Annotated in this window: 105 protein-coding genes (1 of these 105 cut by a window edge); 71 read left to right on the top strand and 34 right to left on the bottom strand. The window is 60.6% G+C overall.

The annotated features are described in order from the left end of the window. A protein-coding gene (locus P3C18_RS07690; protein WP_275961607.1) for a hypothetical protein crosses the window boundary here: on the bottom strand, window positions 1-773 show its beginning. Its footprint begins 1315 nt before the window's first position; the window shows 773 of its 2088 coding nt (coding positions 1-773); its start codon is at window positions 771-773; its stop codon lies off the left edge, out of view. A 421-nt stretch (window positions 774-1194) separates the two neighbouring features. On the opposite strand from P3C18_RS07690, the gene P3C18_RS07695 reads away from it, so the two are divergent. Beyond that, entirely contained in the window at window positions 1195-2526 is a 1332-nt protein-coding gene (locus P3C18_RS07695; protein WP_275961235.1) for an MFS transporter, read from the top strand. A gap of 109 nt (window positions 2527-2635) precedes the next feature. Then, complete coding sequence (locus tag P3C18_RS07700) at window positions 2636-4594, top strand: HD family phosphohydrolase (protein WP_275961236.1); 1959 nt, start codon at window positions 2636-2638, stop codon at window positions 4592-4594. Between the two features lie 257 nt (window positions 4595-4851). Here P3C18_RS07700 and P3C18_RS07705 read toward each other — a convergent pair whose 3' ends face one another. From P3C18_RS07705 to rapA, 4 genes are all read right to left on the bottom strand, one after another. Further along, window positions 4852-5739 carry a M48 family metalloprotease gene (locus P3C18_RS07705; protein WP_275961237.1) on the bottom strand — a complete coding sequence of 296 codons (888 nt, stop codon included), beginning with the start codon at window positions 5737-5739 and terminating at the stop codon, window positions 4852-4854. Window positions 5740-5759: 20 nt separating this feature from the next. Then, window positions 5760-6263, bottom strand: coding sequence for an SH3 domain-containing protein (locus P3C18_RS07710; protein WP_275961238.1), 504 nt, complete (start codon window positions 6261-6263; stop codon window positions 5760-5762). After that, a complete protein-coding gene (locus P3C18_RS07715; protein WP_275961239.1) occupies window positions 6256-8103 on the bottom strand; it encodes an adenylate/guanylate cyclase domain-containing protein in 1848 nt (615 codons plus the stop codon). The genes P3C18_RS07710 and P3C18_RS07715 overlap by 8 nt, the downstream gene beginning before the upstream one ends. 160 nt (window positions 8104-8263) lie before the next feature. After that, complete coding sequence (gene rapA, locus P3C18_RS07720; RefSeq protein WP_275961240.1) at window positions 8264-11107, bottom strand: RNA polymerase-associated protein RapA; 2844 nt, start codon at window positions 11105-11107, stop codon at window positions 8264-8266. 174 nt (window positions 11108-11281) lie between these two features. Between rapA and P3C18_RS07725 the strand changes: the two genes are divergently transcribed. The 4 genes from P3C18_RS07725 (at window position 11282) to ccoM (ending at window position 12625) form a co-directional block, all read left to right on the top strand. Continuing rightward, entirely contained in the window at window positions 11282-11581 is a 300-nt protein-coding gene (locus P3C18_RS07725; protein WP_275961241.1) for an aspartate-semialdehyde dehydrogenase, read from the top strand. 11 nt (window positions 11582-11592) lie between these two features. Beyond that, window positions 11593-12195 carry an alpha-ketoglutarate-dependent dioxygenase AlkB gene (locus tag P3C18_RS07730; RefSeq protein ID WP_275961608.1) on the top strand — a complete coding sequence of 201 codons (603 nt, stop codon included), beginning with the start codon at window positions 11593-11595 and terminating at the stop codon, window positions 12193-12195. Next, a complete protein-coding gene (locus tag P3C18_RS07735) occupies window positions 12192-12353 on the top strand; it encodes a hypothetical protein (protein ID WP_090248299.1) in 162 nt (53 codons plus the stop codon). The genes P3C18_RS07730 and P3C18_RS07735 overlap by 4 nt, the downstream gene beginning before the upstream one ends. Before the next feature lie 155 nt (window positions 12354-12508). Beyond that, window positions 12509-12625, top strand: coding sequence for a cytochrome c oxidase subunit CcoM (gene ccoM / locus P3C18_RS07740; RefSeq protein ID WP_275941110.1), 117 nt, complete (start codon window positions 12509-12511; stop codon window positions 12623-12625). Window positions 12626-12717: 92 nt separating this feature from the next. Here ccoM and P3C18_RS07745 read toward each other — a convergent pair whose 3' ends face one another. Further along, complete coding sequence (locus P3C18_RS07745; protein WP_275961242.1) at window positions 12718-14649, bottom strand: ATP-binding protein; 1932 nt, start codon at window positions 14647-14649, stop codon at window positions 12718-12720. Continuing rightward, on the bottom strand, window positions 14642-15328 hold the full coding sequence (locus tag P3C18_RS07750; protein ID WP_275961243.1) for a response regulator transcription factor: 687 nt from the start codon (window positions 15326-15328) through the stop codon (window positions 14642-14644). The genes P3C18_RS07745 and P3C18_RS07750 overlap by 8 nt, the downstream gene beginning before the upstream one ends. Window positions 15329-15587: 259 nt before the next feature. Here P3C18_RS07750 and P3C18_RS07755 point away from each other — a divergent pair, with 259 nt between their 5' ends. From P3C18_RS07755 to P3C18_RS07815, 13 genes are all read left to right on the top strand, one after another. Further along, window positions 15588-15845, top strand: a complete 258-nt coding sequence (locus tag P3C18_RS07755; protein WP_275961244.1) for a hypothetical protein — start codon at window positions 15588-15590, stop codon at window positions 15843-15845. 21 nt (window positions 15846-15866) lie between these two features. Then, window positions 15867-17840, top strand: coding sequence for a pilus assembly protein TadG-related protein (locus P3C18_RS07760; protein ID WP_275961245.1), 1974 nt, complete (start codon window positions 15867-15869; stop codon window positions 17838-17840). 29 nt (window positions 17841-17869) lie between these two features. Then, on the top strand, window positions 17870-18754 hold the full coding sequence (locus P3C18_RS07765) for a hypothetical protein (RefSeq protein ID WP_275961246.1): 885 nt from the start codon (window positions 17870-17872) through the stop codon (window positions 18752-18754). A gap of 3 nt (window positions 18755-18757) precedes the next feature. After that, window positions 18758-19423: a hypothetical protein gene (locus P3C18_RS07770; RefSeq protein WP_275961247.1), complete on the top strand. Its 666-nt coding sequence runs from the start codon at window positions 18758-18760 to the stop codon at window positions 19421-19423. Beyond that, on the top strand, window positions 19423-20451 hold the full coding sequence (locus P3C18_RS07775) for a hypothetical protein (RefSeq protein WP_275961248.1): 1029 nt from the start codon (window positions 19423-19425) through the stop codon (window positions 20449-20451). Before P3C18_RS07770 ends, P3C18_RS07775 begins: the two co-directional genes overlap by 1 nt. Before the next feature lie 120 nt (window positions 20452-20571). Then, window positions 20572-22623 carry a Flp pilus assembly protein CpaB gene (gene cpaB, locus P3C18_RS07780; protein WP_275961249.1) on the top strand — a complete coding sequence of 684 codons (2052 nt, stop codon included), beginning with the start codon at window positions 20572-20574 and terminating at the stop codon, window positions 22621-22623. 106 nt (window positions 22624-22729) lie between these two features. Next, window positions 22730-24181 carry a pilus assembly protein N-terminal domain-containing protein gene (locus tag P3C18_RS07785; protein WP_275961250.1) on the top strand — a complete coding sequence of 484 codons (1452 nt, stop codon included), beginning with the start codon at window positions 22730-22732 and terminating at the stop codon, window positions 24179-24181. A gap of 9 nt (window positions 24182-24190) precedes the next feature. Continuing rightward, complete coding sequence (locus tag P3C18_RS07790) at window positions 24191-25828, top strand: ATPase, T2SS/T4P/T4SS family (protein ID WP_275961251.1); 1638 nt, start codon at window positions 24191-24193, stop codon at window positions 25826-25828. Continuing rightward, the gene (locus tag P3C18_RS07795; RefSeq protein WP_275961252.1) at window positions 25829-26686 is read left to right on the top strand and encodes a type II secretion system F family protein; all 858 of its coding nucleotides are present in this window, start codon (window positions 25829-25831) and stop codon (window positions 26684-26686) included. A 2-nt stretch (window positions 26687-26688) separates the two neighbouring features. Further along, window positions 26689-27567: a type II secretion system F family protein gene (locus tag P3C18_RS07800; protein ID WP_275961253.1), complete on the top strand. Its 879-nt coding sequence runs from the start codon at window positions 26689-26691 to the stop codon at window positions 27565-27567. Beyond that, the gene (locus P3C18_RS07805; protein WP_275961254.1) at window positions 27567-27920 is read left to right on the top strand and encodes a DUF192 domain-containing protein; all 354 of its coding nucleotides are present in this window, start codon (window positions 27567-27569) and stop codon (window positions 27918-27920) included. Before P3C18_RS07800 ends, P3C18_RS07805 begins: the two co-directional genes overlap by 1 nt. Then, a complete protein-coding gene (locus P3C18_RS07810; protein ID WP_275961255.1) occupies window positions 27908-28354 on the top strand; it encodes a tetratricopeptide repeat protein in 447 nt (148 codons plus the stop codon). Before P3C18_RS07805 ends, P3C18_RS07810 begins: the two co-directional genes overlap by 13 nt. Continuing rightward, a complete protein-coding gene (locus P3C18_RS07815; protein WP_275961256.1) occupies window positions 28326-29051 on the top strand; it encodes a TadE/TadG family type IV pilus assembly protein in 726 nt (241 codons plus the stop codon). The genes P3C18_RS07810 and P3C18_RS07815 overlap by 29 nt, the downstream gene beginning before the upstream one ends. Before the next feature lie 9 nt (window positions 29052-29060). On the opposite strand, the gene glpD is transcribed toward P3C18_RS07815, so the two are convergent. Next, window positions 29061-30602: a glycerol-3-phosphate dehydrogenase gene (glpD, locus tag P3C18_RS07820; RefSeq protein ID WP_275961257.1), complete on the bottom strand. Its 1542-nt coding sequence runs from the start codon at window positions 30600-30602 to the stop codon at window positions 29061-29063. A 138-nt stretch (window positions 30603-30740) separates the two neighbouring features. Beyond that, window positions 30741-31499 carry a DeoR family transcriptional regulator gene (locus P3C18_RS07825; RefSeq protein ID WP_275961258.1) on the bottom strand — a complete coding sequence of 253 codons (759 nt, stop codon included), beginning with the start codon at window positions 31497-31499 and terminating at the stop codon, window positions 30741-30743. 97 nt (window positions 31500-31596) lie between these two features. On the opposite strand from P3C18_RS07825, the gene ybaK reads away from it, so the two are divergent. From ybaK to P3C18_RS07840, 3 genes are all read left to right on the top strand, one after another. Beyond that, window positions 31597-32067, top strand: a complete 471-nt coding sequence (ybaK, locus tag P3C18_RS07830) for a Cys-tRNA(Pro) deacylase (protein ID WP_275961259.1) — start codon at window positions 31597-31599, stop codon at window positions 32065-32067. Between the two features lie 209 nt (window positions 32068-32276). Beyond that, window positions 32277-33764, top strand: a complete 1488-nt coding sequence (gene glpK, locus P3C18_RS07835) for a glycerol kinase GlpK (RefSeq protein ID WP_275961260.1) — start codon at window positions 32277-32279, stop codon at window positions 33762-33764. 44 nt (window positions 33765-33808) lie between these two features. Then, complete coding sequence (locus P3C18_RS07840) at window positions 33809-34585, top strand: transporter substrate-binding domain-containing protein (protein WP_275961261.1); 777 nt, start codon at window positions 33809-33811, stop codon at window positions 34583-34585. 34 nt (window positions 34586-34619) lie between these two features. Here the strand turns inward: P3C18_RS07840 and P3C18_RS07845 are convergent, their stop codons facing one another. Beyond that, window positions 34620-35843, bottom strand: coding sequence for a hypothetical protein (locus tag P3C18_RS07845; RefSeq protein WP_346015628.1), 1224 nt, complete (start codon window positions 35841-35843; stop codon window positions 34620-34622). Between the two features lie 348 nt (window positions 35844-36191). On the opposite strand from P3C18_RS07845, the gene P3C18_RS07850 reads away from it, so the two are divergent. Then, window positions 36192-36992, top strand: coding sequence for a PhzF family phenazine biosynthesis protein (locus P3C18_RS07850; RefSeq protein ID WP_275961263.1), 801 nt, complete (start codon window positions 36192-36194; stop codon window positions 36990-36992). 4 nt (window positions 36993-36996) lie between these two features. On the opposite strand, the gene P3C18_RS07855 is transcribed toward P3C18_RS07850, so the two are convergent. Together P3C18_RS07855 and argF are read right to left on the bottom strand one after the other, a co-directional pair. Then, window positions 36997-38103, bottom strand: a complete 1107-nt coding sequence (locus P3C18_RS07855; protein ID WP_275961264.1) for an ABC transporter ATP-binding protein — start codon at window positions 38101-38103, stop codon at window positions 36997-36999. Continuing rightward, a complete protein-coding gene (argF, locus tag P3C18_RS07860) occupies window positions 38100-39020 on the bottom strand; it encodes an ornithine carbamoyltransferase (protein ID WP_275961265.1) in 921 nt (306 codons plus the stop codon). The genes P3C18_RS07855 and argF overlap by 4 nt, the downstream gene beginning before the upstream one ends. A 309-nt stretch (window positions 39021-39329) precedes the next feature. Between argF and P3C18_RS07865 the strand changes: the two genes are divergently transcribed. Continuing rightward, window positions 39330-41438 (top strand): molybdopterin oxidoreductase family protein, encoded by a 2109-nt coding sequence (locus tag P3C18_RS07865; RefSeq protein ID WP_275961266.1) that lies wholly within the window; start codon window positions 39330-39332, stop codon window positions 41436-41438. Between the two features lie 120 nt (window positions 41439-41558). After that, window positions 41559-41885 (top strand): Grx4 family monothiol glutaredoxin, encoded by a 327-nt coding sequence (gene grxD / locus P3C18_RS07870; protein ID WP_090387563.1) that lies wholly within the window; start codon window positions 41559-41561, stop codon window positions 41883-41885. A gap of 243 nt (window positions 41886-42128) precedes the next feature. Here the strand turns inward: grxD and bfr are convergent, their stop codons facing one another. Both bfr and P3C18_RS07880 read right to left on the bottom strand, forming a co-directional pair. Next, window positions 42129-42599 carry a bacterioferritin gene (gene bfr, locus P3C18_RS07875; protein ID WP_090248283.1) on the bottom strand — a complete coding sequence of 157 codons (471 nt, stop codon included), beginning with the start codon at window positions 42597-42599 and terminating at the stop codon, window positions 42129-42131. 196 nt (window positions 42600-42795) lie between these two features. Then, on the bottom strand, window positions 42796-43014 hold the full coding sequence (locus P3C18_RS07880) for a bacterioferritin-associated ferredoxin (protein WP_275961267.1): 219 nt from the start codon (window positions 43012-43014) through the stop codon (window positions 42796-42798). Window positions 43015-43400: 386 nt separating this feature from the next. Between P3C18_RS07880 and flgB the strand changes: the two genes are divergently transcribed. From flgB to P3C18_RS07955, 15 genes are all read left to right on the top strand, one after another. Beyond that, on the top strand, window positions 43401-43808 hold the full coding sequence (flgB, locus tag P3C18_RS07885; RefSeq protein WP_275961268.1) for a flagellar basal body rod protein FlgB: 408 nt from the start codon (window positions 43401-43403) through the stop codon (window positions 43806-43808). A 15-nt stretch (window positions 43809-43823) separates the two neighbouring features. Further along, the gene (gene flgC / locus P3C18_RS07890) at window positions 43824-44267 is read left to right on the top strand and encodes a flagellar basal body rod protein FlgC (protein ID WP_275961269.1); all 444 of its coding nucleotides are present in this window, start codon (window positions 43824-43826) and stop codon (window positions 44265-44267) included. A gap of 25 nt (window positions 44268-44292) precedes the next feature. Next, window positions 44293-44961, top strand: a complete 669-nt coding sequence (flgD, locus tag P3C18_RS07895; RefSeq protein WP_275961270.1) for a flagellar hook assembly protein FlgD — start codon at window positions 44293-44295, stop codon at window positions 44959-44961. Window positions 44962-45004: 43 nt separating this feature from the next. Beyond that, complete coding sequence (gene flgE, locus P3C18_RS07900; RefSeq protein WP_275961271.1) at window positions 45005-46321, top strand: flagellar hook protein FlgE; 1317 nt, start codon at window positions 45005-45007, stop codon at window positions 46319-46321. A 206-nt stretch (window positions 46322-46527) separates the two neighbouring features. Continuing rightward, window positions 46528-47268, top strand: coding sequence for a flagellar basal body rod protein FlgF (locus tag P3C18_RS07905; RefSeq protein ID WP_275961272.1), 741 nt, complete (start codon window positions 46528-46530; stop codon window positions 47266-47268). 46 nt (window positions 47269-47314) lie between these two features. After that, a complete protein-coding gene (gene flgG, locus P3C18_RS07910) occupies window positions 47315-48100 on the top strand; it encodes a flagellar basal-body rod protein FlgG (protein WP_090248273.1) in 786 nt (261 codons plus the stop codon). Window positions 48101-48221: 121 nt separating this feature from the next. Next, entirely contained in the window at window positions 48222-48962 is a 741-nt protein-coding gene (flgH, locus tag P3C18_RS07915) for a flagellar basal body L-ring protein FlgH (RefSeq protein ID WP_275961273.1), read from the top strand. Between the two features lie 11 nt (window positions 48963-48973). Next, window positions 48974-50077: a flagellar basal body P-ring protein FlgI gene (locus P3C18_RS07920; RefSeq protein ID WP_275961274.1), complete on the top strand. Its 1104-nt coding sequence runs from the start codon at window positions 48974-48976 to the stop codon at window positions 50075-50077. Window positions 50078-50090: 13 nt separating this feature from the next. Beyond that, the gene (gene flgJ / locus P3C18_RS07925; protein ID WP_275961275.1) at window positions 50091-51263 is read left to right on the top strand and encodes a flagellar assembly peptidoglycan hydrolase FlgJ; all 1173 of its coding nucleotides are present in this window, start codon (window positions 50091-50093) and stop codon (window positions 51261-51263) included. Between the two features lie 6 nt (window positions 51264-51269). After that, window positions 51270-53309, top strand: coding sequence for a flagellar hook-associated protein FlgK (gene flgK / locus P3C18_RS07930; protein WP_275961276.1), 2040 nt, complete (start codon window positions 51270-51272; stop codon window positions 53307-53309). 30 nt (window positions 53310-53339) lie between these two features. Then, complete coding sequence (locus tag P3C18_RS07935; RefSeq protein ID WP_275961277.1) at window positions 53340-55019, top strand: flagellar hook-associated protein 3; 1680 nt, start codon at window positions 53340-53342, stop codon at window positions 55017-55019. Between the two features lie 67 nt (window positions 55020-55086). Then, complete coding sequence (locus tag P3C18_RS07940) at window positions 55087-57414, top strand: PEP/pyruvate-binding domain-containing protein (protein ID WP_275961278.1); 2328 nt, start codon at window positions 55087-55089, stop codon at window positions 57412-57414. Continuing rightward, window positions 57411-58013 (top strand): gamma-glutamyl-gamma-aminobutyrate hydrolase family protein, encoded by a 603-nt coding sequence (locus P3C18_RS07945; RefSeq protein WP_275961279.1) that lies wholly within the window; start codon window positions 57411-57413, stop codon window positions 58011-58013. Before P3C18_RS07940 ends, P3C18_RS07945 begins: the two co-directional genes overlap by 4 nt. Window positions 58014-58020: 7 nt before the next feature. Beyond that, a complete protein-coding gene (locus P3C18_RS07950) occupies window positions 58021-58761 on the top strand; it encodes a phosphocholine cytidylyltransferase family protein (RefSeq protein ID WP_275961280.1) in 741 nt (246 codons plus the stop codon). A 47-nt stretch (window positions 58762-58808) separates the two neighbouring features. Further along, window positions 58809-59981, top strand: coding sequence for a class I SAM-dependent methyltransferase (locus tag P3C18_RS07955; protein WP_275961281.1), 1173 nt, complete (start codon window positions 58809-58811; stop codon window positions 59979-59981). A 15-nt stretch (window positions 59982-59996) separates the two neighbouring features. Here P3C18_RS07955 and P3C18_RS07960 read toward each other — a convergent pair whose 3' ends face one another. Genes P3C18_RS07960 through P3C18_RS07975 form a run of 4 tightly spaced genes read right to left on the bottom strand, consistent with a single transcriptional unit; the run spans window position 59997 to window position 62870 of the window. Then, on the bottom strand, window positions 59997-60716 hold the full coding sequence (locus P3C18_RS07960; protein WP_275961282.1) for a formyltransferase family protein: 720 nt from the start codon (window positions 60714-60716) through the stop codon (window positions 59997-59999). Beyond that, on the bottom strand, window positions 60713-61288 hold the full coding sequence (locus P3C18_RS07965) for a hypothetical protein (RefSeq protein WP_275961283.1): 576 nt from the start codon (window positions 61286-61288) through the stop codon (window positions 60713-60715). Before P3C18_RS07965 ends, P3C18_RS07960 begins: the two co-directional genes overlap by 4 nt. Then, window positions 61285-61806, bottom strand: coding sequence for an adenylyl-sulfate kinase (locus tag P3C18_RS07970; protein WP_275961284.1), 522 nt, complete (start codon window positions 61804-61806; stop codon window positions 61285-61287). The genes P3C18_RS07965 and P3C18_RS07970 overlap by 4 nt, the downstream gene beginning before the upstream one ends. Continuing rightward, window positions 61806-62870: a CDP-glycerol glycerophosphotransferase family protein gene (locus P3C18_RS07975; protein ID WP_275961285.1), complete on the bottom strand. Its 1065-nt coding sequence runs from the start codon at window positions 62868-62870 to the stop codon at window positions 61806-61808. The genes P3C18_RS07970 and P3C18_RS07975 overlap by 1 nt, the downstream gene beginning before the upstream one ends. A gap of 128 nt (window positions 62871-62998) precedes the next feature. On the opposite strand from P3C18_RS07975, the gene P3C18_RS07980 reads away from it, so the two are divergent. The 13 genes from P3C18_RS07980 to P3C18_RS08040 all read left to right on the top strand — a co-directional run bounded on the left by P3C18_RS07980 (window position 62999) and on the right by P3C18_RS08040 (window position 80257). After that, window positions 62999-63463 (top strand): acyltransferase, encoded by a 465-nt coding sequence (locus P3C18_RS07980; RefSeq protein WP_275961286.1) that lies wholly within the window; start codon window positions 62999-63001, stop codon window positions 63461-63463. A gap of 1 nt (window position 63464) precedes the next feature. Further along, window positions 63465-64574: an aminotransferase class V-fold PLP-dependent enzyme gene (locus tag P3C18_RS07985; protein ID WP_275961287.1), complete on the top strand. Its 1110-nt coding sequence runs from the start codon at window positions 63465-63467 to the stop codon at window positions 64572-64574. Between the two features lie 146 nt (window positions 64575-64720). Then, window positions 64721-65131, top strand: a complete 411-nt coding sequence (locus P3C18_RS07990; RefSeq protein ID WP_275961288.1) for an FdtA/QdtA family cupin domain-containing protein — start codon at window positions 64721-64723, stop codon at window positions 65129-65131. A gap of 72 nt (window positions 65132-65203) precedes the next feature. Then, window positions 65204-70786 (top strand): glycosyltransferase, encoded by a 5583-nt coding sequence (locus tag P3C18_RS07995; protein ID WP_275961289.1) that lies wholly within the window; start codon window positions 65204-65206, stop codon window positions 70784-70786. A gap of 290 nt (window positions 70787-71076) precedes the next feature. Further along, the gene (locus P3C18_RS08000; protein ID WP_275961290.1) at window positions 71077-72561 is read left to right on the top strand and encodes a flagellin; all 1485 of its coding nucleotides are present in this window, start codon (window positions 71077-71079) and stop codon (window positions 72559-72561) included. A 72-nt stretch (window positions 72562-72633) separates the two neighbouring features. After that, window positions 72634-73026 carry a flagellar protein FlaG gene (locus P3C18_RS08005; RefSeq protein ID WP_275961291.1) on the top strand — a complete coding sequence of 131 codons (393 nt, stop codon included), beginning with the start codon at window positions 72634-72636 and terminating at the stop codon, window positions 73024-73026. A 76-nt stretch (window positions 73027-73102) separates the two neighbouring features. Beyond that, window positions 73103-74566, top strand: a complete 1464-nt coding sequence (gene fliD, locus P3C18_RS08010) for a flagellar filament capping protein FliD (RefSeq protein WP_275961292.1) — start codon at window positions 73103-73105, stop codon at window positions 74564-74566. Continuing rightward, window positions 74566-74958, top strand: coding sequence for a flagellar export chaperone FliS (gene fliS / locus P3C18_RS08015; RefSeq protein WP_275961293.1), 393 nt, complete (start codon window positions 74566-74568; stop codon window positions 74956-74958). Before fliD ends, fliS (P3C18_RS08015) begins: the two co-directional genes overlap by 1 nt. Before the next feature lie 72 nt (window positions 74959-75030). After that, complete coding sequence (gene fliS, locus P3C18_RS08020; protein ID WP_275961294.1) at window positions 75031-75411, top strand: flagellar export chaperone FliS; 381 nt, start codon at window positions 75031-75033, stop codon at window positions 75409-75411. A gap of 27 nt (window positions 75412-75438) precedes the next feature. Then, a complete protein-coding gene (locus P3C18_RS08025; RefSeq protein WP_275961295.1) occupies window positions 75439-75735 on the top strand; it encodes a flagellar protein FliT in 297 nt (98 codons plus the stop codon). Window positions 75736-75977: 242 nt separating this feature from the next. Then, window positions 75978-77450: a sigma-54 dependent transcriptional regulator gene (locus P3C18_RS08030; RefSeq protein WP_275961296.1), complete on the top strand. Its 1473-nt coding sequence runs from the start codon at window positions 75978-75980 to the stop codon at window positions 77448-77450. Between the two features lie 185 nt (window positions 77451-77635). Further along, window positions 77636-78844 (top strand): ATP-binding protein, encoded by a 1209-nt coding sequence (locus P3C18_RS08035; RefSeq protein WP_275961297.1) that lies wholly within the window; start codon window positions 77636-77638, stop codon window positions 78842-78844. Window positions 78845-78850: 6 nt separating this feature from the next. Then, window positions 78851-80257, top strand: a complete 1407-nt coding sequence (locus P3C18_RS08040; RefSeq protein ID WP_275961298.1) for a sigma-54 dependent transcriptional regulator — start codon at window positions 78851-78853, stop codon at window positions 80255-80257. A 175-nt stretch (window positions 80258-80432) separates the two neighbouring features. Here the strand turns inward: P3C18_RS08040 and lapD are convergent, their stop codons facing one another. From lapD to P3C18_RS08060, 4 genes are all read right to left on the bottom strand, one after another. Then, a complete protein-coding gene (gene lapD, locus P3C18_RS08045) occupies window positions 80433-82382 on the bottom strand; it encodes a cyclic di-GMP receptor LapD (protein ID WP_275961299.1) in 1950 nt (649 codons plus the stop codon). A 9-nt stretch (window positions 82383-82391) separates the two neighbouring features. Next, on the bottom strand, window positions 82392-83084 hold the full coding sequence (gene lapG, locus P3C18_RS08050) for a cysteine protease LapG (protein ID WP_275961300.1): 693 nt from the start codon (window positions 83082-83084) through the stop codon (window positions 82392-82394). Window positions 83085-83175: 91 nt separating this feature from the next. Further along, complete coding sequence (locus P3C18_RS08055; protein WP_275961301.1) at window positions 83176-83589, bottom strand: YbaN family protein; 414 nt, start codon at window positions 83587-83589, stop codon at window positions 83176-83178. A gap of 9 nt (window positions 83590-83598) precedes the next feature. Then, the gene (locus tag P3C18_RS08060; RefSeq protein ID WP_275961302.1) at window positions 83599-84186 is read right to left on the bottom strand and encodes a YecA family protein; all 588 of its coding nucleotides are present in this window, start codon (window positions 84184-84186) and stop codon (window positions 83599-83601) included. Between the two features lie 166 nt (window positions 84187-84352). Between P3C18_RS08060 and recQ the strand changes: the two genes are divergently transcribed. From recQ to P3C18_RS08095, 7 genes are all read left to right on the top strand, one after another. Then, window positions 84353-86479, top strand: a complete 2127-nt coding sequence (recQ, locus tag P3C18_RS08065) for a DNA helicase RecQ (protein WP_275961303.1) — start codon at window positions 84353-84355, stop codon at window positions 86477-86479. An 87-nt stretch (window positions 86480-86566) separates the two neighbouring features. Further along, the gene (locus tag P3C18_RS08070) at window positions 86567-87730 is read left to right on the top strand and encodes a GGDEF domain-containing protein (protein WP_275961304.1); all 1164 of its coding nucleotides are present in this window, start codon (window positions 86567-86569) and stop codon (window positions 87728-87730) included. Between the two features lie 213 nt (window positions 87731-87943). Next, window positions 87944-88960, top strand: coding sequence for a DUF2804 domain-containing protein (locus P3C18_RS08075; RefSeq protein WP_275961305.1), 1017 nt, complete (start codon window positions 87944-87946; stop codon window positions 88958-88960). Window positions 88961-89042: 82 nt separating this feature from the next. Continuing rightward, a complete protein-coding gene (locus tag P3C18_RS08080) occupies window positions 89043-89477 on the top strand; it encodes a MarR family transcriptional regulator (protein ID WP_090248226.1) in 435 nt (144 codons plus the stop codon). Beyond that, window positions 89477-90880, top strand: coding sequence for a DHA2 family efflux MFS transporter permease subunit (locus P3C18_RS08085; RefSeq protein ID WP_275961306.1), 1404 nt, complete (start codon window positions 89477-89479; stop codon window positions 90878-90880). Before P3C18_RS08080 ends, P3C18_RS08085 begins: the two co-directional genes overlap by 1 nt. A 265-nt stretch (window positions 90881-91145) precedes the next feature. Further along, window positions 91146-93203, top strand: coding sequence for a FimV/HubP family polar landmark protein (locus tag P3C18_RS08090; protein WP_275961307.1), 2058 nt, complete (start codon window positions 91146-91148; stop codon window positions 93201-93203). A 116-nt stretch (window positions 93204-93319) separates the two neighbouring features. Beyond that, the gene (locus tag P3C18_RS08095; RefSeq protein WP_275961308.1) at window positions 93320-93607 is read left to right on the top strand and encodes a SelT/SelW/SelH family protein; all 288 of its coding nucleotides are present in this window, start codon (window positions 93320-93322) and stop codon (window positions 93605-93607) included. On the opposite strand, the gene P3C18_RS08100 is transcribed toward P3C18_RS08095, so the two are convergent. Beyond that, window positions 93608-94459 carry a DMT family transporter gene (locus P3C18_RS08100; RefSeq protein ID WP_275961309.1) on the bottom strand — a complete coding sequence of 284 codons (852 nt, stop codon included), beginning with the start codon at window positions 94457-94459 and terminating at the stop codon, window positions 93608-93610. A gap of 167 nt (window positions 94460-94626) precedes the next feature. Then, on the bottom strand, window positions 94627-95376 hold the full coding sequence (locus P3C18_RS08105) for an AraC family transcriptional regulator (RefSeq protein ID WP_275961310.1): 750 nt from the start codon (window positions 95374-95376) through the stop codon (window positions 94627-94629). A 125-nt stretch (window positions 95377-95501) separates the two neighbouring features. Between P3C18_RS08105 and P3C18_RS08110 the strand changes: the two genes are divergently transcribed. Together P3C18_RS08110 and P3C18_RS08115 are read left to right on the top strand one after the other, a co-directional pair. Then, the gene (locus P3C18_RS08110) at window positions 95502-96320 is read left to right on the top strand and encodes a UDP-2,3-diacylglucosamine diphosphatase (protein ID WP_275961311.1); all 819 of its coding nucleotides are present in this window, start codon (window positions 95502-95504) and stop codon (window positions 96318-96320) included. After that, complete coding sequence (locus P3C18_RS08115) at window positions 96317-97348, top strand: glycosyltransferase family 1 protein (RefSeq protein WP_275961312.1); 1032 nt, start codon at window positions 96317-96319, stop codon at window positions 97346-97348. Before P3C18_RS08110 ends, P3C18_RS08115 begins: the two co-directional genes overlap by 4 nt. Here P3C18_RS08115 and P3C18_RS08120 read toward each other — a convergent pair. Both P3C18_RS08120 and P3C18_RS08125 read right to left on the bottom strand, forming a co-directional pair. Then, window positions 97341-98729, bottom strand: a complete 1389-nt coding sequence (locus P3C18_RS08120) for an adenylate/guanylate cyclase domain-containing protein (protein WP_275961313.1) — start codon at window positions 98727-98729, stop codon at window positions 97341-97343. The genes P3C18_RS08115 and P3C18_RS08120 overlap by 8 nt on opposite strands. Before the next feature lie 170 nt (window positions 98730-98899). Then, complete coding sequence (locus P3C18_RS08125) at window positions 98900-99217, bottom strand: Mpo1-like protein (RefSeq protein ID WP_275961314.1); 318 nt, start codon at window positions 99215-99217, stop codon at window positions 98900-98902. A gap of 156 nt (window positions 99218-99373) precedes the next feature. Between P3C18_RS08125 and P3C18_RS08130 the strand changes: the two genes are divergently transcribed. Then, entirely contained in the window at window positions 99374-100375 is a 1002-nt protein-coding gene (locus P3C18_RS08130; RefSeq protein ID WP_275961315.1) for an AraC family transcriptional regulator, read from the top strand. Between the two features lie 263 nt (window positions 100376-100638). On the opposite strand, the gene P3C18_RS08135 is transcribed toward P3C18_RS08130, so the two are convergent. Beyond that, window positions 100639-102093 carry a TrkH family potassium uptake protein gene (locus P3C18_RS08135; protein ID WP_275961316.1) on the bottom strand — a complete coding sequence of 485 codons (1455 nt, stop codon included), beginning with the start codon at window positions 102091-102093 and terminating at the stop codon, window positions 100639-100641. A gap of 71 nt (window positions 102094-102164) precedes the next feature. Beyond that, window positions 102165-103619 (bottom strand): TrkH family potassium uptake protein, encoded by a 1455-nt coding sequence (locus tag P3C18_RS08140; RefSeq protein WP_275961317.1) that lies wholly within the window; start codon window positions 103617-103619, stop codon window positions 102165-102167. Window positions 103620-103773: 154 nt separating this feature from the next. On the opposite strand from P3C18_RS08140, the gene P3C18_RS08145 reads away from it, so the two are divergent. Further along, window positions 103774-104145 carry a YkgJ family cysteine cluster protein gene (locus P3C18_RS08145; RefSeq protein WP_275961318.1) on the top strand — a complete coding sequence of 124 codons (372 nt, stop codon included), beginning with the start codon at window positions 103774-103776 and terminating at the stop codon, window positions 104143-104145. A gap of 73 nt (window positions 104146-104218) precedes the next feature. Then, complete coding sequence (locus tag P3C18_RS08150; RefSeq protein ID WP_275961319.1) at window positions 104219-104785, top strand: nitroreductase family protein; 567 nt, start codon at window positions 104219-104221, stop codon at window positions 104783-104785. Here the strand turns inward: P3C18_RS08150 and P3C18_RS08155 are convergent. The 5 genes from P3C18_RS08155 to P3C18_RS08175 all read right to left on the bottom strand — a co-directional run bounded on the left by P3C18_RS08155 (window position 104751) and on the right by P3C18_RS08175 (window position 108162). Then, window positions 104751-106094, bottom strand: coding sequence for a HAMP domain-containing sensor histidine kinase (locus P3C18_RS08155; protein ID WP_275961320.1), 1344 nt, complete (start codon window positions 106092-106094; stop codon window positions 104751-104753). The two genes, P3C18_RS08150 and P3C18_RS08155, sit on opposite strands and share 35 nt — an antisense overlap. A gap of 90 nt (window positions 106095-106184) precedes the next feature. Next, a complete protein-coding gene (locus P3C18_RS08160) occupies window positions 106185-106595 on the bottom strand; it encodes a Spy/CpxP family protein refolding chaperone (RefSeq protein WP_275961321.1) in 411 nt (136 codons plus the stop codon). Between the two features lie 130 nt (window positions 106596-106725). Further along, on the bottom strand, window positions 106726-107403 hold the full coding sequence (locus tag P3C18_RS08165; RefSeq protein WP_275961322.1) for a response regulator transcription factor: 678 nt from the start codon (window positions 107401-107403) through the stop codon (window positions 106726-106728). Between the two features lie 3 nt (window positions 107404-107406). Beyond that, a complete protein-coding gene (locus P3C18_RS08170) occupies window positions 107407-107808 on the bottom strand; it encodes a translation initiation factor 2 (RefSeq protein ID WP_275961323.1) in 402 nt (133 codons plus the stop codon). 54 nt (window positions 107809-107862) lie between these two features. After that, a complete protein-coding gene (locus tag P3C18_RS08175; RefSeq protein ID WP_275961324.1) occupies window positions 107863-108162 on the bottom strand; it encodes a YciI family protein in 300 nt (99 codons plus the stop codon). A gap of 151 nt (window positions 108163-108313) precedes the next feature. On the opposite strand from P3C18_RS08175, the gene P3C18_RS08180 reads away from it, so the two are divergent. The 6 genes from P3C18_RS08180 to rluB all read left to right on the top strand — a co-directional run bounded on the left by P3C18_RS08180 (window position 108314) and on the right by rluB (window position 114204). Beyond that, entirely contained in the window at window positions 108314-109177 is an 864-nt protein-coding gene (locus P3C18_RS08180; protein WP_275961325.1) for a PHP domain-containing protein, read from the top strand. Between the two features lie 13 nt (window positions 109178-109190). Beyond that, window positions 109191-109820: an L-threonylcarbamoyladenylate synthase gene (locus tag P3C18_RS08185; protein ID WP_275961326.1), complete on the top strand. Its 630-nt coding sequence runs from the start codon at window positions 109191-109193 to the stop codon at window positions 109818-109820. A 44-nt stretch (window positions 109821-109864) separates the two neighbouring features. Next, the gene (locus tag P3C18_RS08190; protein WP_275961327.1) at window positions 109865-111079 is read left to right on the top strand and encodes a tryptophan--tRNA ligase; all 1215 of its coding nucleotides are present in this window, start codon (window positions 109865-109867) and stop codon (window positions 111077-111079) included. Between the two features lie 140 nt (window positions 111080-111219). Further along, on the top strand, window positions 111220-111951 hold the full coding sequence (locus tag P3C18_RS08195) for a ScpA family protein (RefSeq protein ID WP_275961609.1): 732 nt from the start codon (window positions 111220-111222) through the stop codon (window positions 111949-111951). 2 nt (window positions 111952-111953) lie between these two features. After that, window positions 111954-112745 carry an SMC-Scp complex subunit ScpB gene (gene scpB, locus P3C18_RS08200; protein WP_275961328.1) on the top strand — a complete coding sequence of 264 codons (792 nt, stop codon included), beginning with the start codon at window positions 111954-111956 and terminating at the stop codon, window positions 112743-112745. A gap of 268 nt (window positions 112746-113013) precedes the next feature. After that, window positions 113014-114204, top strand: a complete 1191-nt coding sequence (gene rluB, locus P3C18_RS08205) for a 23S rRNA pseudouridine(2605) synthase RluB (protein WP_275961329.1) — start codon at window positions 113014-113016, stop codon at window positions 114202-114204. Window positions 114205-114339: 135 nt separating this feature from the next. On the opposite strand, the gene P3C18_RS08210 is transcribed toward rluB, so the two are convergent. Next, complete coding sequence (locus tag P3C18_RS08210) at window positions 114340-115266, bottom strand: GGDEF domain-containing protein (RefSeq protein WP_275961330.1); 927 nt, start codon at window positions 115264-115266, stop codon at window positions 114340-114342. Between the last annotated feature and the right edge of the window lie 77 nt (window positions 115267-115343).

A 115343-nucleotide genomic window follows, 5' to 3' on the forward strand; every position in this document is an offset into this window, starting at 1 on the left:
CGGTTCTCCGGGCTTTCGTCGAAGTTCTTGGTGTCGAAGGTCTTGCTCATGTAGGCGAACTGCTGGGCCAGGCCGAACTCCGAAGCCATGCCCGAGCCGGTGCCGCCGCCGGCGCTGAAGATATAGAAGTACAGGCGCGACTGGTTGGCCTTGATGCCGCAGGAGTCGATCAGGTAGCTGTGAATAAACTTCCAGTCTTCGTTGGTAAAACGCTGGGTGTCCTTGTTGAGGATGATCTTGGCCAGGTATTGGCCGAGGATCGGCGCGTTACCGGCGCCGCCCGCATGCACCTCGGAGAGGTCCATGATCTTCATCTTGCTGTAGTCGCTGAGGAAGCCGCTGGTTTCGCCTTTGCGCGAGAAGCGGATGCGCCCCTCGATGTCCTTGTCCAGGTCGCCGAGCATCACCAGCGGCTCGATCAGAAATACCGGCTTGCTGTCCTTGCTAGGCGCGCGCAACAGGTTGCTGCGAATCCAGCGTGTGGGGCGGAAATCCTGTTCGGCAACGGTTTTTTCTTCGTTGTTGAATTCGCTCAGGTAGAACTGCCGGGCGTTGTAGACCAGGGAAGCGACATCCAGGGCGATGTTCGAGCCGCAGCGGCCGAGGCCGATCAGGCAGACGGAGGGGAAGTGCTGCACCCGCCGTTCGTTGTCGTCATCCTGCGGCGCTGGGGGGAACACCAGGCTGCGCAGGCCGTCTAGGTTATCGAGGATGCGATCAATGTCGCGCTCGGTGAAATACATGTATTGCTCGCCGCTGCTGTCCAGCCGCATGGGGGGCTTGAGCGGGGAGGGGCGCTCGAGCGGGGCGAGCAGGGTATCAGCCAGGTCAGCCAGGGTGGCTTCGGTCGCGGGGGTGGTCACAGCGTCTTTTTTTGTTTTCATTTAGAGACAGTCCGGCGGCTAACGAGGGTGGAGAGGCAAATGGCCACATTTCACTCAGCAAGCTTGTTTGTAGCATGAAAAATGAAAAATCTCGCTGTTTCGCCTGGTTTTACTGAGGCATATCCGGAGTTTTTCCGATGCGCTTTGTGACCTGGGTGCTTGCCCGGACGCCCATTACCCGGCATACACGCAACAAATAGTCACAGACAGCATAGTCGCAAGGCTCTAGATTGCGCCTGCACATGCTGGATACGGCGGTTGGCCATGCGCCACCGACCTGCTTCGATAACAACAAATAGAGATGGATTCCATGCAGCAGCAGTCCCTACAAGCGGCGAATGCCTGGCGCATTCTGTTCCTGCTTTTTCTCGCCAACCTGTTCAACTTCTTCGACCGCACCATCCCGGCGATCATCATTGAGCCCATCCGCATGGAGTGGAACCTCAGTGACTTGCAGCTGGGTTTGATCGGTACCGCCTTTACCATCGTTTATGCGATTGCCGGCATTCCGCTGGGGCGCATGGCCGATACTGGCGCGCGACGCAAGATCATGGGCTGGGGCCTGGCAGCCTGGAGCGGCCTGACCGCGGTCAACGGCCTGGCCTGGAACTTCTGGAGCTTTTTGCTGATTCGCATGGGCGTCGGCATTGGTGAGGCCAGCTACGCGCCGGCAGCCAACTCGCTGATTGGCGATCTGTTCCCGGCACACAAGCGTGCGCGGGCCATGGGCATCTTTATGCTCGGCCTGCCGATTGGCCTGCTGCTGGCCTTCTTCACCATCGGTGCGATGGTCAAGGCCTTCGACAGCTGGCGCGCACCGTTCTTTATCGCGGCGGTGCCGGGGCTGATCCTCGCGCTGTTTATGTTCTTTATCAAAGAACCCAAGCGCGGTGCGGCCGAACTGGTGCAGTCGCGCACCACCCCGGTGGAAAAACCGCTGCGCAAGGTGCTGGCGATCCGCACTTTCTGGTGGTTGGTGATGGCCGGCCTGGCCTTCAACTTCGCCACCTATGCCTGCAACTCGTTTATGGTGCCGATGCTGCAACGCTACTTCCTGATGCCGCTGGAGCAGGCGGCGATGGCCACCGGGGTAATCGTCGGCTTGACCGGCCTGGTTGGCCTGACCCTGGGCGGTTGGCTGGCGGACAAGATCCACCAGCGCTGGCAGACCGGGCGCCTGCTGTTTGCCGCCCTGAGCATGCTGATTGCCTCCGTGGCCACGGGCTACGCCCTGCTGGCCGGACGGATTGAAATCGCTGTGTTTGTGGCGCTGTTCAGCATTGGCTGGCTGTTTGCCTACAATTTTTACACCTGCGTCTATACCGCGATTCAGGATGTGATCGAACCGCGTCTGCGTGCCACCGCCATGGCGCTGTTCTTCGCCGGCCTGTACCTGCTCGGCGGCGGCCTTGGCCCATTGGCGGTGGGCATGCTCTCGGATCACTACTCCCATGCGGCGATGCTCGCGGCCGGGGCCAGTGAAATGAACGAGACCTTCAAGGCCGTTGGCCTGCACAACGCCATGTACCTGATTCCGGTGGCCTTGCTGCTGACCATGCTGGCACTGCTGCAAGCTTCACGCTGTTTCGTCGCCGATGCCGCGAAAATGCAGCAAGGCATGCAGCTGCAGCCCGCTAGCTAAGCCATTTCGTCAGGTTATCCGGCATGCGCCGGACGGCCGGGCAGCGGCTAAATCCTGTGCAATACTCAGTCGCACTGCTGTCACGCAACTGCGACTGAGGACAACCACCATGGGCACTTCCCGCCTTGTGCTGGGCCACAGCAATGCGCTTGGCGCGCATCCCCTGTGCAACGTATTGGCCCAGTGTCCGCTGAGCTTGCAGGCGATTGACGCGCCTGACGAGCTGCCGGATGAACTGGCGCTGGTGCTGCTTGACGAACACCTTCTGGCACTGCGGCCCTTGGCCGATTGGTTGGAGTGTGGCGCGATTCTGGTGGGTTGCATGGATCAGCCTGGCGTCCTGCCATTACCGCCGCATGCCAGTGCCGAGGAATTGTCGGCGCTGCTGCGTTTTGCCGGCGAGCAGTACAGCCTGCGCCATCAGACCGAGCAACTGGCCGCCGCCCTGGCGGGCAAGCATGATGACCTGAGCAAACTGGTGGACGTAGGTCTGGCGTTGTCGGCCGAGCGTGATCTGGACCGTTTGCTGGAAAAAATCCTTATCGAAGGGCGGCGTTTGTCCAACAGCGACGCCGCCTCACTGTTTCTGGTCAGCCGCCGCCCCGATGCGCCAGCGCAGCTGATCTTCAAGCTGACGCAGAATGGCACGCTCAGCCAGAACAGCTTTCAGGACCAGCGCATGCCGCTGAGCAAGGCCTCGATTGCCGGCTACGTGGCGCTGACCAGTACCGAGCTGAATATCGAAGACGTGTATGCGATTACCGCCGATGCGCCGTACCGCTTCAACCGCTCCTTCGACCTGCAGATGGGCTATCGCACCATGTCGATCCTGGCGATTCCCATGCGCAACCATCGCCATGAAGTGGTCGGCGTGCTGGAATTTATCAACTGCCAGCGTAAAGGCAGCGAGCAGCTGGAACCTGAGCTGATTGCCTTCGACGAAGAAACCGCCGTGTCATTGCGTGCACTGGCCAGCCAGGCAGCTGTGGCCATTGAGAATCGCCAGCTGCTGGATGACATCAGCCGGTTGTTCGACGGCTTCGTGCAGGCCTCGGTGTTTGCCATCGAACAGCGCGACCCGACTACCAGCGGCCACTCCTTCCGGGTCGCCGAGCTGTGCCTGACCCTGGCCAATCAGTTGCCCCATGCGCCGGAGGCCCGCTTGCGTGAGCAGGCACTTAGCAGCGATGGCCTGCGCGAGCTGCGCTACGCCGCGCTGCTGCATGATTTCGGTAAGGTCGGGGTGCGCGAGCATGTGCTGGTCAAGGCCAAGAAGCTTCCCGAACAAGTACTGGAAAACCTGCGATATCGCGTCGCTCTGGCCCAGGAAAACCTGCGCAACCAGACTCTGCGCAAGATGCTGCATGCCTATCGGCATCAAGGTGGCTTGAGTGATGAGCGGCGCCTGCAGCTGGACGCCGAGCTGGCCTATGAATGCGAACGCCTTGAGCGCTACCTGAACAATATCGTTCAGGCCAACGAGCCGAGCATGCTCAGTGAGGGCGATTTTCAGCACCTGCAGGAAGTGCAGGGCGAGTTGGTCAAGGCGCCCGGCAATTGCCTGGTCAGCCTGCTCAGCGAGGGCGAATTCAGCGCCCTGGCGGTGCGCAAAGGCAGCCTGACCACGGCCGAGCGCGAAGAAATCGAGCGGCATGTGGTGCACACCCAGCAGTTTCTCAGCCTGATCCCCTGGACGCCGGACCTACAGGGCGTGCCGCATATCGCCGGCGCACACCATGAAAAACTCGATGGCAGCGGCTATCCCAAAGGCCTGATCGGCGATGCGATTCCCTGCGCTTCGCGGATCATGACCATCTGCGATATCTACGATGCTTTGACTGCGGCAGATCGCCCCTACAAACCGGCAATGCCGCTGGAACGGGCGCTGGATATTCTCAAGAGCGAGGCGCAGAGCGGTTTGCTCGACGCCGAGCTGGTGCAGCTGTTTATCGCCAGCCGCTGCTTCCAGGTCACGGGTGCGCCGGGCTCGCACACCACTGCACCGTTTAGCCATCATGTGTGTGATTACGAGCCGTCGTGCAACCTTGAACATCCCCACTCGCATTGAGAACCTGCTTTGGATCTGCTGCGCGTCGGCGATACTGCGTTAAAAACAGGCTCGGCAAGCCACTTGTGGCTAACGCGCTTTAGCGCGGCCCGAAAGGCGAGTGAAACGAGTAATGCTCGTTCACAACAGTAAACTCGCGTGCGAGCCCAGTCCGCTTCCTCGCCTGCCTTGACCAGCCGAAGGCTGTTACTAACGTAGCGCCTTGTCTCGCTTTAGCTCGCGAGATCCAAAACAGGTTCTGAAATGGCTGTCTGCCTCTACCGTTTGCTTCTAAGCGCCTGCTGATAGCGGGCATCCAGGCTCTGGGTCGGGCCGCTGGCGGTCTTCTCGATATACAGATAGACCGGCTGCAGGCGTTGCAGGCGGTCGTCGATGCCTGGGTGCACCTTGAGAAAGCTGCTTAGCGCCGCGTCGTTCTGCCGGGTGGTGCCGAGGGTCTGCAGCACACCGGCCAGGCCGTAGGCGTCATAGCCGGCGCGGGTGGCGATTACCGCGCCCATGGCATCGGCTTCGTATTCATCGCCACGGTCCAGGCCGCGGCTGTAGAGGTCGCTGACGCTGCGGCTAAAACGGTCGGTCAGTTCGCCGGCTTTGCTGCCACCTTTGTCGGCGGCGCCGGCTTGCACGGCGAGGGTGGCGAGGTCAGTCAGCAAACCGGTTTGCGCCTGCTGCTGAATGGCCTTGAGGTGATGTTGCTGCACCACGTGGGCCACTTCATGGGCCAGCACGCCGGCCAGTTCGGCTTCGCTGTTCATTCGCGTCAGCATGCCGCTGGTGATAAACACGTAACCGCCAGGGGCGGCGTAGGCGGCCACTTGCGGGCTGTCGAGCACGACGAAACGCCAGGGCAGGTCGGGGCGCTCGCTGTGCTGGGCGACCCACAGGCCGACACGGTTGACGTAGGCCTGCAGCGGCGGGTTGTTCAGCACCGCCGCCTTGCTTAGCAGGATGGTGGCAGTGTTCTGCCCAATCACCCGCTCTTCATCGACGCTTTTCTGGCCCATGTTGGTCAGGTGCTGGCCGGCGCTGGACAGCTTGCCCAGGTCGACGCCTTGAATCTGCACGCCTTCCAGACCCTGGCATGCGCTGAGGCTGACGATCAGGCCGAGCAGGCTGGCGCACTTGAGTAATGTGGCTGTTTGCATGTCGCTCTCCTCTCGGCGTGTTAGCGGGCGTAGGGCAGGTTCTGGCTGCGCAGGCCGCCTTGCTGGGCGAAGCTGCGCGCCTCGCTCGGGCTGGCGGCGAAGGCATCCAGGCTCTGTACGCTGGCCGAGGTGTTGGCACTGCCGCTGCGCAGTTCTTCATCGCTGATGCCGCGAATCCCGGTGGCCACGCCGCTGGCGGGGGAGGCCTGGTTGCCGAGCTTGAGCAGGCTGCCCAGGTCATTGCTGCGGCTGGCTTGGGCATCCTTGGCGAAGCGCAGGCTGAGCAATGGCAGCCAGCCGCGCTGGCCGCTTGAGGTTTCCACCTGATACCAGCCGCCCTGGCGTTCCAGCACCAGTACCTGCGCCTGTTTGCCGACCTGGCCGACACTGGCGGCCGAGGCGCTGGGTTCTGCGCGCAGGGGGCTGTCCTGGAGGGTCTGTGCCTGGCGTACTTCGGCCAGCGCCGAGAAGCCGTAGAAGCTGAATATCAGCGCCGCAAGGGCACTGCAGAGGCCTTTATTCATCATGTCTCCTTCGCGGTTCGTAGAGCATTACGGCTTCGGCGCGACCTTTTACCTGGTGCTCGCCCTGGGGCACGAAGTCCAGATCGAGCGTGCAGGACTCACGGGTGGCGGCTGAAATCAGCAGATGGGCACGGCCCTTGGTCAGCCCTTCGATGCGGCTGGCCAGGTTCACCGTGTCGCCTATTGCAGTGTAGTCATAGCGCTGCTTTGCGCCGACCAGGCCGACGACCGCTGGTCCCGTGTGCAGGCCGATGCCGATGTCGAAATCCGGGCAGTTGTAGTCGCGGCGAAAGGCGTCGAGGTTATCGAGCATTTCCATGGCCGCCAGAATGGCTTGGTCGGCTTGCTGCGGGTTGTCCAGCGGCGCACCCCAGAAGGCCATGATGGCGTCGCCGATAAACTTGTCGAGGGTCGCCTGGTGTTTGAACAGCACCTCCACCTGACTGCTGAAATAGCCTTCGAGCAGGTGCACGATTTCGCTTGGGGTGTGCTGCTCGGAGAGCGTGGTGAAGCTGCGGATATCGGAAAACAGCACAGTCAGCTGGCACTCCTTGCTCGCCAGCAGGGCTTCCGGGTCGTCACGCGACACCAGTTGGTTGACCACCACGGGGTCCATAAAACGGCTGAATAGGCGAATGGTGTCCTGCAATTGCTGGCGCCGGCGTAGGTAGAACAACGCCAGTGCGGCGGCCAGCAACAGCCACAGGCAGATCAGCCCCGGTAGCACGCCAAGCAGCATGCCGCGCAACGCCAGCCAGTAGCTGCCGGCAAACAGCGCCAGGCTGCCGAACAGGCACAGGGCAAAGGCCGCCGGCAGCTGTTCGCGCAACAGCAAAAGGCTCAGGCCGAGCAATAGCAGCAGCGGGCCGAGCAACTCCAGCCAGCTGTCCGCTTCACGCAACTGGCTGTTGTTGAGCAGGTTGTCGATGGCCGTCATCAGGATAAATGGTGCCGGATAAAGAGTGTCCAGCGGGGTGGGGCGCAGGTCGTGCAGGCCGGCGGCTGTTGTACCGATAACGATGATGCGGTCCTTGAACAGCTCGGCTGCCAGCGGCTCGCCCTGGTTGCGCGCCGCTGCCAGCACCGCGGCATAAGGCAGGCGTGGGTAGGGCAGGCGGCTGGTGCCGGGCCAGTCCAGCAGCAGGTTCTGTTGCTGCGGCAAGCTGCCGGTCAGGTCATGCACGATACGCGCGGGCATGCTGGGCAGGCGCCAGTCGGCAAAGCTGCGGTACAGCTCATAGCGCCGACCGATGCCGTCGGCATCCGGGCGAAAGTTGATGCTACCCAGGCGCCACAGCTCGCTGGGGAACGCGTTGGGCAGTAGCAACAAGCCGCGCTGATCGTCGGCGCCGCGTTGCCCAGGGGCTTGCCAGGTGGAGGCGGGATAGTCGCGCAGCAGTGGCGGCTGGCTGCCTTCGTCGGCTTGCTGGACCAGAGCGGCGAGGTAGGTGTTGGCGCTGCGTTGCAGCACTTCGGCAAAATAGCTGTCGGCGTCCGGGTTGAACTGGTCGGGCTCGCTGAACAGGATGTCGAAGGCTACAGCCTTGGGCTGTTGGCTGAGCAGGTACTCCAGCAGTTCGCCATGCAGCGAGCGCGGCCATGGCCATTTACCGGCTTCACCAGCCAGCACTTGCAGGCTCAGGTCGTCGATATCAATCAGCAGCAGGCGCGGGTCGGGCGTCTGTTCGGCGGCGCGCTGGCGGATCAGCCAGTCGAGATGGGCGTTGTTTAACCCGTTTAGCGCGGGCCACAGATGCAGCAGGGGAAGCAGAAGCAGCGCCAGCAGGCAGAGCCCGCCGAGGCTGTGGCGAAACCGGCGCGAGGCGGCGCGTGCAGGCACTGTGAGCTCCTGTGGGCTGGAGTGACAGAAGTGATGCTTCTGACTCTAGCAGCCCCCGAGGATGGCAACTTTGCTCCAGTAGCCCGGATGTAATCCGGGAGATAACGCGTCAAGCATTCCCGGATTTCATCCGGGCTACTGCTTATCTCATTTGCAACGCTTAGCCGGCGACCAGCACGCGAATGGCTTCGAGTCGCAACGCCGCTTTATCGAGCATGGCCAGGCCTTGCTCGCGCAGTTGGCGCAGGGCGTTGAGTTCGCTGTCGCGCACGCTCGGGTTGACCGCTTGCAGGGCGATCAGGCGCGCCAGTTCCTCGTCGGTTTCAGCGGCCAGGCGGCGCTTGGCTTCGTCGACGCGTTCGCTATGGCGTGGCGCCACCTTGCCTTCGCCGGCGTTGATCAGCGGGTTGAGGCTGTCGCGCTGGGCCTGAACAAACTTGTTGGCGCTGGCGCGCGGCACGGTTTCCAGCTGCTCGTTGAGCTTCTCGAACGAGACCTTGGCCGCCAGGTCGTTGCCGTTGGCATCGAGCAGGCAGCGCAGGGCGATCGGCGGCAGGTAGCGGCCCAGTTGCAGGGCGCGCGGGGCGACCACTTCGCTGACATACAGCAGTTCCAGCAGCACGGTGCCGGGTTTCAGCGCCTTGTTCTTGATCAGCGCGACACCGGTATTGCCCATCGAACCGGAACGCACCAGGTCCATGCCGCCTTGCACCATGGGGTGTTCCCAGGTGAGGAACTGCATGTCCTCGCGGGCCAGGGCTAGATCGCGGTCGTAGGTGATGGTCACGCCTTCGTCGTCACCCAGTGGGAAGCTAGCATCCAGCATCTTTTCGCTGGGACGCAGGATCAGCGCGTTATCGGAATGGTCTTCGCTGTCGATGCCAAAGGCGTCGAACAGCTGCTCCATATAGATCGGCAGGGCGAACTGGTCGTCCTGTTCCAGAATCGCCTCGACCAGCGCTTCGCCTTCACCGGCACCGCCGGAGTTGAGTTCCAGCAAGCGGTCGCGGCCGGCGTGCAACTCGCCTTCTAAACGCAGACGCTCGGTCTTGGCTTCGTCGACCAGGGCCTGCCACTCGCCGTCATCGCCGCTTTCCAGCAGCGGCAGCAAACGGCTGCCAAACTGATGTTGCAGGGCGTTGCCGGTCGGGCAGGTGGCGAGGAAGGCGTTCAGCGCCAGGTGATACCACTGGAATAGGCGTTCCTGCGGACTGTTTTCCAGGTACGGCACGTGCAACTGGATGCGGTGCTTCTGACCGATACGGTCGAGACGGCCGATGCGCTGCTCAAGCAGGTCCGGGTGGGCCGGCAGATCGAACAGCACCAGGTGGTGGGCAAACTGGAAGTTACGACCTTCCGAGCCAATTTCCGAGCAGATCAGCACTTGGGCGCCGAACTCTTCATCAGCGAAGTAGGCTGCCGCGCGGTCACGCTCAAGGATGCTCATGCCTTCGTGGAATACGGTGGCCGGGATGCCTTTGCGCACGCGCAGGGCGTCTTCCAGATCCATGGCTGTTTCGGCGTGGGCGCAGATCACCAGCACCTTGAACTTCTTGAGCATCTTCAGGGTGTCGATCAGCCATTCGACGCGCGGGTCGAATTTCCACCAGCGCTGCTCTTCATCGACATCCGGCTGCGCCTGGTAGCTGACTTCCGGGTACAGGTCAGCGTGCTCGCCAATCGGCAGCTCCATATATTCATCGGGGCTGGCCAACGGGTAGGGGTGCAGCTCGCGATCCGGGAAACCCTGCACGGCGGCGCGGGTGTTACGGAACAACAGGCGACCGGTGCCATGGCGATCCAGCAGCTCGCGCACCAGGCGCGCCGAGGCTTCGCTGTCTCCGGCGTTGACCGCAGCCAGCAGCTCTTCGCCTCCGGCGCCGAGGAAATCGTGAATGGTCTTGTGCGCGGCATCCGACAGGCGCCCCTGGTCGAGCAGTTCCTGCACGGCTTCGGCAATCGGCTTGTAGTGCTCACTTTCGGCGCGGAAGGCGGCCAGATCATGGAAGCGGTTCGGGTCGAGCAGGCGCAGGCGGGCAAAGTGGCTGTCCTGACCGAGCTGTTCCGGGGTCGCGGTGAGCAGCAGCACGCCCGGGATGACCTGAGCCAGCTGTTCGACCAGGGCGTACTCGCGGCTAGCGTGTTCCGGGTGCCAAACCAGGTGGTGCGCTTCGTCGACCACCATCAAGTCCCAGCCGGCAGCAAACAGCGCGTCCTGGGCCTTTTCGTCGTCGCACAGCCATTCCAGGGCGACCAAGGCCAGCTGGCAGTCTTCGAACGGGTTACTGGCGTCGCTTTCAATAAAGCGCTCTTCATCGAACAGCGCCACGTCCAGGTTGAAGCGCCGGCGCATTTCCACCAGCCACTGGTGCTGAAGATTTTCCGGTACCAGGATCAGCACGCGGTTGGCGCGCCCGGAGAGTAGCTGACGGTGAATCACCAGGCCGGCTTCGATGGTCTTGCCCAGGCCCACTTCGTCGGCCAGCAATACGCGCGGGGCGATGCGGTCGGCGACTTCGCGGGCGATATGCAGCTGATGCGCAATTGGCTGTGCACGCACGCCGCCCAGGCCCCATAGGCTGGATTGCAACTGGCGGCTGGTGTAATCGAGGGTGTGGTAGCGCAGGGCGAACCAAGGCAGCGGGTCGATCTGCCCGGCAAACAGGCGATCACTGGCCAGGCGGAACTGGATAAAGTTCGACAGCTGGGTTTCCGGCAGGGTGACGCTTTCATGCTGGGCATTGAGGCCGTGATAGACCAGCAGGCCGTCGACGTCGTCGACTTCCTGCACGGTCAGCTTCCAGCCTTCGAAATGGGTGATTTCATCGCCCGGCGAGAAGCGCACGCGGGTCAAGGGCGCATTGCGCAGGGCGTACTGGCGAGTTTCGCCGGTGGCCGGGTAGAGCACGGTGAGCATGCGGCCGTCCTGCATCAGAACGGTTCCCAAACCCAGCTCCGCTTCGCTGTCACTGATCCAGCGTTGCCCCGGTTCATACTGCGCCATGCTTGTCTCCCGCGTGAAAAAGCCGACTATGTTAACGCAGCGTCGGGCCCTGGCCCAAGGCGCATTACTACGCATCGGGCACTTTGTGTGTTTAGGTTGATCGAAAGTGTAGCGAGGCAAGGCTCAAGTCGCGGCTTGACTGGCCGACAGTCTGACCAAAGGAGGGCTAAATAGATGCTGCCGCCAATCCCCCACAGTCTGGTTCCCGTGACCGTCCAGCATGACGTGGTCAAGCCGCGCCCGGAAATCCCGCCGGTCACCGCGACCGCCGAAAGCTCCAAGGAAAGTGGCGTAAGCCTGGACAAGCGCCATCCGCAGGAAGCCGAAGCGCTGCTGCGTGAAGAGCAGCGTCGGCGCCAGCGCCGTCATGGCTATACCCCTGAAGAACTGGCCGAAGGTGAAGTAGCCGAGGCTGATGAAGCCGTAGTCGGTGAGTTGCCGCGCCAGGGCCTGTGGGTGGATGTGGAAGTTTGAGCCTGTTGCCCGTGGATCTATTTGCCGGCAGCCCGTTGCAGTTACCCAACGCCGACTTGCAGCTGCATGCGCAGTGGCTGGATGAGCCAACCGCCGACCACTGGCTGGCCGAGTTGAGCGCGCAGACGCCCTGGCAGCAGCCGCAGGTGCAGATTTATGGTCGACAATTGCCGGTGCCGCGTCTGGTGGCCTGGTATGGCGATGCCGAGGCCAGCTACCGCTATTCAGGCTTAACCCATCAACCGTTGCCCTGGACGCCGCTGCTGGCGCTGATTCGTGCGCAGGTGGAACAGGCGGTGGGGCAGCCGCTCAATGGTGTACTGCTCAACTATTATCGTGATGGCCAGGACTCCATGGGCTGGCACAGCGATGATGAAGCCGAGCTGGGTGCTAATCCGCTGATCGCCTCGCTAAACCTGGGCGGCACCCGGCGCTTCGACTTGCGCCGCAAGGGGCAGAGCCGCATCGAGCATTCGTTGCCGCTGCAACATGGTTCGTTGCTGGTCATGCGTGGGCCAACCCAGCATTATTGGCAGCATCAAGTGGCGAAGACGCGCAGCGCCTGCGCACCACGTCTGAACCTGACCTTTCGTTTGATCAAGCCGAGCCCATGAGCAAAGACGACAAGCTGATTGATTTCGCCGCCGAGCGCGACAAGCGCATCCATGACCTGCGCGACAAGAAACTCAATGAAATGCGCGATGCCTTTGAACAGGCCCTGCCGCTGCCCAAGGGCAAGAAAAAGCCCAAAGGCAAACCGAAAAAGCCTTGAAGCGGCTTTGCCATAGGCTGATTTGTTGATCTGGATCAGCTAAGTACAGCCTCATCCTGCCTGCGCCCGCCGCTTGTTGATCTGGATCAATAGCGCCCCTGCAGCCCCTGTTAACTTGAAGCCATACCCACACAGGCTTCACGCAGGAGGCAACCATGTTTATCGATGTCGTAGTTCTCGCCGGTATCGGCACCGTCGGTCTGATGGTCGCCTTCTTCGCCGGTGTCGGTTATTTCATCTGGCAGGATTCGCACAAGCGCAAGCAGGGCTGATTCTGCTGTCAGGGGCACGCAAGGCAATTTGGGCGACTTAGGTCGCCCTTTTTTATGTCTGTTCCCCAGTGCTATTTAGTAAGGCTTATATTTTATTGCGGGCATTCGCTTGGATGGCTATTTCGCTCAGTGGCGACGATGGGTAGCGTTAATGTGACAGTTACCCCAGCCGTGGTGGAGTGCCAGAGAACTTCAGCGCCTATTGAAGCAGCGCGGCGCTGTTGATTTTTAAGTCCTTTGCCGTTAAGTAGTGCGGACTGTTCTGCCGTAAAACCCTGGCCGTTATCTATGATGATGACTCTGATATGAGTCGCATCAGACGATGTGGTAATGCGAATTTCCGTGGCATTGGTGTGCTTGATAATATTGGAGAATGTCTCTTGAAGAATGCGCAAGATATGCAGCGCATTGCGCGGGTCAAGCCAGTCAAGCGCGGGCACGTTCTGAATATCCCAGCGCAAGCGTATCCCGGCACTTTCCAGGCGAGGTGTTAGGCGAAATCTTAATGTCGCCATCAGCAGCAACAAGTCGGCCTCTACCGGCTCCATGGAATCTATGGTGAGTTTCAGGTCTTCGATGCAGTTTTTCAAAACGTCGGTTAGTGACGAGGCATCAAGATGGCCTTTTTCAGCCTCCAGCAATGCAATGATCAGTGACGAGCCCATTCCGTCGTGCATGTCTTGCATAAGCCGCTGACGTTCATTGCTGAGTGTTTGCCGATGTTCAATTTCGCGTAAACGCTGATGGCTGTTCTTTAACTCGTTCTCTCGCTCTTGTAAGCGAAAGGCCAAGCTGGCATTGGTACTTTTGACGTTTTCATTGGCTTTGAGAAAACGCCGAAAAATAATGTTCATTACAATCAGGAATGCGCCGATATTGCTGTAAGGGCCGAGATAAATAGATTCGATAGTTAAGTAGTTGTTTTGCAGTAGCCAGTCATGGCAGCCCAGCAACATGCCTGCTGTAGCCCAGCCGCTTAACAGCAAACCATCATTGCAGCGAGCCTGCCATGATTGATAGGCGCCAAACCCCGCGACCAAAGAGCCAGTGAGGATTAATGCGAAGTAAATTAGCGGTGACAGGGCATAGGCATTCAGCAGCTCGGAAAGCATTGGCAGAGTAAGCACGCCGGCCACAAGCGTAACCAGGGTGACAAAAGTATTTAGCCAACGGTTGGGGCGATGGTGAAGGCTGAGTAGGAAGAAGTGAGTAACTAATACCATCCAGAACAGTGAGTTTATAGTTAGCCAACTGAACCAGGACTCTGCTATGGGCAGCTCACGTTCGCCGACGTAATAATGCAGTGTGCGAATAAACGAGGCTATTGAAATAAAGAAGAATAATAAATAAGAGTGTTCGCTGCGTAATCTGCACCAAACAAAAAAAGAGAATAAGCCGACGGCTAAAAAAACCACGCTACTGGTATATGGCAACTGGACCTGCAGTAGATAGCGAAGGCGATAACGCCAGTTCAGGCTACTGCTCTCTTGCACCCATATAGAGGAAATACCACCACCCGAATCGCTAGGGCGTTGGATGCGCAAGAGAATAACGCTGGGGCTTGGTGTGTTGGCAGTAGCATTTAATGGGATGCTAAGGGGGATGTTCCAGCCATTCCAGTACACGCCACCGTTTGACATGTAAATCAGCTGGCCGTCGGCATAAATGGCAAGGTTGCCATCGGTTTTCCAGCGTGGAATATAGAGTTGTTTTTGTGTTTCTGAGGTTGAAGCGGGCAGCTGCAAGCGGTACCAGGTTTCTATCGTGGACGTTCTTGCATGTTCATTCCGGGCAGAGGAAGGAATCAATTGCCGGGTCAGTGCGTGTGGAAGATCGACGGTAGCCCATTTGTCAGGCAGCAGTCGTTCATTAATTACTTGAGGTGGGGCGCTAAAATTTTGCGCGGGGATATTCAGAACTTGCGCGGCGGTAATGTGTAAGGGTGATTCAACCGTAGTGGCTGCAGGAATACATGCGGTTAGCAGTGCAGTTATGAAAAGGATTCCTGGCCATAGCTTAGGCACCCAGTAATCCTTGGCAGCGCGCCTCGTATATCGCTTCTGTTTTCGAGCTCACTTCAAGCTTCTTATAAATTCGCCGTACAAAGGTCAGCACCGTATGGCGCGATACGCCCATCAGCCCGGCAATCTCATCCGAGTTAAAGCCTTTGGTGATGTATTCCAGTACCTGTTGTTCTCGTGTCGATAGTCGCGCACGACTGGTGCTGGGTGAAGTCGCTGCCAAAGGCTGCGATGTATCTTCTTGGCGAAAACGCATAAGTATCTGGCGGGCGATCAGGGGGCTGATCGGACTGCCGCCCTGGTGCAGGCTGCGAATTTCTGAGGCAATGCTGGCGGTGCTGCTGTCTTTAAGCAGATAGCCTGTCGCGCCGGCTTCAAGCGACTGCATCACATGCATCTCATCGCCAAAAGCGGTGCTGACCATGATGTTGCAGTCAGGCCATTTGTTATGGGCCGCGCGAATGACATCAATCCCCGAGCCGTCTGGCAGGCCGAGATCGACCAGCAGGACATCCGCCGGCGCATGTTCGAGGATGTTTAAGCCCTCAATGCGTGTGCTCAATACGGCAACCAGTTGCATATCCGTTGCTGTGCTGAAGGTATGCCGTAGTGCTTGCTGAAACGTTACATCGTCCTCAACCAGGATCACCCGAATCGGCATGCTGTCATTTTCGCTGCGCATCTTGATCCTGAATGAGACGAGTTTATTGCCGCGATAGTAGCGCAGCTAATTGGGCGGTATTGCCTTAACAGATTAAGGCGGCAGGTTTATCTGTAGCTATAAATGGGGACATACGGCTCGGGATGCCTTCGCTTAGCATCGCTGTGACAAGAAGGGCGCTTGTGGCAAGCACGCCGAACATGACCGCCCCAGGCCAGCCAGTGGCCACGCCAGCAACCATAGATCCCAAACACACTCGGCCTAGTTCAGAGGAAGCACCATGTCCATTAAGTTGCGCGCTCGTCAGTTGGGCCAAGGCATGACCGAGTACATCATCATCGTGGCGCTGATCGCGATCTCGGCCATTGTGGTTTACAACCTGTTCGGCAGTACTGTGCGCGAGCAGGTCGGTGACATGGCTGCGGAGCTGGGTGGTGGCGAGGCCACACAAGCGGCCGCTACAACGGGTGGCGAAGCGCAGACAGCCGCCGGCGCCAAACACAACCTGAGCAGTTTCAAGCAAGACGAACGCAAGTAATTAGCAGCAGATATCGCGGTTGTGAGCGCACACCGGCAGTCGGGGCAGGCCATGGTCTTTGGCCTGTTCTTTCTCGGCATCGCGCTGATCGGCCTGATCCTGATGTACAACCATGGGGTGCTGACCCGTGATCGTGTTCAGGTCGAAAACGCTGCCGACGCGGCGGCGTATTCGCAAGCCAAGCTGTTTGCCCGCCACCAGAACCTGATCGCCTACACCAACCGCGCCATCGTCGCCAACGAGATGTCGGTCGGTCAGGTGGTGGCGTTGATGTCCTGGTCCAAGCGCTACGCCAATATCCCGCGCTGGGTGAATACCTTTCCGCCTTACCAGATCCCCCTCGCGCCAGCCCCCAAACCGACAATCGGTGATGTGCTGTCTACCATCACGTTGCCGTATCAGGTGCTCGGCAATGTCACGGGGGCCGCGGCCAAACCGCTGCTCGGCATCTACCCCGACGTGATTTCCAGTTTCAACCTGGTAATGGGCTTCTTTCAGAAGATCTTTGCCGTCGCCACGCTGGAGGCGCAGTTCACCGCCCCAATAAACATTGTGAACCGCCACGAGATGCCGGGAACCAACGACGACCTGAAAGTTGTCACCCTCAGCCATCTGTTGTTGGCGCAGAACTTTATCCTGACCTACTTCGCCAGTGACCTGAACCTGAACAGCCTGGCCAGCCAGGCAAAAAGCGCCAGCACGGCCGCCGGTGGCAGTGCGGCCTCATCCGAAGACTTTGTCGCCGACTTTCTCGGCAGCCTTGCCCCCTCGACGATGCTGGTCAATACCGCGCCGGAAAAGTACGACAGCAGCAACGCCCAGAATGCCGATAACAGTGCCGCTCGGACGGCAGGCCGCCAGTACGCGGCAATCATGAACAGCAACCGCAATGACTGGCTGGATGCGCGCACCTTCGATGCGACCGTCAGTTTTAGCCCGCCGGAGCTACCGATTTACCTCGGCTTTATCACGATAAGGTTGGGCTTAAACGTTGAGGTGGGCGTGTTCAACAATGGCGGCACGGCCTATGTCTATAACCCCAAGAGCACGGCCGCTGGCGGCAAAGGTATCCCGCATTACGGCTGGAGCTCTGTCGACTTCAGCTCCATCGGTTTCAAGGTGCAAGTGTTCCTGAAAATTGAAGTCTGTCTGCCTTTTTTCGGCTGCGCCGAGATACTCGACACCGACTTCCCAATCGATATGGGGTTGCCGCTGGGCGGCGGCACGCACCAGCTAGTGGCCAAGGCGGGTGATCAGTTTCTGATTGGTACGCAGTGGGGCAGCCCCACGCAGAACACGCCGCCCGGCAGCCCGCGCCCTTACGGTGAAGCCATGCAAACTGTGCATGCGACGACCTGGGGCTATGGCAACGCGCTGGGGGTCTTTGGTGTCAATCAAGCTGAGGACGTCAACACCGGTTATGGCGGCGCGCCCTCATTCTTCAGCCTTGGCCGTGATTATCAGGGCCGTGGCACCAGCAACGAATTTACCGTGGCGGTGGCCAAGCCGCTGGGCAGCCTGCGCACCAGCGACAACCCTGCCAGCCTGGGCCTGGACAGCGGCAAGTTTGCCCTCGATACCCAGGGAGTAAAAGACAACGCGCTGTCGTCGCTGTGGGGCGGGCCAGACAACATGATGACCATCGCTTCGGCGGAGTCCTATTTCGCTCCGCCGCCTGGCCGAGTGGAAAGCCCTAACCAGTTCAGCCCCTTCTGGGATGCCCGCCTGCGTGAGCCGAGCCGCGTGGTGCAGATGATTGCTGCCGGGCAGATCGACCTGATGGCCGTATTGGGTCTGGAAGCTGGCGCCAGCACATCAGCCATTGTTGGCGCGGTGCTCGATCTGGGCCTGAAAAAGCTGATCGAGCCGGGCAAGGATCGGGTGGTCGACAAGCTGCCCTCTGTCATCAGAGGCCCGGTCAAGCCGGTACTCGACAAGTTCGTTGATACGGTCACGGGCACCGCCAGCGGCGCTGTCTCCGGGCTGGTGAAATGAGCATGGCCGCTTATACGTGCAGAGCCCGCATGCATGGCCAGGCCATGGCGGAGTTCGTCGTGATGGTCGCGGGCGGCGTGCTGCTGCTGTTCGTGCTGGTGCCCGTGGTGGCCAAGCTGGCCGACATGGCCTACACCGCCCAGCAGGTGGCGCGTTATGTGGCCTGGGAACGCACCGTCTGGTTTGATACTGACAAAGCGCCGGGCGAGACCGACGACGGTGATACCGCGCAACGCGGCAACGAAGCGATATTGAAAACTGCGGAAAAACGCCTGATGTCGTATTCCGCGGCGGCTCAGCCCTTCACCGCCGCCGACATCGACGGCAGCCTAAATACCGCCAGCAACCACAGCCTGTGGCGCTGGACGCACGGCGGCGGGGCCAAGCCGATGACGGCCACGGGCAGCATGCCGAGCAACTCCAGCCTGAGCGCAGAGGACACACCGTCCTATAGCTACGACGTGATCGGCATTTACAACGATGCCATGGGCGGCGTGATGAAAGTGCTGAGCTTTCTGAAAATCGCCAAGGATGACGACTTTCTGCAGGTGGCCCACGAGACCGAGAACCTCTACAACCCCAACATCGTCATTCCCGTTTCTATGGCCGGTAGCAGGTTAGGCAGCAAGCCGCTGTTTGGCGGCGCGCTGGACAAGCAGCTGAATATTCGCGCCCAGTCCGCGGTGCTCGCCGACGGCTGGAATGCCCAGGGCGACCATCATTTCAAAGAACGCGCCGACGATTTTGCCGTGGGCACCATGCTCAGCAACCCCCTGATCGAAACCATCATCTCGACCATCGGCATCTTTGAACCCTCGTTCAAGGATGTCGAGTTTGACTATGTCGGCATCGAGCCCATTCCGGATAAGCCGGCCAAATGCACCAACAGCACCGGGTTCTGTTACTTCGAATAGCCTATGAAAATAATCCCGCTGCTCTTCCTCACCTTGTTCCTGGCTGCCAATTCGGCGCGGGCCGACTGTGACTACGACGATTTCCCGTTGATGCCGGACATGTTGCTCGCCAGCATCGGCAGCAATATTCAGTGGAACCAGACGCCCATGGCCGGGCGCAGTTTTCGTGTGCCGGCCAACCTGGTGACCGTCAAAGACTTTTACACCAAGGCCTGGGCCGACGAGGTCGACTTCTCGGCGTTCAACGGCTGGGAGCAGATCCTGCACATCAATCAACACTGCATGATGCTGATTCAGGTAAAGCGCCAGAACGACCGCTACAGCTACGGCCAGCTGCTTATCACCAACCCACCGGGAAAAGCTGTCGTGGCTCAAGTGCTGGGGGACGGGATGCCGGTGCCGCCAGGTGCTCAGGTGATCAGTGACATGCGTAGCGACGACGATATTCGCCAAGGCCGCATGGTGTTGCTGCTCAATGCAGAGGACATGCACACCACGGCCCGTTGGTACGAAACCGAGCTCAAGCAGCAAGGCTGGAGCCTGGAGCAGCGCAGCCAGCAGGCCAACGGCGTGGTGCTCAGCTATAGCCGCAAGCGTGAGCTGATGACGGTCGGCCTGTTACGCCATCAGGACAAGACCCAGATCCTGGTCAACCGGATGGATCGCTGATGAAGGCCCAGCGCGGACAGTCCATGACCGAGTACCTGGTGGTGCTCGGCGTCACCGGCGCGGCGCTGATGCTGGCGGGCAATGATGTCGAGCGCCTGTTCGACAATGTGCGCAGCAGCTACAAAACCTACTCCAGCGAGATGAACAAGGTTCAGCTGTACAACAACGAAGTCGTCCGGATCCTCGAGCCCAGCCCCGAGCCCCCGTACGATGACGGCCAACCTGAATCACCGCCACCGAGCGATACGGAACAGCCCGCCAGCGACGCGCTCGCGGTACTCAACGAGGTATATGACGCCAATGGCGTGTACGTCGGGCGCGTAGTCAATGACCAACTGGTTGCGGCCAATGGCGACGTGATCGGCACGTACGCCCTCGATGCATCGGGCAACAGCACTCTGCTTGATGCCAATGGCCAGGTTCTCTATCCCGGCTTCAGCATTAGCCAGGTCTTCGTCGACAGCACTGGCAAGCCCCTGGTGCTGCAAGCACTGGCCAACGCCAACGGTGAGGTGCTGGGTTTTGCCTACCTGGATGGCAAGAAGTACTTCAATGCCATCACCGGCAAGGCGTTGGTCAAACAACCTCAAGGGCTGACGCCCATCGCCACCCGTGACGTGCTGATGTACGCCCCTGATGGCAAAACCTTCGTCGCCGCTTATGAAGCGGCGGGCCTGGTGTATGCCAAGAGCGATGCGCTGATCAGCAGCAGTGACACATTCACCAGCCCCCGCAAAATAACCGGCGAGCTGGTCAGTCTGTATCTCGCTCCGGAGACCGAGGCCGCCTGGAGCAAACATTCACTGTGCATCGTGCGCAGTTATGGCTGGGCCGCCGAGCAGGTCAGCCCCTTGCCCGCAGAAGGCGCAAGCGTGGCCATTGGCAGCAGTGTGTATGGCCAGTTCAACGCCCCCGAGGCTCAACTCAGTTACGTAGACAGTACGGCGGATGCCTGCAAGGCACGCTTCTCCGTGCTGCAAACCAAGGTTCCGAATAGCGCAACGCAGTGGTCGCTGCGGCGCAACTGATGGGCACGCACCATCCAAGCCAGACACGCCAGAACAGCTCTAAAGCGTAGAAAACCATAAGAGAAATCGATCAACCATTGCGCACCTGCGCGGACAGCACTTTTTGCACTGGGGAGCTACATGTCATCTGTATCAGGAAAGAAACTGCTGATCATCGCGGTGGCGTGTGGCGTGCTTGCAGGGGCCATGGGCTGGCTGTACCTGAAATCCAAGGAAGCCCAGTACCGTGACGCCTATCGGCCGCCGGTTGAGCAGAAAGTCACGGTGGTCGTGCCCCGGGCCGATATCGGTAAGGCCCAGGCCCTGACCCCGGAGCTGGTTGCCACCCTGGATGTGCCCAGTGACTACCTGGCCTCCAATGTCGTACTGGCCGAGGACTGGCCCAAGCTTGAAGGCCGCATGACGGTTGCGCCGCTGCAGCGCGGCCGGCCCATCAGCTGGGATGCCGTGGAGCAGGAACGCGTCTCGCGCTTCTCGGAGAACGTCGAACTGGGCAAGCGGATCAAGACGGTCAAGATTAGCAAGATCAATTCCTTTGACGGCATGCTGCGCCCCGGCGACCACATCGACCTGCTGGGCAGTTTTGCCGCCGGCGATATCGGCCTGCAAAAGCAGCCCAACTATGCCGACGATGTGGTGATCAACATCCTCGAAGACATCATCGTGCTGGCTGCCGGTCGCGAAGATGCCAGCGGCCGCAAGTACGAAAACTACTACGACCAGAGCACGCCCGACGGCTTCAACATGAACTTTTCCACCCTGTCGCTGATGCTTACGCCGGCGCAGGTGGCCCGGGTTGAACTGGCGGAAAAGGCCGGGGAAATGGTCGCGGTTCTGCGCCACCCGAAAGACACCAGCATGGCCGCACTGGGCCAGGTCACCGTGGCCAACCTGCTGGACCCACCGCCCCAGGAGCTGATCGACGTAGTGGTGGATGCCGACGGCAACCTGATCGGCCGCATTGTGGGCGACAACATTGTTGGCGCCGATGGACGCATCCTCGGCAAGATCGTCGATGGCCAGGCCGTAGGCTTTGACGGCAACGTGATCGGCAATATTGTTCGTGGTCTCAGTGCCGACGACCCGCTGCTGCGTATGCATGAACGTGCCACGGTGGTGCGCGATGAGCAGGGCAATGTGATCGGCCGCGTGATCGATGGCAAGGTCATCGATGCCCACGGCAACGCCATCGGCACTGTCGTCGATGGCAAGGCCGTTGGTGTGGATGGCAAGTCGCTGGGCAGGGTGCAAACCAACGCCGTGCTCGACAGCCAGGGCCGCGTGGTCGACATGAGCCGCTCGCGGGTGCAGGGCCAGACGGCGTCAGCCAATCAGGAACGCCAGGTCGTGCGTGATGCAGCTGGCAATATTCTCGGCAGGGTGGATGGCGACAAGATCGTCGATGCCGAAGGTAATGTGATCGGTCAGCAACGCGACGGTAAGGCCTACGACCTTAACGGCCAGCCGCTCGGCAGCATCAGCACCGTGGTGCAAGACGCCCAAGGCAAGATCATCGGCGAGATGGGTCAAGTGGCGCGCGATGCCGACGGCAAGATCATCGGCCGTGTAGTCGACGGTCAATTGATCGGTGCCGACGGCGACGTGCTCGGCGTCGTCAAGGACGGCCAGGTAATCGGCCGCGATGGCCAGGCAATCGGTCAGGTCGAAAACATTCAGCTCGACAGCAACGGCCGCCCGGTCGAGGGCAATGTGCGGGTAGTCCGCGATGCCAGCGGCAAGGTGCTCGGCACCCTGGTCGGCGACGACATTATCGATGCCCAGGGCCGCAAGGTCGGCAGCGTCAAAAATGGCGAAGTTCGCGATCTGGCCGGGCAAGTGGTGGCTGGCGCCCAGGTGGCCGTTCAGGGCGATGCCAAGGTCGTGGTGCGCGATGCCGAGGGCAACGTAATCGGCACCTTGCGCGGTGACACCGTATACGGCGCCGACGGCAAGGCCACCGGAAAACTGCTCAACGGCAAGCTCGTCGATGGTAACGGTAACGTACTGGCCAGCGGCCTGACGGTGGCCGCTGAACCGGCCGCCAACCTGCCCAGCGAGCAGTCGGGTAAAGCGCGCAACAAGCGCCTGGAACCTACCCGCATGATCCAGTTCATCCCCGGCGGTACAGGCACCGCTGGCGTTATTCCCGTGCAGACCCTGCGCCTTGAATAACCCTCACCACCGCGCGCGGGCTGTATCCGCGCTGACTCACTTAATTGCACACGCTGGGGCGACAATGAAAAGGCTAGGAGTGTTATCGATAGTGTGCGGTGCCGCCATGGCTCTGCAGGTTCAGGCCGACGAGATTCCTGCAGCGATGGTGCTGTACGACGGCGATGTGCATGTAATCCTGGCACCCGGTGTGGAACGCGTTGCCGTCGGCAATGTGGCGATCATCAGCGCCACCATGCTGAAGAACGAAGAGGTGGTGATTACCGCAGAAACACCGGGGGAAACCACGGTGCAGTTGTGGTTCGAAGACAACCAGCGCAAGCAGGTCAGCGTGGTCGTGGCCAAGGCCAATGGTTACCGCCAGATCGGTGAGTTGCGCGCCTTGCTGTCGGATATTCCAGGGCTGCGCATTCGCACCGTGGGCCGCCAGGTGGTGCTGGAGGGTCGCCTGAGCAGTGAATACCTGGCGCGCGTCAAAGAAGCCGCCAAGTTTTATGAAAACGTGCTGGTGTTGGCCGAAGAGCAGAGCGGTGCCGCCACCAAGGCCGACTCGGCCCAGGTACTGCAGGAGGTGCAGGCCATGCTCGGGCAGATTCCCGGCATCCAGATCAAAGCCGTAGGCCGGCAGATTGTCATCGACGGCGACCTGGATGCCATCGACATCACCCGCATCGAGCTGCTCAAGGAGCGTTATCCGGACCTGCTGGTGCTGGCTCAGCCGATGTCCAAGTTCCTTGCGCCAATGATCTATTTCGATGTGCGCATCACCGAGTTCGCCAAAGACGACGTGGAAGAGCTGGGCGTCAACTGGAGCACCAGCATCAATGGCCCGACGTTCGCCTTCAATGCCGACGGTGGCACCAACAACCTCTACCGCGGCCAGTTCCCTAGTGCCTCCGGCACCTTTGACGACCTCAATGACGCGGTCGGCAATGTCGGCTCCCATGCCTATTGGGGGGTGGCCAGCGAGATCACCTCACGGATCAACCTGCTGGAGAAAAACGGTTCGGCTCTGACCCTGGCCTCGCCGCGGCTCAGCGCCCGCAGTGGCGGCAAGGCGGAACTGACCGTTGGCGGCCAGGTGCCGGTGGTGACCAGCAGCATCAACGGCCCCTCGGTGGAGTACAAGGACTTCGGCATCCTGCTCAATATCGAGCCGCAACTGTACGGCGGCGAAACCATCGCCACCCACGTCAAGGCGGAAATCAGCCAGCTGGACAAAGCCAACCAGGTCGGCGAGTACCCGGCCTTCAAGACCCGCCGCACCGAGAACGAAGTACAGCTCAAGGTCGGCGAAACCCTGGTGCTGTCCGGCCTGGTGACCGAGGACAGCCAGTCAACCATTGAAGGCATCAAGTGGCTGATGAACATCCCTTACCTCGGCGCTCTGTTTCGCAACAAAAGTTTCAAAGGCAATCGTACCGAGCTGGTGATTTTTATTACCCCGCGCCTGCTCACCGAAGGCGCCGACTCGCCAAACGTCAAAGAGCTCGCCCGCGAGAAACAGATGATCGAGAAGTACGCCAAAACCGTTGGCAATCTCGAACTGATTGATTGAGGGCTGAGCATGTTTGAAGTGGTGGTGACCTATAAAGGCGGCGAGCAGCTCGACACGCTCACCTGCACCTCGGCGCAATGCGAGGTGGGCAAGGCGCGAACCGGGCTGGTGCGCTTGCGCGGCTGGAAGGTGGCCCCCAGCCACGCGCGCATCGAGCAGTCGCTGGGCGGCCTGTTTGTGGAAAATATCAGCCGCGGCAACGAGCTGCTGGTCAACGGCAAGCCGGTGGAACGCTTCGGCCCACTTAGCCCGGAAGACCTGATCGGCATCGGCGCCTATAACCTGCAGGTGCGGGCCGTTGGGCAAATCGAAACCGAGGCCGACACGCCGCTGCCACCGGATGCCGCGATCAGTAGCGGTGAGGACAACGCACCCTACATGGAGTGGTCGCAGTACGTGCAGGCGGAGCTGTTCCGCGCCATGGACCTGCGGCGGATGAACCTCGACAGCATGGGCCCGCTGGAGGTGCGCAACAGCTTGTCCGAGTTGATCAACGGCATTACCGAGCAGATCGCCCATCGCTTGCCGGCCAATCTCAGCCGCGAGATTCTGCACAAGATCGTGATCAACGAAGCCGTTGGTCTGGGCCCGCTGGAAGACCTGCTGGCCGACCCCAGCGTCTCGGAAATCATGGTCAACCGCTACGACGATATCTACGTGGAGCGCTCGGGCCGCCTGGAGCGCGCCGGTATCAGTTTCAGCTCCGACTCGGCTGTACTGTCCACCATCGAGCGGATCATCTCGCCGCTGGGACGGCGCATCGATGAAAGCTCGCCGATGGTCGATGCCCGTCTCAAGGATGGCTCGCGGGTCAACGCCATCATTCCGCCGCTGGCCTTGCGCGGGCCTTGCCTGACCATCCGCAAGTTCTCGGAAAAAAAGCTCACCACCGATGATTTGCTGCGCTACGGCTCGATCAATGAACCCATGGTCGAGTTTCTGCGTATCGCCGTGGAACAGCGGATGAACATCGTGGTGTCCGGTGGCACGGGCTCAGGCAAAACCACGCTGCTGAATATTCTCTCCAACTTCATCCCGCTGGATGAGCGTGTGGTGACCATCGAAGACGCCGCCGAGTTGAAGCTGGTGCAACCCCATGTGGTCTCCCTGGAAGCGCGCCCGGCCAACATGGAAGGCAAGGGCCAGGTAACCATTCGTGACCTGGTGCGCAACTGCCTGCGCATGCGCCCCGACCGCATCGTGGTCGGCGAGTGTCGCGGCGGGGAAGCCCTGGACATGCTGCAGGCAATGAACACCGGCCACGATGGCTCACTGACCACCGGCCACGCCAACTCGCCGCGCGACATGCTGCGCCGCCTTGAAGTGATGGTGTTGATGGCCGGCATGGATTTGCCCGTGCAGGCCATTCGCGAGCAGATCTCCTCGGCGGTGCAGCTGATCGTGCAGCAGACGCGCTTTGGCGACGGCTCGCGGCGCATCATCAGCATCACCGAAGTCACCGGCATGGAGCAGAGCACGATTCTGCTCAACGAGATCTTTGCCTACCAGCAACAGGGCTTCGACGAGCTGGGCCGGGTCAAGGGGCATTACCGCGCCACCGGACAGATCCCCGAGTTCTACGAGGCGCTGAGCAAGCGCGGCATTGGTGTGAACATGGACATCTTTCACACCCAGGAGCGCCTCTAAGTGGCGGCCGTTTGGCTGGTGCTGTGCGCGCTGCTGCTGGCGGTATCGGTCTGCGCCCTGGCCCTGCTGATCAGCCGGCGGATGGCGGATAACCTGGACCACTACCGCCGGCAGTTTTCCCGTCGCGCCGAGCTGGAAATGGCCGATATGTTCATTTTCACCAGCGGCCGGCAGGTGCTCATCATCACCCTGGTGCTGCTGTTGCTGGTGCCGGTGCTGCTTGAGCTGCTGTTCCAGCTGCCGGTGGTCACGGCAGCGGGCATTGTGGTGACCCTGTTCACCCCGCACCTGATGTTCAATCACCTGCGCAAGGCGCGCCTGAAAAAGTTCGAAGAGCAGCTGCCCGATGCCTTTATGCTGCTGTCCAGCAGCCTGCAATCCGGTGCCAGCCTGAACATGGCGTTGGAGAACGTTGTGCACCAATCGCCGGCGCCGCTGAATCAGGAATTCGGCCTGCTGATCAAGAACATCCGCCTGGGCGTCACTCTGGAAGAGGCGCTGATCAAGCTGGAAAAACGCCTGCCGTTGCCCTCATTCATCATGGCCAGCTCGGCCATTCGCATCAGCCGTGAGGTGGGCGGCAACCTGGTGGAAACCATCAACGGCATGGCCGCCATGCTGCGCCGAAAAAAAGTCATGGAAGGCAAGATCGACAGTCTCACCGCCCAGGGGCGCGCACAGGGCACATTCATGGCCATGCTGCCGATCATGCTGGCCATTATCCTCAGCTTTATCGAGCCGGAAGCGATGCGCCAGCTCTACACCACCCGCAACGGCCTGATGGTGCTGGCGGTGATGGTGGTGATGGAGGTGCTGGGCTTTATGTTCATCAAAAAAATCACCCGGATTGACGCCTGATCATGAGCGAATTTCTTGTCCTGTTCAGCAGTGCCAGCCTGGGGGTGACCGTCACCTGCATCCTGCTCGCGGTGTTGTCGCTGTTCACCCTGTTGCCTGCGGAAAACCGCACCTACATGGACCCGGTACCCAGCTGGATTCGCCCGATCTGGCCGTTGGTGCGCCTGGTCAGCCACTTCGCCTGCAGCAACCTGCCGCCCAAGTTCATGGACTGGCTGGACGTGCGCATGCAGCGCACCGGGGCGCTTTATGTGCTCACCGCCGAAGACTTTCTCGCCCTGTGCATCACCATGGCGCTGCTGTTTCCGGTGTTGGCGATCCTGCCGATGGCCAGCGGCAAGAGCGGCATCCTCTGGTCGGTGGTGTTGCTGATGCTGCTGATGGGCGCCGCCTTGCCCGTCATGTGGATAAGCGACACGCACAAACGCCGCGACCGCGACATCGTGCGCAACCTGCCGGTGTTTCTCGAATACCTGTCCATGTGCGTCGACGCCGGCCTGAACTTCCTCGGCGCGTTGCAGCAGGCCGTGGATAAAGGCCCTGACGGTGCGATGAAAAATGAATTCCGCATCGTGCTGCGCGATATCCGCTCCGGCCTGCCGCGCGCCGAAGCGTTGGCGCGCATGGAGCAACGCATCAATCTGAAGGATGTCACCACTTTCGTGCGCTCGGTGGTGCAGGCCGAGAAGATGGGCAGCAGCCTGCGCAACACCCTGCAGATTCAGGCCCAGCAGCGCCTGGAAGAGCGCTTTCAGCGGGCCGAGAAAACCGCCATGCAGGCCCCCGTGAAGCTGATCATTCCCTTGATCATGTTCATCTTCCCGCTGACCTTCGTGATTTTGCTGTTCCCGATTGTGGTCAAGTTTATGGGGCAAACCTGATGCCTGAAGCCCTCGTCCTGCATGCCGCAGGCCATCGCCCAGCGAGCCGCGTGCAGCTGCAACTCGCCCACACCCCCTGGGCGCGGCTGCGCGGTTTGCTTGGCTACAAAACCCTGCAGCCCGGCCACGGCTTATGGCTGCGGCCGTGTAACTCCGTGCATTGCTGGTTTATGCGTTTTGCCATTGATGTGATCTACCTGGATGAGCAACAGCGGGTGCTGCAAATCCGCACACAACTGCGGCCCTGGCAACTGAGCCTGTGCTGGCCAGCCAGCAGCGTTATCGAAATGGCCGCGGGCGAATGCCAGCGGCTGAACATTACAGCGGGGGACCAGATCCAATGCGTGGCTTAATCATCATCGCCCTGAGCGTCGTGTTGCAGGGTTGTGCAGGGCTCGGCAGCTCCAACGACCTGCTCGACCTTGAGCGCCAGGCGCAACAGGCCTACGCCAAAGGCAACTACGCGCGCTCCAGCGAGTATTACGCAAAGTTGGCAGCGCAGATGCCCACCGATGCCGACACCCGTTATCGCCTGGCCAATAGCCTGGCGCGCGAAGGCAATCATGCCCTGGCGATCCGCACCTATCGCGAAGCCTTGTTACGTGACCCGCAACACGCCGGTGCCTGGTACAACCTGATGCAGCTGCAAGCGCAGGAGCTGACCCTGACCGCCATGGAGGCGCGGCGCTATCTGGATCGGAAAAACCCCAGGGCACGCCCGGCCCTGGAGCGCGCCGAGCAACTGATCGAGGTGTTCGATGAACACGCCCCAGCCAGCACCGAGTAGCCGGCAAGGGCGTGGGCAAGCGATGGTTGAGTTTTTGATCATCATCCCGGTATTGATCCTGCTGATCTTCGGGGCCTTTCAAGCGACGCTGATCTATTCGGCAAAAAGCGGGCTGAACTACGCGGCCTTCCAGGCGGCACGCCTGGGTGCGGTGAATAACGCGCAATACGAAAGCATGCGCCGTGGCCTGCTGCGCGGCATGTACCCGATGTTTTCGCAGTTTCCGGAAACCGCGCGGATGGATAAAACCGCCGAGGAAGTCGACAACTTTGTGCTGATCACCCGCATCAGTCCGGCGCTCAACAGCTTCAGCGCCTGGCAAGCGCCCCATGCCGGGTTGCTAAGCAGCGGCCAAACCGCTCAAGCCATCCCCAATGACAACCTGATGTACCGCTCGGCCCAGCAGAATCCAGTGTCGATTCAAGATGCCAATTTGCTGAAAATACGCGTGCAGTACTGCGTGAAACTGATCGTGCCGATGGTCGAGAGCCTGCTCAGCAGCGCCTCGAAATTCAATCAGCGCCAATCAGGCGGCAGCTTCAGCGAGAACTCCAGGCAATCATGGGATCAGTACGCGGCCATTTGTGGCCAGCGCAAGGGCTTTGTCCTGACGTCCGAGGCTACCGTGCGAATGCAGTCGGCAGCCGTCCATGACACGGAAAACTGTGGCGCGGGCAAGAAGATGCTTTGCCCCTGAAACGACCACTCATGCCGCGTGAGCATCTTCCGGGCTGCGCGGTGATTCGATGCGCAGGTAGCTGTCGAGTTTGGCTTGCTGCGCCGGGGTGGTAAACAGGCCGAGCTTGCTGCGCCGCCAGAGAATATCGTCAGCCTGCATCGCCCATTCTTCCTGGCACAGATAGTCGACTTCACGGGTATACAGGCCGCCGCCCAGGTGCTCGCCGAGATCGCTGAGGTTGCTCACGCCTTTGAGCATCACCCAGCTGCGGCTGCCATAACTGCTGGCCCAGCGCCGCGCCAGTGAGGTGGGTAGCCAGCCAAAGCGGGCGCACAGGGCTTCCACCAGCGCGCTCTGGCTGTCCAGTTGTTCGGCACCCGGCAGCAGGCTGCTGGCGGTCCAGCTTGGGCCCATCTTGGGAAAGAACGGCGCCAGTTGCGCCAGCGCCGATTCGGCGAGCTTGCGGTAGGTCGTCAGCTTGCCGCCAAACACCGAGAGCAGTGGCGCTTCGCCGGGGTGGCCAGACAGCGACAGGGTGTAGTCGCGGGTGACTGCCGATGGGTCGTCCGACTCGTCGTCACACAACGGCCGCACACCGGCATAGGTGTGCAGGATATCGCTGCGTTGAGTCTGCTTCTTGAAGTGTGCGTTGACCACCTTCAGCAGGTAGTCGGTTTCTTCGTCGCTGATCGCCACCTTGGCTGGGTCGCCCTGGTATTCGCGGTCTGTGGTGCCGATCAGGGTGAAGCGCTCCTGATAGGGGATGGCAAAGACGATACGGCGGTCTTCGTTCTGCAGAATGTAGGCCTGCTCGCCATCGAACAGGCGCGGCACGACGATATGGCTGCCCTGGATCAGGCGAATGCCGTAGGGCGACTCCTGTTTCAGGTCCTCGCGGATAAATTTTGCGACCCAGGGGCCGGCAGCATTGACCAGGGCGCGGGAACGAATCGAGAACAGGCTGCCGTCGCTGCGCTCCAGATGGATATGCCACAGGCCCTTGCTGCGCCGCGCGCTGACGCAGCGGGTGCGGCTGTGCACGTGGGCGCCTTGCTCGCGGGCGGCCATGGCATTGAGCACCACCAGGCGGGCGTCATCGACCCAGCAATCGGAATATTCAAAACCGCGGCTGATCTCGGCCTGCAGCGGGCTGCCGGCGCCGAAACGCAGGCCGCGTGAACCGGCCAGCTTCTCGCGCTTGCCCAGGTGATCGTAGAGAAACAGCCCGGCGCGGATCATCCACGCCGGGCGCAGGTGCGGGCGGTGCGGCAGGATAAAACGCATGGGTTTGACGATATGCGGGGCTTTGGTAAGCAGCACTTCACGCTCGGCTAGTGCCTCACGCACCAGGCGGAATTCGTAGTGCTCCAGGTAGCGCAGGCCGCCGTGGATCAGCTTGCTGCTGGCCGATGAGGTGTGTTGCGCCAGGTCATCCTTTTCACAAAGGAACACGGACAGGCCGCGCCCGGCTGCGTCGGCGGCAATCCCGACACCATTGATGCCGCCGCCGATCACGGCAAGGTCATAGACTTCAGCGAGTGGAGTGTTGCTGGCGGGGCGAGTAGGCATGGCGGCACCGAAAGTCAGTATTGAACTTTGAATGTTCACTTTCGAAAATATGCTAGTCGAATAAACACGGCTTCGCCACCCCGAAATGCGCTTTCGCGCCCAGTGGTCGTTGATTTTTAAGCTAAGGCGGTAGGGGGCTTACACCAGGTCGAGGTGCACCTTGTGCTCGGCGAGCAGGCGGTTGATTGCAGCGGAAGGCGCGGCATCGGTGAACACCCGGTCAACCAGGGCCACCGAGCCCAGGCGCACCACGGCGTTGCGGCCGAACTTGCTGGAGTCGACGGCCAAAAAGACTTGGCGCGCATTGCTGATGATCGCCTGGGAGACCCGCACTTCCTGGTAATCGAAGTCGAGCAGGCTGCCGTCTTCATCGATACCACTGATGCCGACCAGGGCGAAATCGACCTTGAACTGCTGAATAAAATCCACCGCCGCCTGACCGACTACACCGCCGTCGCTGCGCACCGTGCCACCAGCCAGCAACACCTCGAAGTCCGCCTTGGCGCTGAGTTGGGCCGCCACATGCAGGTTGTTGGTAATGATCTTCAGGCCTTTGTGGCCGAGTAGCTCGCGGGCGATGGCCTCGGTGGTGGTGCCGATGTTGATAAACAGCGAGGCGTGGTTGGGAATCTGCGCGGCGATGGCGGCGGCGATACGTTGTTTTTCATCGCGCATCTGCCCGGCGCGCATGCTGTAGGCGGTGTTCTGTGTGCTGGAGCTTTCACTGGCTGCGCCGCCGTGGGTGCGACGCAGTAGGCCCTGTTCGGCGAGCTGGTTGATGTCGCGACGGATGGTCTGCGGGGTGACGGCAAACGCCTGGGCCAACTCGTCGATGCTGACATAGCCGCGTTCGCGGGCGAGTTCGAGAATGTCGTGTTGGCGGGGCGGCAGGGTCATGAAAACTCCTCGGAAGTGTGCGGCATTATAGGCTGTCGCCGCAGCCAATTTGCGGCTAAGGTACGCCAACTTTGTCAGATTGTTTTCACATTCGAACATGACTCCTGCCATTGATCTGCTGAAAAAAGCCAAGGCTGTGCATCAGGTGCACAGTTACCACCACGATCCCAAGGCGGCTTCCTATGGCCTGGAAGCGGCGGAAAAGCTCAATCTTGAGCCCGCTCAGGTGTTCAAGACCCTGCTGGCTGCCAGCGAGAAGGGCGAGCTGCTGGTCGCTGTAGTGCCGGTCGCTGGTACGCTGGATCTGAAAGCCTTGGCGCATGCCGCCGGGGTGAAGAAAGCCGATATGGCCGACCCCGCTGCAGCGCAGCGCGCTACCGGTTACCTGCTCGGTGGCATCAGTCCCCTGGGGCAGAAGAAGCGTTTGCGTACCTTTATCGATGAGTCGGCGCAGCAATTTCCGAATATCTACGTCAGCGCCGGGCGGCGTGGGCTGGAAGTGCAGCTGGATGCTGTGGTGCTGGCGCAGCTGACGCAGGCTTTGTTTGCATCTATTGGTCGCGGCTAGCAGGCTGTTGAAAAACTACCTGCGTTGCCGATACGGCGTTAAAAACAGGCTCAAAGTGCTCATTTACAGCAGTAAAGTCCGCCTTTTCGCCTGTTTGACCAGCCAGAGGCTGTTACTAACGTAGCGCCTTGTCTCGGCTGCCTCGCTTACGTTTTTCAACGGCCTGCTAGTCGTTCAACTTTTAAACTTATAAAAACAAGGAAATTTGCATGTCTCATTACCTGCTTGCCATCGACCAGGGCACCACCAGCAGCCGGGCGATTGTCTTCAGTGCCCAGGGCTTGCCCGTGGCGCGCGCGCAGCAGGAGTTCAAGCAGTATTTCCCCCAGGACGGCTGGGTTGAACATGATGGTGAAGAGCTGTGGCTGAGCACCCTCAAGGTCTGCCGTGAAGCGCTCAAGCAGAGCGGTCTGAGTGCCAGTGATGTGGCCGCGATTGGCATCACCAATCAGCGCGAAACCACCCTGGTGTGGGATGCGCAGACTGGCACGCCGATCCATCCGGCGATTGTCTGGCAAGACCGCCGTACCGCTGACTACTGCGCTGAGCTTAAGGAAGCCGGGCATGAAGCCGCGGTAGCGGCCAAGACCGGGTTGCTGATTGATCCATATTTCTCGGCCACCAAGCTGCGCTGGATTCTGCATAAAGTGCCCGGCGCCCTTGAGCGTGCCGAGCGCGGTGAGCTGCGTTTTGGCACCGTGGACTCGTTCCTGCTGTGGCGCCTGACCGGCGGCAAATCGCACAAAACCGATGCCAGCAACGCCTCGCGTACCCTGCTGTTCAATATCCACACCCAGCAGTGGGATGAGGAACTGCTCAAGCTGTTCGAGATTCCCGCTAGCCTTTTGCCCGAAGTGCTCGATTGCGCCGCTGATTTTGGCGTCACTGACGGCAATTTGCTCGGCGCGGCCATTCCGGTGCTGGGTATGGCCGGTGACCAGCAGGCGGCCTTGATCGGTCAGGCCTGTTTCGAGCCGGGGATGGTCAAGAGTACCTACGGCACCGGCTGCTTTATGATCCAGAACACCGGCAGCGTGCCGGTGATCTCGAAAAACCGCCTGCTCACCACGGTCGGTTATCGCCTGAATGGCCAGGTCACCTATGCGGTGGAGGGCAGCATCTTCGTCGCTGGCGCCGCCGTGCAGTGGCTGCGCGACGGCATCAAATTGATCAGCCATGCCCGTGATACCGAGGCCATGGCCGAGCAGACCGGTGATGCCTGCGGCGTGTACCTGGTGCCGGCCTTTACCGGCCTGGGGGCGCCGTACTGGGACCCGAAAGCCCGTGGCGCGATCTTTGGCCTGACCCGCGATACCGGGATCAAGGAAATCGTCACCGCCGGCCTGCAGTCAGTGTGTTATCAGACCCGTGACCTGCTCGAAGCCATGCGCCAGGACGGCGCAGCTGAGCCGAGTGCGCTGCGGGTCGATGGCGGCATGGTGGAGAATAACTGGGTCATGCAGTTTCTTGCCGACATCCTCGGGGTGCCGGTGGAGCGTCCGGAAGTCACGGAAACCACAGCGCTCGGCGTGGCCTACCTGGCCGGCCTGCAAGCCGGGCTATACAAGGATTTGGCGAGCATTGCCCGGCATTGGCACCGTCAGCAGCGGTTCGATCCGCGCATGGCGGACAGTCATCGCAGCAAACTCTATGACGGGTGGCTGGATGCGGTGAAAAGGGTGCGCAGCGAAGGCTGAGGGTGGTAAAACTCCCTGCAACCTTATTGGTCTTGGAGCCCTGCATGTCGATATGCCGTCAGCTGGTCGCTCGTGGATTGTTACTCACGCTGCTGGGTTCTGTCGGCTGGGCGCGGGCAGAAACGCTGGTGATTGCTGGGGATATCTGGTGCCCGGTGAATTGCCAGCCAGGCTCCGAGCGGCCGGGCATTTTCGTTGAGTTGGCGCGGGAGATCTTTGCCGAATCCGGTATCGAGGTGCAGTACCAGGCGCTGAATTGGGCGCGTACTCTGCAGCAGGTGCGCCGCGGCCAGCTGAATGCGGCCATCGGTGCGGGCGTTGAGGATGCGCCGGATTTTCTCTTTGGCTCTACCCCCGTGGCGTCGTCGCGTAGCTGCTTTTTTACCTTGCCGGATTCCACCTGGCACTTTAGCGGTACTGAATCACTCGCCGAGCAACGCCTGGGGGTCATTAATGACTACAGCTATGGCGATGAACTGAACACGTATATCGCCTTGCACCACGGTGACAGCGAGCGCATCCAGATTGCCGCCGGTGATACGGCACTGGCCTTGAACATCGGCAAGCTGATGCACGGCCGGGTGGATGTAGTGCTGGAAAACGCCTGGGTGATGCAGGCCATGCTGGCCAGCCAGGGGCGGGAGGGGGCGTTGCGTGAGGCCGGTTGCCGCGCTCCGGATGTGCCGATCTACCTAGCGTTCTCCCCAGCGCTGGAATCCAGCCCACGCTATCTCGCGTTGTTCGAGCAGGGGGTGCAGCGCTATCGGGCCAATGGCCGTTTGCAGCAGCTGCTGCAGACCTATGGGGTGGGCACGCCCTGAGTCGAAAACGGCCCCGTTGCCGGGGCCGCGAGCATCAGTAGCTGTATTGCACTTGCAGCCAGGTTTTGTCGGTATCCACGGCAAAGTCGTCGGCGTCGTAGCTGGCGTATTTGACCAGCCCGACCAGGCCCTTCACGCCAGGAATTGGGTGGGCGTAGGACAGGTTGATCTCCTCGCCGTACTGGCTGCTGCCTACGTCGGCGCGAAAGTCGTGGTACCAGGCCTGCAGAGTGCCGCCGAGCAACGGTGCAGTGACGCCGGCATAGGCATCCTTAACGCCGCCTGCAGGCGTCAGCAGAAAGACATCGGCCCAGCCCTGAAAGGCATGCTTGGTCGCCAGTGGTGTCTGGAAGGCGCGATTGCCTGGGCCCGCGTCGCCGCCGAGTACTTCATAGCCAGCCTTAAGCGCCACGCCCTTGAGGTTGTAACCGAGTTCGGCCAGGTAGTAGTCGCTGTCCAGATCCAGCGGGTTGTCGGCGTATTCGCTCTGCTGCGCATATTCCAGCACGTAGCTGACGCCTTGGATGGCGCCGTTGAGGCGTAGGCCGGTGGTCTTGCTCGACTGGCTGCCGGCGGTCAGGTTGTCCAAACCCAGGCGGTACTGGTAAGCGGTGGCGGTCAGCTCTGGCATAAGTATGTACTGAGCGTTAAGCAGGTGGCTGTGACCCTCGATATTGGCCGGATTGGCGGCAGTGTCGTAGCGGCCATTGCCGGGGCCGAAGACGGTGTTGATGTTGTCGATATAGGCGTAACTAAGGGTCAGGCCTTCCAGCGGTTTGAGCTGTGCCAGGGCGCCATCGTAGGTTTGTTCGTTCTGCCGCCAGGCCACGCCACCGACGAAACGCTGGTTGTCCAGGTTGATGCGCTGGCGGCCGAGTACCGCGCTGCCGTACTTGTGGTCATAGCGCAGCAGGGCCTGATTGATTTCGCTGCCATCCGGGTCGGCAACCACCGAGTACTCGCTTTGTCCATTGCGGGTTTCGTTGTAGCTGGCGTCACCGATACGGCTGACGTTGTCGGCCTCGATCTGCGCCGACAGGCCGTACCACTTGCCGCTCTGCACGCCGACGCGGGTGCGCAGGGTTTGCGCGTTGGCGTGCTTGAGGGCGTTGTCCTGGTCGACATGCTCATAGCGGTAGCGCGCATCGAGGATCGGCTTGGCCTCGCTGAACAGGTTGCTGAAGGATTCTTCGGCAAAGGCGGCGTGGCTGAGGGCGGTGCCGGCAATGGCCAGCGACAGCAGGGACAGTTTCATCATGCGCATAGCGGTCTTCCTGTAAGCCAAAAAACGCAAAAAAAAACGCCACAGCGCCCATGTCTCGAAAGGAGAGGGGTGCTATGACGTCGTTGTCGGTTGAGTGGCAGACACGCCGTTGTGCTGACCGGGGTAGCTCATAGCAGGCGGCGTGCCAGGATTTATAAGTTGCTGATTTATTACGATTTAGTGAATTTTTAAGAACCTTTGGCGATTAACCGGTGCACTGTCGCTGCCCGGCATGCATTCGGACAGTGCAGCTGTACCGGCGCAATTGTCGGCCGCTGTAGTGGGCGCACGTTGGCGCGCTGCGGCATGCTCTGCGCCATCACTGATAAGGAGCGTCGCCCCATGCAGCTTGAATTTCACCAAGTCGATGCCTTTGCTACGCAGCCGTTTACCGGCAACCCGGCGATGGTTTATCGCCTGGACAGTTGGCTTGACGACGCGCTGATGCAGCAGATTGCCGCCGAGCACAATCTGGCGGAAACCGCCTTTGTAGTGAAGGAAGGCACGGCCTGGCATATCCGCTGGTTTACCCCAACGGCGGAAGTGCCGTTGTGTGGTCACGCCACCCTGGCCAGCGCCCATGTGCTGTTCGAGGTCTACGGCGAGCCGGGTGATGTGCTCGATTTCACCTGCCTATCCGGCGCACTGCGGGTCAGTCGCGCAGGCAGTAGGCTGGTATTGGATTTCCCCGTGCGCCGGGCGCAGCCCTGCGACTTACACGCAGAGGTTGAGCAGGCGCTGGGCCTGCCAGTAGAAAGCGTGCTGGCGCTGCATGAAGGGCAGGGGATTCAGGAGTTGCTGGCGATTCTGCCGAGCGAGGCCGCGGTGCGGGCTTATCAGCCTGATCTGGCTGCAGTGGCCAAGTTGCCGGGGCTGGGCTTGCTGATCAGCGCGCCTGGCGAGCAGCACGATTTCGTCTCGCGTTACTTCGCCCCCTCCATCGGCATCAATGAAGATCCGGTGACCGGTTCGACCCACTGCATGCTTACGCCTTACTGGACGCAGCGCCTGGACAAGTCCCAGCTAAGTGCTTTTCAGTGTTCGGCGCGTGGCGGCGAGTTGCACTGTGAGTTGGCTGGTGAGCGAGTAAAGATCGCCGGCCAGGCGCTGTTGATTGCCAGTGGCCGGCTATTTTTGCCGTAGCCGCTTAGCTGTCGCTGCTGTAGCGGCGTACCCCCGACTCCCCCAGGTTTACCTGGGCGGCAATGCTACCCGGAGCGGGGAATACCACCAGATGGTCGGCGGCAACGCGAATGCCGACCTGCTGGCCGGGCAGGTGGTCGGCGTGGCTGGGGAAGATTGACTCCAGCTGGCTGCCGGTGGGTAGTTGCAGGCGGTACAGGGTCGCCGCACCGAGGAAGGTTTTGCCGACGATCAGCGCCTTTTGCGTGCTGTCCGGATCGTAGACGATGTCGTCCGGGCGCAGCAGTACATCCACCGCACTGCCGGTCGGCCAGGTGTAGGCGCGGTTGCCGCGAATCAGGCCCAGTTCAGTCTGCACCGAGTCCGGGCTGAGCAACTGGCCGCGAATAAAGTAGCCCTGGCCGATAAAACTGGCGACAAAGGGCGTTAGCGGCTCGTGGTAGAGGTTGAACGGGGTGTCCCACTGTTCCAGCTTGCCTTCCTTGAACACGCCGACGTGATCGCTGACGGCAAAGGCTTCTTCCTGGTCGTGGGTGACCAGAATCGCGCTGGTGCCACGGGCTTTGAGAATGTCGCGCACTTCATGGCTCAAGCGCCGACGTAGCTCGCCATCCAGGTTGGAAAACGGCTCATCGAGCAGCAGCAATTGCGGTTCCGGGGCCAGGGCGCGGGCCAGGGCTACGCGTTGCTGTTGGCCGCCGGACAGCTCGTGCGGGTAACGTTTGCCGAGGTGGCCGAGTTTGACCAGCTCCATCAGCTCCTGGGTAACCCGCTCGCAATTGGATTGCTTGCGGATGCCGAAGCCGATGTTCTCCGCCACGCTCAGGTGCGGGAACAGCGCGTAATCCTGGAACACCATGCCGATTCGGCGTTTCTCCGGGGCCAGGGTAAAGCCGGCCTTGGAGATAACCTGATCGGCCAGTTGAATCTCGCCCTCCAGCACCGGCTCGAAACCGGCAATCGCCCGCAGCGTGGTGGTCTTGCCGCAGCCCGAAGGGCCGAGCAGGCAGCCGATATCACCGGCATTCAGGTGCAGGTTGAGGTTCTGCACCACCTTGTGTCCGGGGTAGCCGCAGCTCAGCTCGCGCAGGTTCAGCAGGGCTTGGCTCATGCGTGGTGGTACGCCGGCTCAACCAGGAATTCGAGCAGCGCCTTCTGTACATGCAGGCGGTTCTCGGCCTGGTCCCAGGCAGCCGAACGCGGGTCGTCGAGCAGATCTTCGCTGATTTCCTCGCCACGGTGGGCAGGCAGGCAGTGCAGGAACAGCACGTCTTCTGCGGCGGCGTCGAGCAACGCACGGTTGACCTGATAGGGCTGGAACAGCTTGAGGCGTTCGGCGGCTTCGTCTTCCTGGCCCATGGAGGCCCACACGTCGGTGCTCACCAGATGGGCGCCAGCAACGGCAGCGCGCGGGTCGCGGAAGATCTGCACACGCTCGCCCGCAGCCGCGAGGAACGTAGCGTTCGGCTCGTAGCCCTCGGGGCAGGCAACGCGCAGCTGGAAGTCGAACTGCATGGCCGCTTCTATATAGGAGTTGCACATGTTGTTGCCGTCGCCGATCCAGGCCACGGTCTTGCCTTTGATGCTGCCGCGCTGCTCCTGATAGGTCTGCATATCGGCGAGCAACTGGCATGGGTGCAGGTCATCGGACAGACCGTTGATCACCGGTACGCGCGAGTTGGCGGCGAATTCGGTGAGGGTGCTGTGGGCGAAAGTGCGGATCATCACCGCATCGAGCATGCGCGACATCACGATGGCGGCGTCGCCAATCGGCTCGCCACGGCCCAGTTGGGTATCACGCGGCGAGAGGAAGATGGCCTGGCCGCCAAGCTGGATCATGCCGGCTTCAAACGACAGGCGGGTGCGGGTCGAGGCCTTCTCGAAGATCATGCCCAGTACGCGATTCTTCAGCGGCTCGAACAGCACGCCGCGGTTGCGCAAGTCCTTCAGCTCCATGCCGCGGCGGATCAGGCTCACCAGTTCGTCCGGTGTGCAATCCATCAGCGAGAGAAAGTGTCTTGCGCTCATCGTTAACTACCTTTTGACAGCTGGGCGCAGGTTCAATGGCCTAATTAAATAGAAGAAACGGCAGAACCTACGGCTGGGGGGCCGCACTATGCGACGAAACGGGGAAGTCGCGATCTTATAAGCAAACGCCGATCAGGCGCAAATTGCCTGCTGCTTTCAGGCGCGTGGTGTTGGCGCGGGAACCATTTATCTGCTGACCTGATGCCGCGCAATTCACGTAGCGAACCCTGCTGGCGCAGGGTGCGACCAGCCGCCATAGTCATGCCTTTACGGTGCTCAGCGCATCGCGTTAAAACAAGAGGCTCGGCCATGACCAAAACCCTCCACCACCGTGCATGCCATCTCTGCGAAGCCATCTGTGGCCTGACCATTGAAACCGAAGTGCAGGACGACGGTTCCATGCAGATCCGCTCGATCAAGGGCGATGCCCAGGACAGCTTCAGTCGTGGCCATATCTGCCCCAAGGCAGTAGCGCTGCAGGATATCCAGAGCGATCCCGACCGCCTGCGTCAGCCCATGCGCCGTGTCGGCAATGAGTGGCAAGCCATCGAGTGGGATGAAGCCTTCGAGTTGGTGGCCGAGCGCCTGAGTACGATCCAGACGCGGCATGGGCAGAACGCCGTGGCGGTGTATCAGGGCAACCCGAGTGTGCATAACTATGGCCTGATGACCCACAGCAACTACTTCCTCGGCCAGCTGAAAACCCGCAACCGCTATTCCGCCACCTCGGTCGATCAGCTGCCGCATCACCTGACCAGCCACCTGATGTATGGCCATGGCCTGCTGATACCGATTCCGGATATCGACCACACCGACTTTATGCTGATTCTCGGTGGCAACCCGCTGGCGTCCAACGGCAGCATCATGACGGTGCCAGATGTGGAGAAGCGCCTGAAGGCCATCCAGAAGCGCGGTGGCAAACTGGTGGTGGTTGACCCACGGCGTAGTGAAACAGCCGCAATTGCTGATCAGCATGTGTTCGTCCGTCCGGGGCAGGATGCTGCGCTGCTGTTCGGCTTGCTCAATACCCTGTTCGAAGAAAACCTGGGCCGCGCCAGTCATCTGGCCGTCGATGGGTTGGATGAAGTGCGCCAGGCGATTGCCGGCTTTACTGCCGAAGCCATGAGCGCCCGCTGTGGCGTGCCGGCATCAACGATTCGCCAGTTGGCACGCGATTTTGCCGCTGCCGAGTCGGCGGTGTGTTACGGCCGTATGGGCGTCTCCACTCAGGCTTTCGGCACGCTGTGTCAGTGGCTGGTGCAGCTGATCAACCTGGTCACCGGCAACCTTGATCGCGTCGGCGGCGTGCTCTGCACCGAGCCGGCCGTGGACCTGGTTGCTTCAACCTCTGGCGGGCATTTCAATCGTTGGCAAAGCCGCGTATCCGGCTTGCCGGAGTACGGCGGTGAATTGCCGGTGTCGGCCCTGGCCGAGGAAATGCTTAGCGAGGGCGAAGGGCAGGTGCGCGCGCTGGTCACTGTGGCGGGCAATCCGGTGCTGTCCACGCCCAATGGCCGGCAGCTGGAGCAGGCGCTGGATGGCTTGGAGTTTATGCTTAGCATCGACTTCTATATCAACGAAACCACCCGCTATGCCGACCTGATCCTGCCGCCGACCGGGCCGCTGGAACACGATCACTACGACACCACCTTTAATATGTTCGCGGTGCGCAATGTCACTCGCTTCAATGAGGCGGTGCTGGCCAAGCCGGCCGGCGCGCTGCATGACTGGGAAATCTTTGTCGGCCTGGCCAAAGCTTTTGCCGCCAAGACAGGCGTGGAGCTTAAACCGACCATGGCTCCCGAGCAGATGATCGACATGGGACTGCGCTTTGGCAGCTACGGCGACAAGTCGGAACATAAGCTGTCTTTGGCGGTGCTGCGCGAGCACCCGCATGGCCTCGATCTGGGCGCGCTCAAGCCCAACCTAGTCGGCCGCTTGAAAACCGCTAACAAGCATATTCAGGCGGCGCCAGCGGTGATCATGGCCGACTTGCAGCGCTTTGCTGAACAGCCAGCGGCCAAGGCCGATGAGCTGCTGCTGATCGGTCGACGCCATGTGCGCAGCAATAACTCTTGGATGCACAACTATCACCGCCTAGTTAAAGGCAAGCCGCGTCACCAGTTGCTGATGCACCCGGCGGATCTGAGCCAGCGCGGGTTAACCGATGGCCAACTGGTGCGCGTGCGCTCGCGGGTCGGGGTCATTGAGGTGGAAGTAGCTGCCAGTGAAGACATGATGACCGGCGTGGTCAGCCTGCCGCACGGTTGGGGTCATGCGCGGCCTGGCGTACAAATGAGCATCGCCAGCGAACAACCAGGTGCCAGCGCCAATGACCTGACCGATGAGCGGCAACTCGATGCCCTGTCCGGCAATGCTGCGCTAAATGGGGTGCCGGTGCAGGTTGAAGCCGCTTGAGCAGCTGATATTTGGCATAGGGAAAGTGGCAGGGAAGGCCGAGCATTGCGCTCGGCTTTTCGCTACAATGCCGCCACCGTGCCGACCCGTGAGTCGGGAAGTTAAGTCCTGAGGTGCCCAATGGATATCATCGAAACCATCAAAGAGCAGATCGCTAAAAATACCGTTCTGCTGTACATGAAAGGCTCGCCGAACGCTCCGCAGTGCGGCTTTTCCTCCAAAGCTGCGCAGGTTGTGATGGCCTGTGGCGAGAAATTCGCCTATGTCGACATCCTGCAAAACCCGGAAATCCGCGCCAACCTGCCTAAGTACGCCAACTGGCCGACCTTCCCGCAGCTGTGGGTTGGTGGTGAACTGGTCGGCGGCAGCGACATCCTCGCGGAAATGTTCGATAAGGGTGAGCTGCAGACCCTAATCAAAGACGCCGTGCAGAAAGCCGACGCCTAAGCTAAGCAGGCTGCATAAACAACAAACCCCGCCAAGTGCGGGGTTTGTTGTTTATGGCGCAGTGTTTTGCGCCATAGAACCTGTTTCACGATCTAGCGAGCTAGAGTCCTGCAAGGCGCTACGTTAGTAACAGCCTCTGGCTGGTCAAAGCGGCGAGGAAGCGGAGTGTACTTTTGTACATGAGCATTCCGAGCCTGTTTTTAACGCGGCAGGGCCGACGCGCAGCAGATCGTAAGCAGGTTCTTATTCGTCCATCTGCGACTGCAGGTAGTTCTGCAAGCCCACGGCCTCGATCAGGCTGAGTTGGGTTTCCAGCCAGTCGATGTGGTCTTCTTCAGAGCAGAGGATTTCTTCGAGCAGCTCGCGGCTGGCGTAGTCACCTATGCTTTCGCAGTAGGCAATCGCCGCTTTCAGGTCGATATGCGCTTTGTGTTCGATCTTCAGGTCGCACTCGAGCATTTCCTTGGTGTTTTCACCGATCAGGATCTTGCCGAGGTCTTGCAGGTTGGGCAGGCCTTCGAGGAAGAGGATGCGCTTGATCAGCTTGTCCGCATGCTTCATCTCGTCGATGGACTCGTGATACTCGTGCTCGCCGAGTTTCTTCAGGCCCCAGTCCTCATACATGCGTGCGTGCAGGAAGTACTGGTTGATCGCGACCAGCTCGTTACCGAGGATCTTGTTCAGATGCTGGATGACCTTCTTGTCGCCTTTCATGTCTGCGTCTGCCTTGCAGGGGAGTTAGCATCAAATTCTGGGCCGATGGTTTTCGACTGTCAAACCTAAGTATTTGAATTTAAAGTTAAAATTAATATGAATACGAATGCTTAAGTTCTGCGCTTTGTCGCTAAGGTATTGAATTAAAGCAATAAAAAAACCGGACACGAGGTCCGGTTTTTTTATATCGCTAAATTCAGGCGGCAACAAAGTTCGCCGGGTAGGCCATGGCTGCCTGGCTGTTTTGCACGTCGCTCAGTGTTTCGCGGACCACTTGCTTGGCCAGGCAGGCGCATTTGCCGCATTGGCTGGCAACGCCGAGGGTGGCGCGCACGTCACGGTAGCTGCAGCAGCCTTCGTAGATGGCTTCGCGGATCTGACCGTCAGTAATACCTTCGCAGAGACACACGTACATGGTTAAGGCTCGTGGCAGGGCAGTGGCTAATGCGACGGATACTAATGTTAATGAGAATGCTTGTCAAAACTGTGTGTGGTTGATTACGGATTGCCTGACGGGCGGTGGCGAGGTGGTCGCGGTTGGTGGCGGGTAAGGGGTTACAGCCCATGCTGATTAGCCAACGCCACCCAGCCTGCCACTGAAATTGTCCGCGTGAGCGGCAATTAGGCAAACCCGTTTGCCGCTTGCTTGCCCATAGGCGGAAAGCGCTTGCCGCTTTGCCGCTCTGAGCACTGTATTTATCAATCAAACTATTGATAAATAAGTAAAAAATAATATGGCACAGGCATTGCTTATGGTCTTGCACGGAAAGTAGCAACACCAACCGGCAAAGGTTTCTGACCATGAGCATCAGTTTCGATCGGGCACTCGGCATCCATGAACAAGCACTGGGCTTTCGCGCTCAGCGCGCCGAGGTGTTGGCCAACAACATCGCCAACGCCGACACGCCGCACTACAAGGCGCGTGACCTGCAGTTCGCCACCGTACTGGCCGAGCAAAGCGCTAAAAGCCAGCGCGGCCAGGTGAGCCTGAATCGTACTGACAGCCAGCATATCCCGGCTGATGGCGTGATGGTCGGGGATGCCAGCCTGGCGTACCGCACCCCGTTCCATCCCTCGATTGATCAGAACACCGTTGACCTGCAGATCGAGCAGTCCAATTACGCGGAAAACTCGGTGCAGTTCCAGGCCAGCTTTACCTTTCTCAATAGCAAATTCAAAGGGCTGGTCAGCGCCCTGCGCGGCGATTAATAGGAGCCTGATGCCATGTCACTAGCCAGTGTTTTCAACATCGCCGGAACCGGTATGAGTGCCCAGAGCACTCGCCTGAATACCATTGCCAGCAACATCGCCAACGCCGAGACAGTCTCCTCGAGCATCGATCAGACCTACCGTGCGCGGCATCCGGTGTTCGCCACCATGTTCCAGTCGGCGCAGAACGGCGACCGTGGTTCGCTGTTTGCCGATCAGGACAATGCCGGGGTTGGCGTGCAGGTCTTGGGTGTGGTCGAGGATCAGAGCAGCCTGATGCCGCGCTATGAGCCGAACCATCCTGCAGCCGATGCCGGCGGCTATGTGTATTACCCCAATGTCAATGTGGTGGAAGAGATGGCCGACATGATTTCTGCCAGTCGGGCCTTTCAGACCAACACTGAAATGATGAACACCGCCAAGCAGATGATGCAGCGCGTATTGACCCTCGGTCAGTAAGCCAACGGAAAAGGAGTGCAACCCCATGAGTACTGTTGGCGATGTCAGTGGTTCGGCGCTGGATCAATACCAGATCAAGAACGAGACCAAGACGAATAAGGACCTGGGCAAGAATGAGTTTCTCAACTTGCTGGTTGCCCAGTTGAATAACCAGAACCCGCTGGAGCCGCAAGGCAATGGTGAGTTTATCGCCCAGCTGGCGCAGTTCAGTCAGGTTGAAGGGATCGAGAAGCTGAACACCAGTATGGGTTCGCTGCTCACCGGTTATCAGTCGTCCCAGGCGTTGCAGGCGTCCTCGCTGGTCGGGCGCAAGGTGATCATCCCGAGTGATAAGGCGGTGGTCGATACCAGCGAGAGCTTCAAGGCCAGTCTGGTGCTGCCGGTTAGCAGCAGCAACGTCTACGTCAATATCTATGACAAGGCCGGCTCTGCGGTGGGCCGAGTCAACCTGGGTGAGCAGGCGGCCGGCAATGTCAGCTTTATCTGGGATGGCAAGGATGCCAGCGGCAATCTGTTGCCGCCCGGCACTTACAAGTTCGAGGCGCAGGCCACCTACGCCGATGGCACCAAGGGGCTTTACACCATGCTGCCGGCCAACGTCGACAGTGTGACCTTGGGCGGCAAAGAGTTGATGTTGAACCTGGCGGGGCTTGGCAGCGTGCCAATGTCGCAGGTCCAGGTGATCGGTCAGTAACTAACAGGTTTTAGCCGCCGGCTGTCCGGCAAAGGAGTCTTCCATGGGTTTCAATATCGGTCTTAGCGGTCTGCGTGCCGCGACCAGCGACCTTAACGTGACCGGTAACAACATCGCCAACGCCGGCACTGCGGGCTTCAAGCAGTCGCGTGCTGAGTTTGCCGATGTCTATGCGGCGTCTGTATTGGGCTCTGGCTCGAATCCGCAGGGCAGCGGTGTGCTGCTCGGTGATGTGTCGCAGCTGTTCAATCAGGGCAATATCAATTACACGCAGAATGCCCTGGACCTGGCGATCAACGGCAACGGCTTCTTCCAGACCAGTAACAATGGCGAAGTGAGCTACACCCGTGCCGGTTACTTCGGTACCGACCGTGATGGCTTTATGGTGAACAACTTCGGTTATCGCCTGCAGGGCTATGCAGTGGATGCCAATGGCAATTTGCAGAATGGCATCATCAACGATTTGCGTATCGAGACTGCCAGTCAGGAGCCTCGCGCAACCGAGAGTCTTGAACAGGTGTTCAACCTCAACTCGACCAATAGTGTGCCGACTACCGTACCGTTCAATCCGTCGGACCCGACGACCTATAACTCGTCGACCTCAACCAATATTTACGACACCCAGGGTAACTCCCACGTATTTACCCAGTACTTCCTCAAGACGGGTCCCAATACCTGGCAGATGAACGTATTGATCGATGGGCGTAACCCGGATGATCCGACGCTGACCACGCCTTCGTCAGTGGATCTACAGTTCACCACGGCCGGGCAGTTGGATATTCCCGCCTTGATCGCCTCAACGCCGACCGGTTTCACCGTTGACGCCAATGGTCTTATCAATCTGACCACCTGGGTGCCGGCAGCGCCGGACAATTCCATCCCGCCTGTATGGAGTGGCAACGGCGCTACTGCCAGCGCTGCGGGTGTGGCTGTTGATGTGCGCGCCTCAACGCAGTTTGCCAGTAACTTTGCGGTAAACCGGGTCAGCCAGGACGGTTACACCACCGGTCAATTGGCTGGGTTGGAAATCGATGACACCGGGGTGATCTTTGCCCGCTACACCAATGGTCAATCCAAGGTGCAGGGGCAGGTGATTCTGGCCAACTTCGCCAACGTGCAAGGGCTGACGCCGGTGGGCAAGACTGCCTGGGTGCAGTCCTTCCAGTCGGGCGAGCCGGTGGTGGGGACGCCGCGTAGCGGTACCCTGGGCGCCCTGCAGTCTGGTGCGCTGGAGGACTCCAACGTTGAGCTGTCGGATCAGCTGGTCAATCTGATCGTGGCGCAGCGCAACTACCAGGCCAACGCCAAGACCATTGAAACCGAAAGTGCGGTGACCCAGACCATTATCAACCTGCGTTGATAAGTGTTGCCTGCGACAGGCAAGCGCCTGTCGCAGGCGGCAAAAGTACGCCGCGATGATATTTAGAAGGCTCCATGTGGAGCCTTTTTTGTTTTTTAAAACCTATTTAAATCAATAAGTTAAATTGATTTTTCGAGTGATGGCATAGGCATTGCTTTATAGCTTGTATAGAGCAGCGCGGCGGCAAGCCCACTCGGAGAATTACCATGGACAAGATGCTGTACGTTTCCATGACTGGCGCCCACAACAACACCCTGGCCCAGCGTGCCCACGCCAACAACCTGGCAAACATCACCACCAATGGTTTCCGTCGGGATTTCGAACAGGCGCGTTCCATGCCGATCTTTGGTGACAGTTATCCGTCGCGGGTCTACGCCATGAGCGAACGCCCTGGCACTGATTTCACCCCAGGCTCGCTGCAGGAAACCGGTCGTGATCTGGATGTGGCAGTTGGCGGCAAAGGCTGGCTGGCCGTGCAGGCGTCCGATGGCAGCGAAGCCTATGTGCGTACCGCCAGCTTGAACGTCGATGCCCTGGGTGTTTTGCGTACCGGCAATGGCTTGCCGGTGATGGGCAACGCCGGGCCGATTGCGGTACCACCAGAGCAGAAAATCGAAATCGGCAAGGACGGCACCATCAGCATTCGCGCCCTTGGCGAGGCACCTAACGTGCTGGCTGAGGTGGACCGGTTGAAGCTGGTCAACCCGGACCTTAAGCAGATGGAGAAGGGCACCGACGGCCTGATCCGCTTCAAGGGGCAGGGCCCGGTGCTGGCGGATGCCAATATGGAAATCACCTCGGGCTTTCTCGAATCAAGCAACGTCAACGCCGTGGAAGAGATGACCGCGATCCTCTCGCTGTCCCGCCAATTCGAATTGCAAGTGAAGATGATGCGCACCGCCGAAGACAATTCGGCGGCCATGGCGCGCGTCTTGCAGATGACCTAATTATCAGCACGCGGCGTCGTTAAAACGGCGCCCGAGGAGAATCGATATGCTTCCGGCACTGTGGGTCAGCAAGACCGGTCTGTCCGCTCAGGACATGAACCTGACCACCATTTCCAACAACCTGGCCAACGTTTCGACCACGGGCTTCAAACGTGATCGCGCCGAGTTCGAGGATCTGCTGTACCAGATCCGTCGTCAGCCTGGTGGCCAGTCCAGCCAGGACAGCCAGCTGCCGTCCGGTTTGCAACTGGGTACCGGTGTGCGGGTGGTGGGTACGCAGAAGATCTTCACTGCCGGTAGCCTGCAAACCACCGAGCAACCGCTGGATATGGCGATCAACGGCCGGGGTTTCTTCCAGGTGTTGCTGCCTGACGGCACGGTGTCCTATAGCCGCGACGGCAGCTTCCACCTCAATTCCGATGGCCAGGTGGTGACATCCAACGGTTATGCCCTGGAGCCGGCCATCGTGCTGCCCAACGAGGTACGCACCTTTACCGTGGGTGAAGACGGCACCGTGTCGGTTACTACTGCCGGCAACCCGCAGCCACAGATCGTCGGCAACCTGCAGACCGCTGACTTCATCAACCCGGCGGGTCTGGAAGCGATCGGCAACAACCTGTTTCTGGAAACCGCTTCCAGTGGCGCGCCGCAGGTCGGTACGCCTGGCCTGAACGGCCTGGGCACCACGCTGCAGAACACCCTGGAAAACTCCAACGTCAGCGTGGTCGAAGAGTTGGTGAACATGATCACCACTCAGCGCGCCTATGAAATGAACTCCAAGGTCATTTCCACCGCTGACCAGATGCTCGGCTTTATTTCGCAGAATCTTTGATAGGTAGGGCCGGTTAGTCGCGCAGCGTCTGGCCTGGCTTTGGATACAGCAAGGAATAGCTTGAACTGGCACTGGTGGCTCACGTTACACGCCACCCCAGGCAACGCATGAGGTAGTAGATATGAACCGGCTGATAATCATAAGTGCACTGCTTGGCCCCCTGGCTTTGAGTGGCTGCATGGCTCCCGCGCCTAAGCCGGATGACCCCTATTACGCTCCGGTGATGCCGCGTACACCGCTGCCAGCGGCGCAGAATAATGGCTCGATTTACCAGGCCGGTTTCGAGAACGGTCTGTTCGGCGACCGTAAGGCGTATCGCGTGGGTGACATCATCACCATCACCCTGAATGAGCGCACCCAGGCCAGCAAAAATACCAACAGCCAGATCAACAAAGACAGTTCGGCCAACATCGGTGTGCCCAATCTGTTTGGTATGACGGTGTCTCCGCAGAATCCATTGACGGCCATTGGCGGCCTGGGGCGAGTAGCCGAAGGTCTTGGTATGACTGCGGATAACCTGAGTTTGGGCTCAAACTTCGATGCTACGCGCTCTGCTGATGGATCCGGCGCGGCCGGGCAGAGCAATAGCCTGACTGGCTCGATTACCGTGTCAGTCGCCGAGGTGATGCCCAACGGCATTCTGCTGGTGCGTGGGGAAAAATGGATGACCCTGAATACCGGCGATGAGCTGGTACGGATTGCCGGCCTGGTCCGTGCTGATGACATTGCCACTGACAACACGGTTTCCTCGACCCGCATTGCCGATGCGCGCATCACCTACTCGGGCACTGGCGCCTTTGCCGATGCAAGTCAGCCGGGCTGGATGAGCCGTTTCTTTCTTAGCCCAATGTGGCCGTTCTGAGGATGGCCACCATGACCCTTTCCAAATACCTAGTGGTTGTAGCCGCCTTGCTGGTGGCTTCGCTGGCTCAGGCCGAGCGGCTTAAAGACCTGGCCAGCATCCAGGGTGTACGCACTAACCAGTTGATTGGTTATGGCCTGGTAGTCGGCCTTAATGGCAGTGGCGACCAGACCACGCAGACGCCGTTCACCGTGCAGACTTTCAACAACATGATGGCGCAGTTCGGCATCAAGGTGCCGCAGGGCGGCAACGTGCAGCTGAAGAACGTGGCGGCGGTGTCGATCCATGCGGATCTGCCGGCGTTCGCCAAGCCCGGGCAGACCATCGACATCACCGTGTCCTCTATCGGTAACGCTAAGAGCCTGCGCGGTGGCAGCCTGCTGATGACGCCGCTCAAGGGGATCGACGGCAACGTCTACGCGATTGCCCAGGGCAACCTGGTGGTCGGCGGTTTTGATGCCGAGGGCGGTGACGGTTCGCGGATTACCGTCAACGTACCGTCGGCTGGGCGCATTCCTGGCGGTGCGACGGTCGAGCGGCCGGTGCCAAGCGGTTTTGATCAGGGCAATACGCTGACGCTCAACCTCAATCGTCCGGATTTCACCACCGCCAAAAATATTGTTGATCACATCAATGAGCTGCTTGGCCCAGGTGTGGCCCAGGCGGTCGACGGTGGCTCGATTCGCGTCAGCGCGCCGCTTGATCCGGGCCAGAGGGTGGACTACCTGTCGATTCTGGAAAACCTAGAAGTCGAGATCGGCCAGGCCGTGGCCAAGGTCATCATCAATTCGCGCACCGGCACCATCGTTATAGGCCAGAACGTGCGCGTGCAGCCTGCCGCAGTGACCCACGGCAGCCTGACCGTAACCATCACCGAAGACCCGATTGTCAGCCAGCCGGAAGCACTGTCTGGCGGCCAGACCGCCGTGGTGCCGCGCTCGCGGGTGAATGCTGATGAAGAAGCCAAGCCGATGTTCAAGTTCGGTCCCGGGACCACGCTGGATGAAATCGTCCGCGCGGTGAATCAGGTAGGCGCTTCGCCTTCCGACCTTATGGCCATCCTGGAGGCGCTGAAACAAGCCGGCGCTCTGCAGGCTGACCTGATCGTGATTTAAGGGAGCGCACGCTATGGACTCTCGCCTATCAGCCGGTTTGCTCGGCGGCACCAGCACCGTCGACAGTGGTGCCTATAACGATCTCAATCGCCTTAACCAGTTCAAGGTCGGCGGCGACAGCGAAAAGAACATCAAGAAAGTGGCTCAGGAGTTTGAGTCGCTGTTCCTCAATGAAATGCTCAAGGCCATGCGCTCGGCCAACGAAGCGTTCGGTGAAGGCAACTTCATGAACAGCAACGAGAGCAAAACCTACCAGGACATGCACGACCAGCAGCTGTCGGTGACCCTGTCCAATCACCAGAACGGCATCGGTCTGGCCGATGTGCTGGTGCGGCAGATGTCGAAGATGAAGCAGGCGGATAGCCGACCCAATCCATTTGCTCAGGTCAATGAGCCGGTGCCGAATGCGCCGAGCAAACCACTGGCCAAAGTCGACAGCGCGCGTGACGACACCTCGCTGATCAACCAGCGCCGTCTGTCTCTGCCGGGCAAACTGACTGACCGTTTGCTGGCGGGTATCGTGCCGTCGGCTACCGCCGCTGATGGCCAGTCATTGGCGCAGAACGACTGGATTCCCGCCAAGGCCTTTGCCGCACCCGCCGATACTGCGCTGGGGCTCAACGGTATGGACGCGATCACCGGTCGGCGGATTGCCCAGCCGCCACTGGCGCCGGGTAAAGCCGCGTTCGGCTCGAAGGATGAGTTTATTGCCGCCATGTTGCCGATGGCCGAGAAGGCTGCCGAGAAGATTGGTGTCGACCCGCGTTATCTGGTGGCCCAGGCCGCGCTGGAAACCGGTTGGGGCAAGTCGATTATTCGCCAACAGGACGGCACCAGCAGCCACAACCTGTTCGGCATCAAGACCCACAACAGCTGGGAAGGTGACTCGGCGCGGGTGCTGACCACCGAGTTCAAGGGCGGCAAAGCGGTCAAGGAAGCGGCCTCGTTCCGCGCCTATGACTCCTTCGAACACAGCTTTAACGATTTTGTGAGCTTCCTGCAGGGCAATGGCCGCTACGAGAAAGCCCTGGCCAGTACTGACAAACCCGAGCAGTTCGCCCGTGAGTTGCAGAAAGCCGGGTATGCCACGGACCCGCAGTACGCCCGCAAGATCGCCCAGATAGCGCGGCAGATGCAGACCTATCAATCAGTCGCGGCCGTCAGTACGCCGTCCACCAACGGATGATGAAACATGGCTGACCTACTCAGTATTGGCCTCTCCGGGCTGTCGGCGAACAAGACCTCGCTGGCGGTGACTGGCCATAACATTGTCAACGTCAACACGCCGGGTTTCTCACGTCAGGAGACGATCCAGGCCACGCGCATTCCGCAGTTTAGCGGTGCCGGCTATATCGGCTCGGGCACTACCCTGGTTGATGTGCGGCGCATCTATAACGAGTTTCTCAATACCCAGGTGCGCAGCAGCACGGCGCTCAACAGTGATACCCAGAGCTACCTGGGGCAGATCAATCAGCTCGATTCGTTGCTGGCTGGCAGCACCACGGGTATCAACCCGGGGTTGCAGAAGGTTTTTGCTGCGCTGCAAACCGCCGCCGAAGACCCGGCCAATATTCCGGCCCGGCAGCTGGCGTTGTCCGAGGCTGAGGGTTTGGCCAAGCGCTTCAATACCGTGTACGACCGCTTGTACGAACAAAACGCCTTTATCAACAAGCAGCTGTCGGCGGTGACCGATCAGATTAACCAACTGGCTACCTCGATTGCCGGCTACAACGATGCCATTGCGGTTGCCGCCTCCAACGGTCAGCAACCCAACGATCTGCTCGACGCTCGCGAAGAAGCAGTGCGCAAGCTGTCGACCTTTATCGGTGTGACGGTGGTGGCGCAGGATGACAACAGCTACAACCTGTTTGTCGGCTCGGGCCAGCCCTTGGTGGTCGGCAGCCAGGCCTCGCGCCTGGAGGTGGTGCCGGGTTTATCCGACCCGCTGCGCAGTGAGGTGCAGTTTGTCAGTGGCAACTCGCGCCAGGGCATTACCTCGCTGATTACCGGCGGTGAGATGGGCGGGCTGATCCGTTACCGTGAAGATGTGCTGGACACCACGTTGAACTCGGTTGGCCGCTTGGCACTGGCAGTCACTGATCAGGTCAACCGCCAACTGGGCCAGGGCCTGGATCTCAATGGTCAGTTTGGTAATGGCCTGTTTCGTGACCTCAATGACCCCATTCTGATTGGCCAGCGCAGCTTGGCGCGTGTCGGTAACAGCGATACCACGGCCAACCTCAATGTGCTGATTGAGGACACCACCCAGCTGACCACCAGCGACTATGAGGTGGAATTCACCAGTGCCACGGATTACACCGTACGGCGCGTCAGTGACGGCACCAGCTTTGGCCCGTTCGACATTACCGTGGTCCCGGCGGCGGAGTTTGACGGCGTCTCGCTGAACGTGGCCAGTGGCACCTTTGCCGCCGGTGACCGTTTCCGGGTGATGCCGACGCGCAATGCCGGCGAGTCCATCCGTGCGGATATGAAACGGCCGGAGGAGCTGGCCTTTGCGGCGCCGCTGAAATCGCAGACCAGCCCGGCGAATATCGGCACCGGGGTGATCAGCCAGCCGACCTTGCTGACTGAAATCGATATTTATGACCCGGTGGCTCAAGCCGATCTGGAAACCAGCCTGCGCAATGCGCCGCCGCTGCGCATCGTCATGGGTGCCGGTGGGGGCGCCACTCAGGGGTATGACGTCGTCGATATCAACGGCAACGTCATTGATACCGGGGTGATTGTGCCCGGGCAGAACAACAAGCTGACCATCACCGTGCCTGCGACTGCCGGCCCACCTGCGGTGCCGGTGCCTTTCGACTATGAAGTGACTATCAGCGGTCGGCCGCAGGGTGGCGACAATTTTTCGGTTTCCTTCAACACCAATGGGGTGTCTGATAACCGTAACGCTTTGAAGCTGATTGATCTGCAAAACCGTACGACCATTGGTATCAACCCATTGGCGCCGGCGACCACCGGCTCAAGCTTTACCGATGCTTACGGCGATCTGGTGGAGCGGGTGGGTACCCTGACCAGTCAGGCACGGGTCGATGGCGAGGCCACTGGCGCTATTCTCAAACAGGCCACCAATAACCGTGATTCGATTTCAGCGGTCAACCTCGATGAGGAAGCGGCCAAATTGATTCAGTTCGAGCAGTACTACCAGGCATCGGCACAGATCATTCAAGTTGCCCGCAGCCTGTTCGATACACTGATTAACACGTTCTGACGCGCCGTCTAGAACTTCGAGGTTAGTTTTATGGTGATGCGCATCTCTTCGATCCAGGCCTTCAATAACGGTGTCAGTGGCCTTGGGCGCAACTATGCCAACCTGATTCGCACCCAGGAGCAGATCAGCAGCGGTAACCGTATCCTCACCCCGGCCGATGATCCGGTAGCCTCGGTACGCCTGCTGCAACTTGAACAGCAGCAGGCGCTGCTGGGCCAGTACAAGGAAAACCTCACCGCAGCGAAGAACAGCCTGACCCAGGAAGAAACCACCATCAAATCGGTGGTCAACGTTCTGCAGCGCATCCGCGAACTGGCGGTGCAGGCCGGCGGCGGTGCGCTGTCAGCCGATGACCGTAAGTCGATTGCCAAGGAGCTGAGTGAGCGCGAGGGCGAGCTGCTCAATCTGATGAACAGTCGTAACGCCCGTGGCGAGTACCTGTTCAGTGGCTTTCTTGGCAAAACCGAACCCTTTCTGCGTAACCCCGATGGCACCTATTCCTATCAGGGCGACGAGGGCCAGCGCAGCCTGCAGGTAGCCGGCTCAAGTAGCGTGGCGATCAACGATAACGGCAAGCGCCTGTTTGAAGATGTAAGCAATGCCAATCGGATTATCAATGCGCTTGGCGTCAATAACGCCGCCTTACCGACTCCGCCATTACCGGCCACCAACATTCCAGCGTTGCCAGCGGCAGATCAGCGGGTATTTATGTCGCCTGGTCTGGTGCAGGACAACCAGACGTTCAACAGTAGCTTTCGTGCAGGTGAGCCCTATTCGCTAGCCTTCGTCAGCGGTAAAGAGTTTCGCATCTATGACAGCGCCGGCGCTGACGTCACATCTGAGGTGCCAGGTGGTGGTTTGATTGACCCCCTCGTCAGTGGCGGCAATACCATCAACTTTCGCGGCATGCGCTTCCAGTTGGATGTGGTGTTGCAGCCTGGGGACAACGAGCTGGATCTGGACAACCTGTTGGCCGACACCGCTACGCCGGGAACTCCTGGCATCAATACCCATAGTTTCACCCTGCAGTCGGCGCCGACGGACTTTGCCGTCAACCGTTCATCAACCAACAACTCGGCTGCAATTGTTGCTCCGGCAGGTATCAGCAACCAGGCAACCTTTGACAGCCAGTTTCCGACTTCCGGGGTTGTCCTGCGCTTTACCGACGACACGAACTATGAGGTCTACTCCCAGCCGGTTGGGCCGGGTAGCCCGGTACTCGCCACAGGTACGGTTGCTGGGCCTTACCCGGCCACCTTCAGCGTGTTCGGCGCTGATTTCACACTGTCCGCTCCTGCGGCGGTTGCCGGTGGTGACGAGTTCGGCCTGCAGCCACAGTTTCAGGAACAACGCAGCATCCTCAACACCATCAGCCGCCTGCGCCAGGCGCTTGAGTCTTCGCCGACCTCACCGGCCGGTAACCTGGGGGTGCGTAACGAGGTAGCGATTGCCTTGACTAACCTGGACAGCGGGATGGGCAAGGTGCTGGAAGTGCAGACGGAAATCGGTGCACGGATGAACCTGATCGAAACCACTGAAATCGATAACGAGGATGTCACCCTGGTCAACAAGTCGGTACAGGCCGACCTGCGCGAACTGGATTACGCCGAAGCGCTGTCACGCTTGTCATTTCAGACCATCATTCTGGAGGCTGCGCAGCAGAGTTATGTGAAGATCGCCGGGCTGAATCTGTTCAATCAGTTGCGTTGAGCCGCAGCCACTAGGCCGCTCGTCGCGGCACCAGGGCACGTTCTACTCATCAGGGATATGGCAGCGCATGACCGAACAGATTCTGGCTTTTTCTACCAAGGCGGGTTCACTCGCTCTGCTCAATGGTCGTCTGCACAGCGCCTGCGTGCTACCGCAGGTGCTCTTCAGTGTCGCGCAGTGGCGCGAGAGGGCTGACGCCTGCCTAGCCGAGGTGCTTTCGCAAGGTTGGGCCAGCATGGCGGTGCGCAGCAGCAGCTGCCGTGAGGACGGCGAACTGTCTTCGGCGGCCGGCGCGTTCGACTCCTGCCTGAACGTCGACTCCGACGGCTTGCTTGCGGCCATCGAGCAGGTGCTCGAGTCGATGGGCGGGCTGGGCGCCAGTGAGCACGATCAGGTCTTTGTTCAACCTATGGTCGGCGATGTGCGTATGGCAGGTGTCGGTTTTGGCCTCGACCCGGCCACCTTGGCGCCGTACTTCGTGATCAACTACGACGAGAGCAGTGGGCGCACCGATGCCGTGACCTCTGGGCGGTCCAACGAGCTGCGCACCTTCTATGCACATCATGCTGCCAGTGAGCTGCCGTCTTCGCTGGCGCCCGTGGTGGCGCTGTTGCGCGAGTTGCAGGCGCTGTTCGGGCGGCAGGCCATGGACATCGAATTTGCCGTGGATGCGCAGGCACGGCTATATCTACTGCAGGTGAGGCCGCTGGTGCTCGGCGCCGAACCGGCCGATGCCCAGGCGCATGGCAAGCTGGTTCGCCTGATCCATGACCGTATTGCCCAAGGCATTCGTCCACAGCCCTTTCTACATGGTGAGCGCACCGTATTCGGGGTGATGCCGGACTGGAACCCGGCCGAAATCATCGGTGTGCGACCGCGGCCGTTGGCGCTGTCGCTGTACCGCGAATTGGTCACCGACATGATCTGGGCCTACCAGCGCAACAACTATGGTTACCGCAATCTGCGCAGCTTCCCGCTGATGCTGCATTTCCATGGGCTGCCTTACATCGACGTGCGCGTCAGCTTCAACTCCTTCATCCCGCGCGACATCGACGGAGCACTCGCCGACAAACTGGTCAATTACTACATTGAGCGCCTGTTGGCCGCGCCCAATCTGCATGACAAGGTCGAGTTCGAGATCGTCTTCTCCTGCTACACGCTGGATCTGCCGCAGCGCCTGCAGGCCCTGCAGGACGCCGGTTTTACCGAGGCCGAGTGCCGACGCCTGGGCGATAGTCTGCGCGAGTTGACCAACCGTATCGTGCACAACGAAACCGGTCTGTGGCGCACTGACCGGCAGAAGCTCGACGTGTTGCTGGCCAGGCGCGACGAGATACTCGGTGCTGATACCGATCCGGTTACGCGCATTTACTGGCTGTTGGAAGACTGCCGTCGCTATGGCACGCTACCGTTCGCAGGGTTGGCGCGGGCCGGTTTCATTGCGGTGCAACTGCTGCGCTCGCTGGTCACCGTGGGCGTGCTCGACCAGAGCGAATACGATGCCTTTCTCAATGGCCTATCCACGGTCAGCGGGCAGATGACTCAGGATCTGGCGCAGCTGGATCGCACCACCTTCCTGGCCCGCTACGGTCACCTGCGGCCGGGTACTTACGACATCCTGTCGCCGCGCTACGACGAGGCTCCCGATCTCTATTTCGATTGGCACAACCTGGCGGTCGAGACGCGTCACGACAGCACCCGTTTCGCTCTATCGTTGGCACAGATGCGCGAGATCAGTCGCCTGCTCAGCGAGCACGGGCTGTCCCACGACGTGGTGGGGCTGTTTGATTTTCTTCAGGCCGGTATCGAGTTGCGCGAATATGCCAAATTCGTGTTCACGCGCAACCTGTCCGATGCGCTGTCACTGTTCCGTGAGCTGGGCCATGACCTGGGGTTCAGCGCCGAGGACATGTCCTACGCCAACATCCAGGTGATCAAGGAACTGCATGCTGCCAGTGCCGACCCCAGGGAGCTGATCGCCGCCAGCATCGAGGAAGGGCGCCGGCGTTACGGCGAAACCTGCCAGATCGTGCTGCCTCCGCTGATCACCAGCGCCGAGGACGCTTTCTGTTTCCACCTGCCGCAGGCCGAGCCGAACTTCATCACCCAGCGTCAGGTGACCGGCGCGGTGATGGACTACCACCAGCGCGATCAGCTGCAGGGCGCTATCGTCATGATCCCCAGCGCCGATCCTGGGTTCGATTGGATCTTCTCCCACTCTATCGCCGGCTTTATTACCGCCTATGGCGGCACCAACTCGCACATGGCCATCCGCGCCAACGAACTCGGTCTGCCGGCCGTGATCGGGGCAGGAGAGGTGCTCTACCGCAAGTGGGCTGCGGCGCAGATGCTCAACATCGACTGCGCCAACCGGCGCGTCGAGGTGTTGCGGTGAGGGTGGTGCTGGTCAGCCAGCGCGTAGATGTGCTGGCCGACCGGGGCGAGCGGCGGGATGCGCTGGATCAGCGCTTGCCGGACTGGTTGGCGAGCCATGGACTGTTACCGGTGCCGGTGCCCAACCGCCCTGAACGAGTGGATGCCTTGTGGACGCAGCTGAAGCCCTGCGCGTTGGTGCTCAGCGGCGGCAACGATCTTGCCGAGTACGGTGGCGATGCTCCGGAGCGTGACGCTGTCGAACGTGCGTTGCTGGCGCGAGCCATGGCCGAGCGGGTGCCGCTGTTTGCCCTGTGCCGTGGGGCGCAACTGCTGCTTGATGCCTTTGGCAATCGTCTCGAACGGGTGGCTGGGCATGTTGGTACGCGTCACCGCTTGGTGATCGACGGTCGCAAGGTGGAGGTCAACAGCTACCACCAATGGGGCTGCCGTTCGCTGATCGCGCCACTGGAAGTGCTGGCATGCAGCGAGGATGGCGTAATCGAGGCCTTCTTTCACCCGCAACTGCCGCTGCTTGGCGTGATGTGGCACCCCGAGCGGGAAATGCCTTTCGCCGAGCTGGATGGTCTGCTTCTGAATCGCTGTCTGAACAAGGAATGAGCGTTACATGACACGAGCCATTATCCTTGCCGCCGGGCGCGGCAGTCGCATGGGCGAGCTAACCGCCGAGCAGCCTAAGTGTTTCGCCCGCCTGCACGGTCGCCGCCTGCTGGACTGGCAGCTGGGCGCGTTGCGTGGCGCTGGAATCGAGCGCCTGGGCCTGGTGCGGGGCTATCGCGGCGAATGCTTCGACGAGCCGTTAACCTATTTCGAGAACCCGCGCTGGCAACAGAGCAATATGGTGCGCACGCTGCTGGCCGCCGACGCTTGGCTGGCAACGGAGGCGTGCATCGTCAGTTACAGCGACATCTTCTACAGCGCCGCCACCGTGGCCGCGCTGAGCAGGGTGGAGGCGGACCTGGCGATTGCCTACGACCCGCACTGGTATGCGCTGTGGTCGCAGCGTTTCGCGGATCCGCTGGCCGATGCTGAGAGTTTTCGTCTGGATGCCAATGGCAATCTGGCGACTATTGGCGAGCGCTGCCAAAGCGCCGCCGAGATCGAGGGGCAGTACATGGGCCTGCTCAAGTTCACTCCGGGCGGCTGGACACAGGTGCGTGAGTTGCTGCAGCGACTCGGTGACGACGCGGTGGATCGCCTGGACATGACCAGCCTGCTGCGGCTGCTGTTGCAGGCTGGTATGTCAATTGCCGTGTCGCCGGTGCAAGGGCCGTGGGGGGAGGTGGACGCCGCCGACGACCTGGCGCTCTATCATCGGATTATGCCTCTCGCTGCAATTGCCCCCTGAGTTCTGGAGCTGCCTTCATGCCACTATGTTTCCCCATCGACACGGTGTTGGCCATTCTCAAGCGTTTTCCCCGTCCTGCCGATCCTCTGGAGCAGCAGGCGCTGGAGCGCTTGAGGACGATGGAGGCGCAGGAAGCCGACTCGCTCTGGGAACAGCTGTGCCTGAGGGTGCTTCTCAACCCTGTGTACCTAGAGGCGCTCTGGCCTGACGCCTGTGTGCAGCATCCGGAAATGCGCCAGCTCCTGCAACGCTTGCAGGAACGGCTTTGGGTGCCGGATGTCCGCGTGCAGACGGAGAACGACAGTGCTCAGTGGGTGCTGGAGCAGGGGGATGCCGAGCAGCACGACACCCTGATGCACCGCCTGCTTGCTTACCTCAGAAGCGGCAACCCGAACGCCGGTACCCCCTTTGCCTTCCTGGCGCGCTACTACACCTGGCGTGACCTATTGGTGACGCAACTGGTTGCGCCCGAGCGCATCGATCTGGTTGATCGCGTTTTCGCTTTGCTGGATATGCAAAACAAACAGTGGGGTAAGCCCTACTGCGGCGGATACGCCTACCAGGGCTATGCCCGAATCGGCATTGCCGGCGTCAAACCGACCGAGGAGCGCCTGGACGGCTACGCTTTTATGCCCTGGCTGAACGAGGGAATGAGCGTGCTGGAGATCGGCTGTAACAACGGTTTTATGGCCATCGAACTGGCCAGCCGGGCGGGTCTCGTCGATGCGGTGGAATACAACCCCTTTCTCGTCGAGATCGGCCGTATCACCGCTGAAGCGCTGGGCCAGCACAATGTGAATTTCCAGGTCGCAGATTTCAGCAGTTGGAGGCCGAACCGGCGCTATGACGTGGTTCTCTCGTTCGCTAACCACTGCACCATCGACGGAAACCTGGCCGTCGAGTTCGAGAACTTCGTGGCCAAACTCTGGTGTTTGACGCAGGACGATGGCTGGCTGCTGTTCGAGAGTCACAATGTGTTCGGCGCAGGCACTGGCGCGGCAGGCGACGACGGTGACCTGGACCGCAAGTTCGACATCATGGAGCGTTATTTCGAGCTGCAGGACTCCAAGATGACGCGGGCATTCGTGCCCAGTCAGGACATCGATAAGTTGTTTGTCGTTCTGCGTCGGCGCCCAGAGGTGCTCCCTTGCGTTCAGCGCTGCATGAACCTCCCGCAAGCTCGCCAGCGATACAGCTATCAGGGCGAGCCGTTCGCCTGAACCGGTCAGGCAGGTTCAGGCCTCGGGCAGGCTCAGCAGCGCCAGGTGCTTGAGCACCGGATGGATGACGTAATAGGTGTTGCCCTGTTCGGCATCTTGCTGCAGTACCACCGCCAACTCGCCGCTGGCCTGATAGCCACGCAGCACCTCCAGCAGCAGGTCGGCGCGGATCGCCGTGTCGTAGCGGCGGTCGATGTCGGTGCCCAGCGGCGGCGCCGGATAGCGCTTGCGGGCGAGTACCGGGCCGGTGTCGATGTGGGTGTCGAGCAGGATGGCGCTGGCGGCGCAAGTACCTTCCTCCAGCAGGCTGTAGTAGACGGTCGTGCTGCCACGGTATTCGGGTAGCCAGCCGCTGTGTACGTGCAGCAGCGGTATGCCCAGCTCAATCAGTGGCGGCTTGACGATCTGCCCGCCATAGCCGGAGAAGATCACCAGGCGCGGCGCCCGTTCACGCACGGCTTCGATGACCTGCTGAGCGTTGATGTCGCGCGTTTCCAGATAAGTGACGGGTACAGCGCAGTCGGTCAGGGTGCGGCTGAGGGGGATACCCAGATCCGGCAGCAGAACCCCCATCAGCTCGCGGGCCGGCTCGCTCGGTGCTGTGCAGGCTGGTGCCGCCTCGCCGAGCAGCAACGCATGGGATGGCATCAGCCCGTGGGCGGCCAGGGTCTGCACGTAGGCCTGGCTGCGTGCGCTGTGTGCCGCGATCAGCAGAACGTCGTCGAGGTGGGTCATGGGGCGATCTCCACGTTGGCCTGCGTGGCAATACGAGTGACCCAGTCCTGCTCGGCGGCGATCAGCCAGGCGAGTTGAGCGCCATGGGCCGGGGTCAGGCGCGGCTGGATCGAGATCAGGCTATCGATGACCTTGAGCAGGCCATTAAGAAAGGGCAGGGCGCCAGGCTGTTTGGCCTGATGTAGGCACAGTGCGGCGAATTGCAGGTAGAGATTCAGGTCGTCATAGCCGCTGTCGGCGACGGCCTTGAAATCGCTATCGTAGCGACGATGCAGGCGCTTGCTGACTTCGAAGCGCTGTAGCAGGCGTTCGGCCAGACGCCGCTTGCCGGGCGCATCCGCGGCCGCATGCAGCAGCTCGGCCAGCAGCTCGGCTGTATCCTGAGTGTTTGCGCCGTGTTTGGGCGCTACCGGTAACGGTACCACGCGCGCTGACGGTAACTCCTCCAGTGCTGCCTGACGGCTCGCGCGCCAGGCCGGGAAGAAGGCCGCGCCGTGGTACTGGCTGTAGAAGTAGGTGTTGCGTTCTTCGAGCCGATCACCCTGGCTATAGGGGTAGTCGATATCGCTCATGCCACCGATCCCTGTGCCCGCTGGAGGATGTCACGTGCCAGTTCGGCGATGTCGGCCGGATGGCTGGTATCGATTTCCAGATCGGCTGCGGTGGGGGGCGGGAAGGGAATGTCCACGCCCACCATGTCGCTCATCTCGCCGGCCAGCGCCTTGCGGTAGAGCCCCTTGGTGTCGCGTTCGACCAGCGTCTGCATGGGTGGATTGAGGTAGACCTCGTAGTAGTGGCGAAAGCGCGTACGGTTCAGCTCGCGCAGATCCGGAAAGACCGACAGGATGCTGCACACCACATTGATTTCCTGCGCATCGAGCCAGGCGCACAGTTCGAAGATGCGCTCGGCGTTGAGGCGTCGCCCAGCCAGGCTGTAGTCCGCAGCCTGGGTGTCCTGGCGGAAGATGCGCCGAACTTCGTCGCCATCCACCAGCAGGGTATTGGGCGTCTGCAGCTTCCATTGGCGGGTTATTTCGCGTCCGAGCGTGGTCTTGCCCGAACCGGACAGGCCGATCAGCCAGATGACCATCAGCCTCTCCCTGCCAGGGAACGGGCGCTGTTGGCGATTGCCACGGCGGCGACCTGGCCGGCATAACCGTAGAATGGCGCGAAGTAGTACTGGCTGAGGGTCTTGCGGATCGGCCGCTGGGCCTCCCACAGGCTGGCATCCTCCAGCAATTCTTCGAGACGGCCGCTGTGCTGGGCGCCAAGGTGCGGCAGGTACTTGCGCAGCCAGATGTCCGAAGAGTCCTCACCCATCAACGGGTCGGCCTCGGCATTGGGCAGGTCGAGTAGCAGCACGTTGCGATCAGTGTAGATGCCGCCGAAGGCAGAGCCGCCGTAGTCGCACAGCAGGAAGTCGGCAAGCTGGAACAGTTCGACGTTGTCGATGTGTTCGCGGATCACGCAGGCAAAGCGCTCCAGCTCGTGCATACGCGCTGGTTCTTCGGTGATGGTGATCGGGTGTGGTTTGACGATCACGTTGTAGCGCGCCTGTAGACGTGCGACGGCAGCGGCGAACAGGTCTATCGAACTCAGCGTGCTCCATGTTGGCAGCCACACCACGGTCTGGCGGCCGGGGTCGAGCTGCAGCTCGGTTAGCCGCGCAGGGCAATCCAGCGGCTGATTGAAGAAACGATCGAAGCGCGGGTAGCCCATCTGAATCTTCAGCGTGTCGTGGCAGAACTCCAGATGTTCAGCCTGATAGGGGCCGAAACAGAGGATGCTGTCGTACACCTGGTTCCAGGGCTGGAAGTTCCAGCCGGCCTTGCCGTTGGCGTACATGAACCTTAGGTTGTAACGGCCAATGGACTTGGGCAGATAGGGCGAGTCGGGGCCACGCAGGTAATGCTGTGGGAAGTTTGACACCAAGGTGGTGTAGCGTTCCTTGTTGGCGAGCATTTCGCGAGCGTCGCGCCACGGTAGCCGGTGCTGCTGGCAACCGGCGACCACTGCGTCGATGTCCTGCTGCGTCTTGCCGGTGACGGCGATCTCCACACTGCCTGCCGGCAGATGCTGCCAGACCGCGTGATAGTGATTGAACATCTCAGGGTTGTGAATCAGGAAACCGAAGCGTTCGAATTCTCTAGCCATGCCGTCCAGTCCTGGCGATTACCGATGCGCCATGTTACTGGAAATTAACCGGTGGTTGAGACGCTTCTTCCGTGACGCCTTAGGCTAGGCTTGCTACGCTCGAAACTTCTTCCAAAGGCAGTCCATACATGGCATCGATCCATCCGTCCGCGGACGTCAAAAGCCAATCGATCGGCGAGGGCACCTCTGTCTGGCAGTTCGTGGTGATCCTCGCGCAGGCGAGCATCGGCCGCGACTGCAACATCAACGCCCACTGTTTTATTGAGAACGATGTGATGCTTGGTGATCGGGTTACGGTGAAATGTGGCGTGTATCTGTGGGATGGTCTGCGTGTCGGCGATGATGTCTTCATCGGCCCCAATGCCACCTTCACCAACGACCGACTGCCGCGCTCCAAACAATACCCCGAAAGCTTCTCGCAGACAGTGATCGAGCGCGGGGCCTCCATTGGCGCCGCGGCGGTCATCCTGCCCGGCCTGACCATCGGCGCTGGTGCCATGGTCGGCGCCGGCGCGGTGGTGACCCGCGACGTTCCCCCGCGCGCGCTGGTGGTTGGCAACCCTGCACGTATCGTGCGTTACCTGGATGAGTGACATGTTTCCTTTTCTTGATCTGGCCGGGATCAACCGGCGCGATGAAGCGGCATTGACCGAGGCGTTTCAGCGGGTGTTGCGCTCCGGCTGGTATGTGCTCGGCGCCGAGGTCGCCGCATTCGAGGCCGAGTACGCGGCTGCCTGCGGGGTGACGCATGCCATCGGCGTGGGTAACGGCTTGGATGCGCTGACCCTGATCCTGCGGGGCTATCGGCAGCTGGGGCGTCTGGTGGAGGGTGACGAGGTGATCCTGCCTGACAACAGCTTCATCGCCACTGCGCTGGCTGTCAGCGAAGCTGGGCTCACTCCGGTGTTGGTGGAGCCCCATGTGGACACGTTCAACATTGATCCAGCCGCTGTGGAGGCCGCCATTAGTCCGCGCACGCGTGCGGTCATCGCCGTACATCTATACGGGCGCCTGGCCGACATGCAGCGCCTACGCGCGATAGCCGACCAGCACGGTCTGTTACTGATTGAGGATGCGGCTCAGGCACATGGTGCGGTAGACGCCCAGGGGCGGGCGGCTGGCGCTCTCGGCGATGCGGCGGGCTTCAGCTTCTTTCCGGTGAAGAACCTCGGCGCGCTTGGCGATGCCGGTGCATTGACCACCGGCGACGATGCGCTGGCCGAACAGGTGCGTAAGCTGCGCAACTACGGCTCCAGTCGCAAGTACGTGCACGAACTGCAGGGCGTCAACTCGCGTCTGGACGAGTTGCAGGCCGCGCTGTTGCGGGTGAAGTTGGTGCGCCTGGCCGACGATGCCCAGGCGCGACGTGACCTGGCAGCGCGTTACCTGGCTGGGATCGACAATCCGCACCTGCATTTGCCTCAGGCTCCGCAGGTGTCCGGCAGCCATGTCTGGCACCAGTTCGTCCTGCGTTGCGAACAGCGAGAGGCCTTACAGGCTCATCTCGAACGCAATGGCGTGCCGAGTCTGATCCACTATCCGATCCCCATCCATCGCCAGGCGGCGTACGCCGAGTTCGCCGATCTGGATCTGCCACTCTCGCGATGCCTGGCTGGCGAGGTGCTCAGCTTGCCGCTATATCCGGGGATGGCGGACGAGTGGGTCGAGCAGACCATCGAGGCATGCAACGCTTTCAGCGTCTGAAGAGAAGGTGGTTCGAGTTTTGCTTCGGAGCTACAACACCCTATCAATCATGTTTTCTTGACGCAGTAACTGCATGGGGCTCGGTTACCTGGGTGTGATCGAGAGGCAGCTAGGAATGGGTTTCACCAGCGTATTTGGAGCGCTCTATGTCTCTTCAGCACTGCAAGATCATCGACCTGCCGATCATTGAGGATCGGCGCGGTAATCTCACCTTCATCGAGGGTGGGCGGCACATTCCCTTCGACATCCAGCGCGTGTACTACCTCTATGATGTACCCGGCGGCTCTCACCGCGGCGGCCATGCGCACAAGGGGCTGCATCAGTTGTTGATCGCCATGTCGGGCAGTTTCGACATTCTGCTGGACGATGGGCGAACCAAGTTTAAGTACCACCTCAATCGTTCCTATTACGGGCTCTATATTCCGCCAATGATCTGGCGCGAGATCGACAACTTCTCCAGTGGTTCGGTGTGCATGGTGCTGGCGTCCGAGCACTACAGCGAAGACGACTACTTCCGCGACTACGACCAGTTCTCCCTGGCGGCCAACGGCAAGTAAGCCTTCGCCGTCGCATGCCGTCGCCATGGTCCGGTTGGCCGGTTTTTACTTTTTTTGATCGGAGTTTTCTGCATGCCCCAGGGAAGTCATCTGTCAGACGCAGTGGTCAGCGCCAGGGTCGTTCCTGCTAGGAGCGCCAAGGGTTGTGCCGATCTGGCCGAGCTGGCTGCTGCCGAGAGCTGGTCGCCAGCGCCGCTGGAGATGGTGGGGTTCTCCCTGCCTGAGAGCGTGCGCCAGGCTCGGCAACGCATGCTGGCGCAGTACCGCGGGCGTTTTCATGACGTGCGCCTAGTCGCTGGCATGGCCGGTATTGGCGACATCGCCCATGGCGAGTATGTCTGCGATGGTGTCTACGACAACCTCGGGCGGTTGAATAACGCCTGGTACGAAAAGCACGGGTTGCGTCTCGATGACAGCGGTGCCTGCGAATTCTTCAGTGGTAAGGGCGAGCCGTTGCAGGTGGCCAGTGCCATCAGCTTCTTCGGCTGGGAAAACGGTAACTATGCGCACTGGCTGAGCGAGAAACTCGGGCGTTTCTACTGGATCGAACAGGCCGACCTGCCGCAGGACACCGTTGTACTGGTCGAGGCCGGCTTGCCTGCCTCTATCATGGACGCTCTGGCCTTGTTCTGGCCGCGCGAGCGTACGGTCTGTGTACAGCCGGGGCGCGCCTGTCAGGTGGACGTGCTGCACCATTTCTCCGACACCGCCGATATCTGGGAGCCGCGTGCAGGCTACGTCTATCGCGGTGACGAATATCATCTCTATCCGCCGGCCATCGCCTGGATGGCCAGCCGGGTCAGGACCCGTTGTTCTGCGCTCGATGGCCGGGACAGGGCCTATCTGATCCGGCCGCCGGGCGGCAATGGCCGCACCATCGTCAATCAACAGGAGCTGATCCGCAAGCTCAATGGCGAAGGCTTCCAAGCCTTTCAGCCGGAGGTGCGCGATTTCGCCTCGCAAGTGCGCGCGCTTGCGGGCTGCGAACTGGCGATTCTGGGCTCTGGTGCGGCGGCTGCCAACCTTCTATGGATGCCCCGGGGCGGCACGCTGGTTATGCTGATCCAGGACAACCCGCAGATGTGGTATTGGTTCTTCCACGCCCTGGCCGCTGCCGTGGGGGTGCGTCTGGTCTATCACCCAGTCAAGGGATTGCCTGGCACCCACAGCGTCGTCTACCACTTGAACGTGGAAATCCCCATCGAGGCACTGCGCCAATGGCTGGCGCAGGATGCGCAGCGCGCCAGCCAGGGGCTGCCGGAGCAGCCGCTGGGCGTCGCGACTCTGCAGGGTGAACTCGCAGGGCGGCGCCGTAGAACGTTGCCCGAACCGCTGCCTGCCGAGCCGCAGGAAGAGGGCGTCGACGTCACCGTAGCGGTGATGTCCTACAACAACGCCGCATTCCTGGCCCAGACCATCGATTCGATCCTGGCCCAGGAGGGTGTGCGGCTTGAGGTAGTGGTCTACGACGACTGCTCGAAAGATGACAGCCTGGACGTGCTGAAACGTTATGCCGGCGAGCCGCGTCTGCATTTCGAAGTCAACGCCCAGAACCTCGGCATGACCGGTAACTACAACAAATGCGTGGCGGCTGGACGCGGGCGTTATGTGGTGGTGCTGGGTTCCGATGACGTGCTCTACCCAGGTCACCTTGCCTCACTGGTCGAAGCCATGGATGCCAGTCCGCAGGCTGCGCTGGGCTATACCCAGTGCTACTGGATCGACGAGAAGGGTGTGCGGCAGCAGTACGCGGACCACCCGGGGCATCGGCGCGCATCGTATTGCGGTGGGCGCGACGAAGTAATCGATCTGCTGTGCTTCGACAACTACATCACGCCTTCTGCCGCCATGTTGCGCCGTAGCTCGCTGCACCTCGTCGCACTGCCAGAAGGTGGCATCCACCGCCACGACATGCTCGCCGGCGACTGGGAGCTGTGGATTCGCCTGGCTCACGTGGCGCCCGACTTCGTCTTCTTGCGCCAGCCCAGCGTCGGCTACCGAGTACATGGCGGGCAGATCTCCAAGAGCTTCTATGGCAGCGACCGACCGCTGCGTGAGCACACCGAAATTCTCGAGCTGTGCTTGGATGACACGGCGACCCGCGTGCGCATGCGGGACGCCGCGCAACCTATCTGGCAACTCTATCGTCAGCGTATCGAGGCCTACTCGGCGGAGGTCAGGGCGCCGCTGCAAGCGCGCATTGATGCCATACGCCGCGCGCTGCTGGAGCAGAGTGCCGATGATTCGGTCGCACAGTGTTTGTTTTCGATAATTCTCACCACCTACAACCGTCCCGATCTGCTGAAGGATGCTCTGGCAAGCGTTGGCAGCCAGACGCTGCGCGATTTTGAAGTCATCCTGATCAACGATAATGGGGAGCCGGTTGAGCACCTGCTGGCGGTCTACGACTTCCCCATCACCTATATCCGTCAGGGGCGCAATCAGGGCCTGTCGGCCGCGCGTAACGCCGGTCTTAAACAGGCGCGCGGACGCTATGTCGTCTATCTCGACGACGACGATATATACCTACCCAATCACCTGGCCGTGCTGGCTGAGGCCTTCGAACAGCATCCGGGCAGCGTTATCTATACCGGCGTCGAGTACGTTAACGAAAAGCTGGAGAACGGCCAGCGCATCGAGCTAGGCCGTGGCCAGCCGTTCAAGCACGAGGTGTTTGATCGCGACCGTCTGTTTACGCAGAACTACATCCCGGTCAATACCTGGGCGCACCCGCGCAGCATGCTAGGTGAAGTCGGCGAATTTGATACTGGGCTGGCTGCGTTCGAAGACTGGGACATGCTCCTTCGTCTGGCCACGCGCTACCCCTTTGTCCATGTGCCGGTTGTGACTAGCGAAGTTCATACGCGCGAGCAGAGCACCAGTGACGATCACATGCTGGGTCGGGAGCGGAAGAACTTCCCGGCGCTCTATCAACTGCTGTATCAGCGTTACCCCGGTTCTGACAGTGAGGTATTGACGCGTGAGCGCGGGGATATGCTGCAGCGTTTGGGTATCTCGGTAGACAGAGGTACTGATGTTCCCACCCTGCAGCGTTGGCTGGCGGAGCGCCTGCCAACCAAGACGGAAAACCGCTTAATTAATCAGTACCTGCAAGAACATGACGGCGGACCGCTGATCGGCATCATCGTGCTCGATCTGGATGGGCAATCAGCGCCGTTGATGCAAACCCTGAAGAGCCTGATCGGCGAGCGCTGCCTGTATGCCACCCTGAAGATCGTGGTGCTGACCAGTAGCGCTGATGTACCGAAGACCTCTGCGGGGGATAAATTGCACTTCGTTCAATTGAGCGACGCAAGCCTGGCAGCACAGATTAACCACGTAGTGAGTGAAAGCGATTTCTCCTGGTTCATGTTGGCCCGCGCCGGCGATGAGTTCACCCCGAGTGGCTTGATGGTCGCAGGGCTGGAGCTGGCGGCAAATCCGGAGTGCCGTGCAATTTATGGTGACCAGTTGCAGCGCTTGCCTGATGGCAGCCTGGGCGGGGTATTTCTGCCGAGCTTCAACCTGGATCTGCTGCTTAGCTTCCCACTGGTCATGGCGCGGCACTGGTTGTTCCGGCGTGATGTGTTTCTGGCTGTCGGTGGTTTTGATGCGCAGTTTGCCGAAGCCCTGGAGTTCGACCTGCTCACCAGGCTGATTGAGGCACAGGGTCTGCTTGGGCTGGGGCATGTTGATGAGCCACTGCTGATCACCGATGCGCCTGCGCTGCGGGATAACCCAGATGAGCGGCGAGTGATTGAGCGTCATCTGGCCCAGCGCGGTTATCAGGCGCGGGTTATTCCAGGGCTACCTGCACGTTACCGCATCGATTACGGCCATTCGAATACCCCGCTGGTATCGATCATCATCGCGATTGACGCCTCTTTGGCCTGTCTGCAGCGCTGTCTGGAGAGTCTGCTCGAGAAAACCCGTTACGCACATTACGAGATTCTGTTCGGTGCCCACGATGCACTGGATGCGGATACTCAAGTGTGGTTGCAGGGTATTGCTGGTCTGGCTGATGCCCGGCTCAGGGTTGTCTCGACGGGCGATATCGTTCAGGCCCAGAACCAGGCAGCCATGGCCGCTCAAGGTGAATACCTGCTGCTGCTGTCTGCTGAGTCGGTTGCGGTGAGTGAAGCCTGGCTGGACGAGCTGCTCAATCATGCGCAACGCCCTGAAGTCGGTGTTGTTGGCGGCAAACTGTTGAGCGGCGATGGACGTATTGATCAAGCCGGCTTACTGCTCGGGTTGCGGGGGCCTGCTGGCCGGGCATTCGCCGGTGAGGCAATGGACAGTGCAGGCTATCTGCAACGCCTGCAGGTCGACCAGAACTACAGCGCCGTGAGTGATGCCTGTCTGATGGTGCGCGCTGAGATCTTTCGTCAGCTCGGCGGGCTGGATACCACGCTGAATGCTTACCGCGATGTCGATTTCTGTCTGCGGGTACGTGCTGCGGGCTACCTGACCGTATGGGCTGCCCATGCAGTGCTGATGCATGAGCATGTATATCGAGAGCCTGATGTGGCCGAGCAGGACGCCCTCTACGAACGTCATCTGGCCGACATCGCGCGTGACCCTGCCCATAACCGTAATCTGGCGTTGAGTGGTCGCGGTTTTGATCTGGAAGTCGACTCTGGTCTGACCTGGCGTCCACTGAGCTGGCGCCCGCTGCCAGTGGTATTGGCGCATCCGGCGGACCCCTTTGGTTGTGGTAACTACCGTGTGATCAAACCGTTCTCGGCGCTTAAAGAGAGTGGTATGGCTGATGGCATGATGTCTATCGGGCTGTTGCAGGTGCCGGACCTGGAGCGCCTTGACCCGGACGTGATCGTGCTGCAGCGCCAGATTGGTGACGAGCGCCTGGACGCCATGCGCCGCATCAAGAAATTCTCGCGGGCATTCACCATTTATGAGCTGGATGATTACCTGCCCAACCTGCCGCTCAAGAGTGTGCATCGTCCGCAGATGCCGAAGGACATACTCAAGTCGCTGCGCAAGGGGCTGAGCTTTGTTGATCGCTTCACGGTGTCCACTGCGCCGTTGGCTGAGGCCTTTGCCGGGTTGCATGGCGACATTCGGGTGGTTGAGAACCGCTTGCCGCTGGATTGGTGGAGCGGCCTGTCGTCCATGCGGCGGCGAGGAAGGAAGCCTCGCGTCGGTTGGGCGGGTGGCGTTAGCCACACCGGTGATCTGGAACTGATCACTGATGTGGTCAAGGAGCTGGCAGGTGAGGTCGAGTGGGTGTTTATGGGCATGTGCCCGGAAGTAATCCGTCCTTACGTGCATGAGATGCATGTGGGCGTTGCAATTGATCTGTACCCGGCCGCATTGGCCAGCCTGGATCTGGACCTTGCTTTGGCTCCGGTCGAGCAGAATCTGTTCAATGAATGCAAAAGCAACTTGCGTCTTCTTGAATACGGCGCTTGTGGCTTCCCGGTTATCTGCAGTGATCTGGTGTGTTACCAGGGGGCGTTGCCGGTAACCCGGGTGAAAAATCGCTTCAAAGACTGGGTCGACGCAATTCGCATGCACATCAGCGATCTGGACGCGAGCGCTAGGATGGGTGATGAGCTGCGCAGGCAGGTGCAGCGCGGCTGGATGCTCGACGGGGAAAATCTTGAGGTGTGGAGAGCCTCATGGTTGCCTGATTGATGCCGACAAAGTGCTAGCGAGGGTTCAGGCTGAAGGAATGGGCTGTTTTTGTATGTGAAGAACTCGGTATTTGCCGTCGGGATGTCGGCAGATACCAAGTTTTTCTCGGCTTTGCTGCTTAAGTAATTGTTCTATTTGTGGAAAAAAAAATAGAACGAGTTGCTAAAGCTGCTCCTAAGGCCGCCGATATAAAGATCGAATGCGAACTTTATGGGGCGTCTGAGCAAAGCAGGCCCGAAGCTCGCAGGCTCAGACAATCTCAGTAGCACGGTCCTTTGGAGGCAAACACCATGGCCCTTACAGTCAACACAAACGTAGCGTCACTCAACACTCAGCGTAACCTCAATAGCTCATCCAAAGGCTTGGATACTTCGTTGCAGCGCCTGTCCACAGGCTTCCGCATCAACAGTGCCAAGGATGACGCCGCCGGCTTGCAGATTTCCAACCGTCTGACCAGCCAGATCAACGGTCTGAACGTTGCGACCCGTAACTCCAACGACGGCATCTCCCTGGCGCAAACCGCTGAAGGTGCACTGCAGCAGTCGACTGGCATTCTGCAACGTATCCGTGACTTGGCCCTGCAATCGGCTAACGGTTCCAACGGTGCGCTTGAGCGTGCGGCCCTGCAAGGCGAAGTGTCGCAGTTGCAACAAGAACTGAACCGTATTTCTGAAACCACCAGCTTCGGTGGTCGTAAGATTCTTGACGGCAGCTTTGGCTCTCAAGCTTTCCAGGTTGGTGCTAACGCATACGAAACTATCAGCGTTTCGATCGGTTCTGCTGCAACTGACCGTATCGGTATCAACCGTTTTACCACTGATGGTGCAGCCGCTACTGCTACTGCTTCGGGTGCTGCGTTCAGTGCTACCTCGGGCAGTGCATACGGCAGTGCGTCTTTCAATATCAACTCAAAACTGTCCGACGGCGACGTAGCCATTGCTGGTGCAGCCAGCGGCTCGGCGAGTGAAGTGGCTCGTGCAATCAACTCCAAGAGCGATGAAACTGGCGTAACTGCCAACGCTCGTACCGTTGCTACGTTGGGTGGTATTACTGCCTCGGGTACTGTTTCCTTCGACCTGTCTGGCCTGACCAGCAAGTCGCTTGTTACAGACTCTTCCTCCGTATCAGCAGTAGTGGATGACATTACAAACCTGTCCTCGCTGGCAGATGCGATCAACCGCGAGACTGGTAAAACTGGTATCTCTGCAGTATCGAAAGGCAGCACCATTGAACTGGTTAGCTCCCGTGGTGATGCCATCAGCATCAGTAACTTTGCAGGCTCCGGCGGTGCTACTCTGCAAGCGAAGAGCTTCGATGGTGAAACTGATGTGGGTACTGCTGCAACTATCGTGGCTGGTGGTGGTGCGCGCGCAGACGGTCAAGTTCAACTCGAAGCTGCTGATGCCTTCAGTGTGAATGGCTTGACTGGTGGTCTAGGTACTGATGGTTTCAGTGAGCTGGATGCGGTTAACAGCATCGACATCAGTACGGCGACGGGTGCTCAGGACGCTCTGGGTATCATCAACGGTGCGATTTCCAACATCGATAGCCAGCGTGCCCAGCTCGGTGCTGTTCAAAACCGTTTCGAGAACACTATCTCGAACCTGCAGAACATCTCTGAGAACTCTGCTGCTGCTCGCAGCCGGATTCGCGACACTGACTTTGCTGCTGAAACTTCGGAACTGACCAAAAATCAGATCCTGCAGCAGGCCGGTACCGCGATCTTGGCTCAGGCTAACCAGTTGCCACAGGCTGTACTCAGCCTGCTCGGTTAAGGGTAAAAGCGCTAGACTGCGGGGAGAAGGGCTTAGCTCTTCTCCCCGTTCCCTCATTCTGAGGAGAAAGTTATGGACATTGGTTCTATTCAAGGTTCGTCTGCATCCACCGCTGTTGCTTCCAAAGCAGAGCGTGCGCCAAATGGCTCTGCCAAAGTTGTGGTTGATGCTGTTGAGCGTAAGCCTTCTGAAGACGCTGCAACCGCTAGTGCCACAAAGGTTGAAAATGGCTCCGCGGCCTCTCGCGAAGAGGTCGAAGCTGCAGTTGCGACGATTCAGGACTTTGTCCAATCGGTTCGTCGTAGCTTGAACTTCTCCCTTGAAGAGGGCAGTGGGCGAGTAGTGGTCAAGGTGACCGATGCAGGGTCGGGTGATGTAATCCGGCAAATCCCTTCTGAAGAAGCGCTGCAGTTGGCAGAGAATCTTTCGGAGGTTCGTAGTTTGTTATTCAAAGCTGAGGCCTAGCCAACAAGGTTGGCACAGCTTTTGACTGTTAACGCTTATCTAGCGTGTTGCAGTCATTATTTTGGCGAGGTGAAGCATGGTCGGGATTACGGGCATTGGCTCAGGAATCAAAATCGACGAAATCGTCACTGCGTTGGTCAATGCCGAAAGGGCACCCAAGACCAATCAGCTGGACAATCTCGAGAAGACCACTGTTGCGCGCATCTCGGCTGTTGGCTCGCTGACCAGCGCGCTGAATACCTTCAAAACCGCCGTCGACTCGCTGAATAAGGCTTCCTTGTTCGAGTCGCGAACGGCGAGTTCATCCAACACCAGTGCCCTTAAGGTTACTGCCGCAACCACTGCCCCTGCAGGCAACTACAATGTTCAGGTCAAGCAGCTGGCGACCAGCAGCAAGGTAGCGCTGCAGTCGGTTACTGGTGGAAACGCCGCTACATTTAACAGCGGTTCGCTGACTATTTCTGCGGGCAGCTCGAGCTTCAACGTCAACATTACTTCCAGCAATAACACCCTGGCCGGTATGCGCGACGCAATCAATGAAGCCGGTAAAAGCAGCGGTGTGAGTGCCACAATCATCACCGATGATTCAGGTTCGCGGCTGGTCCTGAGTTCCACCAAGAGTGGTGCGGGCAATGACATTCAGGTCGTGGCCAACGAAGACAATGTGACGACTGGAGCCAACGCGTTGACGTCTCAGGCGTTTACTCCAACGGTTGACCCCGGCAATGCCGATGCCTTCCTTAAGCCCAACTCCACTACGGGGGCTGGTGGTGTTATCACCAAGGCCCAGTCGGCCAAGATATCCATTGATGGTTTGGAATTGGTTCGCGACACCAACCGCATTGAGGACGCGCTAGAGGGCGTAACGCTTGATCTCACTGCGGCGCAGAGCTCTACAGATTTGGCTGATGGAAAAACCATCAGCGTTACTGTTGGAGTCGATAAAAGCGGTGTGAAAACCAACCTGCAGAAGTTTGTTGATGCATACAACGCGTTGATCAGTACGACTTCTCAGCTGACCGCCGTTGTGCCGGTCGATGGTGGTAAGCCGGTAACGGGCCCTTTGCTCGGTGACTCATCTATACGCAATGTGCTGTCCAGTTTGCGCAATGAAATGGTCAATATGACCGGTGAGGGCGGGGTTCGTGCACTGGCAGATTTGGGGATTACGTCTGATTGGAAAACCGGTCAGCTCAAGATTGATGACACAAAACTGACTAAAGCCCTGGATGGTAATTTCGATCAGGTTGCTGGTTACCTTGCAGGCGATAATGGACTGATGGGGCGTCTGTCCAAATCAGTTGGCGCATATGTAGGGGACACTGGTGTGCTTAAGCAGCGTACTGACGCGTTGCAGGTTACCAAGAAGGGTGTTGATGACCAGCGCAAAGCATTGGCTGTTCGAGTCGAGAGTCTGCAGACGCGTCTTTATGCTCAGTACAACGCCATGGACTCCCTTGTCGGCCGGTTAAAACAAACCAGTGAAAGCCTGGCCAATCAACTCGCCAGCCTGCCAGGTTTCGTGAGAAAGGATAAGTAATGAGCAAAAAACCGATTGATACCTACAAGCAGGTCAATACCAGCCACGATGTTTCGCCCTATCGCACCGTTCAACTGCTGCTTGAGGGGGCGCTGCAAAGGGTAATGCTGGCCAAGCATGCTCAGGTTGAGGGGGATGCCGAGATTCGCGGCATGGCCGTTGGCAGCACTATCACCATCCTCGGCGTATTGCAGGCCAGCTTGGACAAAGAACTGGGTGGTGAAATTGCCGAGAACCTGGATTCGCTTTACGACTACATGACGCGCCGGTTGGCCGGTGTAGCGCTCGACAGTACACCGCGTACTCTGGATGAAGTTCAGGCGCTGCTTGAGCAGATCAAGAGCGCTTGGGATACCATCGGCCCAGAGGTTGAGCCGGCTGTAGGAAACTGATTTCGTTGCTAAAGCTTTGCTCTGTAGCGCCGATACCCAAGGTATCCAGCAAACAGAACAGCGAGAACAACGATGAACGCGATGGCGGCCCTCAAGCAGTATCAAACCGTCAACACCCAGGCTCAGGCAATTGAAGCCAGCCCGCATCGATTGATCCAGATGTTGATGGAGGGCGGGCTGACTCGCTTGGCTCAAGCTCGCGGCGCCATGGAGCGTAATCAGGTTGCCCTTAAGGGAGAGCTGATCAGCAAAGCCATCGGCATCATTGGTGGCTTGCGCGAAGGCCTCAATCTGGAGCAGGGCGGTGAAGTCGCTGCCAATCTGGATAGCCTTTACGAATACATGGCCACACGTTTGGTTGACGCCAATGTGCAGAATGAAATAGCGCCGCTGGATGAAGTTGCAGGCCTGTTGCGTAATGTAAAAGCTGGCTGGGATGCCATCGCTGAGTGATGCTGTTTCCCGCCTGAGGAATTGTTTATGAGTTCATCCGTGCAGCGTCTAGAAGAAACCGGTAGCGCCTTGCGTACCGCGTTGGCTACCCAGGATTGGGCCGCCATTGGCGAGCTGGATCTGCAATGCCGCCAGGCCGTTGATGAGGCTATGGTCGAGTCTGCCAGTGATGAAGAAACCCTGCGTGCGCGTATGCAGGAGTTGTTGGATCTTTATCGCGAGCTGGTTAACGTTTGCCAAGCCGAGCAGCAGCGCTTGGCCAATGAGCTCGTTCAGTTGAATCAGTCGCAACAAGGCGCCAAGGTCTATCAGCTGTTCGGTTGATTAACTGTTTTCGGTCGATGCTGTCCGGTATCGACCTTCTGGTAAATGTCTGCGTTTTGCCCGATCTTTCCCCTTCTTTGTTAAACAGCTGCTTAGTCTGCTTGGCGGACGCAATAAAAAAGCACGCCATAAAATTGACTATTAACAAAAAATTGACTTAACTAGTGGCCAATTGCCGGCGCTGGATCGAGTGGTGTTTGGGCGGCGGGCGCGTTTTTCACTCCAGGATCAGTAAATAAATTATGTGGCGTGAAACCAAAATCCTCCTGATTGACGATAACAGCGAGCGCCGTCGTGACCTGACGGTGATCTTGAATTTTCTCGGTGAAGATCATCTGGCCAGCGATAGCCAGAACTGGCGTCAATGCGTTGCGGAGTTGGCGTCCAGCCGTGAAGTGCTTAGTGTGGTGCTTGGCGAAGTGAAGGCCAAAGGCGGCGTACTGGACATGCTCAAGCAGCTAGCTGCCTGGGATGAGTTCCTGCCAACGCTGTTGATTAATGATCAGGTGGCTGCCGAGTGGCCGGAAGAACAGCGCCGCTGTGTACTGGCGACGCTGGAAATGCCGATGAGCTACAACAAGCTGCTCGACTCCCTGCACCGCGCTCAGGTGTACCGCGAGATGTACGACCAGGCCCGTGATCGTGGCCGTCAGCGCGAGACTAATCTGTTTCGCAGTCTGGTCGGCACCAGCAGGGCCATTCAGCAGGTGCGGCAGATGATGCAGCAGGTGGCCGATACCGAGGCCAGCGTGCTGATCCTTGGCGAGTCGGGCACCGGCAAGGAAGTGGTCGCTCGCAACCTGCATTACCACTCCAAGCGCCGTGAAGCGCCGTTTGTGCCGGTCAACTGCGGTGCGATTCCTGCCGAGTTGCTTGAGAGTGAGCTGTTCGGCCATGAGAAGGGCGCGTTTACTGGCGCCATCACCAGCCGGGCCGGGCGTTTCGAGCTGGCCAATGGCGGCACGCTGTTTCTTGATGAAATCGGCGACATGCCGTTGCCCATGCAGGTGAAGCTGCTTCGCGTATTGCAGGAGCGCACCTTCGAGCGGGTGGGCAGCAACAAGACCCAGAGCGCCGATGTGCGGATCATCGCCGCCACCCACAAGAACCTCGAAAAGATGATCGAAGACGGCAGCTTCCGTGAGGACCTGTATTACCGCCTCAACGTCTTCCCGATCGAGATGGCCCCGCTGCGTGAGCGTATCGAGGACATCCCGCTGCTGATGAATGAGCTGATCTCGCGCATGGAGTTCGAGAAGCGCGGCTCTATCCGCTTCAATTCGGCGGCGATCATGTCGCTGTGCCGGCATGACTGGGCGGGTAACGTGCGCGAGCTGGCCAACCTGGTCGAGCGCATGGCGATCATGCATCCCTACGGCGTTATTGGCGTGGGCGAGCTGCCGAAGAAATTCCGTCATGTTGACGATGAAGACGAGAACATGGTGGCCAGCCTGCGCGATGAGCTGGATGAGCGCGCGACTATCCTGGCCGGTCTACCGGGCGTGGATTCGATGGCCATGTTGCCGCCGGAAGGCCTGGACCTGAAGGATTACCTGGGCAACCTTGAGCAGGGCCTGATTCAGCAGGCACTTGATGATGCCAGCGGTGTGGTGGCGCGTGCTGCCGAGCGTTTGCGCATTCGACGCACCACCCTGGTCGAGAAAATGCGCAAGTACGGTATGAGCCGGCGTGATGACGAAGGGCTGGATGACTGACCTTTCTGTGTCAGGCAATCGTCAGTGACTTGGCGCTTGCCCCTCCAATAAAGCCGAAGGTTTGACGAAACCTTCGGCTTTATTTTTTATAGCATTGATTTAAAAGGATATTTTTTCAGGCACGGGTATTGCTATCTCTCTTGCAACTGACTGTCTTATGACGGCTCGCTGCGCGAGAGAGAACCATGAACGCTAACGCCCAACGCCCTGAAGAATCCGAAGCGCCTGCTCCCGTGGAGCAGGCCAGCCGTGCCGGGCTCGAACAGGCCTTTGCCCTGTTCAACCAGATGTCGACTCAGCTCAGCACCAGCTACAGCATGCTGGAGGCGCGGGTGACTGAACTCAAGGGACAGTTGGCGCTGGTCAGTGCCCAGCGTATGCAGGAGCTGGCCGAGAAAGAGCGCCTGGCTCATCGTCTGCAGAGCCTGCTGGATCTGCTGCCCGGTGGGGTGATCGTCATTGATGGCCAGGGCGTGGTGCGTGAGGCCAACCCGGTGGCGCGTAATCTGCTCGGCCAGCCTTTGGTGGGCATGCTCTGGCGCCAGGTGATCGCGCGCAACTTTGCCCCGCGCGAGGATGACGGCCATGAGATCTCCCTAAAGGATGGCCGGCGCCTGTCGATTGCCACCCGTTCATTGCATGCCGAGCCCGGCCAGTTGGTGCTTTTAACCGATCTGACAGAAACCCGGCGCTTGCAGGATCAATTGTCCCGCCACGAGCGCTTGTCTGCCTTGGGCCGCATGGTCGCTTCTCTGGCTCATCAGATTCGTACGCCACTTTCCGCTGCACTGCTCTATGCAAGCCATCTGACCGAGCAAGTGCTGCCAGTTGAGCAGCAGCAGCGTTTTGCCGGCCGCCTGAAAGAGCGTCTGCACGAGCTGGAGCATCAGGTGCGCGACATGCTGATCTTTGCCCGTGGCGAGCTACCGCTGCCGGACCGCCTGGCGCCCAAGGCGTTGTTCGCTGCCCTGCGCAGCGCCGCCGAACCCCATGTGCTGGATATGCAGGTGCGCTGGCAATGCGACAGCCGCGCCGGCGAGTTGCTGTGCAACCGCGACACCCTGGTCGGCACCGTGCTCAACCTGATCGAAAACGCGATTCAGGCCGGCGGCCGTGAGGCGCGTCTGAAGATTCATCTGTATCAGCGCGGTGAAACGCTGCGCCTGTGCATCAGCGACAACGGCCCAGGCATCGACAGCGCGACGCTGGCGCGGCTTGGCGAACCCTTCTTTACCACCAAAACCACCGGCACCGGGCTTGGCCTGGCCGTGGTCAAGGCAGTGGCGCGCGCCCATCAGGGCGATGTGCAGCTGCGTTCGCGGCCGGGGCGTGGTACCTGCGCCATTATCACCTTGCCGCTGCTTGGTGCTACGCACCCTTTGATTCAGGAGTAACCATCCATGGCGAGCAAAATTCTATTGGTCGAAGATGACCGCGCGTTGCGCGAGGCACTGGCCGATACCCTGGCGCTGGGTGGGCATGATTACCGCGCGGTGGACTGCGCCGAAGCGGCGCTGCTGGCGATTGCCGAAGAGCCGTTTGGCCTGGTGGTCAGTGACGTGAACATGCCCGGCATGGATGGCCACCAGTTGCTCGCGCAGATTCGTCAGCGCCAGCCGCAACTGCCGGTGCTGCTGATGACTGCGTTCGGCGCGGTGGAGCGGGCGGTGGATGCCATGCGCCAAGGCGCGGTGGATTACCTGGTCAAGCCCTTTGAGCCAAAGGCCTTGCTGACGCTGGTTGATCGGCATGCGTTGGGCCGGGTTTCTGCCAGCGAACAGGACGGTCCGGTCGCCGAGGAACCGGCCAGCGTACAACTGCTGGCCCTGGCCACACGGGTGGCGCAGAGCGATTCCACGGTATTGATCACGGGTGAATCGGGTACCGGTAAAGAGGTGCTGGCGCGTTTTATCCACCAGCAGTCGCCACGTGGCAGCAAACCCTTTATCGCGATCAACTGCGCGGCGATTCCGGACAACATGCTCGAGGCCACGCTGTTTGGCCACGAGAAGGGCGCATTTACCGGGGCGATTGCCAGTGCGCCGGGCAAGTTCGAACTGGCCGAGGGCGGCACCATTCTCCTCGACGAAATTTCCGAGATGCCACTGGGCCTGCAGGCCAAGCTGCTGCGCGTGCTGCAGGAGCGTGAGGTGGAGCGGGTGGGCGCGCGTAAGCCGATTACTCTGGATATCCGTGTGCTGGCCACCAGTAACCGCGACCTGGCCGCAGAAGTGGCGGCGGGGCGCTTCCGTGAAGACCTCTACTATCGCCTGTCGGTGTTTCCGCTGGCTTGGCGACCGCTGCGTGAGCGTCCGGCGGACATCGTGCCGCTGGCCGAGCGCTTGCTGGCCAAGTACGTGAAGAAAATGAACCACGCGCCGATTCGGCTTTCCCCGCAGGCGCAGATGAGCCTGATGAGTCACAGCTGGCCGGGCAATGTGCGTGAGCTGGATAACGCCATTCAGCGCGCGCTGATCCTGCAACAGGGTGGGCTGATTCAGCCGCAGGACCTTTGCCTGCTGGCACCTATTGGTTCGGCCGTAACACCGCCTGCGCAACCGTTGTTGGCGGTGGTGGTCAATAGCGCACCTGCGCCGCAGGACGCCTCGCAGGCAGAGGCGGGTGCCTTGGGCGATGACCTGCGCCGGCATGAGTTTCAGATGATCATCGATACCCTGCGCGCCGAGCGCGGCCGGCGCAAGGAAGCTGCCGAGCGCCTGGGCATCAGTCCACGCACCTTGCGCTATAAACTGGCGCAGATGCGTGATGCCGGGATGGATGTGGAAGGCTATCTATTTGCCAGCTGAGCCCCGGGTTGCACGAGCACTCGAGATCAGGCGTAGGGTGGATGACGCTTTACCCATCCACCAACAGAGGCCTTATGGTGGATGAAAAGAGCGTCATCCACCCTACAGCTCGCTAAGCGCTGTACCTGATAACGGGGTAGGCCGTAAATCGGACTACCCCGTTTGCGTTGGCGGATCAGTCTTTCCAAGGTTCTGGCGCACCCAGCAGGCGGCCCATGGCGCCGTATAGCCCTAGCTCCTTGAGCACCGCCAGCTCGCCCTCGGTTTCCACCATTTCGGCAATCAACGGCAGGTCGATGCTATTGGTGGCGCGGAACACTGCCTCGATAAACATGCGCTTGTCGCTTTCCTGATCGATGGCGCGGATATAGGTGCCGTCGAGTTTCAGGTAGGCCAGGCCCAGGTGGGTCAGGTTGCCGATCAGGCTGAAGCGTCCGCCGAAGTGCTGCAGGCCCAGGCTGAAGCCGGTGTCACGGATGCCCTGACTAAGCGCTTCCAGCTCGGCCGCAGGCGGCAGGTGACGCTCGTCTACTTCCAGGGTCAGCAGGCTAGCCTGCTGCGGGTGCTGCCTGAGGATGTCGAACATGCGCTTGAGGGTTTCTGTATCGCGCAGGGTCGCGGCCGACAGACTCAGGGCCAGTGGCGCCGCATGCTGGCTGAGGTGCGCCAGGCTGTGCTCAAGCATGGCCAGGTCAAAACGCGCGGTCCAGCCCAGACGTTCGATCCAGGGCAGGAAGCGCCCGGCGGCAATCGCTTCACCCTGTGGATCAAGCAGGCGTGCCAGCACCTTGTGGTGCAGCAGCCGGTTGCGATCCGCGCATTGCGTGACGGGCTGGAAATACAGTTGCAGCTTGCGCTTGTTCAGCGCGTCGTCGATCCAGGTGCGCCAGTCGTGCAGGCCTTGAGTCGGCTGGGCGTTGTAGTCGTCCAGGCGCACCCAGTGGCGGCTCGGGTCGTTCTGCGCTTGCGCCAGGGCCTGATCGGCGCGGCCGATGACTTGGCCGGGCTCTTCACCCGGGCGGAAGGCGGCAATGCCCATGTGGGCCACCGGCGTGCAGTCGCTGGCACCGGTCTGGCGCAAGCTTTCCAGGCCGGTGTGCAGCTCGCCGGCGAGCAGGTCGGCTTCTTCACTGCCAATGCCGGGGGCCAGCAGGCTGAATTCGCCGCCCCGGCTGCGTGAGGCCAGCCAGTCTGAGCGGTTGGTCTGGTTGAGCAGGCGCTTGAGCAGCTCGCCAATGGCGGCAATCAGGGCGTCAGTCTGCTGGCCGCCGAGGCGCTGGTTGAGCCCGCCGAGGTCATTGACCCGCAGCAGCAGCAGATAGCCTTCGGCGTTCTGTTCACTGACCACCAATTGATGGGCCAGGCGGATATCGAACAGGCGGCGGTTGGCCAGGCCGGTGATGCTGTCTTGGTAGGCCTCTTCACGCAGTTTTTCGCTGCGCGCGGCTTCTTCGGCGAACAGAGTTTTCAGCTTTTCCACCATCTGGTTCATGGCGGTGACCACGCGTTTGAGCTCGGGGGTGCGCGGCACTTTTGGCAGGGTGAGGAATTCGCGGCGGGTGATGGCCTGGGCCTGTTGCACCATGTTGTCCAGCGGGCGCAGTTGGGTGCGCAGCAGCCAGCCGCCGAGTATGGCGCTGACCAGGCCGCAGAGCAGCAGCCAGATCAGGCTGCCGATGGCGCTGTCCCAGAGTTTGGCCAGGGCGAATTGTGGGTGGCTGAGCACCTCGACCCGCGCGGCCTGTTCCCAGCCACGCATGATCAGCGCATCACCGCCCTGGGGCTGCAGGTTCACCAGCTCGCTAAACCAGGCCGGGACGGTCTCGGTGCTGGCATCGTCGCTGCGCCGTTCGACAATCACCTCGTCATTGGGGATGCGCACCACGCGGATGCTGGTGAAGTAGCCGCTGTCGAAGATCGAGCTGACCATCAGCTCGATCATCGCCGGGTCATCCACGTGCGGGGTCATCGACAGGCCCAGCGCGGTCGCGGCGTCCTGGGCATGGGAGCGCAGCTGGCTGAGCAATTGCTCACGCGAGCTTTCCACCCCGGCGATAAAACTGCCGGTAAAGGCCACTACCAGGAACAGGCAGATGGCGAGAAATAGCTGCTTGAGTAGAGACATAGGTTCCTCCTAGCCTTCGCCGATGGCGAAGCCCTCCGTGCGCATTTTTTTCAAGATGTCCTGCCAGCGCGAGAGCTTTTTGGAATCGCTCTTTTTGCTATTGGAACCAGCGAGATAGAGCCCTTCGGCATTGAATGCATAGACCGGCAGCAGGTCTTTGCGCTGCGAGGCGGGTTTTATTTCATTGATCAGATTGTCCAGCACCAATGGCTCGGCACCGGGGCTGGCGTAGTAGGTCAGCACCATATGCGCCTGGTTGTAATTGAGTGCTTTGACGTAGGTGATGCGCAGCTTGTCGCTGGGGATGCCGAGGCGGCGCAGGGTGAAGTATTTGGCGATGGAATAGTCTTCGCAATCGCCGGCGCCCTTGACCAGCATCTCGATGGGCGTGGCCCAGTAGTCGTTCTGTTTCCACAGGCGGATATCGTCGACAAAGCGGATCTGCCGGTTGAAGAAGCGATTGACCTCGGTGAGTTTGTCCCTTTCGCTGCTATTGGCGCTGGCCTTGATTTGCGCCTCCCAGGCCTGAATTCGCTGTTTGGCTGCGCCGAGGTTGCCATAGCGACTTTCGGCATTTTGCAGGATGACGCCGAAGTCCCAGTTGGCCAGGGCGCTGGCCAGAGCGATCAGCAGGATGCAGCCGCCCAGCAACGCTCGGTTGAGGCGCTTGAACCATCCATGAGTGAGCTGACGGGGTGGCATGTACCGCGCCTCGGCCGGAGATTGGGAAAGTCTAGGTGGTGCTGCTGATTTTTGCCGCGCTGAATATACCGAATGTCGGCTGGCGTGGTGCTTAGGCTTTGTTTCGAGTTTTCTGGCTGAGGATATACAGGCTAACCAGCACCGCGCTGGTCAGCATAAAGGCCCTGGCCCAGAACAGCGGCACCAGGTAGCACGACAGGCCAATACTCAGCCACATCAGGCTGATGGCGTAGACCTTACCCTTGAGCGGGATGCCCTGGCCTTCGAGGTAGTCGACGATCCACGGGCCAAGTTGGCGGTGATTGACCAGCCACAGGTAGAAACGCTTCGAGCTGCGCATAAAACAGGCGGCAGCCAACAGCAGAAAAGGCGTGGTGGGCAGCACGGGAAGGAAGATACCGATGACCCCCAGCGCCACGCTCAGCCAGCCGATGGCCAGCAGAACGTAGCGAATGACGGGGTTGCGCTGCTCTTGAACGGGCGGCACCGGAATCTCACGCGCCATGGCGCGTGCTTAGTGGTGGCGAGGCTTCAGGAGGGCCGGCTTTTCCTCCGGCGCATTGCACAGCAGAAACAGCGCGGTCAGCAGCTCTGGGATTTGCTCAACCATGCTGTCGACCAGGTCGCGGTCCCGAGCGATCTCGGCGAATTCAGGCTGTTCGTCGAATAGGCCGGAACCGACCATGATCGGCAGCAGCAGCTCGCTGACTTCATCTTCAGCGTCGTCGAACCACACCGCTTCACGCAGGAACACCCCTTCCATAAAGCCAATGCACCAGCCGCGCAGGTCAGAATCATCTGGCTCTTCGCCCAGGTCGAGATCGCAGGGCACGTCGGGTTCATCGTCGCTGGCCAGTTGGCGGGCGATATGGCTTTGCAGCTGGATCAGGGTGGCTTCGATCTCTTCACGCTCGGCGTCACTGCGGTAATGCGGGGCCTCGGAGAACAGCGCGTCAATCCACTCGCGCTCCGGCACCGGCTGTGGGCAGATCGACAGAGCGGTCAGGTAGCCGTGGGCGGCGATGTAGTCCAGTGCCTCTTCATGCAGCTCATCGGCATCGAGGAAGGCTTGCAGGCGGGAGAGTTGCTCGGCGAAGGACATCGGGGGCTACCTTGAAGGAGTAAACGAGGGTCGATTCTAGTCGACCGCAGCCACAGCGGCCATAGCCGCAGGCCATGGGTGGCGAAAATCGGATCAAACTCCGCCATGCCTGCGCGTGCCCAAGCGGCACTTGCGTATAATGCGCGGCTTGTTTCGGAGACCTTTCATGCTCGAGCACGCGCAACGCATCCTCAAAGACGTATTCGGCTACGACAGCTTTCGTGGCCGTCAGGGTGCGATTATCGAGCGCGTGGCCAGTGGCGGCGATGCCCTGGTGCTGATGCCCACCGGTGGTGGCAAGTCGCTGTGTTTTCAGGTGCCGGCCCTGTTGCGCGAAGGCCTGGCGGTGGTGGTGTCGCCGCTGATTGCACTGATGGATGATCAGGTTGCCACCCTCGATGAGCTGGGCGTGGCTGCAGTGGCACTGAACTCGACCCTGAGCGCCGATGAACAGCGCGAGATCGCCGAGCGGATCAAACGCGGCGAAGTCAAGATGCTCTACCTGGCCCCCGAGCGGTTGGTGCAGCCGCGCATGCTGAGCTTTCTGCAGAACCTCGAGATTGCCCTGTTCGCCATCGATGAAGCGCATTGCGTGTCGCAGTGGGGGCATGATTTCCGCCCGGAATACCTGCAGCTGGGCCAACTCGCCGAGCTGTTCCCCAACGTGCCGCGCATTGCCCTCACCGCTACGGCGGATATGCGTACGCGCGAGGAAATCGTTCAGCGTCTGCATCTGCAGAATGCCGAGCGTTTTTTATCGAGTTTCGACCGACCGAATATCTTCTACCGCATCGTGCCCAAGGAGCAGCCACGTAAGCAGCTGCTGAATTTCCTCGCAGCGCGCAAGGGCGATGCTGGCATCGTCTACTGCCTGTCGCGCAAGAAGGTCGAGGAGGTTGCCGCCTTCCTCTCTGAGCAAGGCTTCCCAGCCTTGCCCTATCACGCCGGCCTAGCCAACGAGTTGCGTGCTTATCACCAGAAGCGTTTTCTCAATGAGGAAGGGCTGATCATGGTCGCAACCATCGCCTTCGGCATGGGTATCGATAAGCCCAACGTGCGCTTTGTTGCCCACCTCGATCTGCCGAAATCCCTGGAAGCCTATTACCAGGAAACCGGTCGCGCCGGCCGTGACGGCTTGCCAGCAGATGCCTGGATGGCTTACGGCCTGCAGGATGTGATTTTTCTCAAGCAGATGCTCAACAACTCCGAAGGCGACGAGCGCCACAAGCGCGTCGAGCAACACAAGCTCGATGCCATGCTCGCCCTGTGTGAGGAAACCCGCTGCCGGCGCCAGGCGCTGCTGGCCTATTTCGACGAAGACATGCCGCAGCCCTGTGGTCATTGCGACAACTGCATCGACGGTGTGCAGACCTGGGATGCCACCGAGCCGGCGCGCCAGGCGCTGTCGGCGATCTATCGCACCGGCCAGCGCTATGGCGTGGGGCACCTGGTCGATGTGCTGCTTGGCCGCGATAACGAGAAAATCCGCGGCGTCGGCCATCAGCACCTGGCGGTGTTCGGTATCGGCAAGGTGCTGGCCGAAGGTGAGTGGCGTTCGTTGTTCCGTCAGCTGGTGGCGCGCGGCCTGGCCGATGTCGACCTCGAAGGCTTTGGTGGCCTGCGACTTTCTGACAGTTGCCGGCCTTTGCTCAAGGGCGAGGTCAGCCTGCAGCTGCGCCGCGATCTGAAACCGCAGCAAAGCGCCAAGGCCTCCAGCAGCGCGGCCAGTCAGTTGGTGCGTGGTGAAGAGCGCGGCCAGTGGGAAGCGCTGCGCGCCTTGCGCCGCAAGCTGGCGGAAGAGCATGGCGTGCCGCCTTATGTGATCTTCCCGGATGCCACCTTGCTGGAGATGCTGCGCAGCAAGCCCAGTACCCTGGCCGAGATGGCGCGGGTCAGTGGCGTTGGCGCGCGCAAGCTGGAGCGCTATGGCGAGGCCTTCCTGGCCGTGCTTGGTGCGGATGATGAGGCGCCGCGTGCGGTGGTCGACTTGCGCCATGAACTGGTCAGCCTGGCCCGTGCCGGCATGACTCCAGCGCAGATCGCCAGTCAGCTCAGCTGCAGCGAGAAGAATGTCTACGGCCTGCTGGCTGAAGCCATTGGTCGTCAGCAGCTGTCCCTGGAGCAGGCGTTGGATGTGCCCGAGGCATTGCTCGGCGAGATTCAGGATGCCTTTCTCGATGGCGAGGGCGAGTTGCCGCCGGTAGCGGCGATCAGCGAGCAGTTTGCCGGGCGCGTTGAGCTGGGCATTCTGCACTGCGTGCGAGCGGCCTTGCAGGCGGAGTTCGAGGCCTGAGTGATCGCGGTCTGGCAGCCGGTTGATCTTGTGGCACCGGGTACGAGCGACTAAGGTGTTTTCAGCCACCCAGCTGCAGAGGTTCCGGTGCCGCTTTCCCATGCCTGGTTAGACGATGTTCGCCCCAGCCCCTATGCCGATCAGCTCGCCCTGGGCTTTCGCCTGTTGCGCTTTTCGCGGCCGCTGGAGCGGGAGTATCGCAACTATGTGCGTGACGACACCTTCGACCTCAAGCGTATTGCCCTGGTCGTGGGCATTCTGGTGTGGCTGGCCTTTGCCGCGTTCGATTTTGTCCTGATCAAGGCGCCCGAGGTGTGGTGGATGCTGGCCATTCGCCTCGCCGTTTTAGTGTTGCTGTGCCTGTTCGGCGGGCTGCTGATTCAGCGCAAGCATATCCATCTGTTGCAACCGCTGAGTCTGGTCAGTCTGTTGGCGCTGGGCGCGGCAGCCTCCTTTGTGGTTGGCATTGCCCATCGAGTTGATCCCAGCTACCCCTATGAGGGGCTGTTGCTGGTCTGTATGGCCGCTTACTTTCTGGCGGGTTTACGTCTGATCGAGGCGCTGTGCTGCTCGTTGCTGGTGCTGCTGGTCTACGTCTGCGTCGAACTGCTGGTGGCCAGCTTGCCGGTGCCTCGGCTGATCAATAACACCCTGTTTCTGCTGTTCGGCAACCTGATGGGCGCGGTGGGTTGTTACCTGCTGGAGTTCAAATCACGCGAGCACTTTCTGATCAGCCGACTGATGCGCGTATTGGCCGATCACGACAGCCTGACTGGCCTGCACAACCGCCGCAGTTTCAACCGGCAGTTCGAGCGCCTGTGGCGTCAGGCGCAGCGCGAACATCGTGGCCTGGCGTTGCTGCTCTGCGATGTTGATCACTTCAAGGCCTACAACGATCACTACGGCCACCAGGCCGGCGATAACGTGTTGCAGCGTATTGGCAGCCTGCTGCAGGACGCCGCGCGGCGCCCGCTGGACATGGCCGTGCGCCTGGGCGGCGAAGAGTTTGCCGTGCTGCTCTATGACATAGGCGAAGCCGAAGCGCGGCATCACGCCGAAGCGCTGCGCCAAACCCTGCAGACCCTGAATATCGAACATGCCGGCTCGGATACGGCGAGTATGCTGACCATGTCGATTGGCATTTCCTGCATCCAGCCTGCCGCAGGTGGGGCGTTGGCGCAGCTCTACGAGCATGCGGATCGCGCGCTTTATGAGGCCAAGGCGTTTGGCCGTAATCAGGTCGTGGCGTAGGTTGGGTTGAGGAGTGCAGCGACGAAGCCCAACGGGCAATGCTGGACGCTACGCCGAGGGCAGACCGGACGCCGCTGTTGGGCTTCGCGGGGCTCAACCTAACCTACACAGTTGTGGCCGATTTTGCCGCTGCGCTTGGCGCCTGCGGTGAATGCTCGGGGTGAAGCCGCGGTGCTAGCATCGCTGAGGTTTTTTCCTTGAGTGATTGCTGCGATGGACCGACTGATTCAGGCCAACGGCCAGCCGCATTACGGCATCTTTCCCGCCGCGCCGGGGCTGATCAATTACCGCGATTTTGATTTCCGCTCGCCCATGGGCCGCAAGCTGGGCGCGTTGGCCAAATGGCGGCGCTTTCATCAGTTCCAGTATTTCGGCCTGATCAGCGATGAGCTGATCGGCGGCTGTGCGCTGGCCAACCTGAGCCTGCTGGGTGTGGGCTTTGTCTACCTGTTCCACCCGGCCAGCGGGCGGATGATTGAGCGTCAGTTCAAGCTGCCGTTGGGCTTTGGCAGCCAGTTCTCGCAGACCCCAGATCAGGGCGTGTGTGAGGTGCGCAGCGGCGGCAATCTGCTGCGCCTGGAGAACAGCGCCGCATCGAAGGAAAAGCGTCTGCTGGTAGAGCTGGATGACGGCACCCGCATCGATGCCTGTTTCTCCGAGGCAGAGCCTGCTTTTCAGCCGATGTGCATCAACACGCCGACGGCGGTCAATGGCTGGGTTTATGCGCAGAAAGTGGCGGGGGTGCGCTGCACAGGGCAGGTGCGCAGCGCGCTGGGGGATTTCGACCTGGCGCAGATCGGTGCTTTCGCTCACCACGATTGGTCGGCCGGTTATATGCGGCCTGAAACCCACTGGAACTGGGCCTGCCTGTCCGGCCTGGCGGGTGAGCAGCGGGTCGGGCTGAACCTGTCCTGCGGGGTCAATGAAAGCAGCTTTACCGAGAACTGCTTCTGGCTAGATGGCGAGCTGCTCAAGGTCGATACCGTGCGTTTTGCCTTTGATCGTGATCAGCCGCTGAAGCCCTGGTTGATCAACTCCTATGACGGTCAGGTCGAGCTGCGTTTCGAAGGGCGTGGCCTGCACAAGGAGCGGCTGAACGTGGGGCTGCTGGCGAGCAACTTCAAACAGATTTTCGGCCAGTTCACTGGCGTGCTGCGGCCCATTGGCCGATCCGAGGTGCGCATCGACAACCTGTGGGGCTTTGTTGAAGATCAGTATGTAAAGTGGTGAAACCTTTTGCAGGCTTGCCTCGTTAAAAGGGTTATGGTTAGCTGGCTAATAATTAGTTTTTTATAGTTAAGAGCCGTTGTCCATGTCGCATACCGATCAACACCGTTTTGCCATGCAAGTTGCCCAACTGTCTCGCGCTTGGCGCGCCGAACTGGATCGCCGTCTGGTCGGTCTGGGGCTTTCCCAAGCCCGCTGGCTGGTGCTGCTGCACCTGGGACGCTTTGCCGAATTGCCGACCCAACGCGAGTTGGCGCAGAGCGTCGGCGTTGAAGGGCCAACCCTGGCGCGCTTGCTCGACAGCCTGGAAGCCCAGGGTTTGGTCAGCCGTCAGGCGGTGCCGGAAGACCGCCGTGCGAAAAAGATTGCCCTCAGCCCACAGGCCCGCCCGCTGATTGAAAAGATCGAAGCGATCTCCGCGCAACTGCGCCAGGAAGTGTTCGCCGGCATCGATGAAGACGAGTTGCGCCGCTGCCAGAAGGTCCACGCCCAGGTGTTGAGTAACCTGGAAAAACGCTGATGCGTGACGACCTGCAGAGCCTGCAGCAACGCTTCGGTCCGCGTTACCCGCAGTGGCTGCTGGCGCTGCTGATGGTCGGCAGCATGGCCATGGTCTTGGCCTCCACCAGTATCAATGTCGCCTTGCCGGCGATCATGGCGGATTTCGCCATCGGCCGGCCCCTGGCGCAGTGGCTGTCCACCGGTTTTCTCGCGGCCATGACCGCCGGCCTGCTGCTGGCCGCCTGGGCGCAGGCGCGTTTTGGCGCGCGGCGTACGGCGCAATTCGGCCTGCTGCTGTTTATTCTCAGTTCCCTGTTGGCGCTGGTGGCGCACGCTGCCTGGCAGCTGGTTGCCCTGCGCATCGTGCAGGGGCTGTGCGCGGGCATCGTACAGCCGTTGGCCATGGTGCTGATCTTCCGTGTCTTCGCCGATGGCGGCCGCGGCATGGCGCTGGGCATCTACGGCCTGGGGGTGATGCTGGCGCCGTCGTTGGGGCCGGGGATCGGCGGTTATCTGGTCGATCATTTCGGTTGGCCGTCGATCTTCTGGATGCCGCTGCCAATGTGTCTGCTGGCCATGCTCGCCGGGCAGTGGTTGCTGCCCAGTGAGCGTGAGCGCAGCACGCCGCGCCTGGATATTCAGGCCTTTGCCTGGCTCTGTGTGGCGATATTTGCCGCGCTGGGTTTTCTCGCTGAAGCGCAGCGTTTTGCCTGGTCGGCGCCGAGGGTCTGGTTACCGGGCTGTGTGGCACTGCTGGCGGGCGCGGGGTTTATTCTACGCAGTCGGCACGCCGCTCAGCCGCTGCTGCCGCTGGCGCTGTGGCGGCATGCCGGGTTTCGCAGCGCCAGTTGGGTCGCCTTGACCCTGGGGCTGGGCCTGTATGGTTCGACTTACCTGATCCCGCTGTATCTGCAGACTGTCGAAGGCTTCAGCGCCGGGCGCTCGGGGCTGCTGCTGTTACCGGCCGGGATATTGATGGGCATGGCGTCCTTTCTCGGTGGTTGGCTCAGTGATCGGCTGTCTGCGGCCGTGCTGCTGAGTGCCGGGCTGCTGATTTTTGCGCTGTCGGCGGCGGGCTTGGCCTGGGTCGAGCAGGGCGCCTCGTTTATCCAGCTGTGCTTCTGGGCTTGCGTCGGGCGCATTGGCTTGGGCGTGTTGCTGCCGGCCTTGAGTACCGGTTCACTGGATATCCTCAGCCCCGAGGAGCTGGCCCAGGGCGCAGGCGCCATCACCTTCGTGCGTCAGCTCGGCGGCGCGTTCGGGGTCAATCTGCTGACCTTCTTTCTGGAATGGCGGCACAGCGCTGAAGGTGGCGATCACCTCGCCGAGATGCTGGCCTTCAAACAGAGTTTCTGGCTGGTGGCCGGAGTGTTCGCGATCACGGTTTTGGCGGCCTGGGGCGTCAAATCGACAAGACGCTGACAGCTAAACGGTAGTGTGACGGAGTTGTCATTTTCTTGACTGCAGGCCTATGCTTGCACCTGTGGTGGCTTTTTGCCAAACGGCGGTTGGCATTTGTCTATTCAGTGCGCCGTAATTATTGCCATGCACCAGCCGGGTTAAACACGGAACGTATCTTCCCAAGGCAACATTTGCCGACTTCTATACTTTCGCAAGCGCTGGAAGCGCACGTCTTGGACGTGAAGTGGCGAAGGCACAGGGGGCGGATTCACCGGGAGCGTTTTTTATGGCAAAGGTTCGTCAGTTACTCATTGGTCTAGCATCCAGCTCGGCCCTGTATTCTGGGCTGGTTCCGGCCCTTGGCCTGGGCGAAATCACCCTGCATTCGGCGCTCAGTCAGCCGCTGGATGCCGAAATCGAATTGTTTGATGTGGGCGACCTGACCGCTGAAGACATGCGCGTGCGCCTGGCGCCCGCCGACGTGTTCAGCCGCTCCGGCGTTGATCGCCTGTATTTCTTCAATGACCTGCGCTTCACCCCATTGCTGCGCGGCGGCAAGAGCGTGATTCGCGTGGTGTCGACCCAGCCGGTGCGCGAGCCTTACCTGAATTTTATCGTCGAAGTGCTGCGGCCCAATGGCCAGCTGTACCGCGAGTACACCGTGCTGCTCGACCCGCCCAGTTCGGCCGCCTATCGCAGCCTGGCTGCACCTGCAGCATCTGCCGCGCCCGCTGTTGTCGCCACTACGCCGCGTGTAGCACCTGCCGCGCCTGTGCGCCCGGCGGTAATGCCCGCCGCGCAGCAGGGGAATCGCTACAGCGTGGTCAGCGGCGACAGCCTGTGGAAGATTGCCACGCGTTTGGCCGCCGATACCGGGCAGGTGACGCCTCAGGCGCTGATGAACGATATCCATGCGCTTAACCCGCAAGCCTTTATCAATGGCGATATCAATCGCCTGCGTGCTGGTGCGCAATTGCTTTTGCCCGATAGCCTCGCCAGTGCTGCTCCGGCAGTAGCCGAAGCACCTGTTGCCACAGCGGCTGCGCCAGAGGCTGTAGCTGCCCCAAGTGCTCAGCTGCCGGTTGATCCGCCGGCCGAGCTGTTGATTGAGGAGCAGGCCCGCGTCGAGCAGGAACTGGCCAATCAGATTAGCGAGACCCTGCAATTGCAGCAGAGCCTGGCGCAACTGGGCCTGCAGGTGCAGCAGTTGCAGGAACAGATGGAGGCGCGGGATCAGCAGATTGCCGGCCTGCAGGCCGAGTTGGCCGCACGCCGGGCGAGTGCCGAAGCAACCGCAGCACCTGTGCCTGCGCCGGTCGCGGCAGCCGCGCCAGTTACAGTGGAATCAGGTAGCAACTGGCTGGCGCTTATCGCCGGTCTGCTGGCGTTGTTACTGGCGGGCGTGGCCGGGCTGTTCTGGCGCAGCAGAAAACCCGTTGAACCCGCGCCTGTTGCGGTAGCAGCTGCGCTGACGCCAGCCATGCCTAAGGCGCCAAGTGTTGCGCCGGCTGTAGCGGTCGCGCCGGCAGCTGCAGTGGCTCTGAATGTGCGTGAGGTGCCGCGCACGGGGCCGGTATGGCCCGCTGCGGGTGAAGATGCACTGCAAAGTGCCAACGTGTATATCGCCTATGGCCGTTTGAGTGAGGCCGCCAGTACCTTGCGCAAAGCCTGGGACGCCCAGCCGCAGCGCAGCGATATCGGCTTCCGCCTGCTGGAAATTCTGGCTTTGCTGGGTGATACCCAGGGCTTTATCGCCCATGAAGCATTGGTCCGGGCATCCGGCTTTACTCCGGCGCGGATTGACGAACTGAAAGCGCGGCATGCCGAGCTGTTCAGCGCGCCGCCGGCCAGCCTGTTGGACGATGTGGTGCTGGAGTTGGATGAGGTCGAGGCGCAACCGCTGGATGAGGCTGCCAATGATGGCCAGCTTAATCTGGACGATATGTCGCTGGATGCCGACTGGGATCTGGTCAGCCCCTTTGCCCCGACTGCGCCGAAAAAACTGGCGGACAAGGCCGAGAGCAGTGCTGCGGCCAAGCGCAAGACCTCGGATATTTTTGAGCTGTCAGGCAGCCGCGATGCGCGCAGCCCGTTTGCCGAGTCGATGCTGGTGGAGGAAACCTCCAACGATGGCTGGGGCGGTGACGTGCTCGACGTGGAGCTTCTGGATGACCTGGATGATCTGGCCGGCAACCGCGAAAACCTCTCCAAACTGAACATGGCTCTGGCTTATATCGAGCAGGGCAGCCTGGACAGTGCCTGCCAGATCCTCAATGAAGTGATCAACGAGGGCGATGAAGAGCAGAAGCAGGAGGCGCGTCAGCTACTGGCTAAAATCGCCTGATACACGAGGCTGTCGCTCAACGCCCGCGTGCCTCTGGTACGCGGGCGTTTTTCTTGCTGCGCCAGGCCAGGCTGCTGCGCGTTATCATCGGCTTTTCAGCCGTCGCGAGCCTGCCAATGTCCAGCCCCAAAGCCGAAGTGGTCATCACCTATTGCACGCAATGCCAGTGGCTGCTGCGCGCCGCCTGGTTAGCGCAGGAGCTGTTGTCGAGCTTTACCGATGATCTGTCCAGGGTCTGCCTGGAGCCGGGCACGGGCGGGGTGTTTCGCATTACCTGCGATGGCGTGCAGATCTGGGAACGTAAGGCCGATGGTGGTTTCCCCGAGGCCAAGGTGCTCAAGCAGCGCTTGCGCGATCAGATCGACCCGGCGCGGGATCTGGGCCACAACGACCGTAGCCATTGATCACTTGGCCATCCGCGCCGAAAGAAAGATCGCGCTGACAATCAGCAGGCCGCCGGCCAGCATGCGCAAGGTCGGCACTTCGCTGAACAGCAGCCAGGCGAAGGCAATTCCGTAGATCGGCTCCAGGGCGAAAATCACCGCCGTGGTGCGCGCCTTGAGTACCCGCAGGCTGGCGACGAACAGGCTGTGCGCCAGGCCCGTGCAGAAGATCCCGAGCATGGCCATCCACAACCAGTCCTGTGCCTGCACGCTGGGCAGCGTCGGCCAGGCCAGCGGCAGGAATACCAGCAGCACGGTGAGGTTCTGGTACAGCGCCGCTTGCACCGGCTCGATGCCACGGGTGCTGGCGCGGTTGAGCAGTGACAGCAGGGCGAACAGCAGGCCAGACAGCACCGCCCAGAGCAGGCCACTGGTGGCCTGGCTGCTCAGGTCGAAATGTGGGGTGACCAGCACCAGGCCCAGGCATACCAGAACCACCATGGCGTACTCGATCGGCCGGGTGCGCTCTTTGAACAGCAGGCCCTCCAGCAGCACGGTAAAGGCCGGGAAACTGGCAAAGCCGAGGGTGGCGATGGCAACGCCGGAGATATGCACGGATTCGAAAAAGCTCCACCAGTGTCCGCCCAGCAGCAAACCGCCGAGGGCCAGCAGGCTTGTCTGGCGTAAGCCGAGGCGGACCAGGCGCGCGTTACTGATCAGCTTAGCGAACAGCAACAAGGCCGCTACGGCGAAGATGGCGCGGCCGGCGGAGATCATCTGCGGGGTGGTGTTGGCCAGCTTGCCGAAGATGCCCGATAGGCCAAACAGCAGGGCGCCCAGGTGGATGGCCCAGAGGGCATTACGTTGATTCATGCCAGGCGCGCGCCGTTGGGTAGTGGTTTGACGAAATCCTGCCATTCGATGTTGTGCATAGGCGACTCCTCGATTCTGCCGGGCAGTCTAGGTGTCTGCCTGCGGCCTTGTCTGTCTCAGGAGTCGCGGGTTTTGTCGCCAGGCTCTCGCAAGCGAGTGCCGGCAAATTAGTCAGCGCGGCGCAGTTGCCGAGGTGTAACGCCGAGATGCCGCAAGAGGGCGGCGCTAAAGGCACTTTGCGAGCTGTAGCCGACCCGTGCAGCGATCTCGCCAATTGCCAGGTTGCTGCCTTGCAGCAGCTGACGCGCCAGCTGCAGGCGACGGCTACGCACATAGTCCATCGGCGTTTGCCCGGTCTCGTCGAGAAAGCGTGCGTGAAAACGCGCAGCCGAGAGGCCGGCCAGGCGCGCCAGGTCGGCCACCTGCAGCGGGTGTGCGGCATGTTGATCAATATGCGCATCCAGCGCCGTTAGCGGCAGGCAACTGGTTGCATGGGTGGGCAGCTCGGCATTGGCCAGGCTGGCCAACAGCAATGCTGCGCCTTGCTGGGCAATCACCGGGTCATTGATCGGGCTGGCGGCCAGCCAGCTGACCAACTGGCTCTGCGCGGGATTCAGGCTGACAGCGGCGGGTTTTTCCAGCAGGCGGCGGGTGGCATCCAGATGCCGGCCCAGCTGTTGTTGCAGCCAGCCTTCGCAAGGTACGTCGAGCACCAGGCAGTGGCTGCCATCTTTGCTGCCGCAGGCGTGCTGCGCATCGCTAGGCACCACGGCCAGGGTTTGGCGCTTGACCTGGCTACCTTGGCCGGCCACTTCGAACTCCAGCAGGCCGCTCAGGCCAAACACCAGCTGCGCGTGGTCATGGCTGTGGCTGAGCAGTTCATGGCGGTAGTGACGCAGCGAGAGCAGCGAGGACATGGTGGGCTCCTTGTTCGGCCAGCCAGTTTATACCCTTTGGGGCATGTCACCGAATTGCCACGGCGCTGTCATGCACCTTTCACCACGCCTGCGCAGACTCGAGCAAACCCAGCCGGAGGTCGTCCATGACCAGCGCCCAGCTCGCCAAGCCCAGCCGCAAGCAACGTGTCCGTACCCTGTGGATTTCCGATGTGCACCTGGGCACCCGGGATTGTCAGGCCGAACACCTGGCAGCGTTTCTCAAGCGCTACCAAACCGACAAGATCTACCTGGTCGGTGACATCATCGACGGCTGGAAGCTGCGCAGCGGTGTGTATTGGCCGCAGTCACACAGCAACGTGATCCGCCGCTTGCTGACCATGAGTAAACGCGGCACCGAGGTGATCTACGTCACCGGTAACCATGACGAATTTCTGCGGCGCTACTCCAGCCTGATGCTCGGCAATATTCAGCTGGTCGACGAGGCCGAGCACATCACCGCCGATGGCCGCCGCCTGCTGGTGATTCATGGCGACCAGTTTGATGTGATCACCCGCTATCACCGCTGGCTGGCCTTTCTCGGCGACTCGGCCTACGAGTTCACCCTGACCCTCAATCGCTGGCTGAATTACTGGCGTAGCCGCTATGGCTATGGCTATTGGTCGCTGTCGGCCTACCTCAAGCACAAGGTCAAGACGGCGGTGAACTTTATCAGCGATTTTGAAGAAGCCATCGTCCACGAGTGTGCCAAGCGCGGTTTCAACGGCGTGGTCTGCGGGCATATCCACCATGCGGAAATCCGCCCGATGGGCGATGTCGAGTACATGAATTGCGGCGACTGGGTGGAGTCCTGCACGGCGCTGATTGAGCACCTGGATGGCAGCATCGAGTTGTATCGCTTGGCCGATGATCAGGCGCGTCAGCTGCAAGCAGCCCCGGTTGTGGCCGCTGAGCCGGCCCTGTGAGGATTCTGATCGTCTCCGACGCCTGGTCACCGCAGGTCAATGGTGTGGTTACCAGTCTGCAGGCGTTGATCAGCGAACTGCGTGGCCTCGGCCATCAGGTCAAGCTGCTGTCTCCGGCGGATTTTCGCGCGTTGCCATGTCCCAGTTATCCAGAGATTCCATTGGTGTGGAACCTCTGGCGGGTTGGCCCGGCGATTCGCACATTTCAGCCGGACTGCGTGCACCTGGCCACCGAAGGCCCGCTGGGCTGGGCAGCGCGACGCTGGCTGAGCAAGCGCGGTCTGGCGTTTTCCAGCGCGATCCATACGCGTTTTCCCGAATATGTGCACACCCGCTGGCCCTGGGTGCCGCTGCGCTGGGGGTATGCCTTTCTGCGCGCATTTCATCGGCCCAGCCAGGCGGTGCTGGTGACCACCGAGCGCATGCGTGAGGAGTTTGCCAGCTGGGGCTTCAAACGCCTGGTGCTGTGGCGCAAGGGTGTTGATACGCGGTTGTTTCGCCCAGCCGTAACGCCGTCAAGCCTGACTGAGCCAGTATTTCTGTATGTCGGGCGGATTGCCCCGGAGAAGAATATCGAAGCGTTTCTCGCCCTCGATCTACCGGGGCAGAAGCAGGTGGTCGGCGATGGGCCGCAGCGTGAGGCATTGCAGGCGGCTTATCCGCAGGTGCGCTTTCTCGGCTATCAGCATGGCCAGGCGTTGGCCGAGGCGTTTCAGAACGCCAGCGTGCTGGCGTTTCCCTCGCGCACCGATACCTATGGTTTGGTGATGCTCGAAGCCCTGGCGTGTGGCACACCGGTGGCGGCATTTCCGATAGCCGGGCCGTTGGATGTGCTGCAGGCGGGCGTCAGCGGGGTCATGCATGAGGACTTGGGTGCGGCCTGTGTGGCGGCCTTGAGCTTGGATCGCGCGCGTTGCGCCGAGTTGGCGGCGCGGCAATCCTGGCGGGCTTCGGCGCTGGAGTTTCTGGCGCAGCAGCCGCTGCTCGATGGTGAGCTGTGTTTGCAGGCCCAGGTGGGCGCTACATGATCACCTTGTCACGCAACTTATCGGCTGCCTGACTGAGGGCCTGGATAACCTTTTCCTTGTCGAAGTTCTGGATGCCGTTGGTATCCAGGTACATGGAAAAGCCCGGTAGTTCGTGCTCGACATAGCTGGAGGTGGCGCCCAGGTCGCGGCGGAAATCCACCACCTGATAGATCTGCACCGGGCGGGTAAAACCCTTGACGTTGATCTGGCCCTTGTCGCGGCACATGATCACGTCCTTGATCAGCGAATAGGTCTCGTGGGAGATCAGAATTTCACCGGCTTCGGCGGCGCTTTCCAGGCGGCTGGCGAGGTTCACGTCGCGGCCGATGATGGTGTAATCCATGCGCGTATCGGCGCCGAAGTTGCCCACCGTGCAATAACCGGTGTTCAGGCCCATGCGAATTTCCAGCGGCTTGGTGATGCCCTGGGCGCGCCACTGCTGGCGTAGCACCTTCATATGCTTGCGCATGGCGATGGCCATGGACACGGCATTCACCGCATCCTTCTTCGCGCCTTTGCTGCTGGGGTCGCCAAAGAACACCATCACGCAGTCGCCGATGAATTTGTCGATGGTGCCGCCGTATTTCAGGCAGATCTTCGACATTTCATTGAGGTAGGTGTTGAGCAGATCAGTCAGGGCTTCGGCTTCCAGTTCTTCGGACAGCTCGGTAAAGCCCTTGATGTCGGAGAAAAACACCGTGAGCTTCTTGCGCTGGGTTTCCAGGCGCACGCTCTTCTTGCCGGTGAAGATCGATTCCCACACCTGCGGTGACAGGTACTTGGCCAGGTTGCGCGCCAGGCGTGCGGCTTTTTCCTGTTCGCGGGTGATTTCGCTGCGCACCTGCGCCAGGCGCAGGCCTTGTTGGTGCACAAAGTAGGCGGTGATGCAGATATACAGGGTGGTGAAAAAGATGCTGACCAGTGCCACCAGCGGTGGGGTATTGATGTTCAGCTTGACCTGGAACAGCGCCGCACAGAACACCGCGCCGCTCAGAGCAATCAGCGATGCCAGGGCGAGGTGACGTACGCCACCGATGACCAGCGCGCTGAACAGCAGAATCAGCAGTGACATCAGGCTGGGAACCACCGAAAAACCAAGCAGCGCCAGCGCGCCGCCGGCATGCACCGCGTCAATAAACAGCAGGCTGAGGGTGGTACGTTGCGGATGCTCGCGTTTGAAACGCAGGCTCAGATGGTGCGCCAGGTGCGGGTAGAGCAGGGCGTAGGGCACCATCCAGAGAATGTCGTAGCCGAAATGCTGGGTGTAGGTGCCAGCGGCAATACTGGCAGCGATGGCGATATAGGCCAAAACGCGGGAGTAGTACTCACGCAGCGGCGGAGCCGGCAGTGCGGAAATTCGGGGGGCGCTTTTGACATTCATCCGATGGGACAATCCCTGCTGCTCGTCTGGCACCTCTGCTGGGCACCTGGGTGGCGCACCGTGCCGGCTGCGCAAAATAAGCCAGGGATCATAACCAAGCCCACCGCAACCGCCAAGCGCGGCAGCCGAACGGCAGTGCCGCCTGTGTCAGCGGTCGCCGGGGCGGGCGGTTAAAACTTGATGCGCCCGGTAAAGGCATCCTTGAGCATCACCCAGTCGCCCATCAGCGAGTAGAGCGGGTAATCGAAGGTGGCGGGGCGATTCTTTTCGAAGACAAAGTGGCCGATCCAGGCAAAGCCGTAACCAATCAGCGGTATGGCCAGCAGCCACAGCCACTGCTGAGTGACCAGGGCATAGCCCAGCACGCAAAGTACCAGCAGGCTGCCGACGTAGTGCAGGCGACGGCAGGTGGCGTTGCTGTGCTCCTGCAGGTAATAGGGGTAGAACTCGGCGAAGCTGTTGTAGCGTTCGTGGGTTTCAGTGCTCATCAGGGGCCTCCTCTTATTCTTTTGAGTGCCACCAGGCTTGCGGCTGTGGCGGCTTACTTGCAGTCTAGGTCGACTGACGCGCTGGGCCACTGACATTAGGTGCCAGTTTAGTATCCTTCTGTCGCCCTTTTTGCTGACTCAAAATAAGAAAACGCCATGAGCGAACGTACCACTTCATCCAGCTGGGCCTCGGGCATTGTTGCGGCTCTGGAGCTTGGCGGAGTTGATTGCCGCAGCCTGTTTGCCCAGCTGGGCCTCGACTATGCCGCCTTGAGCGACCCCGATGCGCGCTTTGCCCAGGACGGCATGACGCGGCTGTGGCACATGGCCGTGGAAGCCAGCGGCAACCCGGCGATTGGCCTGAATATGGCGAAGATTCTGCGGCCATCGTCCTTCAACGTGGTTGGCTATGCGGTGATGAGCAGCCGCAACCTGCAGGAAGGTTTTGCCCGCCTGGTGCGCTATCAGCGGATTATTGGCGAGGGCGCCGACCTCAGTTTTCATCCCACCCCGGAAGGCTATGAAATGCTTCTGGCTATTCACGGTGACCGGCTGCCCTCGGCCCGGCAGAGCGCTGAAGCCTCGCTGGCACATTCACTGGCATTCTGCCGCTGGCTGACTGGCAAACCACTGCGCCCGCAGCTGGTCAGCCTGATGGGGCCTGCGCCAGAAGACCTGACGCCCTATAACGAGGTGTTCCAGTGCCCGCTGAAATTCAATGCCGAGCACTATGCGCTGCTGTTTGAGCGGGCCGATTTGGATGCTCCGCTGCCATCGGCCAACGAGGCGCTGGCGCAGCTGCATGATCGGTTTGCCGGCGATTACCTGGCGCGCTTTACCGGTACGCGGGTGACCCATCAGGTGCGCCAGGTGTTATGCCGCCTGCTGCCTCAGGGCGAGCCCAAGCGGGAAACCGTGGCGCAGGCGTTGCTACTGTCCGAGCGCACCTTGCAGCGGCGTCTGCAGGATGAAGGCACCAGCTACCAGCACCTGCTGGATGACACACGCCGCGAACTGGCCGGCCAGTACCTGGGCCAGGCCAACCTGACTTTGCTGGAAATTTCCTACCTGTTGGGCTTTTCCGACCCGAGCAACTTCTTTCGCGCCTTCCGCCGCTGGTTTGACACCACTCCGGGTGAATACCGCGCGCGTCTGTAATTACGTCCGTGAATCTGTTTACGAGCTCGCGAGCTAGAGCCATGCAAGGCAAAAACAGGCGAGAAACGTAGCGCAGCGGAGTAACAGCCAACGGCTGGCCCGCAGGGTGAGCGCAGCGAATCAAGCGGAGTGTACTTTTGTACATGAGCATTACTCGTTTCACTCGCCCTTCGGGTCGCGCTAAAGCGCGTTAGCCGCAAGCGGCATTTCGAGCCTGTTTTTAACGCAGCAGGGCCGACGCGCAGCAGGTCGTAAATAGATTCTTAGTGTCGCCAGAACGCCGGCAGCATTAGCACCAGCACGGTAAGAATTTCCAAGCGACCGAGCAGCATGCCGAAGGTCAGCAGCCATTTTGCGGTGTCCGGCAGGCTGGAGAAGTTGCCCGCCGGGCCGATGATCGGGCCCATGCCGGGGCCGACGCCGGAGACGGTGCTGGCTGCGCCGCTGAGTGCAGTGATCCAGTCCAGGCCGCAAAGCGTCAGGCCCAGGGCCAGCACGGCGATGGTGATGGTGAAGAAGAACGAGAAGGTCAGAATCGAGCGGACGATATCTTCATCCAGGTGGTGGCGGTTGTATTGCTGCTTGATCACCGCACGCGGATGAATCAGCTGCATCAGGTTGGCCCTGAGCAGCACGTAGGCCACCTGGAAGCGGAAAATCTTCAAACCGCCTGCCGTCGAGCCCGAGCAGCCACCGATAAACCCCAGGTAGAAGAACAGCATGCCGGCAAAGCCGCCCCATAGCGTGTAATCGCCGAGGGCAAAACCGGTGGTGGTCATGATCGAGGTGGTGTTGAACGCGACGTGGCGAATGGCTTCCAGCCAGTGCAGGTCGGTGCTGATGACATACCAGGTGCCGAGCAGCAGCCAGGTGCTCAGCAGAATGCCGAGAAAACCGCGTACCTGCTGGTCGCGGATCAGGGCCTTGTAGTTGCCGCGCAGCATCGAGGCAAACAGCACAAACGGCACGCTGCCGAGAATCATCAGCACGATGGTGACCCAGTGCACGGCCGGCTCGCTCCATTTGCCCAGCGATTGATCCGAGGTGGAAAAACCGCCGGTGGCGATGGCCGACATGGTGTGGTTGATTGCGTCGAACCCGCCCATGCCCGCCGTCCACAGGGCCAGGCAGCCGAGCAGGCTGATGCCCAGGTAGGCCGCGATCATGTACTTGGCGACCATGTGCGAGCGCGGCATGATCTTTTCGGAGCGGTCCGAAGATTCGGTCTGGAACAGGCGCATACCACCGATGCGCAACATCGGCAGAATCGCCACGGCCATGGCGATAAAACCGATCCCGCCGAGCCAGTGCAGCAGCGAGCGCCAGATCAGAATCCCCGGCGACATGCTGTCCAGCCCGGTCAGTACCGTGGCGCCAGTGGCGGTGATGCCCGACATGCTTTCAAACACCGCGTCGGTCAGGCCCAGGTGCTGGGAGAACATAAAGGGCAGGGCGGCAAACAGGCCCACCAGCACCCAGCTGGATACCGTCAGCAGGTACATGTCGCGCGGGCGTAGCTGCACATCCTTGGGCCGGCCCTGGGCAATCATCGCGATGCCGGCGATAAAGGTGATCAGGCTGGACCAGAGAAAGGCGTTGAGTTCGTCAGGCCGCGCAAACAGCACCAGGGTCAGCATGGGCACGGCCATGCTGATCGCCAGGGTCAGAAGAAAGATGCCATTGATAAACGCGATGATCCGTAAGGTCGGCCAAGCCATTTAAGCGGTTCCATTGCATTAGTAGCGGGAGTCTAGGTTATCGGGCGGGCTGATCGCCCGGCCGATTTCACTCAGTGGCGCCAGAATGCCCGAGTAACCAGTACCAGTACGGTGAGAATTTCCAGGCGGCCGAGCAGCATGCCGATGGTCAGCAGCCATTTGGCCGCATCCGGCAGGCTGGAGAAGTTTCCCGCCGGGCCGATGATCGGGCCCAAACCGGGGCCCACGTTACACACCGCCGTCGCCGCGCCGGTCAGCGCGGTTACCCAGTCCAGGCCAAGTAGGGTCAGGCCCAGGGCAATTACGCCGATGGTGATAGTGAAGAAAAACGAGAAGGTGATCAGCGAGCGGACAATCTCTTCATCGAGGTTGTGCTTGTTGTACTGCTGCTTGATCACCGCCCTCGGATGTACAAGCTGCTGCAGGTTGGCTTTGAGTAGCACATAGGCCACCTGAAAGCGAAAGATCTTCAGCCCGCCGGAGGTGGAGCCCGAGCAGCCGCCGACAAAGGTCAGGTAGAAAAACAGCAGCACGGCGAAACTGCCCCAGGTGGTGTAATCGCCGAGGGCATAACCGGTGGTGGTGACCACCGAAGTAACGTTCACCGCGACGATGCGAAAGGCATCCAGCCAGCTGTTGTCCGAGTGCAGCCACAGCCAGGTGCCGAATACCAACCAGGTGGCCAGCAGAAAACCGAGAAAGCCGCGTACCTGATGGTCCTTGGATAGCGCTCTACGGTTGCCGCGCAGGGTGGCGACATACAGGGTAAAAGGCAGGCCGCCGAAGATCATCAGCACCACGGCGACCCAGTGCACGGCCGGCTGGCTCCAGTTGGCCAGGGAGGCGTCCGAGGTCGAGTAGCCGCCGGTGGAGATCGAAGTCATCGCGTGGTTGATCGCATCGAAGGGCGTCATGCCGGCCAGCCAGAAGCCGAGAAAGCCGCTCAGGGTCAGGCTCAGGTAGATAAACAGGATGTACTTGGCCGCCATATGCGAGCGCGGCATGACCTTTTCGCCCCAGTCGGAGGATTCAGTCTGGAACAGGCGCATGCCGCCGACCCGCAGCAGCGGCAGAATTGCCACCGCCATGCCGATAAAGCCGATACCGCCCAGCCACTGCAGCATCGAGCGCCAGATCAGCAGGCCGGGGGAGGCTTGGTCCAGGCCCGAGAGCACGGTTGAACCGGTGGTGGTCACGCCGGACATGGTCTCGAAGAAGGCGTCGGTGTAGCTGATATGGTGAATCAGCACCATCGGCAGGGCGGCGAAGATGCACACCACCAGCCAGCTGCCGGTGGTCAGCAGGTACATGTCGCGCGGGCGCAGCTGCGCATCCTTGGGCCGGCCGGGGATGACCATGGCAATGCCCGCAGCGGCGGTTACCAGGCTGGACCAGAGAAAGGCATTGAGATCGTCGGTGCGCGAATACAGCAGCAGTGTCAGCATCGGGATCAGCATGCTGACGGCCAGAGTGATCAGGAAGATGCCGAGAATAAAAGCAATGATGCGCAGTGTCGGCAATGACATGGATTCGGCTCAGGCTCTGTGGGGCAAAGGGGCGTTATTCTACGCGCGCTGCAGCCGCTGTACAGCCGCCGTAATGCGCGCTTTACAAGCGCTTGGCGCTGCATAGAATAGCCGCCAGGTGCCGGCCCTTGCCGGTTTCTGAGCCCGCCAAATCATGTCCGATAGCAATCCTTGTCTAAGCTGTGGCGCCTGCTGCGCGCATTTTCGTGTGTCATTTTTCTGGGGTGAGTGCCAATCGGCGGGCGGTGTGGTGCCCGATGATCAGGTGGTGCTGATCACCCCACACCGAGTCGCCATGCGCGGCACGGAGCAAAAGCCCGTGCGCTGCACGGCCCTGCTCGGTGAAGTCGGCCAAGGCGTGCGCTGCACGCTGTATGAGCAACGCTCCAGCACCTGCCGCGAGTTCGAGGCCTCTTGGTTCAACGGCGAGCACAACCCGCATTGCGATGCGGCGCGCAGTGCACACGGCTTGCCGCCGTTGATGCCTCCGGTATTGCCGAGTGTTTCGCCTGAGCGGGTAGCCTGAGAACTGTGCGGATTGCCCCTCCGCTGCGCTCAAGCACTAGAATGGCCGTCTGTTTCAATTGCCGAGGTGGCTGATGGACGCTCTTGATGCGTTGCTAAACCGTGTTTCCGCGCCGCGCCTGATAGCGCCGGCCCCCGATGCTGCGCAGCGCGAGCTGTTGTTTCGCGCCGCTTTGCGTGCGCCTGACCATGGCCAGCTGCGGCCCTGGCGTTTTCTCACCGTCGAAGGTGCTGCGCTGGCGCAGCTGGGCGAACTGTTTGCCCGAGCACTGCCTGCCGATGCCAGCCCCGAAGCTTTGACCAAGGCGCGCGCCATGCCGCTGCGTGCGCCGTTGCTGGTGGTGGTGATTGCTCGCGTGCAGGCCAGCCCGAAAGTACCGGCGCAGGAGCAGGTGCTGGCTGCCGGCTGCGCCGCTCACGGGATTCTGTTGGCTGCCCATGCCCAGGGTATTGGCGCGGTCTGGCGCACCGGCGATATGGCCTACAACGCGCAGGTCGCTGCCGGCTTGGGGCTGAGCGCAGATGAGCAGGTTATTGCCTACCTCTACCTCGGCACCCCAGAGCGTGAATTGCGCGCGGTGCCGCAGGTACAGGTCAGTGACTTTGTCAGGGCTTGGCCTGCGCCTGATTCGGCGGAGTAAGCGGCAGGCGCAGAGTGGCGACAAAGCCGCCTTGCGCGTGGTTGCTCAGCTCCAGTTGGCCGCCATGCCGCTCGGCGGCGCGGCGGGCAATGGCCAAGCCCAGGCCGTGACCGCTGCTGGTCTGGCCAGGCGCGCGGTAGAAGGGCTCGCCAAGGCGCGTCAGCAGCTCAGGCGCAACGCCCGGGCCGTGGTCACGCACGCTCAGGCATAGCTGCTCGGCCTCTGTCCTGGTCGTCAGTTCAATGGCCTGGCCAACCGGGTTGAAACGCAGGGCGTTGCGCAGCAGGTTATCCAGCGCGCGTTGCAGCATGTCCGGCCAGCCGTTGAACTGCAGGTCGCTTTCCAGCTGAATCTTGATCTGTTGCTCCGGTGCGTCCAGCCGTGCGTCGTCTTGCAATTTGTGTAGCAATTCTCCGAGATTGATCGGTTGCGCCGCGCCTGGCTCGGCATCGAGGCGGGCGAGGGCGAGGATTTCACTGATCAGCGCCTCCAGGCGGTCGCACTCCTGACTCAGGCGCGGCCAGTATTTTTCCCGTTCGGCAGCATCGGCGCGCTCGGTCAGCGCCAGGGCGATACGCAGGCGCGCCAGTGGTGAGCGCAGCTCATGGGACACGTCGCGCAGCAGCTGGCGCTGGCTGCTGATCAGGCCTTGTACGCGTTCGCCCATGCGGTTGAAGTCGGCCGCCAGCACGCCGAGTTCATCGCGTCGTTCGGCCAGTTTGGCCAGGCTGTTCTGCTGATAAGCGGTTTGCCCCAGGTCATGCACGGCGCCGCGCAGGCGATTCAGCGGACGGGTGATGGACAGCGTCAGCCAAAGACTGAACAGGGTCAGCACCAGCATCGCGATACCCAGTGCGCTCAGCGGCCAGAGCAGGCTTTCGCGCTGCCAGGCGGCGACCTCGGGGTTCGGGATGCGGTAGATGAACAGGTAGGTTTCACCGCTGTACGGGCTGGTGTAATCGACACTCAGACGGCGCCAGGGCAGGCGTTTCTCATTGCGGTGGCGGGCTTCAAAGGCCGCCGCGCGGGGGGGGAAGGTGCCTTTGACCACGGCTTGGCCGCTGTCATCAAGCACCTGCACATCAATACGGAACTTGCGTTTGCGTTGTTCGAGCAGGTCTTGGGCGGCGCTTGGGCCTTTCTTTTCGTAGCGTTGCGTCCACTTTTCGGCAAGGTCATCCATGCCGGGGTGCTGGCTGAGCAACCAGGCGTCCTGATTGAGCATGCGCCCAAGCAGCATGGACAGCCCGGCAACCAGGGCAATAGCCAGCCAGAAGCTGGCAAAGATGCGCCAGAACAGTGACCGCACGGTGGCTCCTTAGTGGTAATGGCTGTGGTGGAAATGCGTACGCCCATCAGGCTTTGCAGCCTGATGGGCGTAAAGGCAACAGTGCCCGGGTTAGTTCTTTTTCGCCTGCTCGGCCTGCCAGGCTTTGAATGCCTGACGTTCCGCGCGGCGCTCTTCCATCTTTTTCTGATGCTCGTCGAAGGCCTTCTGTTGCTCAGGCTTGAGCAGGGCGCGGATGGCGCTGTGCTGTTTGTCCTTGGCGGCCTGCAATTCGTCTTGCATGGCTTTCTGTTCGGCTGCCGGCAGCTTGTCCAGGTAGCGTTTAGTGATGTCGTGGCGACCTTTCATCTGCTCGCCCATCAGCTTACGGATTTCGCGGTGCTGCTCTTTGCTCAGGTCGAGCTCTTTGAACATGCGGGAGCCGTGCTCGCCGCCGCCGTGCCGTGGGCCGCCTTCGGGCATGGCCATGGCCAGGGTCGGCAGGGTCAGGGCGAGCAGTACTGCGGTAAGGGTCTTGCGCATGGTGTGTCTCCTTGTCTGAAACCGGTAAACACCGGATGAGCCCAGTCTAGGGCGGTCAAGGTCAAGGGCCGTCAGGGCAAGGTAAAGCTTAGGTAAAGAGCGTGGTGCTGCGGATTTACACAACCACGGCTCAGACGCTGTAGTAGTAGCCGCGGCTACGCAGGGCCAGAATGCGCTGGCGGCCGTCGGCATGTGGGCCGAGTTTTTTGCGCAGGTTACTGACGTGCATATCCAGGCTGCGGTCATACAGGGTCAGCTTGCGGCCGAGGGCCAGTTGCGCCAGTTCCTGTTTATCCACCGGCTCGCCCGGCTGTTGCAGCAGGGCTTCGAGGATGCGGCTTTCCGAGAGGGTCAGCAGCACTTCCTGTTCGCCCAGGGTTACGGTGCCGCGGGCCTGGCTGTAATGCAGGTCGCCGAGGTCGAGTGGGCTGCTGGGCGTGGCCGGCAAGCTGCGGCGCAAGACGGCGCGCAGGCGTGCGGTGAGTTCGCGGGGGTCACAGGGTTTGGCCAGGTAATCGTCGGCGCCCAACTCCAGGCCGAGAATCCGGTCCAGCGGTTCGCCGCGCGCTGAAAGCATCAGCACCGGCAGTTCTGGGTGGTCACTGCGCAACTGCTTGAGCAGTTCCAGGCCGCTGCCGTCGGGCAGCATCACGTCCAGCACCACGGCATCCGGGCTGTGCTGGGCGAGGGCGTTGCGCGCGCTGTGGCCGTCATGGCAGGCGCTGACCTGAAAGCCTTCCTGGGTCAGCCAGCTGGTCAGCAGTTCGCAGAGTTCGACGTCGTCGTCGATTAACAGCAGATCACTCATGGGTCAGTTGAGCCACTCGCTACGTGAGCGGCGACCACGGCGCAGGAACGCCCCGATAATCACCCCGAGCAAACCGGCGCCGGCGCCTGTGGCGAACCACATTTGCTGTTCGCTGATCAGCGGCTGCGGGGCACTGGCCTGGGCTTTCTTCAGCTGCAGCTTGAGGCGTTGGTTTTCCTGGCGTAGGCGCTGCAGTTGTACGGTGTCACGTTCGTTGCTGTTGTTCTGCAGTTCAGCGCTGAGGGCTGCGCGCTGTTCTTCGCTGAGCGCCAGGCGCTGCTCCAGTTCATCGATCTGCGTCTGCGCCGAAGTGGCTTCTGCCAATGGCTGCGGCGGGCTTTCCTCGGCCTGGGTGACGGCCGGCAAGCACAGGGTCAAGAGTAGAAACAGCGGGCCTGTACGCATCGGAACTCCTATCTTTGTAATTGTTGTTATGGGTTGTTCAGCGAAGGGATGGCTTCAAGGCAAGACCAGCTTGAAGGGTTTTACCAGTACCGAGGCATATACCCCGGCGGCGCGGTAAGGGTCGGCATCTGCCCATTGTTGTGCGGCCAGTAGCGATTCGAACTCGGCGACGATCAGGCTGCCGGAAAACCCCGCTGGGCCTGGATCATTGCTGTCGACGGCCGGGTGTGGGCCGGCGAGGATCAAACGGCCTTCAGTCTTCAGTTGCTCCAGGCGCGCCAGGTGTGCTGGGCGGGCATTCAGGCGGTTTTCCAGGGAGTTTTCCACATCGGTGGCAATGATCGCGTAGAGCATTTCAATCCTTAATAAGGTCGTCGGCGCAGGCCGCTGCCTGGGGAGAAAAGCAGCCTGGTCAGGCAAAGTCGAGGAAATATTGGCGCAAGCCAGCAAGAATCCACATCTGGCGGCATAATAACAAACATAAATGACTCGGAAAGCGCCCCTTATGGATGTTGATTTGCATTGCCACAGCACCGCTTCAGATGGCGCCCTTGCGCCGGCTGTGGTGGTGGCGCGGGCGTTTGAGCGCGGTGTGCGTTTGCTGGCGTTGACCGATCACGACACCCTCGATGGCCTTGATGAAGCCGGCGCCGCAGCGCAAGCCTTGGGTATGCAGCTGGTCAACGGTATCGAACTGTCCTGTACCTGGGGTGGCGCGACCATTCACGTGTTGGGCTACGCCTTCAACCGCGATGCGCCGGCCTTGCAGCAGGCGATTGCCGAATTGCATGAAGGGCGCTGGTTGCGCGCTGCGGAAATCAGCAAACGCCTGGAAGCCAAAGGCATGCCGGGCGCGCTGGAAGGTGCGCGGGCCATGCAGCAGGAATTGGGCGACAGCGGCAATGCCCCGGCGCGTCCGCACTTTGCCGACTTTCTGGTACGCAGTGGCTACGTCAAGGACCGCGCCGAAGCGTTTCGCAAGTGGCTGGGCTCGGGCAAGTTGGGTGATGTCAAACAGCACTGGCCAGAGTTGGCTCAGGCGGTGGATACCCTGCGCCGCGCCAATGCCTGGGTCAGTCTGGCGCATCCTTGGCAGTACGACTTTACTCGGAGTAAACGACGCAAATTGATCGCCGATTTTGTCGGTGCCGGCGGCCATTCACTTGAGGTGGTCAACGGTATGCAGCCAGCCGAGCAGGTTGGCAGTCTGGCGATTCTGGCGCGGGAGTTCGGCATGTTTGTCACCGCAGGCAGTGATTTCCACGCGCCAGGCCAGTGGTCTGAGCTGGGCGTCTATCGCCCGGTGCCCGAGGATCTACCGCCCCTGTGGGCACGGTTTCAGCATGTCCAGCAGCCTACTGCAATTTGACCAGGAACCGAGCGTGAGCCAATTCTTCCAGATTCATCCGGAAAACCCGCAAGCGCGCCTGATCAAACAGGCCGTGGAGATTATCCGTAGCGGCGGGGTGGTGATCTATCCGACCGATTCCTCCTACGCCGTCGGCTGCCATATCGGCGACAAGAGCGCGGTGGAGCGCATCCGCCGCCTGCGTCAGCTGGACGATAAACACAACTTCACCCTGGTATGTCGCGACCTGTCGCAGCTCAGCACCTTTGCCAAGGTCGACACCGCCGCCTTTCGCCTGCTCAAGAGCCATACCCCGGGGCCTTACACCTTTATCCTCAACGCCACCCGTGAAGTGCCGCGCATGCTGCTGCATGCCAAGCGCCGCACCATCGGTCTGCGTGTGCCCAGCCATCCGATTGCCATGGCCTTGCTGGCCGAGCTGGATGAGCCGTTGATGAGCGTGACCTTGATTCTGCCGGGTGAAACGCTGCCGATGAGCGACCCTTACGAGATGCGTCAGATCCTTGAGCATCAGGTCGATCTGATCATCGATGGTGGTTTTGGCGGGCTGGAGGCCTCCACCGTGGTCAGCCTGCTTAACGATGAGCCCGAGGTGTTTCGAGTGGGTTGCGGTGATCCGTCGCCTTTTACGAATGACATCTGATCCTGGCTATAATCGTTTTCCTTTGAGTTTTCAGGTAATCCGTTTTGAGTCTTGTTGACGCTGAACGCCGCGTGCTGTCTGGCATGCGCCCGAGTGGTTTGCTGCACCTGGGACATTACCAGGGCGTGCTGAAGAACTGGGTGAAGCTGCAACACACCTATGAATGCTTCTTCTGCATCGTTGATCTACACGCGCTGACCACTGATTACGACGATGTCGGCCCACTGTCCCAGCGCGTTATGGACATGGCTGTGGACTGGCTGGCGGCCGGCGTCAGCCCCAGTTCGGCGACGCTGTTTATCCAGTCGCAAGTCCCTGAACACGCCGAGTTGCACCTGCTGCTGTCGATGATCTGCCCGCTCAGTTGGCTGGAGCGCGTGCCGTCCTATAAGGAACAGCAGGAACAGCTGCACGGCAAGGACCTGAGCACCTTCGGTTTTCTCGGTTACCCCCTGCTGCAGGCCGCAGACATTCTGCTGTACCGCGCCGGCGTGGTGCCGGTGGGCAGTGATCAGTTGGCGCATATCGAATTTGCCCGCGATGTGGCGCGGCGTTTCAACCATTTGTATGGCCGCGAGCCAGGCTTCGAGGAAAAGGCCGAGGCGGCGATCGTCAAGCTGGGCAAGAAAACCGCGACGCTCTACAACAACCTGCGCAAGGCCTATCAGCAGCAGGGCGATGCCGAGGCGCTGGAAACCGCGCGGGCGCTGCTCAAGGACCAACAGAGCATCACCCTGGGTGATAAAGAGCGCCTCTACGGTTACCTGGAGGGCGGCGGCAAGATTCTGCTGATCGAGCCGCAGGCCATGCTCGGTGAGTCGCCCAAGCTGCTCGGGCTTGATGGCGGCAAGATGTCCAAATCCAACAACAACGCGATTTTCCTGCGTGACAGCGCTGCGGTGATCGAAGAAAAGGTCCGCCGTATGCCGACTGATCCGGCGCGGGTGCATCGTGATGACCCTGGCAGCCCGGCGAATTGCCCGGTGTGGTCGCTGCATCAGCTGTATTCCAGCAATGAAACCTGCGATTGGGCACAGCAAGGCTGTCGCAGCGCCGGCATCGGTTGTCTGGAGTGCAAGGCACCCTTGGTCGAGGCGCTGCAGCAGGAACTGCAGCCGTTGCAAGCGCGTGCTGCGGATTATCAGGACAACCCTGATCTGGTGCGGCAGATTCTCGCCGATGGCGCCGAGCGTGCGCGCTCCGAAGCGCGGGAAACCCTGAGTGAAGTGCGCCTGGCCCTCGGCCTGAATTACCGCTGAAGCTAACGCTGAATCTAATTTCGAGAATGACCATGTCCAGCGTGCCAGCCCAGGAACATCCCGACAGCCATCCCCAGGATCAGGCCAATGCCCAGCAGGAGCTGCCATTTGCCCTGGTATATGGCCAGGCGGTCACCGAAATGCCGCTGGATCTGTATATCCCGCCGGATGCGCTAGAGGTGTTTCTTGAAGCCTTCGAAGGTCCGCTGGACCTGCTGCTGTACCTGATTCGCAAGCAGAACATTGATGTGCTGGATATCCCGGTGGCGGAAATCACCCGCCAGTACATGGGTTATGTCGAGCTGATGCAGTCGGTGCGATTGGAGTTGGCCGCCGAGTACCTGGTGATGGCGGCCATGCTCGCCGAGATCAAGTCGCGCATGCTGTTGCCGCGTTCCAGTGAGGTCGAAGCCGAGGAAGACGACCCGCGCGCCGAGCTGATCCGCCGCCTGCAGGAATACGAGCGTTACAAGGCCGCAGCGGAAGGTATCGATGGCCTTAGCCGGGTTGGGCGTGACGTTACCGTGCCGCGTCTGGACGCGCCCGAAGCGCGGGCGCGCAAGCTGCTGCCGGATGTCAGCCTGGAAGAGGTGCTGCTGTCGATGGCTGAAGTGCTGCGCCGCGCCGATATGTTTGAAAGCCACCAGGTCACCCGTGAAGCGCTGTCGACCCGCGAACGCATGAGCGAAGTGCTCGAACGCCTCAAGGGCGGCGCGTTTGTGCCCTTTGTCAGCCTGTTCAGCGCCGAAGAGGGCAAGCTCGGGGTGGTGGTGACCTTTATGGCGGTGCTCGAGTTGATCAAGGAATCCCTGGTTGAACTGGTGCAAAATGAGGCTTTCGGGCCAATCCATGTGCGTGCGCGAGCTGAATAAGCATGAACCTTAACGAACCTCGTGAGCTGGCCAGCCTGCTCGAAGCCTTTCTGCTGGCATCCGGCAAGCCGCAATCGCTGGAGCGTCTATTCGAACTCTTCGAAGAGGCTGAGCGGCCGGAGCCAACGGTCTTCAAGAAGGCCCTGACGCACCTGGGCAAGTCCTGTGAAGGGCGCGCCTTCGAGCTTATCGAAGTGGCCTCCGGTTACCGCCTGCAGGTGCGTGAGCGTTTCGCTCCTTGGGTCGGCCGGCTGTGGGAGGAGCGCCCGCAGCGCTACTCGCGCGCGATGCTGGAAACCCTGGCGCTGATTGCCTACCGCCAGCCGATTACCCGTGGCGAGATCGAGGATGTGCGCGGTGTGGCGGTCAACAGCCATATCGTCAAAACCCTGCTGGAGCGTGAGTGGATTCGCGTGGTCGGTTACCGCGATGTGCCGGGTAAACCGGCAATGTTTGCCACCACCAAAGCCTTTCTCGATCACTTCAACCTGAAAAGCCTCGATGAATTACCGCCTCTGGCGGCCCTGCGCGAGTTGGAACCGGAGCCGGTGCTGGCCTTCGAGGATGATCTGGAGGCGCCGCAAAGTCTGCAGGCGCGTGCTGACCTGGCCCTGGCCGATGAGCCTGCGGTGGAAGTGGGTGAGGAAACCAGCTTCAGCAGCCTGCTGGCTGAACTCGACTCGATGGAGCAGGGGCTGAAAACCGACTTCGACGACTTACCTGAGCAGGACGATGAGCAGGACGATGCCGAAGAGCTTCACGAAACCCTGGATAAAGAACAGCTCTCTGACTGAGGGCCGTAGGATGGGGGGCCACCGATCAACGGTAGCCCGGATAAGCCTTGGCGCAATCCGGGACGGCAGTTCCCCGGATTTCATCCGGGCTACGGTAGCGGGCTAGCACATAGGCGCCGATTGTCGCAAAGGCTGACGACTTCTCGTCTGCAAGCTAGCCTCAAGTCGTGCTAATCGGCCGGCTTTCGCGTATGCTCCGCGCCCCTTCGACGAATAGGCTTGGCCTGAATCGTCCTAATCACTAAAGAAAACACCGGGAGGTGCCCAGATGAGTGAAGAAATCGAAGAATACAGCCCCGCAGGCGAAAAGCTGCAGAAAGTCATGGCGCGCATGGGCCTGGCTTCACGCCGTGAAATCGAAGCCTGGATTACCGCTGGTCGCGTCAAGGTCAACGGCGCAGTCGCCAGCCTCGGCGTGCGCGTCGACCTGCACGATGCGATTGCCGTCGATGGTAAGGTGATCCGCCGCGAAGAAGCCGCCGAAAGCGTGCGCCGCGTAATCATCTACAACAAACCCGAAGGCGAGATCTGCACCCGTGACGACCCGGAAGGCCGTCCGACCGTGTTTGACCGTTTGCCACGGCCGAAAGATGGCCGCTGGATCAATATCGGTCGTCTCGACATCAACACCACCGGCTTGCTGATGTTCACCACTGACGGTGAGCTGGCCAACCGCTTGATGCACCCGTCCTTCCAGATGGACCGCGAGTACGCCGTGCGTGTGCGTGGTGAAGTCGACGAAGAGATGATCGAGCGCCTGAAAGCCGGCGTAATGCTCGAAGACGGCCCGGCCAAGTTCACCGATATCAAGGTCGCGCCAGGCGGCGTGGGCTTCAACCACTGGTATCACTGCGTGGTGATGGAAGGCCGTAACCGCGAAGTGCGCCGTTTGTGGGAGTCCCAGGGGCTGGTGGTCAGCCGTCTGAAGCGCGTGCGTTTCGGCCCGGTGTTTATCACCTCGGACCTGACCATGGGCCGCTGGCGCGAAATGAGCCAGCGCGAAGTGGATATCCTCAGTGAAGAAGTCGGCCTCAAGCCGGTGGCCCTGCCGGATATGAAGGAAAAAGCCCGCGACAAGATTGACCGTCTGCAGCGTAAATCGGCCAAGCCGGTGGGTCGTGCCGCCCGTCCGGAGCGGACTTTGCGTCCGGCCCATGGTGGCGGTCCGGCAGCGGCTGGCGACCAGGGCCGTTCGCGTCCTGCGCGTGGTGAAGGTGCTGAGCGTGGCGAGCGTCCAGTACGCACTCCGCGTGTCGATCAAGGCAAAGGCACACCAGTTGCCGAGCGCCCGAGCGATGTCAACAAGAAGCGTCCGGCCAAGCCGGGTGCGCAGCGCCCAGGCGTTGAGTTGACTGATCGTCCGTCGCGTAAGCCGGCCGGTGCGCCGGTCAAGCGTCGCAGCCAGCCGACCCGCGAAGGTCAGCGCCCGGGCTTCGGTCGCGGTCCTAAGCCGGAGTAAAGCATTTCGGCAGATGTAAAAAAGGCGACCTTCGGGTCGCCTTTTTTATGTCCTGCCATCCATGGCGGCCACCCTGAGGGCCATCTCTGCGCGACGTTAAAAATGGCTCCCGGCCATTTTTTATGGTCGGACGTTTTACCCGGCCATCGACAGCCGATTGCGACCATCGCGTTTGGATACGTACAGCGCGTTGTCGGCGCGGCGCAGCAGGCTTTCCATCGATTCGCCCGGCAGCAGGGTGGCGCAGCCGAGACTGACCGACAGCTCAATGGCGCGGTTTTCCACCAGGTACTGGATGCCGAGAACCGCCATGCGCAGGCGCTCGCCAACCATGGACGCGGCTTCACGGTTGGTGTTGGAGAGCAGCACCATAAATTCTTCACCGCCGAAGCGAAACACCATGTCGACGTTGCGCAGGCTGTCTTTCAGCGCTGTAGCAACGGCTTTCAGTGCCTGATCACCGATCAGATGGCCGTGGGTATCGTTGATGCGCTTGAAGTGGTCGATGTCGACCATCAGTACCGACAGTGGCTGCAGGGTGCGCCGGGCAATATCCACTTCGCGCTTGAGCGTTTGCTGCATGGCGATGCGGTTGCCGGTTTCGGTCAGCGGGTCGCGCAGTGCGCTTTGTACGGCTGCGCGATAGAGCAGGGCGTTGCGCAGCGGAAATAGCAGGCTGGCGAGCAGCGATTCGAGCTGGCCCAGCTCATCCTCACTGAAGCGCTGGTTACGGCGGAATGTCAGCTCACCGAGGAATTCACCATCGTGATTCAAGCGGTAGCCGGCCGAGTGGTTGCCGCGCTCGCCCAGCTCCAGGCGCAGATCGCAGGAGGCCAGTTGGTAGCTGAGGGCGCTGAGCGGTACCAGGCGCTGCACTTCGCTGTAGAACAGCTCAAGAATGCGTTCGGCTTCCAGCGAGGTCTGCAGGCGCAGGCTCAGTTGCTGGCGCAGTTGTGCCAGGCTGACCGGCTTGAGGTTTTTCTGCAGACGACCGGCATAGCCGAGACGCTGCAATTTGGCAGCGTCGAAATCGATGGTGTTGGACTGGTTGTGCGGGGCCATGAAGCTCTACCTCTAGCGCAGTACGCGACGATAACTGGGCTAGAGCGAATTCCGTGCCAATCTCAAAATCACTTAAA

Origin of the sequence: Pseudomonas sp. 1928-m (assembly GCF_029269135.1) — a bacterium.
Taxonomy (GTDB): domain Bacteria; phylum Pseudomonadota; class Gammaproteobacteria; order Pseudomonadales; family Pseudomonadaceae; genus Aquipseudomonas.

Bases quoted from the DNA above. Each gene is read 5' to 3' on its own strand.
- P3C18_RS07695 (WP_275961235.1), top strand. From the start codon at position 1,195: ATGCAGCAGCAGTCCCTACAAGCGGCGAATGCCTGGCGCATTCTGTTC.
- P3C18_RS07700 (WP_275961236.1), top strand. From the start codon at position 2,636: ATGGGCACTTCCCGCCTTGTGCTGGGCCACAGCAATGCGCTTGGCGCG.
- P3C18_RS07705 (WP_275961237.1), bottom strand. From the start codon at position 5,739: ATGCAAACAGCCACATTACTCAAGTGCGCCAGCCTGCTCGGCCTGATC.
- P3C18_RS07710 (WP_275961238.1), bottom strand. From the start codon at position 6,263: ATGAATAAAGGCCTCTGCAGTGCCCTTGCGGCGCTGATATTCAGCTTC.
- rapA (WP_275961240.1), bottom strand. From the start codon at position 11,107: ATGGCGCAGTATGAACCGGGGCAACGCTGGATCAGTGACAGCGAAGCG.
- P3C18_RS07725 (WP_275961241.1), top strand. From the start codon at position 11,282: ATGCTGCCGCCAATCCCCCACAGTCTGGTTCCCGTGACCGTCCAGCAT.
- P3C18_RS07735 (WP_090248299.1), top strand. From the start codon at position 12,192: ATGAGCAAAGACGACAAGCTGATTGATTTCGCCGCCGAGCGCGACAAG.
- ccoM (WP_275941110.1), top strand. From the start codon at position 12,509: ATGTTTATCGATGTCGTAGTTCTCGCCGGTATCGGCACCGTCGGTCTG.
- P3C18_RS07750 (WP_275961243.1), bottom strand. From the start codon at position 15,328: ATGCGCAGCGAAAATGACAGCATGCCGATTCGGGTGATCCTGGTTGAG.
- P3C18_RS07755 (WP_275961244.1), top strand. From the start codon at position 15,588: ATGTCCATTAAGTTGCGCGCTCGTCAGTTGGGCCAAGGCATGACCGAG.
- P3C18_RS07765 (WP_275961246.1), top strand. From the start codon at position 17,870: ATGCATGGCCAGGCCATGGCGGAGTTCGTCGTGATGGTCGCGGGCGGC.
- P3C18_RS07770 (WP_275961247.1), top strand. From the start codon at position 18,758: ATGAAAATAATCCCGCTGCTCTTCCTCACCTTGTTCCTGGCTGCCAAT.
- P3C18_RS07775 (WP_275961248.1), top strand. From the start codon at position 19,423: ATGAAGGCCCAGCGCGGACAGTCCATGACCGAGTACCTGGTGGTGCTC.
- cpaB (WP_275961249.1), top strand. From the start codon at position 20,572: ATGTCATCTGTATCAGGAAAGAAACTGCTGATCATCGCGGTGGCGTGT.
- P3C18_RS07785 (WP_275961250.1), top strand. From the start codon at position 22,730: ATGGCTCTGCAGGTTCAGGCCGACGAGATTCCTGCAGCGATGGTGCTG.
- P3C18_RS07790 (WP_275961251.1), top strand. From the start codon at position 24,191: ATGTTTGAAGTGGTGGTGACCTATAAAGGCGGCGAGCAGCTCGACACG.
- P3C18_RS07800 (WP_275961253.1), top strand. From the start codon at position 26,689: ATGAGCGAATTTCTTGTCCTGTTCAGCAGTGCCAGCCTGGGGGTGACC.
- P3C18_RS07805 (WP_275961254.1), top strand. From the start codon at position 27,567: ATGCCTGAAGCCCTCGTCCTGCATGCCGCAGGCCATCGCCCAGCGAGC.
- P3C18_RS07810 (WP_275961255.1), top strand. From the start codon at position 27,908: ATGCGTGGCTTAATCATCATCGCCCTGAGCGTCGTGTTGCAGGGTTGT.
- P3C18_RS07815 (WP_275961256.1), top strand. From the start codon at position 28,326: ATGAACACGCCCCAGCCAGCACCGAGTAGCCGGCAAGGGCGTGGGCAA.
- glpD (WP_275961257.1), bottom strand. From the start codon at position 30,602: ATGCCTACTCGCCCCGCCAGCAACACTCCACTCGCTGAAGTCTATGAC.
- P3C18_RS07825 (WP_275961258.1), bottom strand. From the start codon at position 31,499: ATGACCCTGCCGCCCCGCCAACACGACATTCTCGAACTCGCCCGCGAA.
- ybaK (WP_275961259.1), top strand. From the start codon at position 31,597: ATGACTCCTGCCATTGATCTGCTGAAAAAAGCCAAGGCTGTGCATCAG.
- glpK (WP_275961260.1), top strand. From the start codon at position 32,277: ATGTCTCATTACCTGCTTGCCATCGACCAGGGCACCACCAGCAGCCGG.
- P3C18_RS07840 (WP_275961261.1), top strand. From the start codon at position 33,809: ATGTCGATATGCCGTCAGCTGGTCGCTCGTGGATTGTTACTCACGCTG.
- P3C18_RS07845 (WP_346015628.1), bottom strand. From the start codon at position 35,843: ATGATGAAACTGTCCCTGCTGTCGCTGGCCATTGCCGGCACCGCCCTC.
- P3C18_RS07850 (WP_275961263.1), top strand. From the start codon at position 36,192: ATGCAGCTTGAATTTCACCAAGTCGATGCCTTTGCTACGCAGCCGTTT.
- P3C18_RS07855 (WP_275961264.1), bottom strand. From the start codon at position 38,103: ATGAGCCAAGCCCTGCTGAACCTGCGCGAGCTGAGCTGCGGCTACCCC.
- argF (WP_275961265.1), bottom strand. From the start codon at position 39,020: ATGAGCGCAAGACACTTTCTCTCGCTGATGGATTGCACACCGGACGAA.
- P3C18_RS07865 (WP_275961266.1), top strand. From the start codon at position 39,330: ATGACCAAAACCCTCCACCACCGTGCATGCCATCTCTGCGAAGCCATC.
- grxD (WP_090387563.1), top strand. From the start codon at position 41,559: ATGGATATCATCGAAACCATCAAAGAGCAGATCGCTAAAAATACCGTT.
- bfr (WP_090248283.1), bottom strand. From the start codon at position 42,599: ATGAAAGGCGACAAGAAGGTCATCCAGCATCTGAACAAGATCCTCGGT.
- P3C18_RS07880 (WP_275961267.1), bottom strand. From the start codon at position 43,014: ATGTACGTGTGTCTCTGCGAAGGTATTACTGACGGTCAGATCCGCGAA.
- flgB (WP_275961268.1), top strand. From the start codon at position 43,401: ATGAGCATCAGTTTCGATCGGGCACTCGGCATCCATGAACAAGCACTG.
- flgC (WP_275961269.1), top strand. From the start codon at position 43,824: ATGTCACTAGCCAGTGTTTTCAACATCGCCGGAACCGGTATGAGTGCC.
- flgD (WP_275961270.1), top strand. From the start codon at position 44,293: ATGAGTACTGTTGGCGATGTCAGTGGTTCGGCGCTGGATCAATACCAG.
- flgE (WP_275961271.1), top strand. From the start codon at position 45,005: ATGGGTTTCAATATCGGTCTTAGCGGTCTGCGTGCCGCGACCAGCGAC.
- P3C18_RS07905 (WP_275961272.1), top strand. From the start codon at position 46,528: ATGGACAAGATGCTGTACGTTTCCATGACTGGCGCCCACAACAACACC.
- flgG (WP_090248273.1), top strand. From the start codon at position 47,315: ATGCTTCCGGCACTGTGGGTCAGCAAGACCGGTCTGTCCGCTCAGGAC.
- flgH (WP_275961273.1), top strand. From the start codon at position 48,222: ATGAACCGGCTGATAATCATAAGTGCACTGCTTGGCCCCCTGGCTTTG.
- P3C18_RS07920 (WP_275961274.1), top strand. From the start codon at position 48,974: ATGACCCTTTCCAAATACCTAGTGGTTGTAGCCGCCTTGCTGGTGGCT.
- flgJ (WP_275961275.1), top strand. From the start codon at position 50,091: ATGGACTCTCGCCTATCAGCCGGTTTGCTCGGCGGCACCAGCACCGTC.
- flgK (WP_275961276.1), top strand. From the start codon at position 51,270: ATGGCTGACCTACTCAGTATTGGCCTCTCCGGGCTGTCGGCGAACAAG.
- P3C18_RS07935 (WP_275961277.1), top strand. From the start codon at position 53,340: ATGGTGATGCGCATCTCTTCGATCCAGGCCTTCAATAACGGTGTCAGT.
- P3C18_RS07940 (WP_275961278.1), top strand. From the start codon at position 55,087: ATGACCGAACAGATTCTGGCTTTTTCTACCAAGGCGGGTTCACTCGCT.
- P3C18_RS07950 (WP_275961280.1), top strand. From the start codon at position 58,021: ATGACACGAGCCATTATCCTTGCCGCCGGGCGCGGCAGTCGCATGGGC.
- P3C18_RS07960 (WP_275961282.1), bottom strand. From the start codon at position 60,716: ATGACCCACCTCGACGACGTTCTGCTGATCGCGGCACACAGCGCACGC.
- P3C18_RS07965 (WP_275961283.1), bottom strand. From the start codon at position 61,288: ATGAGCGATATCGACTACCCCTATAGCCAGGGTGATCGGCTCGAAGAA.
- P3C18_RS07970 (WP_275961284.1), bottom strand. From the start codon at position 61,806: ATGGTCATCTGGCTGATCGGCCTGTCCGGTTCGGGCAAGACCACGCTC.
- P3C18_RS07975 (WP_275961285.1), bottom strand. From the start codon at position 62,870: ATGGCTAGAGAATTCGAACGCTTCGGTTTCCTGATTCACAACCCTGAG.
- P3C18_RS07980 (WP_275961286.1), top strand. From the start codon at position 62,999: ATGGCATCGATCCATCCGTCCGCGGACGTCAAAAGCCAATCGATCGGC.
- P3C18_RS07985 (WP_275961287.1), top strand. From the start codon at position 63,465: ATGTTTCCTTTTCTTGATCTGGCCGGGATCAACCGGCGCGATGAAGCG.
- P3C18_RS07990 (WP_275961288.1), top strand. From the start codon at position 64,721: ATGTCTCTTCAGCACTGCAAGATCATCGACCTGCCGATCATTGAGGAT.
- P3C18_RS07995 (WP_275961289.1), top strand. From the start codon at position 65,204: ATGCCCCAGGGAAGTCATCTGTCAGACGCAGTGGTCAGCGCCAGGGTC.
- P3C18_RS08000 (WP_275961290.1), top strand. From the start codon at position 71,077: ATGGCCCTTACAGTCAACACAAACGTAGCGTCACTCAACACTCAGCGT.
- P3C18_RS08005 (WP_275961291.1), top strand. From the start codon at position 72,634: ATGGACATTGGTTCTATTCAAGGTTCGTCTGCATCCACCGCTGTTGCT.
- fliD (WP_275961292.1), top strand. From the start codon at position 73,103: ATGGTCGGGATTACGGGCATTGGCTCAGGAATCAAAATCGACGAAATC.
- fliS (WP_275961293.1), top strand. From the start codon at position 74,566: ATGAGCAAAAAACCGATTGATACCTACAAGCAGGTCAATACCAGCCAC.
- fliS (WP_275961294.1), top strand. From the start codon at position 75,031: ATGAACGCGATGGCGGCCCTCAAGCAGTATCAAACCGTCAACACCCAG.
- P3C18_RS08025 (WP_275961295.1), top strand. From the start codon at position 75,439: ATGAGTTCATCCGTGCAGCGTCTAGAAGAAACCGGTAGCGCCTTGCGT.
- P3C18_RS08030 (WP_275961296.1), top strand. From the start codon at position 75,978: ATGTGGCGTGAAACCAAAATCCTCCTGATTGACGATAACAGCGAGCGC.
- P3C18_RS08035 (WP_275961297.1), top strand. From the start codon at position 77,636: ATGAACGCTAACGCCCAACGCCCTGAAGAATCCGAAGCGCCTGCTCCC.
- P3C18_RS08040 (WP_275961298.1), top strand. From the start codon at position 78,851: ATGGCGAGCAAAATTCTATTGGTCGAAGATGACCGCGCGTTGCGCGAG.
- lapD (WP_275961299.1), bottom strand. From the start codon at position 82,382: ATGTCTCTACTCAAGCAGCTATTTCTCGCCATCTGCCTGTTCCTGGTA.
- lapG (WP_275961300.1), bottom strand. From the start codon at position 83,084: ATGCCACCCCGTCAGCTCACTCATGGATGGTTCAAGCGCCTCAACCGA.
- P3C18_RS08055 (WP_275961301.1), bottom strand. From the start codon at position 83,589: ATGGCGCGTGAGATTCCGGTGCCGCCCGTTCAAGAGCAGCGCAACCCC.
- P3C18_RS08060 (WP_275961302.1), bottom strand. From the start codon at position 84,186: ATGTCCTTCGCCGAGCAACTCTCCCGCCTGCAAGCCTTCCTCGATGCC.
- recQ (WP_275961303.1), top strand. From the start codon at position 84,353: ATGCTCGAGCACGCGCAACGCATCCTCAAAGACGTATTCGGCTACGAC.
- P3C18_RS08075 (WP_275961305.1), top strand. From the start codon at position 87,944: ATGGACCGACTGATTCAGGCCAACGGCCAGCCGCATTACGGCATCTTT.
- P3C18_RS08080 (WP_090248226.1), top strand. From the start codon at position 89,043: ATGTCGCATACCGATCAACACCGTTTTGCCATGCAAGTTGCCCAACTG.
- P3C18_RS08085 (WP_275961306.1), top strand. From the start codon at position 89,477: ATGCGTGACGACCTGCAGAGCCTGCAGCAACGCTTCGGTCCGCGTTAC.
- P3C18_RS08090 (WP_275961307.1), top strand. From the start codon at position 91,146: ATGGCAAAGGTTCGTCAGTTACTCATTGGTCTAGCATCCAGCTCGGCC.
- P3C18_RS08095 (WP_275961308.1), top strand. From the start codon at position 93,320: ATGTCCAGCCCCAAAGCCGAAGTGGTCATCACCTATTGCACGCAATGC.
- P3C18_RS08100 (WP_275961309.1), bottom strand. From the start codon at position 94,459: ATGAATCAACGTAATGCCCTCTGGGCCATCCACCTGGGCGCCCTGCTG.
- P3C18_RS08105 (WP_275961310.1), bottom strand. From the start codon at position 95,376: ATGTCCTCGCTGCTCTCGCTGCGTCACTACCGCCATGAACTGCTCAGC.
- P3C18_RS08110 (WP_275961311.1), top strand. From the start codon at position 95,502: ATGACCAGCGCCCAGCTCGCCAAGCCCAGCCGCAAGCAACGTGTCCGT.
- P3C18_RS08120 (WP_275961313.1), bottom strand. From the start codon at position 98,729: ATGAATGTCAAAAGCGCCCCCCGAATTTCCGCACTGCCGGCTCCGCCG.
- P3C18_RS08125 (WP_275961314.1), bottom strand. From the start codon at position 99,217: ATGAGCACTGAAACCCACGAACGCTACAACAGCTTCGCCGAGTTCTAC.
- P3C18_RS08130 (WP_275961315.1), top strand. From the start codon at position 99,374: ATGAGCGAACGTACCACTTCATCCAGCTGGGCCTCGGGCATTGTTGCG.
- P3C18_RS08135 (WP_275961316.1), bottom strand. From the start codon at position 102,093: ATGGCTTGGCCGACCTTACGGATCATCGCGTTTATCAATGGCATCTTT.
- P3C18_RS08140 (WP_275961317.1), bottom strand. From the start codon at position 103,619: ATGTCATTGCCGACACTGCGCATCATTGCTTTTATTCTCGGCATCTTC.
- P3C18_RS08145 (WP_275961318.1), top strand. From the start codon at position 103,774: ATGTCCGATAGCAATCCTTGTCTAAGCTGTGGCGCCTGCTGCGCGCAT.
- P3C18_RS08150 (WP_275961319.1), top strand. From the start codon at position 104,219: ATGGACGCTCTTGATGCGTTGCTAAACCGTGTTTCCGCGCCGCGCCTG.
- P3C18_RS08160 (WP_275961321.1), bottom strand. From the start codon at position 106,595: ATGCGCAAGACCCTTACCGCAGTACTGCTCGCCCTGACCCTGCCGACC.
- P3C18_RS08165 (WP_275961322.1), bottom strand. From the start codon at position 107,403: ATGAGTGATCTGCTGTTAATCGACGACGACGTCGAACTCTGCGAACTG.
- P3C18_RS08170 (WP_275961323.1), bottom strand. From the start codon at position 107,808: ATGCGTACAGGCCCGCTGTTTCTACTCTTGACCCTGTGCTTGCCGGCC.
- P3C18_RS08175 (WP_275961324.1), bottom strand. From the start codon at position 108,162: ATGCTCTACGCGATCATTGCCACCGATGTGGAAAACTCCCTGGAAAAC.
- P3C18_RS08180 (WP_275961325.1), top strand. From the start codon at position 108,314: ATGGATGTTGATTTGCATTGCCACAGCACCGCTTCAGATGGCGCCCTT.
- P3C18_RS08195 (WP_275961609.1), top strand. From the start codon at position 111,220: ATGCCGCTGGATCTGTATATCCCGCCGGATGCGCTAGAGGTGTTTCTT.
- scpB (WP_275961328.1), top strand. From the start codon at position 111,954: ATGAACCTTAACGAACCTCGTGAGCTGGCCAGCCTGCTCGAAGCCTTT.
- rluB (WP_275961329.1), top strand. From the start codon at position 113,014: ATGAGTGAAGAAATCGAAGAATACAGCCCCGCAGGCGAAAAGCTGCAG.
- P3C18_RS08210 (WP_275961330.1), bottom strand. From the start codon at position 115,266: ATGGCCCCGCACAACCAGTCCAACACCATCGATTTCGACGCTGCCAAA.